This window comes from Nocardia sp. NBC_00416, from assembly GCF_036032445.1.
GTDB lineage: Bacteria > Actinomycetota > Actinomycetes > Mycobacteriales > Mycobacteriaceae > Nocardia.
Genome location: NZ_CP107932.1, coordinates 518,812 through 634,154, shown reverse-complemented (window position 1 = coordinate 634,154; position 115,343 = coordinate 518,812). Strand labels below are relative to the sequence as shown.

104 protein-coding genes and 8 pseudogenes (1 of these 112 running past the window's edge) are annotated in these 115,343 nt (G+C 64.7%); 52 read left to right on the top strand and 60 right to left on the bottom strand.

Going from position 1 to position 115,343, the window contains the following annotated elements:
• Positions 1–66 precede the first annotated feature (66 nt).
• Positions 67–1,080 (bottom strand): GlxA family transcriptional regulator, encoded by a 1,014-nt coding sequence (locus OG804_RS02945; protein WP_328393571.1) that lies wholly within the window; start codon positions 1,078–1,080, stop codon positions 67–69.
• 74 nt (positions 1,081–1,154) lie between these two features.
• Between OG804_RS02945 and OG804_RS02940 the strand changes: the two genes are divergently transcribed.
• Positions 1,155–1,988 (top strand): dienelactone hydrolase family protein, encoded by an 834-nt coding sequence (locus tag OG804_RS02940; protein WP_328393569.1) that lies wholly within the window; start codon positions 1,155–1,157, stop codon positions 1,986–1,988.
• Between the two features lie 51 nt (positions 1,989–2,039).
• A pseudogene (locus OG804_RS32275) lies at positions 2,040–2,339 on the top strand (alkyl/aryl-sulfatase); the annotation flags it as partial.
• 116 nt (positions 2,340–2,455) lie between these two features.
• Here OG804_RS32275 and OG804_RS02935 read toward each other — a convergent pair.
• The gene (locus OG804_RS02935; RefSeq protein ID WP_328393567.1) at positions 2,456–2,923 is read right to left on the bottom strand and encodes a hypothetical protein; all 468 of its coding nucleotides are present in this window, start codon (positions 2,921–2,923) and stop codon (positions 2,456–2,458) included.
• 327 nt (positions 2,924–3,250) lie between these two features.
• Here OG804_RS02935 and OG804_RS02930 point away from each other — a divergent pair, with 327 nt between their 5' ends.
• Positions 3,251–4,030, top strand: a complete 780-nt coding sequence (locus OG804_RS02930) for an enoyl-CoA hydratase-related protein (protein ID WP_328393565.1) — start codon at positions 3,251–3,253, stop codon at positions 4,028–4,030.
• Between the two features lie 110 nt (positions 4,031–4,140).
• On the opposite strand, the gene OG804_RS02925 is transcribed toward OG804_RS02930, so the two are convergent.
• A complete protein-coding gene (locus tag OG804_RS02925; RefSeq protein WP_328393563.1) occupies positions 4,141–5,004 on the bottom strand; it encodes a TIGR03620 family F420-dependent LLM class oxidoreductase in 864 nt (287 codons plus the stop codon).
• Between the two features lie 112 nt (positions 5,005–5,116).
• Between OG804_RS02925 and OG804_RS02920 the strand changes: the two genes are divergently transcribed.
• Complete coding sequence (locus OG804_RS02920) at positions 5,117–6,022, top strand: LysR family transcriptional regulator (protein WP_328393561.1); 906 nt, start codon at positions 5,117–5,119, stop codon at positions 6,020–6,022.
• 268 nt (positions 6,023–6,290) lie between these two features.
• Complete coding sequence (locus OG804_RS02915; RefSeq protein ID WP_328393559.1) at positions 6,291–7,784, top strand: alpha/beta hydrolase; 1,494 nt, start codon at positions 6,291–6,293, stop codon at positions 7,782–7,784.
• Between the two features lie 770 nt (positions 7,785–8,554).
• Here OG804_RS02915 and OG804_RS02905 read toward each other — a convergent pair.
• The 8 genes from OG804_RS02905 to OG804_RS02870 all read right to left on the bottom strand — a co-directional run bounded on the left by OG804_RS02905 (position 8,555) and on the right by OG804_RS02870 (position 17,452).
• Positions 8,555–9,331, bottom strand: coding sequence for an IclR family transcriptional regulator (locus OG804_RS02905; RefSeq protein ID WP_328393557.1), 777 nt, complete (start codon positions 9,329–9,331; stop codon positions 8,555–8,557).
• Positions 9,313–10,080: an enoyl-CoA hydratase-related protein gene (locus OG804_RS02900; RefSeq protein WP_328393555.1), complete on the bottom strand. Its 768-nt coding sequence runs from the start codon at positions 10,078–10,080 to the stop codon at positions 9,313–9,315. Before OG804_RS02900 ends, OG804_RS02905 begins: the two co-directional genes overlap by 19 nt.
• A 32-nt stretch (positions 10,081–10,112) precedes the next feature.
• The gene (locus OG804_RS02895) at positions 10,113–10,898 is read right to left on the bottom strand and encodes an enoyl-CoA hydratase/isomerase family protein (RefSeq protein ID WP_328393553.1); all 786 of its coding nucleotides are present in this window, start codon (positions 10,896–10,898) and stop codon (positions 10,113–10,115) included.
• On the bottom strand, positions 10,895–12,985 hold the full coding sequence (locus tag OG804_RS02890; protein ID WP_328393551.1) for an acetate--CoA ligase family protein: 2,091 nt from the start codon (positions 12,983–12,985) through the stop codon (positions 10,895–10,897). Before OG804_RS02890 ends, OG804_RS02895 begins: the two co-directional genes overlap by 4 nt.
• On the bottom strand, positions 12,982–13,782 hold the full coding sequence (locus OG804_RS02885; protein ID WP_328393549.1) for an ABC transporter permease: 801 nt from the start codon (positions 13,780–13,782) through the stop codon (positions 12,982–12,984). The genes OG804_RS02890 and OG804_RS02885 overlap by 4 nt, the downstream gene beginning before the upstream one ends.
• A gap of 86 nt (positions 13,783–13,868) precedes the next feature.
• Positions 13,869–14,651, bottom strand: a complete 783-nt coding sequence (locus OG804_RS02880; RefSeq protein ID WP_328393547.1) for an ABC transporter ATP-binding protein — start codon at positions 14,649–14,651, stop codon at positions 13,869–13,871.
• Entirely contained in the window at positions 14,651–15,694 is a 1,044-nt protein-coding gene (locus OG804_RS02875; protein ID WP_328393545.1) for an ABC transporter substrate-binding protein, read from the bottom strand. The genes OG804_RS02880 and OG804_RS02875 overlap by 1 nt, the downstream gene beginning before the upstream one ends.
• A 27-nt stretch (positions 15,695–15,721) precedes the next feature.
• Complete coding sequence (locus tag OG804_RS02870) at positions 15,722–17,452, bottom strand: acyclic terpene utilization AtuA family protein (RefSeq protein ID WP_328393543.1); 1,731 nt, start codon at positions 17,450–17,452, stop codon at positions 15,722–15,724.
• A gap of 111 nt (positions 17,453–17,563) precedes the next feature.
• Between OG804_RS02870 and OG804_RS02865 the strand changes: the two genes are divergently transcribed.
• Complete coding sequence (locus OG804_RS02865) at positions 17,564–17,974, top strand: hypothetical protein (protein ID WP_328393541.1); 411 nt, start codon at positions 17,564–17,566, stop codon at positions 17,972–17,974.
• A 349-nt stretch (positions 17,975–18,323) separates the two neighbouring features.
• Here the strand turns inward: OG804_RS02865 and OG804_RS02860 are convergent, their stop codons facing one another.
• On the bottom strand, positions 18,324–18,779 hold the full coding sequence (locus tag OG804_RS02860; protein WP_328393539.1) for a nuclear transport factor 2 family protein: 456 nt from the start codon (positions 18,777–18,779) through the stop codon (positions 18,324–18,326).
• An 85-nt stretch (positions 18,780–18,864) separates the two neighbouring features.
• Here OG804_RS02860 and OG804_RS02855 point away from each other — a divergent pair, with 85 nt between their 5' ends.
• From OG804_RS02855 to OG804_RS02840, 5 genes are all read left to right on the top strand, one after another.
• Positions 18,865–19,242, top strand: coding sequence for a winged helix-turn-helix transcriptional regulator (locus tag OG804_RS02855; protein WP_328393538.1), 378 nt, complete (start codon positions 18,865–18,867; stop codon positions 19,240–19,242).
• A gap of 127 nt (positions 19,243–19,369) precedes the next feature.
• Positions 19,370–20,278: an IS5 family transposase gene (locus OG804_RS02850; protein WP_328391131.1), complete on the top strand. Its 909-nt coding sequence runs from the start codon at positions 19,370–19,372 to the stop codon at positions 20,276–20,278.
• A 166-nt stretch (positions 20,279–20,444) separates the two neighbouring features.
• Entirely contained in the window at positions 20,445–21,347 is a 903-nt protein-coding gene (locus tag OG804_RS02845; protein ID WP_328393244.1) for an IS5 family transposase, read from the top strand.
• 166 nt (positions 21,348–21,513) lie between these two features.
• Entirely contained in the window at positions 21,514–21,843 is a 330-nt protein-coding gene (locus tag OG804_RS32270) for a helix-turn-helix domain-containing protein (protein WP_442941731.1), read from the top strand.
• The gene (locus tag OG804_RS02840) at positions 21,762–21,992 is read left to right on the top strand and encodes a hypothetical protein (protein ID WP_328393536.1); all 231 of its coding nucleotides are present in this window, start codon (positions 21,762–21,764) and stop codon (positions 21,990–21,992) included. The genes OG804_RS32270 and OG804_RS02840 overlap by 82 nt, the downstream gene beginning before the upstream one ends.
• Positions 21,993–22,195: 203 nt before the next feature.
• Here the strand turns inward: OG804_RS02840 and OG804_RS02835 are convergent, their stop codons facing one another.
• Entirely contained in the window at positions 22,196–22,771 is a 576-nt protein-coding gene (locus OG804_RS02835) for a TetR/AcrR family transcriptional regulator (RefSeq protein ID WP_328393534.1), read from the bottom strand.
• Positions 22,772–22,908: 137 nt separating this feature from the next.
• On the opposite strand from OG804_RS02835, the gene OG804_RS02830 reads away from it, so the two are divergent.
• On the top strand, positions 22,909–23,712 hold the full coding sequence (locus OG804_RS02830) for an SDR family NAD(P)-dependent oxidoreductase (protein WP_328393532.1): 804 nt from the start codon (positions 22,909–22,911) through the stop codon (positions 23,710–23,712).
• A 150-nt stretch (positions 23,713–23,862) separates the two neighbouring features.
• Here the strand turns inward: OG804_RS02830 and OG804_RS02825 are convergent, their stop codons facing one another.
• Positions 23,863–24,012: a hypothetical protein gene (locus OG804_RS02825; RefSeq protein ID WP_328393530.1), complete on the bottom strand. Its 150-nt coding sequence runs from the start codon at positions 24,010–24,012 to the stop codon at positions 23,863–23,865.
• The gene (locus OG804_RS02820) at positions 24,009–25,022 is read right to left on the bottom strand and encodes a helix-turn-helix transcriptional regulator (protein WP_328393528.1); all 1,014 of its coding nucleotides are present in this window, start codon (positions 25,020–25,022) and stop codon (positions 24,009–24,011) included. Before OG804_RS02820 ends, OG804_RS02825 begins: the two co-directional genes overlap by 4 nt.
• A 63-nt stretch (positions 25,023–25,085) precedes the next feature.
• On the opposite strand from OG804_RS02820, the gene OG804_RS02815 reads away from it, so the two are divergent.
• Entirely contained in the window at positions 25,086–27,332 is a 2,247-nt protein-coding gene (locus OG804_RS02815; RefSeq protein WP_328393526.1) for an excinuclease ABC subunit UvrA, read from the top strand.
• A gap of 50 nt (positions 27,333–27,382) precedes the next feature.
• On the opposite strand, the gene OG804_RS02810 is transcribed toward OG804_RS02815, so the two are convergent.
• A complete protein-coding gene (locus OG804_RS02810) occupies positions 27,383–27,598 on the bottom strand; it encodes a hypothetical protein (RefSeq protein ID WP_328393524.1) in 216 nt (71 codons plus the stop codon).
• A 686-nt stretch (positions 27,599–28,284) separates the two neighbouring features.
• On the opposite strand from OG804_RS02810, the gene OG804_RS02805 reads away from it, so the two are divergent.
• On the top strand, positions 28,285–28,890 hold the full coding sequence (locus OG804_RS02805; protein WP_328393522.1) for a TetR/AcrR family transcriptional regulator: 606 nt from the start codon (positions 28,285–28,287) through the stop codon (positions 28,888–28,890).
• Positions 28,891–28,967: 77 nt separating this feature from the next.
• Positions 28,968–29,861: an alpha/beta hydrolase gene (locus OG804_RS02800; protein WP_328393520.1), complete on the top strand. Its 894-nt coding sequence runs from the start codon at positions 28,968–28,970 to the stop codon at positions 29,859–29,861.
• 354 nt (positions 29,862–30,215) lie between these two features.
• Here OG804_RS02800 and OG804_RS02795 read toward each other — a convergent pair whose 3' ends face one another.
• Positions 30,216–30,725 carry a glucose-6-phosphate dehydrogenase gene (locus OG804_RS02795; RefSeq protein WP_328393518.1) on the bottom strand — a complete coding sequence of 170 codons (510 nt, stop codon included), beginning with the start codon at positions 30,723–30,725 and terminating at the stop codon, positions 30,216–30,218.
• Between the two features lie 478 nt (positions 30,726–31,203).
• On the opposite strand from OG804_RS02795, the gene OG804_RS02790 reads away from it, so the two are divergent.
• The 3 genes and pseudogenes from OG804_RS02790 (at position 31,204) to OG804_RS02785 (ending at position 33,816) form a co-directional block, all read left to right on the top strand.
• The gene (locus OG804_RS02790) at positions 31,204–32,418 is read left to right on the top strand and encodes a cytochrome P450 (protein ID WP_328393517.1); all 1,215 of its coding nucleotides are present in this window, start codon (positions 31,204–31,206) and stop codon (positions 32,416–32,418) included.
• Between the two features lie 329 nt (positions 32,419–32,747).
• Positions 32,748–33,000: pseudogene (locus OG804_RS32265) on the top strand (transposase); the annotation flags it as partial.
• Complete coding sequence (locus OG804_RS02785) at positions 32,974–33,816, top strand: IS3 family transposase (RefSeq protein ID WP_442941848.1); 843 nt, start codon at positions 32,974–32,976, stop codon at positions 33,814–33,816. The pseudogene OG804_RS32265 and the gene OG804_RS02785, both read left to right, overlap by 27 nt.
• Positions 33,817–34,031: 215 nt before the next feature.
• Here the strand turns inward: OG804_RS02785 and OG804_RS02780 are convergent, their stop codons facing one another.
• The 4 genes from OG804_RS02780 to OG804_RS02765 form a co-directional block, all read right to left on the bottom strand.
• The gene (locus OG804_RS02780) at positions 34,032–35,219 is read right to left on the bottom strand and encodes a cytochrome P450 (RefSeq protein ID WP_328398210.1); all 1,188 of its coding nucleotides are present in this window, start codon (positions 35,217–35,219) and stop codon (positions 34,032–34,034) included.
• 520 nt (positions 35,220–35,739) lie between these two features.
• A complete protein-coding gene (locus OG804_RS02775; protein WP_328393513.1) occupies positions 35,740–37,215 on the bottom strand; it encodes an aldehyde dehydrogenase in 1,476 nt (491 codons plus the stop codon).
• Entirely contained in the window at positions 37,215–38,231 is a 1,017-nt protein-coding gene (locus tag OG804_RS02770) for an NAD(P)-dependent oxidoreductase (protein ID WP_328393511.1), read from the bottom strand. Before OG804_RS02770 ends, OG804_RS02775 begins: the two co-directional genes overlap by 1 nt.
• 172 nt (positions 38,232–38,403) lie before the next feature.
• Positions 38,404–39,753: an SLC13 family permease gene (locus OG804_RS02765; protein ID WP_328393509.1), complete on the bottom strand. Its 1,350-nt coding sequence runs from the start codon at positions 39,751–39,753 to the stop codon at positions 38,404–38,406.
• Between the two features lie 322 nt (positions 39,754–40,075).
• On the opposite strand from OG804_RS02765, the gene OG804_RS02760 reads away from it, so the two are divergent.
• The 6 genes from OG804_RS02760 to OG804_RS02735 all read left to right on the top strand — a co-directional run bounded on the left by OG804_RS02760 (position 40,076) and on the right by OG804_RS02735 (position 45,128).
• Positions 40,076–41,296 (top strand): CaiB/BaiF CoA transferase family protein, encoded by a 1,221-nt coding sequence (locus OG804_RS02760; RefSeq protein WP_328393507.1) that lies wholly within the window; start codon positions 40,076–40,078, stop codon positions 41,294–41,296.
• The gene (locus tag OG804_RS02755) at positions 41,296–42,099 is read left to right on the top strand and encodes an enoyl-CoA hydratase/isomerase family protein (protein WP_328393504.1); all 804 of its coding nucleotides are present in this window, start codon (positions 41,296–41,298) and stop codon (positions 42,097–42,099) included. Before OG804_RS02760 ends, OG804_RS02755 begins: the two co-directional genes overlap by 1 nt.
• A gap of 63 nt (positions 42,100–42,162) precedes the next feature.
• Positions 42,163–42,594 carry a Zn-ribbon domain-containing OB-fold protein gene (locus tag OG804_RS02750; protein WP_328393502.1) on the top strand — a complete coding sequence of 144 codons (432 nt, stop codon included), beginning with the start codon at positions 42,163–42,165 and terminating at the stop codon, positions 42,592–42,594.
• On the top strand, positions 42,591–43,733 hold the full coding sequence (locus OG804_RS02745; protein ID WP_328393500.1) for a thiolase family protein: 1,143 nt from the start codon (positions 42,591–42,593) through the stop codon (positions 43,731–43,733). Before OG804_RS02750 ends, OG804_RS02745 begins: the two co-directional genes overlap by 4 nt.
• A 13-nt stretch (positions 43,734–43,746) precedes the next feature.
• Entirely contained in the window at positions 43,747–44,361 is a 615-nt protein-coding gene (locus OG804_RS02740) for an SDR family oxidoreductase (protein ID WP_328393498.1), read from the top strand.
• An 11-nt stretch (positions 44,362–44,372) separates the two neighbouring features.
• Complete coding sequence (locus OG804_RS02735; protein ID WP_328393496.1) at positions 44,373–45,128, top strand: SDR family NAD(P)-dependent oxidoreductase; 756 nt, start codon at positions 44,373–44,375, stop codon at positions 45,126–45,128.
• A gap of 358 nt (positions 45,129–45,486) precedes the next feature.
• Here OG804_RS02735 and OG804_RS02730 read toward each other — a convergent pair whose 3' ends face one another.
• Positions 45,487–46,272 (bottom strand): IclR family transcriptional regulator, encoded by a 786-nt coding sequence (locus OG804_RS02730; protein WP_328393494.1) that lies wholly within the window; start codon positions 46,270–46,272, stop codon positions 45,487–45,489.
• 93 nt (positions 46,273–46,365) lie between these two features.
• On the opposite strand from OG804_RS02730, the gene OG804_RS02725 reads away from it, so the two are divergent.
• Positions 46,366–47,565, top strand: a complete 1,200-nt coding sequence (locus OG804_RS02725; protein ID WP_328393492.1) for a CaiB/BaiF CoA transferase family protein — start codon at positions 46,366–46,368, stop codon at positions 47,563–47,565.
• Positions 47,566–47,883: 318 nt separating this feature from the next.
• Here the strand turns inward: OG804_RS02725 and OG804_RS02720 are convergent, their stop codons facing one another.
• Positions 47,884–48,312, bottom strand: a complete 429-nt coding sequence (locus OG804_RS02720; RefSeq protein ID WP_328393490.1) for an SRPBCC family protein — start codon at positions 48,310–48,312, stop codon at positions 47,884–47,886.
• Positions 48,313–48,420: 108 nt separating this feature from the next.
• Here OG804_RS02720 and OG804_RS02715 point away from each other — a divergent pair, with 108 nt between their 5' ends.
• The gene (locus tag OG804_RS02715; protein WP_328393488.1) at positions 48,421–49,182 is read left to right on the top strand and encodes an alpha/beta fold hydrolase; all 762 of its coding nucleotides are present in this window, start codon (positions 48,421–48,423) and stop codon (positions 49,180–49,182) included.
• Between the two features lie 1,210 nt (positions 49,183–50,392).
• Here OG804_RS02715 and OG804_RS02710 read toward each other — a convergent pair.
• Positions 50,393–51,627, bottom strand: a protein-coding gene (locus OG804_RS02710; protein WP_328393486.1) for an IS3 family transposase whose coding sequence is annotated in 2 segments (ribosomal slippage) — positions 50,393–51,348 and positions 51,348–51,627 — 1,236 coding nt in all. Because the reading frame shifts where the segments join, the coding sequence is not laid out codon by codon here.
• 147 nt (positions 51,628–51,774) lie between these two features.
• Between OG804_RS02710 and OG804_RS02705 the strand changes: the two genes are divergently transcribed.
• Complete coding sequence (locus OG804_RS02705; protein ID WP_328393484.1) at positions 51,775–51,942, top strand: hypothetical protein; 168 nt, start codon at positions 51,775–51,777, stop codon at positions 51,940–51,942.
• Positions 51,943–52,072: 130 nt separating this feature from the next.
• Here the strand turns inward: OG804_RS02705 and OG804_RS02700 are convergent, their stop codons facing one another.
• The 5 genes from OG804_RS02700 to OG804_RS02680 all read right to left on the bottom strand — a co-directional run bounded on the left by OG804_RS02700 (position 52,073) and on the right by OG804_RS02680 (position 58,076).
• A complete protein-coding gene (locus tag OG804_RS02700; RefSeq protein WP_328393482.1) occupies positions 52,073–54,865 on the bottom strand; it encodes a cation-translocating P-type ATPase in 2,793 nt (930 codons plus the stop codon).
• 26 nt (positions 54,866–54,891) lie between these two features.
• Positions 54,892–55,695 carry a polyphosphate kinase 2 gene (gene ppk2, locus OG804_RS02695; RefSeq protein WP_328398207.1) on the bottom strand — a complete coding sequence of 268 codons (804 nt, stop codon included), beginning with the start codon at positions 55,693–55,695 and terminating at the stop codon, positions 54,892–54,894.
• Positions 55,696–55,897: 202 nt separating this feature from the next.
• Positions 55,898–56,194, bottom strand: a complete 297-nt coding sequence (locus OG804_RS02690) for a three-helix bundle dimerization domain-containing protein (RefSeq protein WP_328393480.1) — start codon at positions 56,192–56,194, stop codon at positions 55,898–55,900.
• Positions 56,195–56,303: 109 nt separating this feature from the next.
• The gene (locus OG804_RS02685; protein WP_328393478.1) at positions 56,304–56,735 is read right to left on the bottom strand and encodes a DUF7144 family membrane protein; all 432 of its coding nucleotides are present in this window, start codon (positions 56,733–56,735) and stop codon (positions 56,304–56,306) included.
• A 276-nt stretch (positions 56,736–57,011) separates the two neighbouring features.
• The gene (locus OG804_RS02680; RefSeq protein ID WP_328393476.1) at positions 57,012–58,076 is read right to left on the bottom strand and encodes a YeiH family protein; all 1,065 of its coding nucleotides are present in this window, start codon (positions 58,074–58,076) and stop codon (positions 57,012–57,014) included.
• A 102-nt stretch (positions 58,077–58,178) separates the two neighbouring features.
• On the opposite strand from OG804_RS02680, the gene OG804_RS02675 reads away from it, so the two are divergent.
• Both OG804_RS02675 and OG804_RS02670 read left to right on the top strand, forming a co-directional pair.
• Positions 58,179–59,078, top strand: a complete 900-nt coding sequence (locus tag OG804_RS02675) for a LysR family transcriptional regulator (RefSeq protein ID WP_328393474.1) — start codon at positions 58,179–58,181, stop codon at positions 59,076–59,078.
• 168 nt (positions 59,079–59,246) lie between these two features.
• Entirely contained in the window at positions 59,247–59,456 is a 210-nt protein-coding gene (locus OG804_RS02670; protein ID WP_328393472.1) for a hypothetical protein, read from the top strand.
• A gap of 245 nt (positions 59,457–59,701) precedes the next feature.
• On the opposite strand, the pseudogene OG804_RS32260 reads toward OG804_RS02670, so the two are convergent.
• Positions 59,702–59,992 (bottom strand): annotated as a pseudogene (locus tag OG804_RS32260) (transposase); the annotation flags it as partial.
• A gap of 141 nt (positions 59,993–60,133) precedes the next feature.
• Positions 60,134–60,623, bottom strand: a pseudogene (locus OG804_RS02665) (transposase); the annotation flags it as partial.
• 67 nt (positions 60,624–60,690) lie between these two features.
• Between OG804_RS02665 and OG804_RS02660 the strand changes: the two are divergent.
• Positions 60,691–61,476: an MFS transporter gene (locus OG804_RS02660; RefSeq protein ID WP_328393470.1), complete on the top strand. Its 786-nt coding sequence runs from the start codon at positions 60,691–60,693 to the stop codon at positions 61,474–61,476.
• A gap of 135 nt (positions 61,477–61,611) precedes the next feature.
• Here the strand turns inward: OG804_RS02660 and OG804_RS02655 are convergent, their stop codons facing one another.
• Entirely contained in the window at positions 61,612–62,598 is a 987-nt protein-coding gene (locus tag OG804_RS02655) for a quinone oxidoreductase family protein (RefSeq protein ID WP_328393468.1), read from the bottom strand.
• 86 nt (positions 62,599–62,684) lie between these two features.
• On the opposite strand from OG804_RS02655, the gene OG804_RS02650 reads away from it, so the two are divergent.
• The gene (locus OG804_RS02650) at positions 62,685–63,014 is read left to right on the top strand and encodes an ArsR/SmtB family transcription factor (RefSeq protein ID WP_328393465.1); all 330 of its coding nucleotides are present in this window, start codon (positions 62,685–62,687) and stop codon (positions 63,012–63,014) included.
• 59 nt (positions 63,015–63,073) lie between these two features.
• Positions 63,074–63,154: pseudogene (locus tag OG804_RS02645) on the top strand (IS21-like element helper ATPase IstB); the annotation flags it as partial.
• Between the two features lie 288 nt (positions 63,155–63,442).
• On the opposite strand, the gene OG804_RS02640 reads toward OG804_RS02645, so the two are convergent.
• The gene (locus OG804_RS02640) at positions 63,443–63,766 is read right to left on the bottom strand and encodes a DUF4288 domain-containing protein (protein WP_328393463.1); all 324 of its coding nucleotides are present in this window, start codon (positions 63,764–63,766) and stop codon (positions 63,443–63,445) included.
• 612 nt (positions 63,767–64,378) lie between these two features.
• On the opposite strand from OG804_RS02640, the gene OG804_RS02635 reads away from it, so the two are divergent.
• Positions 64,379–64,798: a hypothetical protein gene (locus tag OG804_RS02635; RefSeq protein WP_328393462.1), complete on the top strand. Its 420-nt coding sequence runs from the start codon at positions 64,379–64,381 to the stop codon at positions 64,796–64,798.
• Positions 64,799–64,999: 201 nt separating this feature from the next.
• A complete protein-coding gene (locus OG804_RS32255; RefSeq protein ID WP_442941847.1) occupies positions 65,000–65,296 on the top strand; it encodes a helix-turn-helix domain-containing protein in 297 nt (98 codons plus the stop codon).
• 562 nt (positions 65,297–65,858) lie between these two features.
• Here OG804_RS32255 and OG804_RS02630 read toward each other — a convergent pair.
• A complete protein-coding gene (locus tag OG804_RS02630; protein ID WP_442941728.1) occupies positions 65,859–66,578 on the bottom strand; it encodes a TetR/AcrR family transcriptional regulator in 720 nt (239 codons plus the stop codon).
• A gap of 108 nt (positions 66,579–66,686) precedes the next feature.
• Between OG804_RS02630 and OG804_RS02625 the strand changes: the two genes are divergently transcribed.
• Both OG804_RS02625 and OG804_RS02620 read left to right on the top strand, forming a co-directional pair.
• Entirely contained in the window at positions 66,687–67,373 is a 687-nt protein-coding gene (locus OG804_RS02625) for a hypothetical protein (protein WP_442941727.1), read from the top strand.
• Entirely contained in the window at positions 67,370–68,179 is an 810-nt protein-coding gene (locus OG804_RS02620) for an SDR family oxidoreductase (protein ID WP_328393458.1), read from the top strand. Before OG804_RS02625 ends, OG804_RS02620 begins: the two co-directional genes overlap by 4 nt.
• Before the next feature lie 28 nt (positions 68,180–68,207).
• Here the strand turns inward: OG804_RS02620 and OG804_RS02615 are convergent, their stop codons facing one another.
• The gene (locus OG804_RS02615) at positions 68,208–68,432 is read right to left on the bottom strand and encodes a hypothetical protein (RefSeq protein WP_328393456.1); all 225 of its coding nucleotides are present in this window, start codon (positions 68,430–68,432) and stop codon (positions 68,208–68,210) included.
• A 357-nt stretch (positions 68,433–68,789) separates the two neighbouring features.
• On the opposite strand from OG804_RS02615, the gene OG804_RS02610 reads away from it, so the two are divergent.
• A complete protein-coding gene (locus tag OG804_RS02610; protein WP_328393454.1) occupies positions 68,790–69,014 on the top strand; it encodes a hypothetical protein in 225 nt (74 codons plus the stop codon).
• A gap of 331 nt (positions 69,015–69,345) precedes the next feature.
• Here the strand turns inward: OG804_RS02610 and OG804_RS02605 are convergent.
• The 5 genes and pseudogenes from OG804_RS02605 to OG804_RS02585 form a co-directional block, all read right to left on the bottom strand.
• A pseudogene (locus OG804_RS02605) lies at positions 69,346–70,222 on the bottom strand (IS5 family transposase); the annotation flags it as partial.
• 392 nt (positions 70,223–70,614) lie between these two features.
• Positions 70,615–72,189, bottom strand: coding sequence for a hypothetical protein (locus OG804_RS02600; protein ID WP_328393452.1), 1,575 nt, complete (start codon positions 72,187–72,189; stop codon positions 70,615–70,617).
• 669 nt (positions 72,190–72,858) lie between these two features.
• A complete protein-coding gene (locus tag OG804_RS02595; RefSeq protein ID WP_328393450.1) occupies positions 72,859–73,356 on the bottom strand; it encodes an HAD domain-containing protein in 498 nt (165 codons plus the stop codon).
• Positions 73,353–73,664, bottom strand: a pseudogene (locus tag OG804_RS02590) (transposase); the annotation flags it as partial. The gene OG804_RS02595 and the pseudogene OG804_RS02590, both read right to left, overlap by 4 nt.
• Positions 73,639–74,118: a MarR family winged helix-turn-helix transcriptional regulator gene (locus OG804_RS02585; protein ID WP_328393449.1), complete on the bottom strand. Its 480-nt coding sequence runs from the start codon at positions 74,116–74,118 to the stop codon at positions 73,639–73,641. The gene OG804_RS02585 and the pseudogene OG804_RS02590, both read right to left, overlap by 26 nt.
• A gap of 90 nt (positions 74,119–74,208) precedes the next feature.
• On the opposite strand from OG804_RS02585, the gene OG804_RS02580 reads away from it, so the two are divergent.
• Entirely contained in the window at positions 74,209–74,781 is a 573-nt protein-coding gene (locus tag OG804_RS02580) for a YceI family protein (protein WP_328393447.1), read from the top strand.
• A 198-nt stretch (positions 74,782–74,979) separates the two neighbouring features.
• On the opposite strand, the gene OG804_RS02575 is transcribed toward OG804_RS02580, so the two are convergent.
• Positions 74,980–75,774 (bottom strand): 2-keto-4-pentenoate hydratase, encoded by a 795-nt coding sequence (locus OG804_RS02575; protein WP_328393445.1) that lies wholly within the window; start codon positions 75,772–75,774, stop codon positions 74,980–74,982.
• Between the two features lie 51 nt (positions 75,775–75,825).
• Complete coding sequence (locus OG804_RS02570) at positions 75,826–77,100, bottom strand: MFS transporter (protein ID WP_328393443.1); 1,275 nt, start codon at positions 77,098–77,100, stop codon at positions 75,826–75,828.
• Between the two features lie 177 nt (positions 77,101–77,277).
• On the opposite strand from OG804_RS02570, the gene OG804_RS02565 reads away from it, so the two are divergent.
• The 5 genes from OG804_RS02565 to OG804_RS02545 all read left to right on the top strand — a co-directional run bounded on the left by OG804_RS02565 (position 77,278) and on the right by OG804_RS02545 (position 80,377).
• A complete protein-coding gene (locus OG804_RS02565; protein ID WP_328393441.1) occupies positions 77,278–77,934 on the top strand; it encodes a hypothetical protein in 657 nt (218 codons plus the stop codon).
• A gap of 112 nt (positions 77,935–78,046) precedes the next feature.
• On the top strand, positions 78,047–78,772 hold the full coding sequence (locus OG804_RS02560; RefSeq protein WP_328393439.1) for an IclR family transcriptional regulator: 726 nt from the start codon (positions 78,047–78,049) through the stop codon (positions 78,770–78,772).
• A 35-nt stretch (positions 78,773–78,807) separates the two neighbouring features.
• Positions 78,808–78,993, top strand: coding sequence for a tautomerase family protein (locus OG804_RS02555; protein WP_328393437.1), 186 nt, complete (start codon positions 78,808–78,810; stop codon positions 78,991–78,993).
• Positions 78,983–79,213: a hypothetical protein gene (locus OG804_RS02550; protein ID WP_328393435.1), complete on the top strand. Its 231-nt coding sequence runs from the start codon at positions 78,983–78,985 to the stop codon at positions 79,211–79,213. The genes OG804_RS02555 and OG804_RS02550 overlap by 11 nt, the downstream gene beginning before the upstream one ends.
• Positions 79,214–79,402: 189 nt before the next feature.
• Positions 79,403–80,377, top strand: coding sequence for an NADPH:quinone reductase (locus OG804_RS02545; protein WP_328393433.1), 975 nt, complete (start codon positions 79,403–79,405; stop codon positions 80,375–80,377).
• Between the two features lie 193 nt (positions 80,378–80,570).
• Here the strand turns inward: OG804_RS02545 and OG804_RS02540 are convergent, their stop codons facing one another.
• Positions 80,571–81,125, bottom strand: coding sequence for a PadR family transcriptional regulator (locus tag OG804_RS02540; RefSeq protein ID WP_328393432.1), 555 nt, complete (start codon positions 81,123–81,125; stop codon positions 80,571–80,573).
• Positions 81,126–81,200: 75 nt separating this feature from the next.
• Here OG804_RS02540 and OG804_RS02535 point away from each other — a divergent pair, with 75 nt between their 5' ends.
• On the top strand, positions 81,201–82,133 hold the full coding sequence (locus tag OG804_RS02535; RefSeq protein WP_328393430.1) for a hypothetical protein: 933 nt from the start codon (positions 81,201–81,203) through the stop codon (positions 82,131–82,133).
• 578 nt (positions 82,134–82,711) lie between these two features.
• Here OG804_RS02535 and OG804_RS02530 read toward each other — a convergent pair.
• From OG804_RS02530 to OG804_RS02495, 8 genes are all read right to left on the bottom strand, one after another.
• On the bottom strand, positions 82,712–83,950 hold the full coding sequence (locus OG804_RS02530) for an MFS transporter (protein WP_328393428.1): 1,239 nt from the start codon (positions 83,948–83,950) through the stop codon (positions 82,712–82,714).
• Between the two features lie 789 nt (positions 83,951–84,739).
• Positions 84,740–85,051, bottom strand: a complete 312-nt coding sequence (locus OG804_RS02525; protein WP_328393426.1) for a hypothetical protein — start codon at positions 85,049–85,051, stop codon at positions 84,740–84,742.
• 205 nt (positions 85,052–85,256) lie between these two features.
• Positions 85,257–85,592: a hypothetical protein gene (locus tag OG804_RS02520; RefSeq protein WP_328393424.1), complete on the bottom strand. Its 336-nt coding sequence runs from the start codon at positions 85,590–85,592 to the stop codon at positions 85,257–85,259.
• A 1,455-nt stretch (positions 85,593–87,047) separates the two neighbouring features.
• Positions 87,048–87,488 carry a hypothetical protein gene (locus OG804_RS02515; RefSeq protein WP_328393422.1) on the bottom strand — a complete coding sequence of 147 codons (441 nt, stop codon included), beginning with the start codon at positions 87,486–87,488 and terminating at the stop codon, positions 87,048–87,050.
• A gap of 42 nt (positions 87,489–87,530) precedes the next feature.
• On the bottom strand, positions 87,531–87,920 hold the full coding sequence (locus tag OG804_RS02510) for a hypothetical protein (RefSeq protein ID WP_328393420.1): 390 nt from the start codon (positions 87,918–87,920) through the stop codon (positions 87,531–87,533).
• Positions 87,921–88,199: 279 nt separating this feature from the next.
• Positions 88,200–89,045, bottom strand: coding sequence for a hypothetical protein (locus tag OG804_RS02505; protein ID WP_328393418.1), 846 nt, complete (start codon positions 89,043–89,045; stop codon positions 88,200–88,202).
• On the bottom strand, positions 89,017–89,658 hold the full coding sequence (locus OG804_RS02500; RefSeq protein ID WP_328393416.1) for a hypothetical protein: 642 nt from the start codon (positions 89,656–89,658) through the stop codon (positions 89,017–89,019). Before OG804_RS02500 ends, OG804_RS02505 begins: the two co-directional genes overlap by 29 nt.
• Positions 89,651–90,643, bottom strand: a complete 993-nt coding sequence (locus OG804_RS02495) for a hypothetical protein (protein ID WP_328393414.1) — start codon at positions 90,641–90,643, stop codon at positions 89,651–89,653. Before OG804_RS02495 ends, OG804_RS02500 begins: the two co-directional genes overlap by 8 nt.
• Positions 90,644–90,696: 53 nt before the next feature.
• Between OG804_RS02495 and OG804_RS32250 the strand changes: the two are divergent.
• Positions 90,697–90,806 (top strand): annotated as a pseudogene (locus OG804_RS32250) (transposase); the annotation flags it as partial.
• A 32-nt stretch (positions 90,807–90,838) separates the two neighbouring features.
• Here OG804_RS32250 and OG804_RS02490 read toward each other — a convergent pair.
• Positions 90,839–92,629 carry a TerD family protein gene (locus OG804_RS02490; RefSeq protein ID WP_328393412.1) on the bottom strand — a complete coding sequence of 597 codons (1,791 nt, stop codon included), beginning with the start codon at positions 92,627–92,629 and terminating at the stop codon, positions 90,839–90,841.
• A gap of 762 nt (positions 92,630–93,391) precedes the next feature.
• Positions 93,392–94,891, bottom strand: a complete 1,500-nt coding sequence (locus OG804_RS02485) for a hypothetical protein (RefSeq protein ID WP_328393410.1) — start codon at positions 94,889–94,891, stop codon at positions 93,392–93,394.
• Between the two features lie 548 nt (positions 94,892–95,439).
• Here OG804_RS02485 and OG804_RS02480 point away from each other — a divergent pair.
• Both OG804_RS02480 and OG804_RS32245 read left to right on the top strand, forming a co-directional pair.
• Positions 95,440–97,332, top strand: a complete 1,893-nt coding sequence (locus tag OG804_RS02480) for an ESX-1 secretion-associated protein (RefSeq protein ID WP_328393408.1) — start codon at positions 95,440–95,442, stop codon at positions 97,330–97,332.
• Between the two features lie 1,334 nt (positions 97,333–98,666).
• The gene (locus tag OG804_RS32245) at positions 98,667–98,873 is read left to right on the top strand and encodes a transposase (RefSeq protein WP_442941726.1); all 207 of its coding nucleotides are present in this window, start codon (positions 98,667–98,669) and stop codon (positions 98,871–98,873) included.
• Positions 98,874–99,219: 346 nt separating this feature from the next.
• Here the strand turns inward: OG804_RS32245 and OG804_RS02475 are convergent, their stop codons facing one another.
• The 3 genes from OG804_RS02475 to OG804_RS02465 form a co-directional block, all read right to left on the bottom strand.
• Positions 99,220–100,128: an IS5 family transposase gene (locus OG804_RS02475; RefSeq protein WP_328391131.1), complete on the bottom strand. Its 909-nt coding sequence runs from the start codon at positions 100,126–100,128 to the stop codon at positions 99,220–99,222.
• An 851-nt stretch (positions 100,129–100,979) separates the two neighbouring features.
• On the bottom strand, positions 100,980–101,132 hold the full coding sequence (locus tag OG804_RS02470) for a hypothetical protein (protein WP_328393406.1): 153 nt from the start codon (positions 101,130–101,132) through the stop codon (positions 100,980–100,982).
• Positions 101,133–101,140: 8 nt separating this feature from the next.
• Complete coding sequence (locus OG804_RS02465) at positions 101,141–101,770, bottom strand: TetR/AcrR family transcriptional regulator (RefSeq protein ID WP_328393404.1); 630 nt, start codon at positions 101,768–101,770, stop codon at positions 101,141–101,143.
• Positions 101,771–102,294: 524 nt separating this feature from the next.
• Between OG804_RS02465 and OG804_RS02460 the strand changes: the two genes are divergently transcribed.
• Both OG804_RS02460 and OG804_RS02455 read left to right on the top strand, forming a co-directional pair.
• Positions 102,295–103,404, top strand: coding sequence for a GlxA family transcriptional regulator (locus tag OG804_RS02460; RefSeq protein WP_328393402.1), 1,110 nt, complete (start codon positions 102,295–102,297; stop codon positions 103,402–103,404).
• A gap of 394 nt (positions 103,405–103,798) precedes the next feature.
• Positions 103,799–104,512 carry a response regulator transcription factor gene (locus tag OG804_RS02455; RefSeq protein WP_328393400.1) on the top strand — a complete coding sequence of 238 codons (714 nt, stop codon included), beginning with the start codon at positions 103,799–103,801 and terminating at the stop codon, positions 104,510–104,512.
• Positions 104,513–105,243: 731 nt separating this feature from the next.
• On the opposite strand, the gene OG804_RS02450 is transcribed toward OG804_RS02455, so the two are convergent.
• The 4 genes from OG804_RS02450 to OG804_RS02435 all read right to left on the bottom strand — a co-directional run bounded on the left by OG804_RS02450 (position 105,244) and on the right by OG804_RS02435 (position 111,653).
• Entirely contained in the window at positions 105,244–106,764 is a 1,521-nt protein-coding gene (locus tag OG804_RS02450; RefSeq protein WP_328393398.1) for an FAD-dependent monooxygenase, read from the bottom strand.
• A gap of 620 nt (positions 106,765–107,384) precedes the next feature.
• Entirely contained in the window at positions 107,385–107,735 is a 351-nt protein-coding gene (locus OG804_RS02445; protein ID WP_328393396.1) for a hypothetical protein, read from the bottom strand.
• A gap of 181 nt (positions 107,736–107,916) precedes the next feature.
• Positions 107,917–110,364, bottom strand: a complete 2,448-nt coding sequence (locus tag OG804_RS02440) for a hypothetical protein (protein ID WP_328393394.1) — start codon at positions 110,362–110,364, stop codon at positions 107,917–107,919.
• Positions 110,365–110,987: 623 nt separating this feature from the next.
• On the bottom strand, positions 110,988–111,653 hold the full coding sequence (locus OG804_RS02435) for a TetR/AcrR family transcriptional regulator (protein WP_328393392.1): 666 nt from the start codon (positions 111,651–111,653) through the stop codon (positions 110,988–110,990).
• A gap of 87 nt (positions 111,654–111,740) precedes the next feature.
• Here OG804_RS02435 and OG804_RS02430 point away from each other — a divergent pair, with 87 nt between their 5' ends.
• The 3 genes from OG804_RS02430 to OG804_RS02425 form a co-directional block, all read left to right on the top strand.
• Positions 111,741–112,736: an NADP-dependent oxidoreductase gene (locus OG804_RS02430; RefSeq protein WP_328393390.1), complete on the top strand. Its 996-nt coding sequence runs from the start codon at positions 111,741–111,743 to the stop codon at positions 112,734–112,736.
• Between the two features lie 354 nt (positions 112,737–113,090).
• A complete protein-coding gene (locus OG804_RS32240; RefSeq protein WP_442941725.1) occupies positions 113,091–113,993 on the top strand; it encodes a sensor histidine kinase in 903 nt (300 codons plus the stop codon).
• Between the two features lie 182 nt (positions 113,994–114,175).
• On the top strand, positions 114,176–115,343 hold the 5' portion of the coding sequence (locus OG804_RS02425; RefSeq protein ID WP_328393388.1) for a hypothetical protein. The gene runs 662 nt beyond the window's last position; 1,168 of the gene's 1,830 nt are visible here — the first part of the coding sequence; its start codon is at positions 114,176–114,178; the stop codon falls past the right edge of the window.

Sequence of the window (115,343 nt, the reverse complement as noted above, 5' to 3'; positions counted from 1 at the left end):
CCCCCGCGCCGACTGAGCCAGCCGGGTGCCGCCGGGCCGGGGGCGTCCGCGCGATCACCCTCCCGATCAGGCCGGCCTGCGCGTCTCACCGGAGGTCGTCGATTCGGCCGCACGGGTGCGGGTGGCGGTCGGCGTCTCGCCGGTGTGCCTGCGGTAGATGCGCCGGAAGGCCGCCGGATCGGCGTAACCCACCGCGCCTGCGATCACGTCGACGGGCTCGCGCGTGGTCGTGAGCAGGGTGGCCGCCTGCCCGACCCGGAGGCGATGAACGTACTGGATGGGTGAGACGCCGACGCGGTCGCGGATGCGCCGGGTCAGAGTGCGCGGAGAAACCGCTGCGACACCGGCCAATTCGTCCAGCGATAGTTGCCGGTGCAGATTGGCGTGCACGTGCTGTTGCACGGCGCGCAGCACCGGGTCGGTGGCCCGTAGATGCTCGAGCACCATGTAGCGCGACTGCGACATGCGGGCATCGAGCACCAGGTAGTGAGCCACCTGCTCGGCCAGCGCGCCGCCGCCGAGGCGGGCGACCAGCGCCAGCAGCAGATCTGTGTGGGCGAAAGCCGCACCGGCGGTGAGTATTGCACCGCTGTCGACCACCATGCGATCGGAGTGCACGGCGATATCGGGGAAGCGACGGGCCAACAGCGGCGCCAGCCACCAAGTAGTGGTGGCCGGCCGGCCCGTCAGCAGCCCCGAGGCCGCGAGCACGAAGACAGCCGAGCAGGAGGCAGCTACCGTGGCGCCGGAATCAGCGGCACGCCGAATGATTTCGATGGCCTGCACAGTCCGGGGCCGGGTCAGCAGTTCCTCGACCCGCGCTTCGCTGGATGCGGACGGTCCCGGCAGCACCAGAATATCGCCGGGTCCGAACTCCGCGGCACCGAGCGGGGTTTCGGTATCGACGCTGATCAGCCGCCCGCCGCTGGATCGGACCGGCAGCCCATCGAGTGATGCGACGCGCTGCCGCAGCCGCCCGCCCGCCGTGTCACCGGCGATCCCGGCGGCCGTGTTGACGATGTCGAGACCGAGGCCGAGCGCACCCTCGAGCACACCGTCCAGCGCGAGGTGGGTAATCATGTGGCGAGATTAGACCGAAGATTGTCGATCTCGCCAGTGGCAGTGTGCTGACCTGTTGCGGCAGGGTTTCAGGTGTGCAGCCCCCGCAAAATTCTCTCGACGACGACCTCGCCGATTTCGCGCCCCGGTCGATCACGCTCGACGGAGTAGCCCGCACGGTGTACGTCGGCGGCATCGGACCGGCGGTCATCATCATGGCCGAAATGCCCGGCATCAGCCCCGACGTGGCCCGCTTCGCCCGCTGGGTGCGCGACGCCGGACTCACCGTCTACCTGCCGTCACTGTTCGGCCGCGACGGTGCCCATCCGGAGGCAGAGGCCGGTGCGGAAGTCTTCAAACGAGCCTGCGTCAGCGCGGAGTTCCGGGCCTTCGGCGCAGGCAGGTCCAGCCCCGTCGCGGTGTGGCTGCGTGCGCTGGCGGCCCTGGCCCATCGCGAATGCGGCGGTCTCGGCGTCGGCGCGCTGGGTATGTGCTTCACCGGGAATTTCGCGCTCACCATGATGCTCGAGCCCGCGATGCTGGCGCCGGTGCTGTGCCAGCCGTCGCTGCCACTGGACGAGCCCGGCGGACTGGAGATATCGCCCGGTGAGCTCGCGGCCGTGCGGGAGCGGCTCGATCGCGATGATCTCGTGGTGCGCGCCTATCGCTTCGAGGGCGACCGCTTCTGCACCGCGCAGCGTTTCGCCGCCTACGCCACGGCACTGGGCCCGCGTTTCGAGCCGCGGGTGCTACCCGCCGAGGCCGCGAATCCCGATCCACCACCGTTTTTCTCGCAGATCGTCGGCTGCCCGCACAGTGTGGTCACCGCGCATCTGGTCGATGCGGCGGGGGAACCGACCACCGCGGCCCGCGACGAGATCATCGCCTTTCTAGTCGACCGGCTGACTGCGGACGTCCCGTTGCAGTGACACAGCGTCCACTGCTGGTCCAGCTTCGCGGCCACTTCCGACGCACACCGCCCGCCCAAGACGATCGCGGCGATCATCCACACCCACACCCACGACGACCCCTTCGGCGGCGCCCTGGCCTTCGCGTCGCGCGAGGACGTCGCCGCGGGAAAGGTCGCGGCCATCGCCCCCGGCCCAGACTTCGACCGCCTCGCGCTCGGGGAGAACATCATCGTGGGCAACGTCATGACCGGCCGTGCGCAATACTTCTTCGGCGAACTCCTGCCGACCGGCGACCGCGGCTTCGTGTCCTGCGGTATCGGCACCGCGATGACCCCGCCACCGTCGGCTACATACCCCCGACCGACCTGATCACCGAAACCGTCACCCGGCGCACCTTCGGCGGAGTCACCTTCGAATTCCGATACACCCCCGACCCTTGCGACACACACGGCTTGCCCGGCGCCGGCGGCCGCGCTGTGTGTCGGTCAGTCCCGCTCGAACAAGTGGTCGTAGCCGATTGCGAAGGTGCAGTCGGAGGGATCGACTACCACTTGGAGCCGGTCACCGATCCGCGGACGCGGGATACCGGCCGGTACTTCGCAGTCCGCCTTGAACATATCGAAACCCGGCCCACTGATATGGACCCGAAGTTCGGCGACATCCGGATCCTCGCCCCCTTTACGTATCCGGACCGCGACGATCTCCGCCGTCGAAATAACCCCGACGGCCCGGAACCGCTTCGCGTCCCGTCTCTGCCCGTAGGTGGTCACCGCAATGGCGACGCCGATCGGGAAAGTGATGATCGCCGGGCACAACCCACTCCACAACGAATCACCCGTCCACGCGAGAACGGGCCCCAACAACATCAGACCGGCCGCGATCGAATACGTGAACACCTGGGCAACAGGGCCGATGAGTTCGACTTGCCTCGGTTCTCTGTCGCTACCCGACACTTCGACATCATAGTGGCGAAACCACGCCCGCACGTGGGACTTCTACCCCGCACCGTCATGCCACCGGACACATACGCCCTCACCCCGTGGTGGTCTACGCCCATGGGGGCGGTTTCTTTCACCGGCACCAAGTCCATGGGACCCTGGGCTCCGCGGATGATCCACACCCACAGGCTCGGCGACGTACCGATCCGGTGGAAACTGCCACATCGACTCACCCCCGTGGGGCGGGACAACCTCCCTGGGCATCACAGCTGGTCCACCGGTGTGGGCCTGGATCACCCCATAGGGGTCGTATCGTTACCCGAAGAGATCTACGGTGGAGATATGACCGCCTCGGGGCATCGGCATTTGCTGGTCGCGCGGGACGTCGACACGGTGCGCATCACCATGAACCGGCCGGAGCGCCGCAATGCTCTGTCGGGCGAGTATCTGGCCGAACTGCTTGCCGCATTCCGGGCCGCCGGCGAGACCGACGCCACCGGGATAGTTCTCGGGGCGCACGGTCCAGTGTTCTCCGCCGGACATGATTTCGCCGACGTCGCCGCGCGCGACCTGCTCGGCGTGCGGCAACTGCTCACCCTGTGCACCGAGCTCATGTCGACCATCGAGTCGGTGCCGCAGGTGGTGATCGCCCGGGTGCACGGTCTGGCCACGGCCGCCGGCTGCCAGTTGGTGGCCTCATGCGATCTGGCCGTCGCTGCCGAATCGGCCGGTTTCGCGCTTCCCGGCGGCAAGGGTGGCTGGTTCTGTCACACCCCCGCGGTTCCGGTGGCCCGCGCCGTCGGCCGTAAACGCCTGATGGAACTGGCCCTCACCGGCGACCCGATCGATGCCCGCACCGCCGAACAGTGGGGCCTGATCAACCGAGCGGTGCCGGACGCTGAGCTGGACACAGCCGTGGGCGAGTTACTCGCCCGCGCTACCCGGGGCAGCCGGGCCAGCAAGGCGCTCGGCAAACGCACTCTCTACGGCCAACTCGACCGCCCTGAGGCAGATGCCTATGCTCTCGCCCTGGAAGTCATGGCCGCCGCCGCTCAACTTCCCGGCGCCCGCGAAGGGATGGCGGCCTTCCTGGCGAAGCGTCCACCCGTCTGGCGCGATTAGCGCCGCTCTCGACCACGCGGATCACCGCGGCCGTCGACCATTCTCTCGGCCGGCACGTCCAGTTCGAAGGTGTGGCGACGACCACTCGAATCCATCCGCTCGGAAGGGCGTCATTCATCGAGGCGAGCGGCGCTGTGCGGCGCATGCACGCCGAGGAACGCGTCGGCGACGCCCAGCAGGGTGGCGATCGGGTCGGCGCCGAGTGGGTACACGCCGATGTGATCGGCTCCGGCGTCCAGGTGCGCGGCGAGACCCGCGGCCACGGTGGGGCCGTCTCCGTGCGCGACCAGCGCGTCGATCAGTTGGTCGCTGCCGGAACCGGCCAGGTCTCGGTCTGTGAAACCGAGTCGGCGCAGGTTGTTCCCGTAGTTGGTGACCTGGAGGGCCGTTCCAGGGGGGCCGGACCTGGCTGTTGCCCGCGCGCGGTCGGTATCGGCGTCCAGCACTGCGAAATGTCCCGGCAGCAGCAGCCGGTCCGCGCCGAGGATCGCCCTGGCGCGGCGGGTGTGTACGGGCGGGACCAGGCAGGGCACGGTTCCCGCGGTGCGGTCACGGGCCAGTCGCAGCATTCTCGGGCCCAGTGCGGCCAGCACGACCCGGTCGGCGGGCACCCCGGCGTCGCTCAGCGTGTCCAGGTAGGAGACGAGAGTGTCGTACGGGGAGGTGTATCCGGTATCCGACTCGCGGTGGCCGATGCCCACGCCGAGCAGGAACCGGCCGGGGTGTGCCTCCTCGATCCGGTGGTAGGAGGCCGCGACCGTGCCCGGGTCCGCAGTCCACACATTCACCACGCTCGTCGCGACGGTGAGCCGGGTCGTGGCGTCCAGCAGCCGCTGCGCCAGGGACAGGTCGGCGGGCGGCGACGCGTCCAGCCAGAGGGTGCCGTAACCGGATTCTTCTAGTTGCCGGGCGCTGTGCGGGGTCACCTCGTGCTCGCGCAGATGTGCGCCGAGCAGACCCAATTCGGTACTCATATATCGACTTCAGCAGGTCGCCGGGGCAGTCGGCCAGACCGGGAGCGCATGCGCAACGATAAGCTGAGCTTATCGTCCACGGTGGTCGGCTCGATCCTGGCGAGGAGGCGCGATGGAACTGCGGGCATTGCGGTATTTCGTGACGGTGGCCGAGGAGTTGCACTTCGGGCGCGCGGCCGAACGACTGCATATCGCCCAGCCTGCTGTCAGTCAGCAGGTTGCGAGGCTGGAGCGCGAGTTGGGGATCCGGCTGCTCGATCGCTCACCGCGCCGGGTCCGGCTCACCCCCGCGGGCCTGCGGGTGCTCGACGCCGCCCGTCGAGCGCTCGCGGCCGCCGAGCACGTCCGGCTTGCCGCAGCGCCGCCCGCGAGCACCCTGCGCATCAGTGCCGCCGCAGGGCTCACAGCTCGGCTGGAGCGTGGGATCGACGCGCTGCGGGGCAGCGGTTCACCGTTCGATGTCGTCCTGATCGACCTGCCGTTCCCTGCCCGCCTGAACGCATTGCGCCGTGGCGAACTCGATCTCGTGCTGGCCAGGGGCGAACTCGCCGAACACGGAATCGTGGCACTCCCGATGTGGATCGAGCCCCTGCTGGTGGTCATGTCCGCGCGGCACGCCCTCGCCGACCGTACCGCCCTAGGGCTGGACGATCTGGCCGACAGCGTGCTGCGGATGCCCTCCCGGCGGCACGACCGGCACCTGCACGATGCGGTGGCGGGCGCCGCCCGTGCGGCCGGGGCCCGGCTCGCGCTGGGGCGTCCAGCGGGCGCCGCGCAGGACACCGTCGTCGAGGTGGGTTCCGATCCGCGCAGCTGGACGGTGCTACCCGCCGACCAGGTCGCGGAGATCGGTTCGACCCGGGTGGTCGCGATACCGCTCGAGCCGCCGATGACGATCACCGGCAGCGTCCTGGTCCCCGAAGACGGCCCCGGTCACGCGGCCCGGTGCGCCGCGCCGGCCTTCGCGGGCGCCTTGGCCGAACCCGCGCAGACCCTGGTTGCGGACAGCAGCGGATAGCGAACGTCGGGCACCCGACCCTCGACTCTCAGCCGCCATCCAGCAGGCCACGCCTCGATGCCTGCCGCAGATCAGACGCTGCGCATCCGTTCACTTCGATGAACGGCCGAGGATGCCCAGCCGGCACGACGTGCTCGACTCACCCTGACTGGGTGTGGGTTACCACAACCGAACCCCGGTATCGGCTACGGTTCACGTCGCACCAACCTGCGTGATCCCTCATATCGAGAGGCGACGTCTGTTGTCGGTGAACCTGTTCTGGCGTTCGATGTCTGTAGTGGCGGTGTCCCTGCTGATGGCGGTGCCGGCGTACAGCCAGGCGGACCCGGTAGACGACGCGCACCCGATCGGGTTGGACCGGTTCTATCACCAGCGGCTCGAGTGGAAGCCTTGCGGCGTCGAGAATGTCGACAAGGCCGGTGGCGAATGCGCGGATGTACTGGTGCCGCTCGACTACGGGATTCCCGACGATCGCACGATGACCGTGGCGATTTCGCGGGTGCAGGCCGGCGATCCGGCGCGGCGGCGAGGAATTCTGTTGTCCAATCCAGGCGGTCCCGGTTCGGAGGGGCTGGACAGTCTGGATCTGCTCGGTGATGTGCTGTCGCCGGAGGTCTCGGCGAGTTACGACCTGATCGGCATGGATCCGCGCGGTGTCGGTGAGTCCGGTCGGAGTCCGCGGTGCGGGTGGCCGGTAGGCGAGATGATTCGGTCGGCGGGCCTGGATCCGCTGGGATTCGTGCACGACACCGTTCAGTCCGCGGGGATGGCCGCGAGCTGCCTGATTCGTGATCCGAACAAGCTGCGGCAGCTCACCACGCGCAACACCGCGCGTGACATGGACATTGTGCGAGGCGCCCTGGGCGAGGAGAAGGTCAATTTCTACGGCGTGTCCTACGGCACCTACCTCGGAGCCGTGTTCACGCAGATGTTCCCCGAGAGGAGTGACCGCGTCGTGCTCGATAGCGCGATCGACCCGGACCGGTACTGGGAAGGATTGGTTCAGGATTGGGGTCCGCCGGACGAGATCGCGCTGGACGACTGGGCCGGCTGGGTATCCGGTCGGGATGACGAGTTCCGGCTCGGTACGACTCCGCAGCAGGTGCGAACGAAGATCGAGGAGCTCGTTCGTATCGTCGCACGCCAACCGATTGTCATCGATGGGTTTGCCATCGACGATCACTGGCTTCCGTTCATCCTGCACTCATTGCTGATGAACTTCCGGCTGAACGAAGAGTTGGCCGTCACTGTGCGGGAGATCGCCGATGCCGCGGGTGGTCCGCCCACTACATCGCGCACACCCCGGCTTCGTGCCATCGTGGCGGGCCTGCGCGACAATGAGAATTCGGTGCTTGCGCAGATCGCCTGCGGCGATGTCGGGGCGCCGATTGATCCGACCTGGTATTGGCGCAACATCGAAGAGACCCGGGCCACGCAGCCGGTCTTCGGCGCACTGGCGAACAACATCCAGCCGTGCGCCTTCTGGCCTCGACCGGTCGAGCCACCGACTGTCGTCCGGAATTCTGTGCCCGCGCTCATCCTGCAAGCGACGGGAGATCCCCGAACTCCTTATGTCGAGGGCGTCCGATTGCACCAGGACATGTCCGAGTCGCGGATGGTGACGCTGCAGGATGTCCGTATCCACATGACATTCCGGCCCGAACTCAGCAGCTGCGTAAACAATGCGATCAACACATACTTCAGCGTAGGTACCATGCCGGATACCGACATCACGTGCTACGCGGATCAATCCACGCCGTAGGGCCTGTCCTGTCATTCATCGCAACCAGAGGACGATCGCGGCGATGGCGAGTTCGGCTTGGTAGTAAGCGGGGCGCGTTTGGCGTAGCGGGTAGCCAGACTACGGAACTGTTCGAGCCGATTGAAGCACCTCTCGACCACGTTGCGTCGCTTGTAGACCTCGGAGTCGAACTCCGGAGGCCGACCGCCGTGCGAACCCTTCGCAGTACGGCGGGCGATCTGGTCATCACGTTCAGGTCCCATGCCGTTCGGGCAGGTCACGCCACGGAAAGTGCATAACGTAGCCAGGTGCGTGATCGGAGTCCACGGTGGTCGAATCGGTGCATGGGGAGTCGATGTTTCACCGAGCAGGGCCGCCAGGAGATCATGGCCGAACTGGCTACGCCCAACCGAGGTGTGGCGCTCATGCCGCATACCAGTCGTTCGCTAACGCGGCGCCGGGCGATCGTTCGGTTGCGAAAACCTGTTCCACTACTGTGCTGCCGCCGGTGGTCCCATAACTGGCAACGCGGCGGTCCCTCGGCTTACTGTTGAGCCTCGGTGGATGCCGGTTGCTGCGGCGTCGGCACCTCCGCAGTGGTGCCGGCGGCGCTGTTGAGGTGAGCGTGAGCGCGGCCGGCCGGCCTGCCTGCGCACCGGCAATGCTCGGGTCCGACGCCGTGCCCTGAACCACCCGAATCACGAATCCGAACAGCCTCCGGATCGGCAGGTTCGCCGGTGCAGGCCGGGTTCAGTAGTCGGCGAGCCACAGCACGATCCGACGCGGCACAGTCATGGGCAGAGCCCGAAGGATCCGCCGCCGCCACCATGTTCACGAATGCGCTCGAGAAGAGCCGCTCCCACGTCTTCGATCCGGCCGGCCATGTCCGCCGGCGATCCGACCGCAATCAGCGCCGCGGCCAACTTGCCGCGCCGACCCGGCACCCCGGCGGCGACAGCCAGGATATCCTCGAGCGCGCGCCCGTAGGCCAACCCGGTTTTCCGAATCCCGGGGAGCTCCGCCAAGAACTGATCGACCTCACTGGCAGGGTGCCGCTCGCTCAAGCCGCGCAGCCGATGCTGCAGTTCGAAGTCCGGCAGACCCGCCAGCAGTCTTTTACCACCGGCACTGACCAGGATCGGACGGCGCCTGCGGGTCGTGGCGTAATACTCGATCGCCGGATCGGAGCCCGCCTCATCGAAATACATGAGGTTGTCGCCGACGAGCAGACCCAACACGATCGTGCACCCGAGGTCGGCGGAAAGGTCCTCCACCAGTTCATGCGAGATCGGTGCGATCGATCGCCAATCCGTTCGCATGGTCAACGCGAATGCGCCGGGGCCGAGGGTGAACCGCCGGTCGTCCTCGTCGAGGAAGCCCACCGCGACAAGACCGTAGACGAGCTGCTGTACCGAACTGACCGGAGCATCGAGTCCTCGCGCCAGCTCCGTGAGCGTGAGTCCGGTGGGGGCGCGGGCGACGGACTCCAGGATCGCGACGGTCCGGTCGACGCCCCGATGATGCTTTCCCTTCACGATCTCATCCTTTGTCAGTCGAACTGGGCCCATTCGGGTTTCCGCTTCGCAACGAAGGCGGCCATGCCTTCCTGCCCCTCGCTGCTCGCGAACAGTCTCGCCGATTCCTTTTCCATTGTCGCGAGGGCATCGCCGAGTTCCAGATTCCGCGCGACCGGGATCAACTCCTTGGCAGCCCGGAGCGCGTTCGGACCGGCGCCGCGCAGCGCAGCGACGATCCCGGCACATGCCGAATCCACGTCATCGGTGACGATACTGACGAGACCCACCTGTTCGGCTGTGGCGGCATCGAAGGTCTCCCCGGTGAGGAAATATCGAGAGATGCTACGTGGGGTCATTCGCCGAGTGCACGGTACGGCGATCATCGCCGGCGCCACCCCGATTTTCACCTCACTGAACGCGAATGTCGCCGTGGCCGGGGTTATCGCGATATCGCCGGCGGCGACGATCCCGAGCCCGCCCGCCCGCGCCGGCCCATTCATCTTGACCACCACCGGGATCGGGCATTCCATGATCAGGCCGAGTACGTCCGCGAACGACGGCAGCCCCGGCTGGTCGGGGGTGACGGTCCGGCTCATCTCTTTCAGGTCCCCGCCCGCGCAGAAGACCGGTCCGGTCCCGGTGATGACCACCGCACGCACCTGCGCCGCATTCACCGCGGTACTCAGATGGGCGTGCAGTTCCGCCACCAGCCGGCGTGAGAGAGCATTGCGATTGGACGGCGAGTCGAGGGTGACGGTGGCGATCGAAGCATCGATGTCCAGGTGCACTAACTCGGTCACATTTGTTCCTTTGTCTATGGGATGCCGGACGGTCAACGAGCCGCCCACTCCGGGGCGCGCTTCTCCAGGAAGGCGGCGATACCTTCTCTTCGGTCTTCACTCAGATAGGGGTTCGGGGGTGCGTCCAGGCGCAGCGCCGCCGCCAGCGGTAACCCCTGGGCCCTGGTCCCCATGGCCTTGTATCGGCGAATCGTCAACGGCGCGTTCGAGCGCAAGGTCTCGGCGTAGTCACGTGCCGCGCGGTCCAGCGCGGCCGGCGGGACGACCCGGTTCACGAGGTGGACAGCCGCTGCCTCCGACGCTCCGATCCTGCGGCCGGTGAACAGCAGATCGTTGGCTACACCCAGCGGCACGATTCGTGGCAGCACGACCGACGCGAAGTTGGCACCGAATCCCCTTGTCACCTCGGGGAACCCGATCGACAGGTTATCGGCGGCGATCCGGATATCGGCCGCCAGCGCCAGCTCCGCGCCGCCGCCCAGCGTATGCCCGAAGATCGCCGCGATCACCGGTTTGGCGCATTCGACGATCACCTCGAACAGGTTGCGTTCCAGCCCGTGCATCGGCAGCGAATCCGCTGTCCCCGGATGCGACAGATCGTTCGCCCGCACCTCGCGCAGGTCACGTCCGACGCAGAATCCCCGGTCACCCTCGGCGCGCAAAACCACGACCCAGATATCGTTATCGTGGTGTGCGGCTTCGAAAGCCGAGATGAGCGCACTGATGGTCGCCGAACTCAGTGCGTTCATCCGGTCCACGTCGGTGAGGGAGATGGTCGCGATCTTGTCCTCGACTGTCACGGTGACGTTGGGACTCATGATTGTTGCCCCGAATTCTCGATGCGGGCGTCGAGTGCGACGATTCCCGCCGGGGTGACAACCACAGGATTGAGGTCCACGGAGATCATCTGCCCGTCGACTGCCCGGCCGAGAGCGATGAGAAGCTCGGCTACCTGGGTGAATCGCTCCGGTTCACGATGTTCGAGGAATCTTCCCATCGCGCACCTGCGCAGCGCGTCCCGCGCGGCCGATACGGTCAGCAACCGGGTGGGACATACCGCCGTATCCTGCAGTTGTTCCGCGGCGCCGCCGCCACTGCCCACCATCACCACCGACCCCACGTGCGGATCGAACACCGTGCCCACAATGAGCGAGGAGGTCGAGAGCACCGCTTTCTCCACCACGACCCCGTTCCCGGCGTCACACAGCTCGGTGAAATGCCGCGCCACGGAATCCTCATCGGTGACCCCGAGACGGATCAGCCCCGCCGCTGCCTTGTGCACGGTGCTCTCGACGTTCGCCTTCAGCACCACCGGATACCCGATCGTCCGGGCCGCCCTCATCGCGGCCTGTCCGTCGTGTACCAGCGCCGCGTCGGCGAACGGCACTCCTACCTCGCTCAGCGCCGATCTCGCGGTCCAGTAATCCACCGCGTGATCGGCCGCCAGCGCCGCGGCCGGCCGCTCGGGCTCCCGGCCCGGTACGACGGCTCGGCCTCTCGACCAGGCGCCGATCGCGTCGATCATCCGCGCCGAGCTGGGTAGAACCGGTCCGGCGAATGTCGTCAACCGATCGGCCAGGCCATCGGAGTATCCGGGAATATCCCAGTACGAGATGCCGATCCGGCTCCCGGTCGTGGACAGTCCGTCCAACAGTTGGTCGAGCAGCCCCCCTTCAGCGGGGACCGCCTGCGCGTTCAACGCCAGCAGGTGCACGTCGTAGTCGTTGAGGGTGATGAAGCCCGTCATGGCGTCCAGGGCATTCTGTTGCCGGCCGATCGCCTCCCCGGTCGGATCGAACGGGTTGCCCGCGCCCGCCAGCGTCAGTTTCTCGCCGACCAGTTCGGTGAAGGCCACGGATACCTCGGGCATCGCGATCCCGGCTTCGTCGGCGTGGTCGGCGATCACGGCGCCTTCCCCTCCCGACATACCGATCACGCCGAGACCGACCCGACTGCGGGGAGCGGCCCCCCAGTGCGTCGCGATCGCGGCGATCTCCCACAGCTGGTCGAGGTCGGCGGCCAGGATAACGCCCAACGCCTCCATCATCTCCCGCTCGACGGCCCAATTGCCCGCCAGCGACCCGGTGTGGGTGGCGATCGCCGACCTTCCCACCTCGCTGCGGCCGGTACGCAGCAGCACCACCGGCTTGCCCGCCCGCGCCGCGGACCGCAGCACGCTCTCGTAATCCGCGGGCGCACCCAAATCCTCGACCAGCATGGCCAGTACGGTGATGCGCGGATCGTCGACCGCCACCCGTGCGATGTCCCAGACCCCGATATCGGCCTGAACTCCGGTGGCGACAGCGAGCCCGATACCGACACCGTGCGATTGCGCCCGGTTGAACACCGCATTGTTCGCGGCGCCCGACTGCGAGATCAGCGCCACCGGTCCGGTACGGAGCCGGGCCGGTTCGAGATGGTTGGTGACCGCGCGCGGAACAAAGCTGTCATTGAGGTTCACCAGCCCGGTCGTGGACGGACCCAGGAGCGGAATCGGATGCCGCGAAAGGAAGTCCCGCAACTGCGCGGCCCGTCGCCGGCCCTCCGCGCCGGCCGCGCCCTCGCCGAAGCCCGAGGAGATGACGATCGCCGCGCGGGCTCCCGCGGCCACCGCCTCATCCAGCATCGGCACCACCGAATCGGCCTTCACGACGATCACCGCCTGGTCGATCGGTCCCGGCAGCGAACCGAGGTCCGGGTAGGCCCGGTAGCCGCCGACGACATCCCGCCGCGGGTTGATCGGATACACCTCGCCGGTGTATCCGTGCCGGCGGAGGTTGACGACGGTGCCACCGGTGAAGGCCTCACTGCGATCGTTGGCGCCCACTACCGCGATGCGTCGCGGATTCAGCAACGCACCCATGTCGTACTGCGTAGGCGCGGAATCGGTCTCGACAACGGTCATCGTCCTGCTGGTCCTTCCTGCTTCCAGATCAGCGCTCGCCGGGTGGCGACGGCCAGCAGCCGGTCGATGACGATGCCGACGAGCAATAGCGTGGCGACGGCCGCGAACGTGCCGGCGGAGTTGAATTGGCCGGAGTTGAGCGCGACCAGATGACCCAGGCCCCGGTTCGAGGCCAGGATCTCGGCGACCACCACAGCCACGAGCGCTTGCGGAACAGACAGTTTCAGCCCCGCGGTCACCCACACCAGGGCCGAGGGCAGCCGGACGCGGGTCGCGATGTCCCACTTGCTGCCACCCATCACCCGCATCGCGTCGATCAGGCCGCGATCGACATCCCGGATCCCGTAGTAGGTGTTGTAGAACATGAGGAAGAAGACAACCAATCCGCAGATCGCGAGCTGAAGTGGTCTCCCGATCCCGAACCACATCACGAACAACGGCACCAACGCGAGTTTGGGCAGGCTGTAGATCGAGGTGATGAACGGCTCGAAGATCTCGGCCAGTCGCGGTGAACCGCCGAGGACGTAGCCGACGACAATGGCCGCCGTCCCGCCGAGGGCGAAGCCGATAGCTGCCGACAGGAACGTACTGGACGCGTTGTACCACAGGGTTCCATCGCCCACCCAGCGCACCCAGACCTGCGCGATCTCGCTGGGCCGGCTGATGAAGAACTCGTCGATGACGCGTCCCGAGGCGAGCTCCCACAGCGCCAGCACTCCGATAACGATGGCGAGCCGGATCATCGGCACAGTCCATCGTGATCGTTTCTTCGGCACGGCGTCGGATTCGACCGGCACTCGGGCACCTCCCTCTCCGGCCGGGGCAGCGCCCCGGCGATCGGCGCCCGCCACCCCGCTTCCTCGTGTCCTTTTCTCCAGCAGGCTCATGACGCTTCCCTCGACATCGTTCGAGCCGCTCCCAGCGCGTCGTGCACCACTTTCTCCAGACGTACGAACTCGGGGTCGAATCGCAGTACTTCCATATCCCGGTCGGGGCCGAACGGCACGAGGTGCTCGGAAATCGGCGCCGCGGGCCTTCCACCCAATACGACGACGCGATCGGACAGCAATACGGCCTCGTAGATGTCATGGGTGATGAACAGCACGGCCTGCCCGGTGTCCGCCACCGTCCGCCGCAGTTCCCGATGCATCTGTGTCCGTAGCTGCGCGTCGAGTGCGGCGAACGGCTCGTCCATCAGCAGTAGCGCGGGTTCGTAGATCATGCTGCGCGCCAACAGCGCCCGCCTCTTCATTCCGCCCGAGAGCTGAGCCGGGAACTTGTCGGCGGCGTCCACCAGGTCCAGCAACTTCACCAGCGCGCCGACCTTCTCGCGAATCGAGGCCTTGGCGACTCCGCGTAGCCGGAGCGGCATCGCGATGTTGTCCTGCACAGTCCGCCACGGCAACAGCGTGTCGCCCTGCGTCATATAGCCGACATCGGTGTTCACTGTGCGAATCGCTCTGCCCCGGTAGACAACTCGCCCGCCGCGCACCGGCATGAGACCGGCGACCGCGTTCAGGATCGTGGACTTACCGCATCCGGACGGGCCGATCACGCTGACGAACTCGTTCGCGGCCATGTCCATACTGGTGTCGGCGATCACGTCGGGACCGTCGCCGAAACCCATCCGGATGCCGGACAGTTCCAGCAGAGTTTCGCTGCCCACTACCGCGCTCCCTGGTAGACCGAGTCGGCATAGTCCAGCGTGTATTTCTTGTCGCCGGTCGTCATGAAGTCCAGAATGGCGCCGAACTGCGCTTCGGTGACCAGCCCGTCGACGGGGTAGGCGTGCTGAGCCTGTTCCCACGCCAGGTCGAAAACCTTGCCGTCGAGGTCGGGGAACCAGTTCTGCCGCAGCAGCGCTCCCGCCGCCCCGGGGTCGTTCGCAATGGACTTCTCGACGTCGACAACGGTGTCGAACATGGCGCGGACCAGGTCCGGCTTGTTCGCGAGGGTCTTCTTGGAGGTGACCATCACCATGCCGATCTGGTGCCCGAGTAGCTCGTCCACGTCGCCCCGAGCCGTCGACAGCCACATCTGGGCCTCACCGGAGGCGATATTGGCCTCGATGACTCCGGCGCCGTAGAAGCCGCCGTCGAAGCGACCCTGCTTCACCCCGCCGACGATCGCGGACGGGTCCTGGACGCCGATGATCTCCACGTCTCTGTCCGGATCCAGACCACCATCGGCGACGATCTTCCGGAGCATCGTATTGTTGCCCGACCCCTCCGGCGAGGTCGCGATCTTCAAACCCTTCAGTGCCTTGATGCGCTCGAGCACCGGGGACTCCGCGGAGACGCCCGTACGTTCCGACACATCGTTTCGCAGGCCCAGGATCGACGCGTACCGGAGCGCACTCGCGACGATGACCAGGTCGCCGCCCTCCTGGATCGAGTCGATCGCGGTGGTCGCCGCGGGGAACGCGAAATCAGCATCGCCCGAGAGCACCGCGGCCACCATATTGCTGCTGGAGGTGCCCGTACCCTGATAGGTCACGTCGAGGCCGTGCGCCTTGCCGGCGTCCATCGAGTCGATGAGCTGGGGGACGGTGTAGCTCATCGATGCGCCGCCGCCGACGGCCGTCGCCGAGAGGAGCCCGCCCGCCGCGCCATCACCCGAAGATTTTTCGGGGGATACGCATCCCGCGACAACAGTGGTCGTCAGCACGGCCGCACAGAGCATCGTGAGGAGTTTGCTGGATCTGTTCATGAGTTGGACCTTCTCGAGAAGTGCTGTCTAGCGGTGGAGCTCGGAGACGAGGGTTTTCGGTGCCTCGACGCGGCAGGCTCGGAGGTATTCGCCGAGGCCTTTGGCCTGGCTGTCCAGCCGCAGTGAGGAGATCGCACCGCCGCCGAGAAGGCCGCGGATGACGAAGTTGACCGCCATCAGGTTCGGCAACTCGACGCGGTCGATGGACAGGTCGCCGGCCTCGGGCAGGAGCCGGCGCAGTTGCGGGACGGTCAGCCGGTCCCGTAACCACGGCCATACCTGACTGTCGTGCGCCCACACCCCGATATTCGCGTCACCGCCCTTGTCCCCGGACCGGGCGTGGGCGAGCGCGCCCAGACGAACCTCCACGAGGTTGTCATGATCATCGGCGGCGGGCTCGGCCGGCGCGTCGAACTCTTCCGCGTAAGCGCGCGTCACCGCCGGTGGCTCGATCGCCACGACGCTGCCGTCCTCGGCGATGACCTGATGGTCCGGGATCCCCTGGTCGATAGAGATGGCTCGGTAGGCGCCGCGCCGGATCGCCTTACCGGGCGGCGCGGTGAGGTAGATCCCGGGAAAGCTCGCCAGGGCCATTTCGACGATCGCGCTGGAGAACGACCGGCCGACAGCGGTCTCGTCGGTCCCCTGCACCACCACGCGGAGGAATCCGGTGGCCTCGTTCTGGCTCGTGGGCGCTTGCGCCTCACAGCCGATCAGCTCGACACATACCGCCGAGATCCCGGCGACGCCGGCGAGAGCGGCACGCACACCCTGTTCCAGAACCTGACGTTTGGCCGCGAAGTCCATGCCGGTGACACCGATGAGCATGGAGTTCTCCCAGTCCCCCTCGCCGGTCATCGCGACCTTGGTGGTCGGCGGCGGCGGGGCTCCCACCGTGCCGGATACCGTCACGGCATCGATTCCGGTCTGCTCCAGCGAGATCGTGCTCAGATCCGCCACGACATCGGGATTGGCATACCACCGCCCCTGCACCTCGTAGACCAGCTGCGCTGTCACAGTGTCGACCGAGACACGGCCGCCGGATGGTTCCGGTTTCGAGACGACCACCGTGCCGTCCCCGGCGATGTCGGCGACGGGAAAGGCGAGGTCCGACAGTGCCGTGGCGTCGAATCCGGAGAAGTTACCGCCGGTGACCTGCGTCCCGCATTCGATGAGGTGGCCCGCGATCAGCGCACCGGCCAGTGGGTCCCACGCGTCCCGGTCCCACCCGTGCCACCAGGCGGCGGCGCCGACCACCAGCGACGCATCCGCCACGCGGCCGCAGACGACTATTCGCGCGCCGTCCGCCAACGCTCGGGCGATACCCCAGCCGCCGAGGTAGGCGTTGGCGGTCACCGGGCAGAAGTCGTCGAAGCGCGTCACCGCGTCCGACCCGGCAACCTGATCCAGCACATCGTCGCCGACGACCGTGGCGACCGGAATGGGATGTCCCCCGGCCTGCGCCAGCTCACGCACCGCCGCGGCCAGACCGCGGGGGTGTAAGCCCCCGGCATTGACCACGATCCGCGCATCGCCACCGGCGAACTCGGCGAGTACCGGCCGCAGCTGGGCCAGGAAACCGGCGGCGTATCCGGCACCGGGATTCCGGTCGCGCTGCTTCGCCAGAACACTCATGGTGACCTCCGCGAGGTAGTCACCAGTGAGGACGTCTGCCTCCGCGGTCCGGATCATCTGAGCCAACGCGCTGGCACGGTCCCCGAAGAAGCCGGAGAAGTTGGCGATTCGAATAGGTCTCATCGACGATTCCTTACGTATATACGTATTGGAACTTGTATATATCGAACCGTAAGTGACGTAGACCACGCCGTCAATACCGCGCCGCGAACACGGACCGAACCACCACGGGTAATGAACCGGCCGCCGACGACGACGCAAGAGGTAGACAGAGGCGAGATCGCGCACGAACAGAAACTGGTCGGCGGCCGCGGTGACGGACTGGCCGAGACGCGTCGGGACCGGCCTCGCAGGGCGGACCTGCCGTACACCGGACAGCCACCCGCCCCGGTCGCCGCCAATCCCATCGTCCAGCCGGATAATTCACGGTTGCAGGCCGACCTCGAGGTTCCCCTCACCTATCCGGCCGAAATCGTGATCACCTCGGTCGATTCCCCCGCCGAAGTGATCGGCCCGCTACACGACCCGGCATCCTCAGATCGCGCTGAATTACGTGGCTTACGTTTTCTACCGCTCTGGCGACCCTCGGAAGCAGTTCCGGAATCGCCCTATCCAGCATCGCGATCCGCACACCAGATGTACTGACCTGAGAGGTTGGGAACGCGGGCCGCTGCGGGTGCGCGACACCCGGTTCTGATCCCCGCCCATCGTGGGGACGACCCGATCCCCGAGCAGCCCGACAGCGAGACCGGTGACGCATTCGAGCGCCCCGATCCGACGACGAGTACTAGGAAAGGGCCGGGAACCTGCGCGCGGTGGAAGCGTTCGAGGCGTTCCTCGCATCGGTAGTCGTCACACCGATCCGCGCACGGCCGGACTCGCTGCACTCCCGAACAAGCATGGGATATGCATCGCACGACTCGGAGCGCTGCTGGACGCCAGAGCGCAGAAGACACGAGGGCGGTGAGCCAGAAAAGAGGCGTGGCCTTCGCGCTCATCTTCGGCCGATGACGGCGGGGTTGCCCTCGCTCCAACTACTGCTCAGGCTGCGCGAGACGAATCGCCAGCCGTTCGTAGTGCGCCGCAACCGGTCGTGGTAGCTTCCGCCTGCGAGGAAATTCTCACCACCGGACAGGCCCCGACATATGTGTTGGGCATGGTAATAGCAGGTGTGCTCCGCCTCGCCTGCATGCAGAGTGATGACATGGTTTCCGTTCAAGTGCTGGGTGACGTCGAGCCGTTCGAGACCGGCGCTGATCCGGGCGACGATCGCGGCGGGGCCGTCGTGCTGTTCGCCTGTTGCGCTGTACTCCCAGCGTGCGTCATCGGTGAACAACACGGCCAGCATCTCCCAGTCCTTGGTGTCTACCGCCGTCGCGTATGCCACCACCGTATCCAGGATCGCGGCACGGTCTGTGAGCTCCCGGAACTGCGGGGAAATAGGGGACATATGGCTCCGCCTCGTCTGTTGGTGCATGATTTGTTACTGGGTACATGATCAGCCACCATGGACAGGCGCGGAAGAAGGCACTTTTATGTCCCACAGTCACATCGATGTGCCGGCCCTGGCCAGCGAAGCTTGCCCGGTCTCGGAGGTCCTCGACCACGTCTCCGGAAAGTGGAGTATCGGCATCTTGGTCGCGGCCGCGCAAGGACCGGTCCGTTTCACAGAACTCGAGCGATCGATACGGGGAATCAGCCGACGCATGCTCACGCTGAAGCTGCGGAGGTTGGAGCGCGACGGACTGCTTACCCGCACCGTGTACCCCACAGTTCCACCGAAGGTCGAGTACACCCTCACCGAGATGGCCAGAGAGCTGCACGAATCCCTGTTGACCCTGACCGGGTGGGCGACCCGGCACCGGAGCGCCATCGCCGCCGCACAAGCCGAGTACGACAGTCGACCGGACTAGGCCGCGTTTCATAAGCCCGATGGTGTGGGATGGAACCCGTTGTCCGGGTTGAGAAGTTGGTGATGTGGCGAGGTCTCCGGTAGTTGGTTGAACGACCAAGCACAACCGGAAACCAACCGGAGACCTCGTGAACAGCGTAACGGCAACGTGCCGTGCGGATCTGACTGATGCTCAGTGGGCGAAACTGAAACCGCTACTACCTGCTGGTATGAAGCCGGGTCGGCCACCGCGGTGGTCGAAACGCCGGTTGATCGACGGGATCCGGTGGCGGATCCGGACCGGCAGCCCGTGGCGTGATATTCCGACAACGTATGGGCCGTGGCAGACGGTGTACGGGTTGTTCCGCCGCTGGCAGCGTGACGGCACGTGGGAATCGATACTGACCGCGCTGCAAGCCCACGCCGACGCGGGCGGCGAGATCGAGTGGACGGTGAGCGTGGACTCCACGATCGCCCGTGCGCACCAGCATGCGGCGGGTGCCCGCCGCGACTTCGACGGTCAGGTCGAACCGGCGGGTGGTTTCGACGACGAACCCGCTGACCACGGTCTGGGACGGTCGCGGGGTGGGTTCACCACGAAGCTGCATCTGGCCGCCGACCAGGGCCAGCGGCCGTTGGCTCTGGTGATCACACCTGGTCAGTGGGCCGATTGCCCGCAGTTCACGACGGTGCTCGGCGAAATACGGGTGCCGCGACTCGGGGTCGGTGGCACCCGGTCGCGACCGGATCGGGTCCTGGCCGACAAAGCCTATTCCTCGGCGGCCAACCGTGCTTACCTGCGGCAACGCGGGATCAAGGCAACCATCCCGATCAAGGCGGACCAGGCAGCGCATCGCGTGGCCAAAGGAAACGCTGGCGGCCGGCCGCCAGCGTTCGACCCGAACCTCTACAAACTGCGCCACGCCGTGGAATGCACGATCAGCCGCCTCAAACAGCACCGCGCAGTCGCCACCCGCTATGACAAACTCGCTGTCCGCTACCTGGCCACGGTCCGCGTCGCCGCAATCAACCTGTGGTTATCCGGCCACGACTTATGAAACGCGGCCTAGGGCCTGTGTCGAAGTAACAGGTGGGGTGGCACCGCTATGCGGTGCCACCCCACCTGCTGATTTCTGAAACATCTTGGCCGCGTTGGCAAATAGGCGAGGTCTCCGGTAAGTCGGTTGAACGACCAAGTAAAACCGAAGACCGACCGGAGACCTCATGGCCAGCGTAGCGGTGACGGGGCGCGCGGATCTGACCGATGCGCAATGGGCGCGGTTGCAGCCGCTGCTGCCCCGTAACCAGAAGACGGGCCGTCCGCCCGTGTGGACGAAACGACAACTCATCAACGGAATCAGATGGCGCACCCGCGTCGGTTGCCCGTGGCGCGATATCCCAGCCCACTACGGATCCTGGTCGGCGATCTATGGGCTTTTCCGGCGATGGCAGCGAACCGGAGCTTGGGCAGTGATCCTGAAAACGCTGCAAGCCTGCGCCGAGGCCGCCGGTGCGATCAGATGGCAGATCAGCGTCGACTCCACGATCATGCGAGCCCATCAGCACGCGGCCGGGGCCCGCCGCGACCCCGACAATCAAGCTGAACCACCGAGCGGCCCCGGTGAGCGCGAACCCGGTGACCATGCCCTGGGCCGGTCACGAGGCGGATGGACAACAAAACTACATTTGACCTGCGAGGACCGTTGCCGGGTGATGAGCATGCTGCTCACCGGCGGCCAGGCCGGCGACAGTCCGCACTTCGCGGCGGTCCTCGACCGGATCCAGATCCCCGCATCCGGGAGCCGGGCCCGCCGACGACCGGATCGCGTACTGGCCGACAAGGCGTACTCCAGTCGCGGCAACCGCAACTGGCTGCGTCGGCGCGGGATCAAAGCCACGATCCCGGTGCCCGACGGTCAAGCCGGCCACCGCCGGGCCCGCGGTTCGGCCGGTGGACGACCACCGGCGTTCGATCCGGTGATCTACCGTGACCGCAACACCATCGAACGCGGCATCAACCAGCTCAAACAACACCGTGCAGTCGCCACCCGATTCGACAAACTCGCCGTCCGCTACCTCGCAACCATCCACATCGCCGCGATCAACCAATGGCTCCGCCACCCATGAGCAGTGGGCGGGCCGTCGGCCCGCCCACTGCTCACCACTTCGACACACGCCCTAGTGTTCCGCGCCTGAAATACGTTGGCTAATTGCAGGATTCGGCGGTGACGAAAACGGAGCGGCCGGAGTTGGTGCGGGGTGCGCGGCGGCGACTTCGACGCAGGCGTACGCCTTGCGGTGCCGGATCGTGTTGGCGTGCGCGGAGCCGGGTGCGGCGAACGCGCATGTGGCGGCAGCAGTGGGTGTTACGCCGATTACCGTGGCGAAGTGGCGGAAGCGCTTCACCGTGCGCTCGGCAACCCCCAAGGTCTCTGCCGTCAACCGCATATGGTCACTGGTACCCGCTGACATTCTCGTGTCGCCTCACAGTGCCGGTACCTGGATGGTTATCGGTGTCCGACAATCGGCTCGGATCTCGGTGTGGAGGACCTGCTCACCGCGCTCCTGGAGAGCGCACCGCCCATGGAGGTGCACTGGAAGCAGCGGGAGCTGGGAGCTTTGACCTTCGATGAAGTGCGGCATCTGGCACGGTCGGTCGTTCCCGGCCCGGTCGCCGGTGAGCACGGTCCAGCTAAGCCGGCAACCGTGACCTTCGAGGTATCCGGTCGGCATGCCGAGGAATTCATCGCGATGATCGAGCAGAACTCCTGACCACTGTTCGTCCTTCGAGGCATGTCTATATGGGGCACAACCCAGTTGGACGGTGCTCCCGGGCGCTTCTCGACCGACCGTCCGGCCGAACGGTCGGGTATCTCGTCTCTACCTGCGCAACGAGCCGGATACAGGTCCGGCCTATCGCTGAAGACGAGCGGATACCGATCGGCGGTGCGCGAGCGAATGCATGCCGCCGCCTGTCAGCCGCGCGGGGCCGCGCCGTGCAGGAGCGTATCGACGATACGAGCGGCCAGGGTGTCGGAGTCGCTGCCTTCGGCGTTGCCGTGCAGCGACTCTCCGATCAGCGCGTAGTAGACCCGGCGCACCCAGTCGAGGTCTGCGGCCGCGTCGATGAGTTCGTCCGCCTTGGCCCGTTCCAGCACCGCGATGCAGTGCTGGGCCATGGCCGCGTGCAGGGTTGCCGCGTCACTATCGGGGTCGGGCCGCACGCCGAGGGCAAAGGTCCAAGCGCCCTTCACCTCCAGGACATTGGCGGTGATCTGGTGCAGCGCGACCAGCGGCGGCGCGGTGTCGGGACGGCCGGATTCGACCGCGGCCGTGAGTTGGCGAGCGGCTGAATCGACCAAGGCGTCGACGAGGGCCTGCCGGTGAGCGAATCGTCGATGGATCGTCGCCCGGGACACGCCCGCGGCCGCCGCGATCTGCTCCATGGACGCTCCGGGGTCCGCGGACAACAGGCGTTCGGCCGCCTCCAGGATCGCCCGCACGCTGCGCTCCGCGTCGGCGCGCAGCGGCCGCGCCGTGGTCTCGCTCATGAAGCCTCCTCTCGACCGCCGACCCGGAAAACGCTACACGAACCCGCAACTACAAAGATAACTGAGTCATACGAGTTGCAGTTATAGATTAAATGAGTACAGTTTGTCTCACTTACCGGCTCAACGAAGGAACGATCATGCGTAGTACGGCTCTTGTCACCGGCGCCTCGTCCGGTCTCGGCGCGGAGTTCGCCGCCCAGCTCGCCGCCCGGGGGCACGACCTGATCCTGGTCGCGCGCTCCGAGGAACGGCTCACCGCGGTGGCCCAACGCCTGGCCGCCGAGCACGGCATCGGCGCCCACGTGCTCGTGCAGGACCTCGCCGAGCCCGACGCGGCCCGGCGCATCACCGAACGGCTAACCCATGACGGACTGCAGGTCGACCTGCTGGTGAACAACGCGGGATTCGGCACCTGCGGCCGATTCGAGGACATCGCCTCCGACCGCGATCACGACCAGCTCATGGTGAACGTCGTCGCCTTGGTCGACCTCACCCACGCGCTGATCCCGGGCATGCTGGCCCGCGGCACGGGCGCGGTCGTCAACGTCGCCTCCACCGCGGGTTTCCAGCCCGCACCGTACTTCGCGGTCTACAGCGCCGCCAAAGGATTCGTCCTCAACTTCGGCCTCGCTCTGCGCGAGGAATACCGGCGCCGGGGCATCCGGGTGCTCACCGTGTGCCCCGGCCCCGTCGACACTCCGTTCTTCGACACTATCGGCACGCGCGAAGCGGCGGTGAACGGTTCGATGTCTACACCGGAACCGGTGGTGCGCACCGCCTTGCGCGCCCTGGACCGCGACCGCGGTTACGTCACTCCTGGACTCGGCAACGCAGTGGCGGCACACCTGACACCGCGCCGCCCACGTACCGTGGTCGCCACCATCGCCGAACGCGTCACCCGGAAGGTCCTCACCTCCCCGGTGCCGGTACACATGGCGTGAACAATCTCGTCGCATCGGCGCGGCGCTGTCGGTGACCGGCTCCCCCTTCACAGTTCGCGGCGCCGGGCCACCAACACCGTTCGTATGTCGTGCACCGGTGGGCCCGGACGGCCGGGGCCGTGTGGGGCCGCGTCGGTCGGCAGGGGAATGTCAGGGGCAGACCGCGATCTCGGCGATGCCGTTGCTGAGCACCACACCGGTGCCACGCACGATCTCGAATGCGTAAGTGGTGACACCGTTCTCGATGCCGGCCCTCCGGATGCGGGTCGCGAGGTCGTCGTCTGGGAACTTGGTGATCACCGGCTCAGCGGGGGTCGGCGCGACCGGTTGTCGTCGAGTTGGGTGCCCGGTGGGTCGGTGACCGCCGCGAGCAGACGCCGGGCGAAGGTCTCCAACCCGCTCAGGAAGCCGGCGGGCGCCGCCACGGTGAAATCGGTGTCCAGGAAAGCGAGTACGCCGACCAGCCACTGCCAGGTGTCCAACCGGACTGTGACAGAGGTGTGCCGGTCGTCGTGGGCGGCGATCTCGGCATGCTGGTAGGCCAGCGCGTCCGCGACCCGCTCCGGCGGCGCCGCCACCAGCAGATCGACGCGCCGCTTACCGGTATCGAGGCCGCGCTGCAGGTAGTCGACAGCGGTATCGGCCGGTAGCGGGCGCAGCTCGTACCGGGCGCCGGTATTCAGCAACTCGCTGAGACGATCCACCCGGAACACACGCCAGTCCGTGCGACCGGTATCCCAGGCGAGCAGATACCAGCGCAGGTGCTGATGGATCTGGCGGTAGGGGTGGACCCTTCGGAGGCTCGTCGCACCGCGGACATCGGTGTAACCGAAGGTCACGATCTCGCGGTCGGCGATAGCGGCAGCCAAGGTGGCGAGGTGTTCCGGCGACACCCCGGGCGCGGAATGCCGACCCGTGTCCAGACCGGCACGCATCGCCGCCACCCGGGGCTGGAGCCGGGCGGGCAGGAATTGGTCGATCTTGCCGTAGGCGCGGGTCGCGGCATCGTCGAGCCCGCCCGCGGTCGCGGGGCCGGTGGCGCCGAGTGCGGCCAAGCCGAGCAGGGTGGCGATCGCCTCGTCGTCGTCGAGGACCAGGGGCGGCATCGTGCGCCCGGCCCGGAGCCGGTAATAGCCGCCGGGACCTGGGCGAGTCTCCACCGGATAGCCGTAACGGCGGAGCCGCTCGATATCCCGGCGCAGCGTCCGGGGGCTGCTGTCGAGCCGACGGGCCAGCTCCGCACCCGAGTAGACGCCGCCGGTCTGCAGTGTCGACAACAGCGCCAGCATTCGTTCGGTCACATCCGCCACCGGTCCGATTCTTCCGTGAATCGCGGCCGGAAACCGGCCACATCTGTCCCTAGCGTCTGATCCATGGATACGAGCAACATCACCATTCGCGGCGCACGCACCCACAACCTGACCGGTCTCGACCTCGATATCCCCCGCCACCGGCTTGTCGTATTCGTCGGCCGATCCGGTTCCGGGAAATCGTCACTGGTGTTCGACACCGTCGCGGCGGAAGCCGGCTACCAGCTCAACGAGACCTATCCCCCGTTCGTGCGCAACCGGTTGCCGAAATGGGCGCGGCCCCCGGTCGACCGCATAGACGGAGTGTCGCCGGTTGTGGTGATCGATCAGCGGCGCATCGGCGGCAATGCCCGTTCGACGGTCGGCACGATCACCGACACCTGGACCTACCTGCGCCTGCTGTACTCCCGGATCGGGGAGCCGTGGGCCGGGGAATCCGATCACTTCTCCTTCAACGAGCCGGCGGGCATGTGCCGGGCCTGCGCCGGGTTGGGCGAAGTGGTGGTGAGCGCGACCGAACGGTTCCTCGACCTGAACAGAAGCCTCGCCGACGGCGCGATTCTGCTGCCCGGATTCGGCCACGGCGGCTACTGGTACGAGCAGTACGCGGGTATCGGCGTCTTCGACCCCGATACCCCGCTGCGGGTGTGGTCAGAGACCGAACGCGACGCGCTGCTGTACGGCGGCTCTGCCGCGGACCGACTCGGCCGCCGCCCGCCCAAGGACTACGAGGGCATCGTCGAGCGGTTCGAACGAATTCATCTGCACACCTCCGACAACCTGTCCGAGCGCAAACAGGAGACGATCCGCCGGTTCACCCGCTCCGAATGCTGCGCCGCATGCGGCGGTGACCGGCTGAACGAAGAGTCGCGCGCCGTGACCGTCCTCGGCCACACGATCGGAGAGATGGCCAGGTGGGAGGTCGGCGAGCTCGCCGACCTCGTCGCGACCATCCGAGTGCCGCAGGTCGCACCTGTGGTCGAGGCGTTGCGTGCCCGGTTGGACGCGATGACCACCATCGGTCTCGGTTACCTCACCCTCGGCCGCGCCACCACGACACTGTCCGGCGGCGAATCACAACGGATCAAGACGGTGAAACACCTCGGTTCCAGCCTCATCGAAATGACCTACGTGGTGGACGAACCGACCGTCGGCCTGCATCCCACCGATGTGGCATCGATGACGCGGCTGCTCGCCCGGTTACGCGACAGCGGAAACAGTGTGCTTGTCGTGGAACACGATCCGGCCGTGATGGCGTGCGCCGATCAGATCGTGGAACTCGGTCCCGGCGCCGGCGCCGAGGGGGGCAGGCTGGTGTTCCAGGGTACGTTCGCCGACCTGCGCGCCGCCGATACGCCGACGGCGCGCGCACTGGCGCGACAGCGGACCGCACGCCGAGAGCCACGGCAGGCGACCGGCAAACTCACCGTGGCCGAGGCGTACCGCAACAACCTGTGTGGCGTCACCGTCGACATCCCGACCGGCGTACTGACCGTGCTCACCGGGGTCGCAGGTTCCGGGAAATCCAGTCTGGCCGCCGAATTCGCCTCCCGGCACGAGGCGATAGCCCTCGACCAGAAACCGGTGAGCGCCAACCGGCGATCCACTCCGCTCACCTATACCGGTATCGCCCCCGCTGTCCGCAAACTCTTCGCCCGCCACAACCGAGCGCCCGCCGCATTGTTCAGCGCCAACTCTGCGGGTGGCTGTCCGAACTGTGGCGGACTCGGTGTCATCTATACCGATCTTGCGTTCCTCGACGGTCAGCAGACCGTTTGCGACAGCTGCCACGGGCGACGCTTCACCCCGGAGGCGCTCTCCCACACGGTGGACGGCCTGTCCATCGCCGATGTCGACGACCTCACCGTCGCCGAGGCCATCGAGCGACTGCCCGAGCCGGCCATCACCCGAGCCCTGGAACGGCTCGCCGAAGTCGGCCTCGGATACCTGCGGCTGGGCGAACCGCTGAGCGGACTGTCCGGCGGCGAATGCCAGCGGCTCAAGATCGCCAGAGAACTCCGCGAAGCTGCGGAACCGGCGGTGTATCTGCTGGACGAGCCGACCACCGGTCTGCATCCGGCCGATATCGAGACGCTGTTGCGAGTGGTCGACGCCCTCGTGGACTCCGGCCACACCGTAGTCGTCATCGAGCACGACCTCGAGGTGATCCGGCACGCCGACTGGTTGATCGACCTCGGTCCGAGACCGGGCAGGCATGGCGGGACGGTGCTCTTCGAAGGTCCCGTAGCCCACTACACGGGTCACGCGACGCCCACCTCGCGGGCACTCGACGCCTCGCGCAGTGAGTAGCCGGTCAGGTGCGACACGAGCCCGGGAGCAGCAGATCGGATACTCGCTCGCTACGGCATCGGCGTGATCGGCAGGCGTCGCGCCCGGCGCGCCACCGCGTTGGCCAGGTCGGTGTAGTCGTCGATCAGCTGAGCGGGCCGATACCACTCTGCGTGCACGATGGGGTCGGACGGTTCCGCCGACAGCAGTGCCTCGCCGGTCGGTAACACGCAGTGCGCAAGCCCCGCCGAACAGGTGGGCAACGTAGAACAGATGATCGCCCGCATCGGAATCACCGCAGTGGTGTCATAGGGTGCCGGCAGGTGTTGTGATCATGATGTGGACCCTCGCCTCCGCCTGTACAGCCCTCGATCGCCGATGGCAACGGCTCAGGTCGAGTCGGCGGAATGGATGCGCCTGCCTTCGACGGCCGATTGCCGGATGTGCCGAGCCACAGCTCGCTGCCGATCAGATCCTCGGCATTTCGGAACCCGAGCACGCTACTGACAATCTGCAGGTCGTGCAGTGTCAGCCCGGTCGCCGTGCCGTCGGGACGTGTGCGTCCGCCACTTCGCCGTCCCGAGTTGGGTGGTCTGCTCATTGCGCACTCGCCCCTACCTGCAGCGCAACTCTGCCGCTGAAGGATTCCACATCGTCACACATGAACCCCCGCCTTAAATTACATTTCGCCTTGTAATGGAAGGTAACCCATCGGCGATGTGACGTCAACCACAGCAGAATCGCTGGTACGCCCGGCCCATCACATCGGTCAAGGTCGATCCCGACGGGACCCACCTCCTGCGCGGAAACCGCAATATCCCGCCGACGACCGAGTGAGCGCGCATCGCCGGGCCACCACCGTGTCGTCTTCGTTCGGAGCAGGTCCGGTGCCCGGCCGGCGAAGCATCCGACGACTCGCATCGAGGTGCCGAGGAAGAGGTGTCCGATGACGCACTCTCGGTACGGTGAACACATGCCGGATATCTCCGCCGTGTCTCGCACCGGCCGTCCCCGCGACAGTCGAGTGGACAGTGCGCTACTCGAAGCCGCGGCGCACCTGATCGCCGAACGCGGCTACGGCGCGCTCACCTTCCAAGCTGTCGCCGATGCGGCGGGAACCAGCAGACCCGCACTGTATCGCCGGTACAGCTGCCGCGCCGATCTCGTCGTCTCGATGCTGATCGACCGCTACGGATTGCAACCCGGCGCCGAGGATCTGGGCGACATCGAAGCCGAACTCCTCGCAATCCAACAGCACCAACGCGAGCTGTTCAACGACCCGGTACTGCGCCGGGCCGTGCCCGGACTACTGGAGGAACTCGGTCGCACACCGGAGGTCGCACACCGGTTCCAAGAACAGTTTCTCCGGCCACGCAGACGCTCCACGGCAACAATCCTCGAACGCGCTGTCGCCCGAGGCGAGATCACTGTCGAAGTCGACCCCGAATGGCTGTGCGACCTCATCACCGGGCCGATGCTCATGCGCGCACTGATACCCGAACTCGGGCCCATCGACGAGACGTTCGTGCAGTACACAGTGCGATCCGCACTCGACGCGGTGGGCCTGACCGAGCACTGACAACTCTATGGTTGACGTCACAATACTCCCGGCGGTATGTTCCATTACGGCTCGTTACGTAATGAAAGGCGTGGTCGATGCGTGAAGACGTGGAATTCCTCAGCGGCGGACTCACCCTGCGCGGATGGCTGTACCGGCCCGAAGAGCGCACCGATCCCGCGCCGCTGGTGGTGATGACCCACGGATTCGCCGGCGTCAAGGAATGGGTCGCCCCGTTCGCCGAAGTATTCAGCGCCGCCGGGCTCGCCTGCCTGGTCTACGACCATCCCGGATTCGGCACCTCCGACGGCGAACCGCGCTTCGAGGTGGACCCGGCCGCGCAGATCGAGGGCTATCGCGACGCGGTGACCTACGCGCAAACACTCGACGGTGTCGACAGCGATCGGATCGGCGTCTGGGGAACCAGTTACGCCGGCGCCCATGTCCTGGTCGTCGCCGCCACCGACCGCCGCGTCCGGGCCGCCGTCTCCCAGGTCCCGCTGACCAACGGCTGGGCGACCTTCGGCCGCCTCGTACCCTCGATCATGCTGCCGACCGTGCATCAGGCGATCGCCGCGGACCGGCTCGCCCGCGCCGCGGGCGAACCACACCAGACGATCAAGGCCGCCTCCGACGACCCCACCGAACTGGTCGCGATGCCGGGCGCCGAAGTCTACGAATGGCTGATGGCCAACGGCCCGCAGATACCCACCTGGCGCAACGAGGTCACGCTCTCCAGCGTGGACAAATTCCAGGGCTACGCACCGGAAGCATTCCTGCGCCGCGTTTCCCCCACTCCCTTGCTGATGGTGATCGCCGAGGGCGACACACTCACCCCCAGCGATATCGCACTACAGAGCTACGCCGACGCCTTGGAGCCCAAACAGCTCGAGCTCGTCCCTGGTGGCCACTTCGCGGTGTACGGCGAGCGATTCGATCAGGCATCGTCGGCCGCTCGCGACTTCTTGCTGACGAAACTCGCCGATCGGTGACGAACCGGATTGTCCGACAATCGGCCACGATCACTCCACGACCCCCATACGCCACCGTGAGCCGCCGACTGTAGCGGAAGCCCCGATCGTCGCAATCCGCAGCGGAAGCAATCTCCGAATACAGTCACGAATCGCTCAGGATTCTGTGCCGCTGCGACGTCGCACGACCGAGCACATCGGCACCCCGCGGCGAAGACTCCTCGCAGCCCCTTCGATGCCCGGTCCTGCACCGATCGGACGCACGCTATCGGAGACGGCGTCGTTCCTCTTCTTCGAGTCGCCGCCGCTCCTCTTCGCGACGTTCCTCCTCCTTCTCGATCTCTTCCTCACGGGCTGTCTTGTCACTCATGGTTGTCACCTCCTCCCGGTGGGATCCAGACGCATCACCGGGTCCGTATCGAGCATCCGGCGCAGTGCAGTATCGAGCGGCGGCGGAAATACGAGATCGTGGCCGAGTCGGCTGTCCACCGCCGCGATCGCCGCGGTCAGCGGTGAAGTGGCGACGCGGCCGACGATCGTGTCGAACAACCGGGGCGGCGTCGCCAGGTAGTACAGAGCCCGCCGCCGGATGCCCGGCGGTACCCGGCGGGTGGATCGTTTCCGGACCGGCTCGCCCAGTTCGGCGGCGTAGAGCAGTCCCTCGGGTGTGACCAGTACATGTTCGGCGATGACCGCGACGTGGTCCGGGGATTCGGCGCTGCCCCACTCAGTTGCGGCGAGCCGGATGTGTCGCAGGCGCCAACCGCCGTCATCGGCGAGCAACTCCTCGACAGCGTCCCGGTGCATCCACGACAAGGGTCCGGCGCCGGACCCGAAGCATTGCCACAGCGCTTCGTCGACGACCGGGAACATTCGCTGATTCATCGTGTGCTCCTCGACTGCGCCCTGTTCTCGGACGAGCTGTCCGTCGTCGGGCTCGACTTCGCATCGGGACATCGCCTCGACGGAGCGGCCGGGTCCATCATCGCGTCCTCGACATCGAGAACGGCCGGTGCCCGGACGTCATGCCTGCAAGTTCTACCCTCTCCGTCCCGGCGCCACATCCGCCAGCGAGGAAACTTGTCCGTTTCGACGCCCACCTTGTAACAGCGCACGATGTCGTTGTCCCCCGGTGACCCGATCGGCGACCGTTCACCCCCACGATCGATATCAGCGCTCGGGTTCCGGCACGAACTCGCGGGCTCCTCCGCCGCCCTTCGGCGACAACAGCAAGGCTCCGCCATGCGCGACCCGCCGCATTCCCGATAGTGTGACTCCTCACTCCGAGGTGGCGGACGATCTGTGTACAGCAACACGAGATTGGTGAGCATTGAGTATCGAAAGCACTTCACAATCAGCTGGTATGCCGCTGGACTTCGCCGGACCGCGGCTCCCCCTCTACACCGCCGAGTACGCGACGGACCCGCATCGGACGCATCGCGAGATGCTCAACCGGTTCGGTTCCCTGGCCCCCGTGGAGCTGGCTCCCGGTATTCCCGCGACACTGGTCATCGGCTACCACACTGCATTACGGATCCTCAACGACCCGGATCGCTTCACCTCCGACCCGCGGACCTGGGAGCGGAACATTCCCGCCGAATGCCCGATCCGCCCGATGATGGAGTGGTATCCCAATCCACTACACAGCGGAGGTAGCGATCACGCCCGCTTCCGGGCCGCCACCACGGCGGCCCTCGGCAAGGTCGACCTGCACCGGTTGCACACCACCGTCGAGCAGCTCGCGGCGCCGCTGATCAACACCTTCTGCGAAGACGGTCGATGCGACATAGTCAGCCAATACGCGCTGCCCGTCGTTTTCGCCACGCTGAATGCTGTCCTGGGCTGCCCTGCCGATATCGGCCGCCGCGCCGCGACCGGGATGGCGGCAGTCTTCGATACCGTCGACGCCGCCGACGGTAACGCCATGATTCTCAGCGCCCTGGAAGAACTCACCCGGATCAAGCGCAGCGAACCGGGAGACGACGTCACCAGCCGACTGGTGACGCATCCGGCACGCCTGACCGACGAAGAGATGGTGTGCCATCTGGCACTGCTGTACGCGGCCGGTATCGAGCCTCCGCAGAACCTGATCGTCAACACCTTGTTGCTCATGCTGACCGATGAACGGTTTGCGGGCAATGTGCTCGACGGCAGTCTGTCGACCCGCGATGCTCTCGACGAAGTCCTGTTCGAAAACCCGCCGATGGCGAACTACTGCATCCGATATCCGCGTCAGCCGATTCTGGTCGACGAGGTCTGGTTGCCCGCGCACCAGCCGGTGCTGATCAGCATGGCCGCCTGCAACAACGACCCGGCCGTCCGCTCCGGAAACGTCACCGACAATCGGTCGCATCTGGCCTTCGGCGCCGGGCCGCACGCCTGCCCCGCGCAACCGATGGCGATGCTGATCGTCCAGGACGCCATCGATCAGCTGCTCGATGCCCTTCCGGAGATGGAATTGGCGGTACCCGAAGAGGACCTGAGGTGGCGTCCGGGCCCGTTCCACCGGTCGCTGGTCTCACTCCCGGTCACCTTCCCCGCAAGTCCGCCGATCCAAACCCTCGGGCTGCCTCGATAGTCCGGCGCCGCCGTAATTCGTGCGTGCCGTGCAAAAATGGCCCCGGGCAGAACCGCCACCAACCCAGCAGGGAGTCGACAGAGCCGCAGCTCAGAGGTCGTAATTCGAGCTAGGCTTGCTGCATGCGATGTCTCGATCGGGTTTCTGGGGTCGAGGTCCCGAGACCGTCGATTCGGTGGCCGGCCGATGGCCGTCGCACGTTGGAGGCGTTCGAAAATCTTGTCCCGGAGGCGATCTCGGACCGCGGATCGTCCCCCGTGGCTCCGGATCAACGCCTCCGGTCCGCCTACAGCTGACAGTTGCGAAGTTGGCCCCCGCCCTACGAGCTGGTACCGGCGGACCGTCTGATCGGCCGCACCGGCCCGGCGACCCGTTTCGCGACCGCAGCCGCGTATGCCACACTACAACGGCGCCGCACCCGTTGAGATCGCCAGCGCCGATCGACGGGTGCACGAGTTCAGCCGCTATGGCGACCGGCAGCTCAACACTGCCCTCCACACCGTCGCGATACGCTGCCTGAAACGACACCTGTCCAACACCATCCGGCGGATCATGATCGCCGACGACACCCGCAGACATCGAGATACCGCCGAGCGTCCCTCTGCAGCTGGACAAATAGAGATCTCAATTCACTTCCTGGGCTTTCACCGATCGGTCCCGCAAGTCCGGGCTGGTGCCGTCGATGGGGTCGATCGGTGCCTGCTACGACAACGCCCTGGTCGAATCATTCTGGGGCAGAACGCAGACCGAGCTACCAACCGGCAGCGCTGGAGAACTCGGATGGAACTGGCGAACGCGATCGTCGAGTACCTCGAGCTCTTCCGCAACCGACGCCGCCGCCACTCAGCGCTCGGTATGCGCACCCCGATCGAGTACGAGATGATGCAACCGTCCATCCAACGCCTGGCATGGAGTCCAGTACCTCGACTCCATGCCACCGGGGGAACATCAATCCGTGCACGAAGGCACCCAAAGGGAAACTCACACTTGTTCAAGCACCTTCTCACAATCGCCGGCCTGACCGGCACCGTTTGCGCGCTCGCCCTCCCGACCGGGACCGCAGCCGCCGAGCCCTTTCCACCGGGAGTCACATGTTCCGGTACGACCTGCCGCAACGACACCGACGAGCACTACCTCGTCGAGTCGTGGCAGAAATGCCGGGTCGTGGGCGGGACCAGCACGACGCGGATCCCGTTCAACGTGATGATGAAACCCCACGAGACCGTGCAGGTCACGGGGGTTCAATGCCGACCCCTGATCCATGAGGGATACGACGACCCCGACGACACCTTCCCGTCGTATCGCACCCAGATCCCGCAGGAGCCGGTCGGCATCGTCTACACCAGGGCAGTGACCTATGACCCGAACGCCAAGCCACCCACCGGCTCGGCCTTCTGACCCGAACCGCCCGTTCGGTACTTCACCCTGTCCGGCGCCCACGGCGAAGCTGCACCACATCTCGATCAGCTGTGCGGAAGAGGGATGCTCGACAGCCAAGGGTGGTCGAGATCAGCTAAGGGTCACCCGATGCCGGGCGGCGCCGCACCTGTATTACGCGGGTGTGGCCCGCGCCCGCTGCGTCATACCCCGGCCGGTGAGGATCGATCCGGCCGCTACTCGGTTCCGGGCTCGGTAGGCACAGACTCCGGATCGGCCGGTGGGAACGTAACCGGGAGAGACGCCAGCGCCCGATGGAAGGGACCCGGGCGCCAACTCGGTTCACCGCCGGGCAGGGCCGGACTCAGATCGGGAAGCACGTCCAGAAGTTGATCGATGGTCTCCTGGGCTATCAGATAGGCCACCGATTGCGCGGGGCAGGCGTGCGGACCGGCTCCCCACGCAAGATGAGAGCGATTGCCGGTCCGGTGCTCGGATCGGATAGCGGGATCATTATTACACGCAGTCATGCTGATCAGGACCGGTTGATGGGCCGGCAGCCAGACATCGTCGATCAGGATCGGCTGACGAGGAAAGGTGATCATATAGTTCGCCAAGGGCGGATCGTTGAACAGAACCTCGTCGAGAGCGTCGCGCGTCGACAGGCTGCCGGCCACCACCGTGTCACCGAACCGATCGTCGGTGAGGATCAGCAGCAGAGTATTGGCGACCAAGTTCAGCTGCAGCTCGATTCCCGCACCGTAGAAGGCCACCAGCTGGTGGATCAGCTCCTCTTCGTCGAGCTGGACCGGATGCCGCAACAGCAGCGTCGCGATATCGTTGCCGGGTTCGGCCCGTTTGAGCGCTACCAAATCCTGCAACGCCGAACTGACCATCAGATTGCCCTGTTCGGCCTCGATGCCCTCGAATATCGCGGCCATGCCGGCGGCGACCCGGCGCCCGATATCGGGAGTACAGCCGACCATGGCGCCGACGACCTCGAATGTCAGTGGGAAGATGTACTGGCTCATCAGATCGGCCGTACCGTCGGCACAGAAACTCTTGATCAACGGAAGGGCGAACTTCTCGACGATGCCGTGCAGTCCGTACAGGTCGACATTGCCGATACTGGCCGAGGTCGCCTCGCGATAGCGTAGGAAGGCCGAACCGGCGCTCTTACTCCCCGACGGCCGCCACTCCATGATCGGAAGCACCGGGCAGTCCGCGGGAATATCCTTCTGCCAGACTCGGGGGTCGGCGGGAAAATGCTCCGGGTCGTTGAGGACCCGGAGCGCCGTGTGGTAGCCGATCACCAGCGTGGCCGGTACGCCCGGCGCCAGTTCCACCGGCGCCAGAGACCCGTATTTCTGCCGCATGTCGAAATATGCGCGATGCGGGTCGATCGCGAATTCCGGCGAGTGCATCGACACCCGCTGCTCGTCGGTGTCGACCGGTGAACCGTGGACGACCGGGCACGATGTCGTGGACGCGGGTGAATGTGGCGAACTCAAAACGGTTGAACTCCAACGTAATCGGGTGCTTCGACCGGTCCATGCCGGTCGGATGCGGGTTTCGACTCTCGAGCATAGCCACCGTCCGCCGGACACGGCGCGTTCAGTTCGGGACAAGCCTAGTGCTCCAGCATCACTTCGTGATGTTGTTGGGTAGCCTGTGTTTTCGTGTGGGGGGCTGCTGCACGGATAGGTGACATCGATCTGGCTTGCCTATAGGCAAGCCAGGAAGGATGTCATCGTAGACGCCGGATACGCACGCGACCCCGGACCGGGACTCGCATCCTCCCGTCTACCTTTCCCGCGGCCCCGCCGACCTGGCCGACTATGGCCACGCAGAGCTCCGCCGCCAGCTCGACCGATCCGACGAGCGCGACCTGCACGTCAGCCGAGAAGGCTTACCGGGCCCACGGAAAGGTAAAGGGGACTTGGATCAGCGCAGGGAGAAGGGATCGCCGATAGAGTCGGGGTTCGATTCGAACCAGATCGACTTCGGCTGAGTGAACTCGGCGAAACCGTCGAGCCCGTTCTCGCGCCCGTGCCCGCTGTCCTTGATTCCGCCGAAGGGGGTCGCAAATTGTAGGGCACGGTAGGTGTTCACCCACACCGTGCCCGCTTCCAATTCACGCGAGACACGGTGCGCGGTGTGGTAACTGCTTGTCCAGACCCCGGCAGCGAGCCCGAACTCGGTGTCGTTCGCGATCGCAATCGCCTCGTCTTCGTCGCGGAAGCGGATCACCGACAAGACCGGGCCGAACAATTCGTTCTGCGCCACCGGCATATCGTTGGTGACACCGTCGAGGACCGTCGGTGGATAAAACCAGCCCCGCGAAGGCCGTTCACCACCGGGGCCGCCGGCGACGACGCGGGCACCCTTCTCGATTGCCTCCTCGACCCGGTATCCCACGCCGTTGAGGATCTTGGGCTGCGACATCGGCCCCATTTCGGTAGTGGGCGCGGTGGGATTGCCGAGGACGACACTGCGGGCACGGTCTGCGATGACTTCGACCATGCGATCGGCGATCGCCTCGTGCACCAGCAATCGGGACCCGGCAATGCAGGTCTGCCCTGCGGCGGCGAAGATACCACCGACTACACCGTTGGCTGCGGATTCGATGTCGACATCGTCGAAGAAGATGTTCGCCGATTTCCCGCCGAGTTCGAGCACTGTCTGCTTCAAGCCCTCGGCGGCTCGGGCGGTCACCGACCGCGCCGAATCGACACCACCGGTGAAGAACACTTTCTTGACATCGCGGTGCCCGACCAGGGCGTCCCCGGCCTCGTGGCCGAGTCCGGTGACCACGTTGAAACACCCGTCGGGCAGCCCGGCCGCCTTGGTCAGCTTCCCGAGTAGCAACAACGAGAGCGAGTTGACCTCGGGCGGCTTGGCGACCACCGTGTTCCCTGCTGCCAATGCCGGCGCGATACTCATTGCGCCGAGCAGCATCGGAGAGTTGAACGCCGGAATGACACCGATGACCCCGTATGGTTCGCGGACTGTCATCACGGTCAGTGTTCGGCTGTCGTGCGGGATCTGCCGCCCCTCCATGTGCAGGGCGAGCGATGCGTAGTAGTGGTACCAGTTACGCAGCATCGCCTGCTGGGTGCGCACCTCCCGGATGACCTTACCGGCATCACGGGATTCGAGGCCCGCGAGCTCGTCGGCGTGCTCTCCGATGAGATCGCCGAGCCTCCAGAGGATCTCCGCCCGGGTACTGGGTCCGGTGCGCCGCCAGCTCCGGAAGGCGGTCTGCGCGGCACTGACCGCGTCATCGACATCCTGCTTCGACCCGCGAGCGATCTCGGCCCACGGTTCGGTGGTCATGGGGTCGTCGGTGGGGAAATATTCACCCTCGGCCGGGTTGACGGTCGCACCGTTGATCCAGTGTTCGTGGCGAGGTAGCGACATCAGATACGCACCGATCCCACTGTTTCGCGGCGCTCGCGCGGTAATGGCAAAAAGGCAAGCTCCTTCGGATCCAGGTCGTTGGCAAGGTAGTCCTGCAGCTGATCGGCTGCGCCGGTGGCGAATTCTTCGAACGCCTCCTGCACGGTCCAGCCGATGTGCGGGGTCACGACCACATTCGGCAGTGCGCGCAGCGGCGAATTCGCTGGGAGCGGTTCTTCGACGAAGACGTCGAGTCCGGCAGCGCTCAACGGACCGTCGCGCAACACCTCTGCCAATGCCGCCTCGTCGATGATGGCACCGCGGGCGGTGTTGACCAGCACAGAACCGGGCTTCATCGAGCGCAGTCGGTCAGCGGTGAGCAGTCCGCGCGATTCCTCGGACAAGCGCAGGTGAACGCTGACCACATCCGAGGTCGAGAGCAGCTCCTCCAGCGACAGCCGGGGGATACCGTCGACTGCGACAGCGGAGCTGCCGGGACGCGCCCACGTCACGACTTCCATATCGAAGGCCTGGGCCAGGCGGGCGACTGCCCGGCCCTGCAGACCCATGCCGAGAATGCCGATGCGACGGCCTCGGAGTGTGCCGCCGAGCAGACCCTTCCACTCGCCGGCGTCGGTGTCCCGGGTAGCCGCGGGGAACTTGCGTAGTGCGGCGATCATGAGACCGAAGGTCAGCTCACGCACGGCCGCTTCGCAAGCATCATGCCGGCGCCACAGCGGAACACTGATGCCGCGCTCGGCGGCGATCTCCTGGTCGATGTGGTAAGCGTGCCCCCCGGTCTGCAGGATCAGCTCCAATTTGGGCAACCGGTCGAACAGCTCTCGGTCGAAGCGGGTGCGCTCACGCACCGCCATGACCGCTTGGACCTCGGCGAGCACCTCGTCGGGCAACGCGGCGATGGGTTCGTCGAGCACCCGGGCGTCCGAGAGTTCACTCAGTCGCGCGTAGCCCTCGGAGGCGCGGATCTTGCCCTCCCAATCATCGAGGACGAGCAGCTTGGGCTTGGTGTTGCTCACCGTGAGCACTCCTTCTTGTTGTGTCAACGAAGCAAGAATCCGAATCCTACTTCGCAAATACGAACTATCTGTAATCATCGACACGCTGACGTCCCATGTCAAGAACGGGCGACCTGGACGGGGCGGCTGGTTGCGCTGGGCCCGGGGGATGGACGCTCGGCAATGAGGGGCGTCAGAACCAGCCGGTCGCCACCAGGAGCAACCAGACGAATACTGGCGCTGCGATCACGATGACAGCGCTGTACACCAGCATTTGGCGATACAGTCGTGGCCGGTCCCGCTCGGCACAATTGGCCAGTACCAGCGCGCCATTCGTGGAGAAGGGGCTGACGTCGACCACCGTCGATGCCACCGCAAGTGCCGTAACCATGCCGACCGCACTGACACTCCCCTGCTGAAGGAACGGAACGGCGAGCGGGATCGCGACCCCGAGGATGGCGATCGAGGAGGCGAACGCCGAGGTGATTCCACCGAGGTAGCACAGCAGCAACGCCGCAACGAGGGGCAGTCCGATGCCCGCGATGAGGCCGGCGGTGTAGTCGATAGTGCCCGCGCGTTCGAGGACCTCGACATAGGTCAGGACGCCGCAGATGAGAAAGACCGTCGACCAGCTCACCTTCCCCAGCGCCCGACTGGTCGACTCCGGGTAGAACAGCGAAAGCACGGCGGTAATGGTCAGCGCGAGGAATCCGACGTCGAGACCGAAAGCCACTGTGCCCACCGCAAGGACTGCCAGCCCGGCCAGGGTGAGGATTTGCTCGCGCCTCAACTGCGGGACCGAGGATTCGATCACGACCTCGCCAGCCTCCATCACCGCCGTCGTGCCGGACCCGGATGTCGGGCGAAGGCCGGTGCCGGTGCCGCCGATTCCCTCGATGGAGCCAGACGCGGCGCCGGTCGCGGTCTCGGACATCGCTCGCCCGCCGATAAGAGCGCGGCCGCCCATGGTCAGGTAGACCATGAGTGCGATCGCGGCGTTGATCACCAGAGGCATCAGGAACAGGATGGTGGGGCTACTGGGCAAGCCCGTGTCACTGACCACTCCATTGACGAAACTGCCATAGACACTGATCGGCGAGAAGGCCCCACCCAAGGCGCCGTGCACCACCATCATTCCCATCAGCAGGGGATTGATCTTGTGACGGAATGCGTACGCCATTGCCAACGGCGCGACGATGGCGACAGCGAACACTGCTCCGATCGACATCAGGGCCGCAGCCATGAGGAAGAAGATCCACGGCACCGCGGCGATGCGGCCGTGGACCAGTTCCGTGCACCAGTGCACGAGCAGTTCGAGAGTTCCGTTGACCTGAGCAATTCCGAACAGGTAGGTCAGCCCCACCAAAATGACGAAAATTCCACCAGGGAATCCACCGACGATGTCGGCAGTCGTCAGATCCAGGACCAGTGTGCCGACCAGGAAGGCGGTCACGAATCCCAGGGCGCCCAAGTTCACGGAGCGGGCCGCGGCGACGACGAACGTCAGCCCCAGGGCAATGATCGAGATCAATTCCGGACGCATCCGGATCCTCCTTCGGGTGTAAGAGGTTCCACCGCGCGGAGCCACGCACGGCTGGAGGAAGACGCCGGGCCGGCCAGTGTGACCGCCCGCGAGTCGAGTACAGAAACGGCGCCGCCGCGAACCCGTTCCATTCGAAAGTAAGGATTCGATTACGCAGATGCGAACTTCTGCTGTAATGATCATCACATCGAGGTGAGCTGTCAAGACTCAGTTCATGGGGAACCTGCTGGGAGTGTCCGCCGAAGGGCGGCCTGTTGACTTCGGCCGCCCTGAGTCGCACACTCGAATCTGACTTCGCAACTTCGAATACGAAATGAGTCGCATGACCACAACGTCGCCGCTCGTCGGCATCCGCATCGCCGACTTCTCCTGGGTCGGCGCCGGGCCTTTCATGACCAAACCTTTGGCCGACCACGGCGCCGAAGTGATCAAAGTCGAATCGAGAACCCGCACGGACGTGATCCGGAGCATGCCGCCGTTTCGTGATGGCGAGGCCGGAGTGAACCGCAGCGGCTATTTCGCCAATCGCAATTCGAGCAAGAAGTCGATCTGCCTGGACCTGCATACCGACGTCGGTCGCGATCTGGCACTGCGGTTGATTGCCCGGAGCGACATAGTGGTCAACAACTTCACGCCCGGAACGATGGACCGATTGGGTTTGGGTTACAACGCGGCACGAGCCGTTCGGCCGGAGATCATCTATCTCGAGATGCCGATGCAGGGAAACAGTGGACCCCACAGCGGCTTTCGCGGATTCGGTTTGTCGATCGGCGCGGTAGGAGGCATCTTCGGGCTCAGTGGAGATCCCGACCGGCCCCCAGTCGGAACAGGCACCAACTATCCCGACCACGTACCCAACCCTCTCCACGGTGCCATCGCGCTGTTGGCAGCTCTGCATCGCCGCCGCCGCACCGGGGAGGGCGCCTATATCGAGCTGGCGCAACTGGAATCGACGGTCAACGCCATCGGTCCGTCTATGGTGGCCGCTGCACTGGGCCGTGAGGTGGACCGCCGCGGCAATACCGAAGATTCCGCCGCTCCGTACGGGCCGTATCGGTGCCGGGGAGTGGACGCCTGGTGCACCCTTGCCGCCTATACCGACGAGCAGTGGACCGCGTTGGCGCAGGTGCTGGGAAGGCCCGACTGGCTCGCCGACCCCGATTTCAGCTCCCTCGATGCGCGCAAGAACAGCGCAGAACGACTGAACAAGGAGGTCGGTGCCGCCACCTCACTCCGTGACGCCTGGGATCTCGCCGACGAACTGTGTGCCGCCGGCGTACCGGCTGCCGCAGTAAGTACCAGTGACGAACTCGTCGAACGCGATCCGCAGTTGCGCGCTCGCCAGCACTGGGTCACTCTCGACCATCCCGAGATGGGCCCCTCGATATATAACAACATCCCCTATCGCCTGACCCGCACACCCGGTCGGCTTCGTTCCTCGGCGCCCTTGCTCGGTGCGGACACCGAGGCGGTGTGCACGGGTCTGCTCGAGATGTCGGCCGCCGAATATGGCGACGCCCTGAGCGCAGGAGCAATTGGATAGTGCCCATCGATATCGAAGACAATGGCCCCGTACGGCGGATTACACTGAATCGCCCAGAGGCACTGAATGCCCTCGATCCGCAGTCGATGATCGATCTTCGTCGCGCCTTGATCGCATTCAACGATGACGACACCGCGCTGGTCGCGATTCTCACCGGAGCTGGAACTCGCGCGTTCTGCGCCGGTGCGGACCTGAAGAACACCGCAGTTCCTGACACTCCCTTCGCCTCGAGTTACTACGCCTCCTTCGACGCCGGCATGACCCAGGGCGCTTACGTACGTGCCCTGGTGTGGACCGATCTGTCGATCACCAAGCCGATCGTCGCCGCAATAAACGGGCACGCGCTCGGCGGAGGCCTGGAGATCGCACTGCAGTGCGACGTGCGCATCGCCTCGACCAACGCCACCTTCGGGCTTCCCGAAAGCAGGTGGGCGAGTGTCCCCGGCGCCGGCGGCGTCTCGAACCTGCTGCACGCGATCCCCAGCGCCGTTGCGATGAAAATGGCCCTCACCGGCGAACGCATCGATGCGGCGCGAGCTGAACAGCTCGGCCTGATCAGTGACGTCGTCGAACCGGACCAGTTGACCGAACGTGCTGAGCAGATCGCCGAGCAGATCGCCGCGAACGGTCCCATTGCCGTGCGTGCGATCACCACGATGGCCCGTCGAGCGGCGAACATCCCACTCAACCAGTCGATCGAGCTCGAGCAGATGCTGTGGGGACTGCTGCGCGACACCGAAGACCGCATCGAAGGTAGGGCCGCCTTCGCTGACAAGCGCCCCCCCGCCTACCGGGGCCGATGACACCACCCGGCCCGTTCCTCGGGCAGAGAACGGGCATCCGCCCGGACAGATGAAAGGATACCGATGACTACGGTCCAACAGACCAAACGCAAACTGCTCAGCGAAGACTGGTATCGCCACACCGCTTCAGGAGTAGAACTGCTGGTCAGCGACTGCAATACGTGCGGTCACCGCTGGTTCCCGCCGCGCAGCGCGTGCTCGTCTTGTGCGTCGGAAGACCTCACCCGCACCCACACCGGCGCACGCGGAATCGCCTATGCGTCGAGCAAGGTCCACGTCGGAGGCGCGCCGTGGCCGAAGGAGTACGTGCTCTCCTACATCGACATCGACGGGGTCCGTGTGCTGATGCACACAAACTCCGATCAGGCACTGACACCGGATACCCCGGTCACCATCGCGCTCGGACACATCGGTACCGACAACGCCACCGAGCTGTGGTCCTATATCGCCCACCCAGTCGGCAAGGACATCGAATCCCCGGAGGCGACCTCATGAGAAACGTGTTCGTTGCCGGAGCCGCCGTCGCACCGTTCGGCAAATACAAGGACAGCACACCCGCCGAGCTCGGGGGTACCAGTGCACTCGAGCTGATGCAGTCGGTCGGGGTGTCACCGGACCGAGTGGATACCGGATTCGTCGGGTCCGTCTACGGCGGATCGCTGATAGCGCAGCGCGTTCTGCAACGTGTGGGCATTTCGGGCCAGCCGATCTTCTCTGTCGAGAATGCCTGCGCCAGTGGCGGTTCAGCAGTCAACTTGGCGTTCCAGGCGATCGCCTCCGGTATCGCCGACAGCGCCATTGTCGTAGGCGTGGACCAACTGTCGACATTCGGCGGCGGCGCTTTGCCGTTGACCACCGCTGATGTCGAGACCGCACAGGGTGTGATCATGCCGGCCACGTACGCGATGCGTGCTCAGCGGTACTTGCACCAGGCCGGTGCCGAACCGATGGTGCTCGACCGGATCTCGGTGAAGAACCGAGGCAACGGTGCACACAATCCGCGTGCTCACTTCCAGAAGTCGATCACTCTCGACGACGTCGCACAGTCCCGCAGGGTGGCCGACCCGCTCAAGCTGCTGCACTGCTGCCCCAACAGCGACGGCGCCGCAGCGCTTTTCCTCTGTAGCGAGGACTTCGGCCGTGACCTCGCCGTCGACCTCGTCCGAGTGCGCGCCAGCGTCGTGCGCTCGGGACAATTCCACACCTCCTATCGCGATATGACCTGGCCGGACATCACCGAGCGCACCGCCCGGGCTGCCTACGAGATGGCCGGAATCACCGCGGCAGATCTGGACGTCGTCGAGTTGCACGATGCCTTTGCCATCGCCGAACTCCTGCACGCCGAGGCACTCGGACTCACCGAACGGTGGAAGGCGCATGTTGCAGTCACTGCGGGCGAATTCGACCGTGACGGCCGGGTCGCGGTCAGCCCCAGTGGAGGACTGCTCAGCCGGGGACATCCGGTTGGCGCCTCCGGTGTGAGTCAGCTCTGTGAAATGTACTGGCAGATCACCGGTACGGCGGGTGATCTGCAGGTGCCAGGAGCCTCGGTAGCGCTCACCCATACCACCGGCGGCGGAATCTTCGGCGTCGACAACGGTGCCTGCTCGGTGCACGTGCTGGCCGCGGACTGAACGAAAGAAGACCATGGACACAGATCAACTGGTGGCCGCTGTGATCGACACCCACAGCCCCGTCGCCGCCGCGGTATCCCGCCGCCTACGCATTGCGCGCTGGCGAACCGAAAGTGGCGACAAGGTTCACGAGGTACTCGACACACTCGCTCTCACGTCCTCGCGGCTCGACGCGCTGGTCTTCGCGCCGACGCTGAACCACGACACCGATGTTCCCATAACCGAGCTGGTGACCGCGCTCGTCGACGGCTGCGAGGCAGCGCTACCGAAACTGCGGTCGAACAGCGGTTCCGTCGTAGTCGTCGTCAGTGCCGAGATGCTCGGCGCCGCCACTCGCCCACAGCTCGCGGCAGGATACGGAGCACTCACCTCGGCGGCACGCAGCCTGGCCCTTCGCCTGGCCGCCGATACGGTCACCGTCAACATCATCGCCACCACCGCCGCCGCCCTCGGTGCGGTCGCACCGCCCGATGAGGATCGACGGCCGGCCCTGCTGCCCCGGGAGGTCGATCCAGATGACGTGGCCGCGGCAGTGCAGTTCTTCGCTGATCCCCGCAGCCGCTACATCACCGGCCAAGTCCTGTATTGCTGCGGCGGTTCCACACTGCTGTCGAGTCTGTCGGTCTAGGAGTGAATAAAATGGAGCTAGCCGAAAAGGCCTGCGTGGTAACGGGCGCTGCCCAGGGAATGGGACTCGCCATCGCCACTGACCTCGCCGAGCAGGGCGCACGCGTCATCCTGGCGGATCTGAACGCCGACGGCGCGCAAGCTGCCGCCGCACAGCTACGCCGCGACGGCCACAATGCACACGGATTGGCTGTCGACGTCATGGCGGCCGATTCGGTGACCGATCTGTTCGCAGCCGCCGAGGACGCCATCGGTCCCATCGACATACTGGTGAACAATGCAGGGTTGAGCATGGACACCAGCGTCCGGAAGATGACGCAGGCGGTGTGGGATCGCACGATCGGAGTCAACTTGACGGGTGTGGCACTCTGCTCGCAAGCCGCCGCACAGTCGATGATCCCGCGCCGAAGTGGCCGTATCGTCAATATCGCCTCCCGGGCATGGCTGGGCTGGTGGGGACAGCTGCCATACGCAGCCTCGAAGGGTGGCGTAGTATCCGCAACTCGCTCGCTGGCTATCGAGCTCGCCCGCTACGAAATCACGGTCAACTGCATCGCGCCGGGCCTGATCGACACCCCTCTACTGCGTGCCGAGCCACCGGAGGTAATGGAGCGGCTGATGCAGGCCCAGCCCACCGGCACAATCGGCACGGCGCAAGACGTCGCCTGGGCGACCCGCTACTTCGTGGCCCCGGCAACCCGCTCCGTGACCGGCCAGGTGCTGTATGTCTGTGGCGGGAAGAGCTTGTACGCGCGTCCCGCGGTATGAATCCACACGGCCCTGTGGGGCCTGGGAGCGATAATTCGCCCCAGGCTCCACAGGTCTGCATGCGCGATCCTGTGGTCCCGAGACCGCTGGCCGGTCGCACGACGGCTGGTTCGACCTCCACCAAAGCGGTCCGGCCAAAGTTGCGAACCGGAATACTCGGCGCTCGAGCTCTCGAATCATAAGGGGGCCAAGTTAGCGACCGCGGCGCGAGCAGCTGAACCTGGTGCACTTCTTCGATCCGATCGGGACGTGCCGAGGCGACGGGTGACCACTCGGGCGACGGCTGAACGCGCCGACGTTGTGCTCGATGGACACGATCGACGCACCTGGAAGCGGAAGATGCGGAGTCACAATCGAATCAGTCCTCCATGGGTAGATGGTGCGTGCGCATCGCATCGTCGTCGGCACCGAGCAGCAGTGAGATTTTTGCGGCGGCCCGCTGCATCTGCTTGAGGACGATCGGAAGCCTGTCGCTGGCCAGCCGCCCACGAGGCGCGGAGACATGCACCGCCGCGATGGTCTCCCCGGCGACGCCGACGATGGGGGTGGAGATTCCCGTGATGCCCTCGACGCTCTCACCGTCGGTGACGCTGAAGCCCCGCTCCCGGATCTTGGCGTATTCGATCTGAAGCTGATCGCGGTCAACGATGGTGAATGCCGTGAGCGGTTCCAGTCGCGGAGCGGCGAGAACTTTTGCCTCCAGTTCCGGGTTGTACGCTGCGAGAAGTTTACCGACCGCAGATCCATGCAGCGGGCGCTCGCCACCGAGTTGCATGACTACCGCCAGTGGTTGGGAGGCCTCGTAACGGTCGGCGTAGGTGACGCCGGCCCCGACACGGATTCCGAGGTAGACGTGCTCGTTGATCTCCTCGCACAACTCCGTCAAATGAGGCCGCGCAACGTCTCGGAGACTGAGTGAGTCGACGACCGTCAATGCGATAGTCACCGCGCGGGGGCCCAGTGCATAGGTGCGAGGTCCGGCGACGCGGACCGCCCCTATCTCGACGAGGGCCTGCATCAGATCGTGGGTACTGCTCATGGGCAGTTTCAGGTCGTCGCTGAGATGTTTGAGGCTGCGACCTTCATGGTGGTGCGCGAGATATCCGAGCACGGCCAACGCCCGGTCGATACGCGATGCATTCATCCTTGCTCCTCTGCCCGTGTCATTCCCGATGCTAGTCAACCCAATTGCGAAAGTATCTACCGCTTCCGCCCCTCCACCCGTACTATACTCCGCATGTACGAATCGCATTTCGGGAAGTCGAAATCAGAGCTACCGCTCGCCGGTGTCCGCGTCATCGATCTGAGCACGCCCCTCGGTAGCTACGTCGGCCGCCTCTACAGCGACCTCGGGGCCGAGGTTGTGCGCGTCGAACCCGCAGGGGGTATGGCCGATCGGCGGCGCGGGGCACCCACCGTCGGCGACGTCGGCGCTGAATGGGTCTTTCACAACGTCGGGAAGAAGAGTGTTGTGCTCGACGATGTTGATGCCGGCCTCGACTCGCCAGCGATGGTCGATTTATTGCGATCAGCTCAGATCCTCCTCACTTCCGAGGGTCCTGGAAGCTTGCGCGATCGCGGGCTCGGGCCCGACATGGTCGAGGAAGCGCTCCCCCACCTGGTCCATATCAACATCAGCCCGTACGGCCTCGACGGGCCGTGGATGGATCGCCCGGCCGACGACCTGACGATTCTGGCCGCTGGCGGACTACTCAGCTTGGCGGGCTACCCCGACCGAGCGCCGGTGCGTCCCGCGGAGTGTCAAAGCGCTGTCGCCGCGAGCTTGCACGGGGCCATCGGCGGCCTGATCGCACTGCTCGCTCGAGACGACGACCACGTCGGCCAGACGGTGGACGTGTCCGCCCAGGAAGCAGTTGCCCACTCACTCGAAAACGCCATCCAATACTACGACCTGGAAGGAAGCGTGCGTACCCGCGTCGGCAGCGCACCGAAAGAAGCTGGCACCGGCCTTTTCGCCTGCGCAGATGGGTGGCTCTACGTCGTCGGCGGGTTGGGTGGCTACCCACTCGGATGGGCCGGAATCATTGATTGGTTGGACGAGTGCGGGGTCGAGGGCGCCGCCGCCCTGCGCGCCGATCGATGGCAGGACCGGCTATGGCGCCGGACACCGGAAGCGATCACAGAGTTCCGCACCTACTTCGAACAGCTCACTGTCTCACGAACCAAGGAAGAACTCTACGAGGCCGGTCAACGTCATGGCGTCAGCGTGGCGCCGGTGTCGATGCCGCAAGACCTTCTCGACAACCCACAACTGTTGGCACGCAACTTCTTCCGATCAGCCACGATCGACGGTGTCGATGTCACCATCCCGGGTCCGCCATATCGCTTCACCGGTGCCGACATCGGTCCAGGGCCGACTGTCGCTGGAATCGCGGAGCACACCGAGGCAGTGTTCGCAGCACTCACTACCGATTGACAGAATTCTCCGTCTCTTCGGCTGCCGGAGTTCGGGGAGACGCAGCTTCCGCGACCGTGCTGCGGCAGAGGCACTCGTCCTCGATCAACGAGAAGCCGAGTTCGTGCGCCGATGCGATCGCCTCGGCCGCATGGATCGCAAAAGCTCAGTTCGGTTCGCGCTACCGCCGAATTCCGCGTCACTGCTCCTCGACCTCCTGCTCGATCAGGGCTACCGCTTGCACGGCTCGCCCGCCGTCACCTTCAACGGAACTGATGTGCGCCGCGCAGGCACTGGTTGTGGAATCGAATCGGGGTAGGACCGGGGCATCAGAAGGTGCTATGTCTCGAGCAGTTGCCGGAGGACATCGAGATTGGCCGCTACCGCTGACTTGACCTGCGCGGTGACGATGGGGCCCGCAAGTCGCAAGGGGCCATGGAGTTCGAGGTCGATGGCGTTTCGCAGCGAGGTGCCGCCGGTGACGGGCTCCATATGGTAGGACACCGTGGCGGGGAATGGGCCCAACTGGCCACGGATCTGCAACTGTTGTGTGGGTTCGAATTTGGTGACCTCGAATGTTTCCACGGCAGGTTGGGGAATCGATCGGGTCTGTCGATAGGTCGACCCCACCTCGACCGGGCCCGGGGAGGTTTTGCGGGTCTCGGTGATGGCGTAGTTCCAGCGGGGAATGTTCTCGAACCGGGCAAGGTATGCGAAGACTTCGCCGATGGGGTGGTTGATGGTCACTGCGTTCTCGAAGGTGGTCATGCCCTTCTGAAGCGTGGAGGAAGTGCGCGTATTCCGGTGACAGCCCTACTCGACAGTGTGACGTAAGCAACATGTTACACGACATATATGTCGTGTAATCTAACTCGTATGACGAACACAACGAAGAACCCGACCCTGGTATTCATCCCCTGCATGTCCGGCGCGCCGTGGGACATCAGCAAGTTCGACTCGCTCAGCGGACGACCCACACGCCTACTGAAGCTGCCCGAGGCCGTCGACAACATCGAGGGTTATGCAGACTTCGTCGCCGACGCCGTCGCAGACCTCGATGACTACGTACTGATCGGAGACTCCTTCGGCGCCCAGATCGGGCTCGCATTGGCGGTTCGCCGACCCCAAGGCCTTCGCGGACTGGTGATGTCGGGTGGATTCGCCGCCAACCCCATCACCTCCCCGTTCTGGAACACCGCGATGCGCACCATGGGCAAGATGCGCGGTGGCGCCTACCAGCACATCGTCCTGCGCGCCCACGCCCAGCGCCTCGCCTCACCGTTCGACGGCGAAGGACAGGTCCCCTGGAGCAAGGCCGAAAGCCGCCGCGTGTTCCGCGAGAGCACCCCCGCACAGTCCTACGGCGCCCGCATCACCGCCACCCTGGCCGCCTACTACGTCGACAAACTCGACCGCATCACTGTCCCGACCCTGATCCTGACCCCCGAACACGACGTCATCGTCGGTACCGCCCCCGCCGAAGTCATGCTCGACGGCATCCCCGATGCCACCGAGGTCGTGCTGGAACGCACCGGCCACATGTTCCGTTTCTCCCACCCGGGCACCTACTCCACCGCAATAGCGACGTTCCTGACCGACCGAGTCGACCACCGAGAGCTCGTCGGTGCAGCCCACTGAAGAATTCCGATACCTCGCCCTGGCAGTGCAACGCGAAGGAGCCCGACTCATCGGCCGGGCACTCGAACCCCTCGGCATCACCACTGCCCAAGGCGAGGTAATTCGAGTCCTGCAAAACCACCGACCCCACATCGAACTGACCTCACCCCCCCAGGCCTGCAAACCGCCGCACACATCACCGATATCGAACAACGCTCCTACCAACACATCCAAGAACACGACCTCCACCAAATCAACAACCGCGATCACCCACCTGCGCATCAAGAACGACCGCCTGGCGGCGGCTGGATGGATCCGGGCCTTCACCGCCATGGCGAACGAGGGCCCCGCGCGCAACCACTGCCGGAATCGGCGCGCACACGGCGACCGTCACGCGCCGGCGCTGCGATCATGGGCGGCATCACCAGCCCGTCGGTTTCCCGGGTGGTGCGGGTCGGCATCGGCGCGGCCAGCGAGGACGGGTCGCGCCGGCAGCTCCCGCCGGCGGGAGCCAGGAAATGCCTCGTTCGCGAACTTCTCCAGCCCGACCCGGATTCGCGCGAAAGTGTTGTCGGCCAACGGTTCGGCGCGGGTGCCGATCTTCTCGCCCGGGTCCAGGCTCCAGTCGATCGCGGCGAAGGCGGGGGGTGGTGAACGGTTCGACCTCGGAGGACCGGCACGCTTGGAGGGGCGCCGGTAGGCGTACTGGTCGGAGCGGCCCATCTCGGTACCGGGCTGTTTCCAGGACCGGGGGTCCCGGTAGTAGCCGCCGAAAATCGGGCGGATATGGATACCGGCCCTGGTCAGGAGCTGCGGTTCATCGCCGAGGCTGGAGCTGTTGGGGCTGCAGATTCCGCTGATACCGTGTACTTTTCACAGCCTTCTCACTGTGGCTAAGTACTGATTTCGGATTCTCTGCGACAGCGCAGTTGATCCAATCAAGGCCGTCACCCGGGCCGATATGTTTTGCGGGCCCGGTCGGCGGGACCGGTCACTGGCGGGTTTCACAACAGTGATCGGTTCGACTGTGAACGTACGGCACGGGTGTCGGGATGACCGGCCACCAGTTCAGAAGAGGGTGTCGCGGACTCGAATGGCCGGTACCCGGTCGGTCCGAGCTGCGCCGGCTCGGCGTCGATGTAACTGCTCATCAGGCGGCTGATCCACGCAGGCCATCGCGGAGTAGAGCCAACTGACACTTTGTCAAGCCCCGGGTTTGATGGAGAGCGGGTTAATTGGTTTCCAGGCTTGCCGTGACCGGGTCGGCCACGGCGTGTAGTTGCTCGTATTCGGCTGGTGGAACGTGTCCGAGCTCGCCGTGCAACCGCCGATTGTTGTACCAGTCGATGTACTCGACGGTCGCGAACTCGAGGTCATCGAGCCCGCGCCACGGGCCCTTGTTGCGGACGAGTTCGGCCTTGAACAGCGAGTTGAACGCCTCGGCCATCGCGTTGTCGTAGGAATCGCCTACCGAGCCAACCGAAGCGACCGCGCCGGCCTCGGCGAGGCGCTGCGTGTAGCGAATCGCACGATATTGGACTCCTCTGTCGGAGTGGTGGGTCAGTCCGGCCAGGTCAGCGCCATCGGCTCGCCGCCGCCAGATCGCCATCTGCAGCGCGTCGAGCGCGAGGTCGGTGTAGAGACTGGTGCTGACCTGCCAGCCCACGATCATCCGCGAGTACACGTCCAGCACGAACGCCGCGTAAACCCATCCTGCGCTGGTGCGGACATAGGTCAGGTCCGCGACCCACAGCTGGTTGGGCCGCGACGCGGTGAAGTCGCGTTCGACCAGATCGGCAGGCCGGGCGGTTTCCGCGGCGGGTCTGGTGGTGCGCGGGGACTTATCGCGCAGCAACCCGCGTAGCCCGGCGCACCGCATGAGCCGCTCGACCGTGCATCGTGCGATGTCATGACCTTGCCGGTTCATTTCGGCCCAGACCTTTCGGGCGCCGTAGACGCCGTAGTTCTGCTCGTGGACCCGCTCGATCACTTCGAGGAGTTCGGCGTCACGCAGCGTCCGCGTGCTGGCCGGGCGGGTCTTGTGGGCGTAGTAGGTCGACGATGCGATCGCAGCGGGCGTCTGTTCGAGCGCCGCAAGGACCGGCTGGACACCGTGTTCGACCCTGCGGGAGTCGACGAACTCGACCTTCATCGCGACGGACGGTCCAACTCCGCCGCGAAGAAAGACGCCGCGGACTTGAGGATCTGGTTCGCCCGCCGCAACTCCCGGTTCTCCCGCTCGAGCTCGGCGATGCGGGCCTGCTCGCCCGTGGTCGGGCCCGGGCGCAATCCCTCGTCACGTTCAGCACGACTGACCCAGGTCCGCAACGCTTCAGGGTGGATACCGAGCTGATCGGCGATCCGCTTCACCGCACCGGCACGCGCGGCCGGATCCTTCCTCGCCTCGACCGCCAACCGCGTCGCGCGCTCACGCAGCTCGTCGGGGTACTTCTTCGGTGCAGCCATGACTTCGAATCCTCCGGGTCTTCGATGTCTCCATCAAACCCGGGGCGCAACACTTTCCTGTCGCGCCCGACTGACATTCTGCTGTCGTCTCTCGAGATCCTTCAGGGACGTGAGCGCACCGGAGTCGTCCGTATCCACGGACAGCGCGTGGAACTGGAAGTCAGCCCCGAGATAACACCGTCGATCGACTGGGTCGAACAGGAGGACGGATCCTGGGCCGGCACGTCCCTCGCGACCAGGTTCGACAAACTCACTGTCCGGTACCTCGCCACACCGGACATCGCCGCCATCCATCTATGGCTCAGTAATGGTTGAGGGCGGCCGGAATCAGCAGCGCGGTCAGGACGAGGCTCGCCGTCACATCGGCACGCAACCACGTGCGGTGATACCCCCGAGCGATCCCGGGCAATCGGTCCACGCGCACCCACCGCGGCACGGCTGGGCCTCAGTGCGTTCGTGCGCGTTGTGGGGCGACCGCAACCGGGGCGGCCAGCGGTGCGGGTGGTGTGCCGCGCCGACGTCGGCGCAGTGCTTTCTCGGCCTCGACGACCGCCGGGACGGTCAGGGACCAACCGAGGCAGGCGAGCCACTGGCCGCCGGTCAGCGACGTGGTCATGAGGAGGTCCTGGAGGAACCCGAGTTCGACGGCGAAGACTGTCACCACGACCGGGACCGACAGGATTTTCAAAGCGCCCAGCAGTGGTGGGGCGAAACCGGATTCGGGATCGCGGCGCATGGCCAGCCCGCTGAGGATCGAACCGAGGGACAGCACCACGAATGCCGTGGTCATCGGCACATTGGCCGCGGTGGGGCTCAGGTTGCCGGGGGCCAGCAGCATGGCGGCCAAGGTGACGACGAACTGTAGGAATCCGTAGCCCAGCCACTGGCCGAACGCCGTCCGGTTGGCGATCGGTACGGACGGGTCCCGGGGCGGTTTGCCCATGAGATTCGGTGCCGGCGGATCCGCCATGATGACCGCCACCGGGAACAGCGTGATGAAGAAGTGCTGGAAAAGCACCATCAGCGGAGTGAGCGCCACTCCGTCGTTGATATCGAAGATGCTCGCCACCAGGAACAGCAGAACCAGGGAGAAGAGTTTCGACATCTGGTACCGGATATAGGACACGATCTTGTCGTAGATATCGCGGCCCAGCCGGATCGCGGTGATCAAGGTCGCGAAGTTGTCGTCGGTGAGCACCATTTTGCCCGCCTGCTTGGTGACCTCACTACCGGAGCCCATGGCAACTCCGATATCGGCCTTCTTCAACGCGGCGGCATCGTTGACGGCGTCACCGGTCATCGCCACCACCATGCCGCTGTCCTGCATCACACTGGCCAGACGGAGTTTGTCCTGAGGCGTGACCCGGCCGAACACGTGCAGATCCGGGAGTGCCGCGGCCAGCTCCGGATCGGTCATCGCCTGGAGTTCGGCACCACTGATCGCGCCGGGACCCAATCCGAGTTCCGCCCCGATCGCCGAGGCGGTGATCGCGTGGTCGCCGGTGATCATGCGCACGGCGATACCCGCTTCGTGAGCGGTGCGCACCGACTCGATCGCCGCGGGGCGGAGCGGATCGATGATGCCGGCCATACCGACGAAGGTGAGGTCTTCGACCAAGGACATGGGGTCGGCTACCGCGGCCTGCTCGTGACCGTCGAGGCGGCGCGCCGCGAAGGCGAGCACCCGCAAGCCCTTCTCCGACATGGTCCGCATGGCCGCCGTCAGTTCCGCCCGCACCTCGTCGATGGGCACGGCGCGGCGCCCCGGTGCGAAGGCGGACGCGCAGCGCGCCAGGACCATATCGGGCGCGCCTTTCACCAATTCCACGAATTGGTTACCGCCGTCGACGCGCAGGTGGTGGAAGGTCGCCATGAACTTGTAGGCGGAGTCGAACGGCACCGCGGCGACGCGAGGATACTGCTGCCGGGTGAGCGGGGCGTCGACACCGAGTTTCGCGGCGAGCACCACCAGTGCGGCTTCGGTCGGGTCGCCGACGATATCGCCGGTGTCGGAGACGGTGGCATCGCTGTCGAGGCACAACCCGTAGGCGAGCAAGGTGAAATCCGGGGTGTCCTCGCCCGCGACGCCGGTGACCTTCCCGGTCTTGCGGTAGCCCTCGCCGTCCACGGCATACCACCGGCAGTGGAAGAACAGAGACCGTACCGTCATCTGGTTCATGGTCAGGGTGCCGGTCTTGTCCGAGTTGATCGCACTGGTCGCACCGAGTGTCTCGACATCGGTGAGGTTCTTCACCACCGCTTTCTCGTCGGCGAGCCGGCGAGCACCATAGGCGAGCATGGCCTGGACGAAGGTCGGCAGCCCTGTCGGAATCGCCGACACCCCCATCGAGATGCCCAGCAGCAGTACCGTGGTCATCGCCTGTCCGCGCAGCACCCCGATCACCACGATGATCGCCACCGCCGTCCAGGCGATGACACCGAGCACCTTGGTCAGGGAATCCAGTTCACGCTGGAGCGGCGATCTGGACGGGGCGACGGCCGAGAGCATCGAGGCGATCCGACCCATCTGGGTGGACATACCCGTCTCGGTGACCACCACGGTGGCGGTTCCCCGGGTGACCGAGGTGTTCTGGTAGACCATATCGCCGCGATCGCCGAGCGAGATATCGGCAGCGTCCAGTGTGCGCGGATCCTTGCTGACGGGAGCACTCTCACCCGTCAGGGCCGCCTCCTGTGTCTCCAGGGTGGCGGAGGTGATCAACCGGCCGTCCGCGGGGACGATATCGCCCGCTTCGAGCCGGACGATATCGCCGGGCACGAGTTCGGTGGCGTCGATTTCGGTCAGTGCCCCGGCACGGATCACCCGGGCCTGCGGTGACTGCATTCTGGCGAGCGCGTCCACGCTCGCGCGGGCCTTGGTTTCCTGGCGGGTGCCCAGGACGACATTGAGTACCACGAGGACCGCAACCACGATCGCCGTCGGTATCTCACCGATGACGATGCTGACCACGGCCACCGCGATCAACATCAGGTTCATCAGATCTTTCGATTGCCGCAGGGCGATCGTCCACAGCGACGGCGCGGGTTCGGCGGCTATCTGGTTGGCGCCGTAGTGCGCGCGACGATCGGACACCTCTCCGGCGGTGAGCCCCGATTCCTGGTCCGAGCCGAGAGCGGATACCACGGATTCGACGTCCTGCGCATGCCAGCTCGTGGTTTCCCGGCCGGAATCGATCGGTGGCTCGCGGTGCTGGGGCGCGGTGTGTGCGGAGGCCATGGCGCTCGTCCTTTCCGGCCCGGATCTCAGTAGGGCGTCGGAATCCAGTGCAGTGGTTGCCTCGGCGCCGTGTAGCCGTGTGCGTGCTGCCGCTTCGGCAGTACGACCGCACGGTGGTCCAGCGGTTCATAGGGGATCTGGCCCAGCAGGTGATCGATGATATTGAGCCGCCCGCGCTTCTTGTCGTCGGTGATCGCGACGTACCAGGGCGCCCAACCGGTATCGGTGAGATGGAACATCTCGTCTCGGGCCCGGGAGTAGTCGTACCAGCGGCTGTAGGATTTCAGGTCCAGATCCGACAGCTTCCAGATTTTACGAGGGTCGTCGATACGGCTCTGGAGTCGTCGGGTCTGTTGTTCTTCGCTGATCTCGAGCCAGTACTTCAGCAGCACGACTCCGGAGTCGACGATCGCGCGCTCCACCGCCGGAATCAGCTGGAGGAAGTGCTGCGCCTCTTCGTCGGTGCAGAAGCCCATGACCCGTTCGACCCCGGCCCGGTTGTACCAGCTGCGGTCGAAGATCACGACCTCGCCGGCGGCGGGGAGATGGGACAGATAGCGCTGCACATACATCTGGGACTTCTCCCGCTCCGTGGGAGCGGGCAGCGCCACCACCCGAAAGACACGGGGACTCACGCGCGCGGTGATCGCTTTGATGACACCACCCTTACCGGCGGTATCGCGGCCCTCGAATACGACGCAGATCCGTGCGCCGGAAACCTTCACCCACTCCTGCAGTGCGACGAGCTCGGCCTCCAGCGGCCGGAGCAGGCGGCGATACTGCCCGCCCTTCATCGGGGTCTCGGACTTCGCGCCGCCCGGTTCCGGCAGCTCTCTGGAACGGGGTGGCGGGCGGCCGGTCCCGGCCGCCACCGTGTCATCGGATTTCTTGTGCTTCTTGTGACCGCTACCCTTTCCCACGTCCAACCTCTCTCGGGTCCTCGGAACAGCCGACCCGGCGGGCGGGATCAGCGCGTGGCTCACTCACCCGGTGGGCAGCTGCGCCGGCAGTGCATCGAGCGGATCCGCCGGATCAGCGCCGGACGCTCCACCGCCGCACCCGGCGTCGTCCCGTGCCCGCTCGGCGTCTCACCGGCCCGGTGGGGGCAGCCGTGCTGACAATGGCCGAATCCGCGATATCGGCGCCGATCTCCTGCCGAGCCGCCTTCTCGACGAGTAGCGGGAGGAATGCCCGTATCCGGCTGTCCGCGAAACGCTTGTGAATTGTGCGCACCCTGACTTCCACCTCGGACGGCGGAATCGACGGGTACCGACTGATCAGTCGTTCGATCACCTGTTCGACCTGGAGCAATTCATCATCGCCGGTCATCCGATAATCCTCGGCGCCGCCGTGAACTGCGGTCAAGGCACGAGTTGGGCCCAACCCGGCAACGCTATCGGCACACGGACCGCCCGGCCGTTCGGCGTCACATCGCGGTTCAGGTTTCCGGTTCCCAGGTCGTGACGGCCCAGATGACCACCACACTCAGTGCGATGATCACGACGGACCAGGTGGGGTAATAGGGCAGGGACAGAAAATTCGCGAGGGTCACCAGCGCGGCGATGGCCAGCGCCGAGTACCGCCCCCACACGGTGCCGAACATCAACCCGCTCGCACAGATCAACGCGACGATGCCCAGCACGAGATGGACCCAGCCCCATGTGGTCGTGTCGAACGCGAACACGTAGTCGGTGTCGGTGACGTAGAAATCATCACTCACCAGGGCGGCGACCCCCTGCAGTACCGAGACCACTCCCACGATGAGGAGCATGATCGCGGCGGTGATCGAGATCCCCGCCGCGATGCTCTGCTCCTGGAACGGCTCGGGCTCCGGTATCGGCCTGTTGGCAGGCGACGTGCGATAGGTCATGTCAACCCCTTACCGATTCGGATAATCGGATCCCGGTAGTTCGATGCGGCTGCGGCTTCGGTGCGTACCCGATCTCGAGGTGCGTCGATCACGACCGGTCCGTCGCGGCGCCCGAGGTGGACCAGATGATTCGCGGCCGCATATCCGGTGAACCGCGAGTTTACCCAGTTCGCCGCAGCTGAGGGGGAAGCCCGGTGACACGGGGTCGGCACGGTAGCCCAGGTTTCCGGTATCGCCCGGGGGTGGTGCCGGTCCGGGCCCGTCGGTCCGGCGCGATCAGGCCACCAGAAGGGAACCGGCCAGCGCGATGGTCGCTACCCACACGGTGGACAGGGTCGCCAGCACGAACGGACGCGATCCCACCGAGCGCAGTAGCGATACGCGGACGCCGATCCCCAGCGCGAACATCGCCGCGGTGAGCAGTGCGGTCTGCGCCTCCTCGGCCAGGTCGACCACGCTCTGTGACAGCAGCCCGGACGAGCGCAGCGCGACACAGCCCAGGAAGCCGAGCACGAACACCGGAACCAGCGGTGGCTGCGCGCTATCGGTCCGGCTGCCCGCGGCCATGCGACGCTGCCGGGCGACGAGGTAGGCCATCACCGGAGCCAGCATCAGGACGCGGGCCAGTTTGACCACCGTGGCCACCGCGAGAGCACCGCCGCCGATGATGCCACCGGCCGCCACCGCCTGCGCCACCTCATGGATCGAGCCGCCCGCCCATATCCCCGCCTGTTGCTCGGACAGCCCCATCGTGTTCGCCAGGAGTGGGACGGCCGGGATCATCAATGTCCCGAAGACGACCACGAGCGCGACCGCGGTGAGCAGTTCCTCCTCCTCGGCGTCGACCACTCCGCCGGTGGCCGCGACCGCCGCGGCCCCGCAAATCGAGAATCCGCAGGCGATGAGCACGCGCTGCGTCCACGACAGTCCCAGCAGCTTGCCCGCGTACATCGTGCCCACGATGCCGAGCACGACGATCGCCACGACGACGGCGATCACCCCCCACCCCAGGCCGATGACGTCACTGAACATCAGTCGCAGTCCGAGTAGTGCGACTCCGACGCGCAGCAGCCGCTTGGACGAGAAGTCCAGACCGGGCCGGATCCATCCGGGCACGGTGACCAGATTGGCCAGCAGGGCGCCGAGCACGATGGCGATCAGGAGCGGGCTCATCGCCGGTACGAGGTGCCCGATTCCCAACGCGGCCGCGGCGCCGATCCCGCACAAGGCGATCCCGGCCGCCGTGCCCGCGCCCCGGGTGGGGGCCGGTCGGCCGCGGTTGCCGGTCTCCGGCCGCGCCGACTGTGGTGCGTCGGGTACTGCGCGAACATCACTGGACATACCGAGAACTCTGCTGCGCCCGCCGCGCCCGCGGTAGCCGGCAATCCGCCATGGCTACATATCAATCTGATATGCCTGAGTGATAGGACATATGATCTGAGCATGTTCAGTCGATGGCCGGAACTCGGTGTTCTGGAACTGCTCGTCGGGGTCGACGATCACGGAAGCCTGGGTGCCGCGAGCAGAATCGCGGGCATCGCCCAGCCGAACGCGAGTCGTGCGATCAAGCGGCTCGAAGCGCAGGTCGGTACATCGCTGCTGCAGAGAAAGCCCACCGGCTCGACACTGACACCGGAGGGCACGGTCATCGCGCACTGGTCCAGGCGGGTTCTCGACGACGCCCGGCAGCTGCTCGACGTCGCGGCGGGTATGCGGGAGAAGCGCGCCGCAGAGCTCACCGTGAGCGCGAGCATGACCGTCGCCGAACATCTGATGCCCGCCTGGCTGGGCCGGTTCCGGCGCATCGACCCGGACGTGACGATCCACCTTCAGGTCCGCAATTCGATGCAGGTGTGCGACGACGTCACCGCCGGCAGTTGCGATGTCGGGTTCGTCGAGTCGCCGACCGTGCCCCGGGCGCTGCACAGTGTCGCGGTCGCCCGTGACCGGCTGGTGGTCGTGGTCGACCCGCACCATCGGTGGACGCGCCGCCGGCGCCCGTTGTCGATCGCCGAGCTCGCGCAGACGCCGCTGGTGGTCCGTGAGCCCGGATCCGGTACCCGGACCACGCTCGACTTGGCTCTGCAGGAATACGAGCGGGCAGCACCGCTTCTCGAGCTCGGAAGCGGTGCCGCCATCAGAACCAGTGTGCTGGGCCGGGTCGGGCCCGCGGTGCTGAGCACCCTCGCAGTCTCGGCCCAGGTGGAGTCCGGGGATCTGAAGGTCGTCGAGGTGGAGGGCCTCCACCTCGACCGCGCCCTCCGCGCCGTGTGGCGCCCGCCCCGGCAACTGGAGGGCCCCGCCGGCGATCTCGTCAGACTTGTACGGCGAGTGCGTGTGTGAGGATCTTGCGGGTCGCGGTCATCGGCAGAGCCGTGCGGCCTCGTAGCGGCCACCCACAAGCGAGAACGCAGGCGACAGCGAATTTTCGGAATCGACATGGAACCTTCAGGCGGGCGGCGACGTCGAAGTCAGTGTCATTACCGGAACATCGAGAACATAAGGACTCCCGTGATACGCATCCTCCTCGAGACCGCTTTCGCCTCAGCCGTCGTGGCGGCCGGTGTGTTCGCTTCGGACGCGCCTGCCAGTGCTCAGACACACTGCGGTGACGTCTACACGTACACCGCTCCCAACGGGGCGACGATGACCGGCCGGGACTGCAAGGTCTACGACATGAATGGGAATCTGCTGGAAAGCTATTTTCAGAGCATGAACTGACAGACCGGTTCGGCCGCGATGACGTCGAGGGGCCCGCTCCACGGTCGGCCCCTCGGATGTCTCCCCGGTAGCGCGTCGACCAGCGGTTCGAGGGGTGTTCGGCGGTGGGCTACCGCGGGCGTTCCCACAGATTGTGATCGAGGCGCGGGCCCGGCCCCGGTTTGGTCGAATCGACGCAGGTCAGCGCTCTTGGGTAGATATTGGCGCAGCAGCCGATCGGTGTTCTCATTGGTGTCGCGTTGCCAAGGACTGCGGGGGCGGAGCCATCCGGCGATCTGCTCGGGCGACCACAGAGATTTGAGCTTGTCCTCCACCAGCGCCCGCAACTGCGGGCGGGCCCGCGAGTTTGGCTGGTTTCGGTCGCCTCGCTCGCTGATAGGCCGGCCGGTCAGCAGCCGCGGCCCGGTAAGCGATCCGGCCGCCGTTGCGGGCGATCTCACGTTGAGATCGTCGACGGCCAGCGACACCGCGATCATTCGCGCTGAGCAGCCCATAGCCGGGCCCCGCGAGATCTCCCCACGCTCAGCGATCGTCAACGAGTTCGACCTGTTCACCCTCCCCTTGGCCGACAACGCCTGCGGCGGCTGCAAGTCCTCGGCCTGCTTCGGCGGCTGCCCCGCCGAGGAGATCGTGATGGGCGCCAGCTCCTGCGCCGAGTACCCCGACATCGTTCCTGTGACCAACTCTTTGCGGCCGTCGGCGCGGACCCCGATCATCACGAGTAGGCACAGTTTCTCCTGCTCCAGGCGGACTTTGACGTGGATGCCATCGACCCACAAATACACGTAATCGGTGCCCGAGAGGTCCCGGGCGGCGAACGCCTTGGCTTCGTCTTGCCACTGGCCGGTCAACCGGGTGATCGAGGCCGCCGACAATCCGGCGCCGGAGCCGAGGAACTGTTCCACCGCCGGACCGAAGTCCCCCGTGGACAGCCCGTGCAGATACAGCAGCGGCAACACCTCGCTGACCTGCGGGGACTTACGCGCCCAGGCGGGCAGGATCGCCGAGGAAAACCGTCGCCGCTCACCGGATTCCGGATCGACACGACGGTCATTGACCCGGGGCGCGGTCACCGCCACCGCGCCAGCGGCGGTCAAAAACTGGCGTTCGTTGTGGTAGCCATTGCGCCAACAGCTTTCGCCCGTTCTCGTCGAGCTCGTCGGCGAAGCCGATCCCCACGCTCAGCGCCGGACTGATCATGGCCGGTACAGCGCTGTTGATCTACCCACTCGCAGTGAGACGCGACCTCGGCTGGCCGGTGTGGACCGCGGGCTGCATGGCTGCCGCAGGCGTGCTGCTGGCCGGGTTCGTCGCCGCGCAGGCCCGGGGACACCGACCGCTGCTGGACCCGCGGGTTCTGCGGACGCCAGTGATTCGCGGCGGTTTGACGATGGTCTTCGTCTTCAATGCCGCGGTGCCGTCGTTCACCTTGCTCGTCATGCACTACCTGCAGACCGGTGGGGGTCTGCGTCCGATCGCGGCAGCGGTGGTATCGGCGCCGTTCGCCGCGACAGCGATTCTCGGCGCCCGCGTGGCACCCTGGTTCGCGGGCCGCTACCGCGCGGGTGCATTGGCCGGGGCGGCGTTGTCGCTCGCAGTGGTGATGGGAACGCTCGCACTTCTCGTCACCACCGCGGCGCCCCTGTGGACGTGGCTGCCGATTTTGGCGGTCGGCGGTGGCATGTTCGGGATCTTCACCGCGTCGGTGTTCGGGATAATCCTTGCGACAGTGCCCGAATCCGCCGCCGGTTCGGTGTCCGGCCTCCTATCCACAGCCCAGCAACTCGGCGGCACCGTCGGCATCACGCTCGCCGGATTGTGCTACTTCGCGGTCCCAGCATTACCCGCGACTGCATTCGGGCACACACTCATCTACGAAACAGCGACATTCTTCGCCGCCGCGATCCTTGCGCTGACCATACGAACTTCGCCCGGATCGACGCCTGCCCCACCGTGCCCGGCCGAAGCCGTGTCGCGTAGTCCCGCTATCCAGCCGAGATCGGCCGCGAGATCGAGTTGACCGACGAGGAACACAGGCACGCATCCATGCGAACGCAGGCACCGGATGACGATCCGCTACGCCTCCGGTCGGGTTCTGGAGATCGCCATATACATCCTCCCCGGATGGGTCTCCGGATCAGCGATAGTGTCCAAATCAGGCGCCTACCGCGACGACGTACTTGCCGGAACCTCGCCCGGTCGCCAGCAGATCGTGTACACGGCCAACCTGGTCCAGCGAGTCGACCACCGTTACCGGAAGCTCGAGCCCGCCGTTGCCGACGGTCGCCAGTCCGTCGGCGAGGGCTGCGGCGAGCTTGTGCGGCGTCGACTCTTGCAGTCGGCTGATGCTGAATCCGATCAGGGCGACGTTACCGCCGATCAGGCGGGCCAATGGTGGCAATGGGGCGGGCGTGCCTCCGGCCGCGTTGCCGAACAATACGATTCGCGCACCGGGTGCGGCCAGCTCCAGGTCGAGCTCGAGGTTGGCAGTTCCGGTCGGGTCGAGAATGACATCCACCCCCCCGGGGGCTGCGGCCCGCGCCGCGGCCACCACATCGTCCCCGCGCGCGGTGACGACATCCCAGCCCGCGTCCAGTCCGTCCGCGACCTTCTCCGGCCTACCCACAGTGCCCAACAGCGGGCCGGCGCCCTCGGCGGCCGCAAGTCGCGCAACAGCATGGCCGACTCCTCCGCTGGCCGAGTGCATGAGAACCGACTCGCCCGGCCGTATCCGTGCGGCGTCGCGCAGCAGCAGTAATGCGGTCGAAAGCGCCAGCGGTGCCGCGGCCGCGACCTGTAAGGAAACGGCGCCCGGCACCGGGGTGACCACCTCGGCGGAAGCCAAGGCAATCTCGGCCATTCCTCCCGAGCGAGTGAACGCGGCGACGCGATCTCCGACGGAGAAGGTGTCGACCCCCGCGCCGAGCGCGCGCACTCGGCCTGCTACTTCCAGTCCGGGCGTGTACGGCCACCTGGACGCGTATCCCGCGTCGCCCCGGCGCGCCATGACATCCATGAAGTTGATGCCGGCATACGCGACCTCGATCGACACCTCGCCCGGGCCCGGACGAGGTTCCTCGACCGGGCCCACCCGTGTAGTAGATGCATCGTGTGACGGGCCGGTCAGTTGTACTGCGCGCATCAGTTCTCCTGGCTCATTATTCTATGTTCTACGAACATAGAATAATGCTGCTAGTCTGGTTGTAGCAAGTGGGAAGGAGCACATGAATGGCCCGATCGCAGCGCAACACAGCTCCGCTGCGGCACCCGGATGTCGCGGAATTGGACCTCTTGGATATTTTGCACGCGTTGTCCGACCGCACCCGGATGGCAATCGTGCAGAGGCTGTGGGAAGAACCGGAGCGGGTGTGTGGGACCTTTCCTGTGGATGTCGCACCCTCGACGCTCAGTCATCATTTCCGCGTACTGCGCGAAGCCGGTCTGATCCTCCAGCGGGACGAAGGCATCAGAAGGTGGAGCTCACTGCGCCACCACGATCTCGAGGCTAGATTCCCCGGCCTCGTCGGCCATATCGTGGACACCTTCAAACATCAATGAGCCGACTACGGCAGGGCTGACTCAGTCGGCTCGGTGGCGGGAAGCGAGTACGGGTTTGCCTCGCCGAATGCTACGACCGCGACCGTCGCCGCTCCGAACGGCGCATCCGCGCCGCCGGCTTCCCTCGCGACAAGTCGTTGCGCGCAATCGAAACAGGCACCGACTCCTACCGCCTCGCCCGCACCGCCCAAGCAGCCGCCGGCGCGCGGTGACGTCGGAATTCACCGATCGATCGCTGGTCAACACGCCGAAACCGCTGCCAAGGGCAGACACCATCAACGCCTACGCAGTCTGAACAACCTGATCCGCCCGTGCGCCAAATACCCTGCCCGTTGGTTTCCGCCATTACTACGGGGACGACGCCGAGCGGCCAGCCCAAAAAATCACCTTCGACCGGACCCGACTCCATGAGCAGGCCGTGCACGAGGTTAGTTGTCGAGCATTGTCTCCCACTTCGAGTAGGCCTCGAAGTCACGGAAGTGGCGCGAATACAGATCACCGCCCTCGGACAGGTCGTCGATCAACGCCGCCACGACGTCAACAACCGCGGTAGGAGTGACGGTTACGTTGTAGCCGGCTTCGTTCTTGTAGGTCCCCTCGTCGCTCCGGAAGTTCTCCTCCGCGAGTTCACGCGCTTCTGCTTCGGATTCCGCGTACAGGAGGGTCGTGTCCTCACGGTACAGGGGTACATAGTCCGGAGCATCGGAGGTGAACTTGAACAGTGTGATCGCGATGTACGGGCTCTTGGCCACTAACTAACTCCTTAACTTTTACTTCTTGAAACGACTGTCGTTCAGCAACTTCCATGCCTTCTTGTGCTCCGCGCTAGTCCCGCTCCTGATAGCACCCCGGGTCGTCTGGAGAAACTGGGAGGGGAACTCAGAGCGGATCGAACCCCGACGGCACCGCGAGATGTACTACTCGGCGGTTTCGCCCAGGTTCTCGTTCGCTTCGCAGCTCGAGTCGCTCTTCGGCGGATTCTCGGGCTTCGAGCTCAGAGAGTAGTCTGTCAACGCCGTTTCGAGCGTTGGAGCCACAGCGTGCGCAGTGGATGCACCGGCTGCCAGTATGAACAGCATCAGCGAAGCTGCGGTGATAACCCTGCGAGCGTGATGCATTGAATCATCTCCCCTTCTGATAGCAGTCGGGGCGACACTCGCCTCGACCTTCGCGAGAGACGAGAGTCCAGCCCTGCGGCCGACTGCGAAGCCTTCACAACCCCCACCCTCTTTCTCTCGGACCTGTCCCGGTCACAGAGTTAGACAGCGCAATCTCGGAGACGGTTCCACTGTTTCGGAATTGGCTCGAGAAAAAGTGGATGGCCCGCTCGGGGATTACACGAGCAGGGCGAGGCGGGAATCGAGGTGCTCGGACAGGAGTTGGCCGGCTGGCAGGTTGCGCAGCTACGAGCAGCACTCACTGCCCTGTGGATGCCAGAGCGCGATCCGGAGTTCGTCGACAAGGTCAAGTCGCTGATCGGTGATTCCGAACCGGTGACTGCCGGAGACGCGATCAAGGTTCTCGGCCCACCTCGCCCGCTCCCTTCTCGGTGCGATATCGACTTGATGATCGAAGGCCATCGTTCGGCGTGGGTGGCGGAGCGAGCCGCCGACTTCGGCCGCATCGCGTTGCCGCTGTTGCGCGCGCTGCTGACCGGACAGACCGACACCGTCGGCCTCACGGGCACCGCAGTCGCTCTGACTCTGCCGATCGCCGGATCGGTACGCCGTAATCCGCAGCGCCACAACCGCTGTAGCCACTGCCTCCGGCCTTGCCGACTATGAGATCGACGGGATACGGCTGCTGCGGTGCCCGCTCGAAACCGGCACGAGCACGATCGCCCTGCCGGGGGACAACACCATCGAGAACCTGGCTGCGGCGCTGATAGCCCGACATGCCGACGACCGCGTCGGGATCAGTCCCGCCGTCCACGGGCTCGACGCCCTTCCCCGCGCTGATGAACTGGCCGAACTGGCGCTGCGAACCTGCCGCCCGGCGGCCCCACACTGCTCGAAGGGCATCTGCCGCAAGCACTCCTGCTGGCCCGCCCCGACCTCACCGCCCTGAACACCGCCCGGGCGCTCGGTCCCGTCCTCGCCCTGGATCCGGTCGACCGCACCCTTCTGCTGAACACGCTCGGGATCTGGCTCGATTGCCACGGTTCAGCCACCCGCGCCAGCAAACAGCTCTACTGCCACCCCAACACCGTCCTCAATCGCCTGCACCGCCTGGAACGACTGACGGGACTGACCTGGAACGCCCCCGCGACCTGGTGGCCGTGACTCTCGCGATGGAGCAATACAGCTCCACCCGCGATTCCGGCCGACAATGAACTACCGAGCAGCCTCCCGAGCCCCACCAAGGCGCCGCTCTCGATGACCGCCTCACCCGACGGCCCTCTGCCGCTCCCAGATGCTCGACGGCGGCGGACCGGTCCTCAACCTCGGGGGGTCGTTCGCTGATCGAGACTGCGCCGGCACTTTCTCGGTTGGGTCGGACGAGGGCCCAGCTCGATGCTGCAGCCTCCGACGTGAGACGACTCCGTTCAGTTTCCCAGTGACGGTCGTGTCCTGCTCAGAACAAGCTCGGAGAGGACAGCTGGGTTGGCCTCGAAATACTCCCCGCACGGAGATGACGACGATCAGGGTTACGACCCGTGGGCAGCCCGGAACGAATCTCCGTGGGCGGAAGCGAAGGTGCCCGCCGATCCCGAACCGGCTGCCCGGCAGCCGACACACATCGACTTCGAATTCGGGCTGGACCGTCTGCCGGTGGCAGGCGGGGCCGAACACTTGCGCACTGGGCTGACCTGCGAAAATATCACCCCGAGCCGCAGAAACCGGATCACCGGGTGCTCAGCCCTGGAGCGATAGGCCCCGCCATGGTCGTCGGCCGCTCTGCGGCCTCCAGCCTCGATCGCGCGATGCCCGCCGCGCTCTCTCCCAAGGCGAGCCACAATGATGCGATGTCGTCGACGAGCTGGCCCCGACTGATGGTGGCAGTGCCGTCCGCCCAGGACAGGATGGCCTGGGCAGTACCGCCGATGACGAAGGCCGGGGCGGTCGACGCGAGCGAATCACTGTCCAGTTCGACGCCGTGAACGCTGCGCGCGTGCCCTACGAGAATCGCGGTGAGCCCCTTCATCGCATCGGCACGCCGAGCATGCGCGGTGGGACTGTCGGCTACACCGCCGAGTAGTACCAGTGCCTTACGGTGGTCGGCACCCAAGGCGCCGACCACTGCATCGACCGCGGCGCGAGCCTGATCTGCCATGGGAAGCTCGATCGACTGCATATAGGCGGTCACCGCAGCGTGGCCGGCCGACGCCGCGACTTCGTCTATCACCGTGCTGGCGAGAGTGTCGAGATCGGTGAAGCTCTCGTAGAAATATCGTTTGTTGAGTTGCGCGTCGGCGCAGAGCCCGGCGACGGTCGCCGACCGCCACCGATTTTCGGCCATCGCCGTCAGAGCGGCGTCGATCAGCCGGGCGCGCCGGCGGCGGACTCGCTCCGGTGCGGACTCTCCCCCGTAACTGCGTTCAGCGGCCGATGACACGCACACCATTCTCACACCTCTCGGCATATCGATTCACCGTTGACAGGCGACGCCGATTCTGGCACGGTTCTGTACCAGTTGATATAGGTACCAACTTGTACCAGATTAGGAGGCGAGATGACCGCCGAACTGAGTGGCGTCGCCGAGCCCGGCACCGACGACGGACATCCACCGAACGCGAGTGCCATGCTGGGCGAGCTGCGTGCGCTCGCCCAGCACAGCCCGGCGCGGGCCTGTGAAGAAACGTGGTCCTATCTGCGAGCATTGGGTAGCCATGATGACCACAACGCGCTGTCGCGGCTCTTCGGTGCGGGCGTCGAACCACGCAACCTGGACGGCAAGCTCGAGGGCCAGATCGTCGGGAAGCTTTTCGGCATCCCCGAGGTAAAGCTCGCCAATCCGCTCATGAAGATCGATCCGACATGGCGAGGAAAATCGTTCGACCTGGCGGCAGGCACGGGCCTGAACCGGCTCTCCCCTATCGCTCTGATTGCGATGCCCGTCGTCACGTTCGGCTACCTCGGACTTCGGATGGTCGACGGAGAGGCGGAAGGTTTCCATTTCAACCATTCGGTCGATCGCGGTCTCATCGAACCACGGGTGACAGTTCGCGCCTTGGATTACGGCGTGCCGCAATACAAGAACCCGGGCGTGCGTACCTTCCCGATCCGGAAGACCCGTGACGAGATCGTCGAACTGACACCCGGCGTGTATCTCGGCCGCGCACTCCTGTTCAAGGGGGCCGATGAGATCCGTCTGATCGCCTACTTCGCCCTGCGGCATCCGGTGGGCAGCCCGCTGTGATCGAACTCAACGGGGCACGAGTATGTGTGACCGGCGGAGCCCGCGGCATCGGACGGGCCACGGTCGCGGCATTGATCGGTCGCGGCGCCACGGTCTGGATCGGTGATCGCGACCTCGCCGCCGCGCAGGAGACCGCCGATACGCTCGGCGCCCACGCTCACCACCTCGACGTCACCGACGAAGACAGCTTCCAGGACTACCTTCGAGTGGCGTCCGAGCAGGGACCGATCGATATGTTGGTCAACAACGCGGGAATCCAGCTCATGGGACGCTTCGTCGACCAGGATCTCGCCGCTCTGCAACGCGAGCTGGCGATCAACCTGGGCGCAGTCCTCACCGGAACACACCTGGTCCTGCCCGGGATGATTCAACGGGGACGAGGACACATCGTGAACGTGTCGTCGATGGCGGGCAAGATCACCACCCCGGGGATCGCAACCTACTGCGCCTCGAAATACGGAGTCGTGGCCCTCTCGCGGGCACTCCGCGCCGAACTCGCCGGAACCGGCGTCACCATGACCACGATCATGCCGGCCGCGACTCGGACCGATCTGACAGCCGGCGTCCGGTTACGCCTGCAACCCACCCTCGAGCCCGAAACCGTCGCCGCGGCGATCGTCGACAGTGCCGGACACGGGCGCGGCGAGGTGGCGGTGCCGCGATATCTGGCCCCGATGGGATTGCTCGAGGAACTGATCCCCGCGCCGATCATGTGGCAACTCAAACGATTCGTCGGCGGTGCCGACTACGGCGCCTACGATCCGGGCGCGCGGCAGGCCTACCTCGACAGGACTCGATCGCCATGAACGGTGTGCCGCCGGCCGGCCAACTGACCTACCCACGCGAACAGTATCCGCGGATGTCGCCGGTGTGGGCGAAGATCTTGGCCGCCACGATCCCGACACCGCGGATAGTGGCGAGTTGGGTGCGCGACGCGGTCACGGCGGCGGCCAGCGAGTCGGTCGCGTTGTCGATGCGGCGATCGAGTCGGCGAAGCTCACCGACCAGATCGACGGCGACCTGCCGGAGAGTGCGGCCGTAACGTTCCCGGGGGCGCACCGACCGACCGCAGCAGGTTGGCCGCAGCTTCCGATGCCGCGGCGGCGGCGGTCGACGACGATCGAGAGCAGGTCCTGCAGCGCGGCACTGCAGACTGAACCCACGTCGGGTACGCAGACCACCTCACGGGCCCCGCGGCGTCCGAGCGGCATTTCTTCGTGCTGCGCCCGGATCGCAATGTTGACGGTGTCCGCGAGCGGGCGTCGTTCTAAGGGTTCGATCTGTGGAAACCTTTTTTGGGCGCCTGGTTTGCCGATTTCGATTCCGGTAGTCTCCGAGTTGGCGAGTGGGAGTTCTCGCCGACACGAGGAGGGGGCACGTGTGATGCCTTCCGCAACCGAGAAGAGGATTCACGTGATGAAGCGCACCGCTTATGGTTTCGCGATCAGCGTCCTGGTCACCGGCGCAATGGCCGGTGCTGTCTGGTCCGCCGGTGCCGCTGCCGCCCAGGGCGGCGGTATGTCGTACCAGGAGTGCATGACCACGGGCAAGGACAGCTTCCGGCAGCTGTACGGCAAGGAAGCTGTCTGCGTCGAAGACGGTTATGGCACCTATAAATTGGAGCCCGACGTAGGGCAGTAGCAATCGAGGCGCCGATCGCTCGGTGTCCGCAGCCGGCGCCGTCTGTCCACCTGGGCAGGCGACGTCGGCTGGACCGTGGCCGCGGCGCTACGAGAACGAGAGCCACAACGACCGTGGATCCCGAGCTGCGGACGATTTCCACCGCCGAAACCGACAATGCGACGCAGGCGAGCACGCCGAACCAGAAGGACCGTCGTTCAGCCATAACACTCCTGCGCCGTAGTCGACTCCTGCTTCACCATCGTGCCCGACCCGACAGCGTTGTGTCGGGCGGCGTGCGGGGCCGATGAGATCGCAGGCCCATGGTCGTCTGTGCTAGAGAGTGTCCTCGAAGCCACATGAGCAGGGTGGCCAGGTCGAGCATCCCGCGATAAGAAGTGGCGGTCTTGTCGTAACGGGTGGCGATCGCTCGATACTGTTCGAGCCGGTTGAAGCAGCGTTCGACCACGTTACACCGCCGGTAGGCCACGGGATCGAACACCGGTGGACGGCCACCGGCACTGCCCCGGCGACGCCGGTTGGCCTGCTGATCGACGCGTTCGGGGATCGTCGCGGCGATACCGCGACTACGCAGATGAGCACGGATCGCGCGGGTGGAATATCCCTTGTTCGCCAGGACCCGCCGCGGCCGCTTCCACGATCGGCCCCGGCCGGGTTTCGGCATCCAGATCCCGGCCGAGACCTGGGTGAACATGGTGCAGTCGTTGATGTTGCCCGCGGTCAGCAGCAGCGTCAGCGGCCGGCCGTGGCCGTCACAAGCGAGATGGATTTTCGTAGTCGGACCACCACGCGAACGCCCGATAGCATGATCAACTGGTTCGCTGTGCCCTGGCCCGGATCCGTTGTCCCCCTGTGTGAACCACACGCGTTCGAGCACCGGCGGCGTGCTGGTGAACGCGCACGAGCGAGGAATCCACCGACACCTCACGATCGAGTTCGTCGATCGCTTCGGCGATCACCCGCACGCGCTGCACGAGCATCGCGAGGGTGCCGTTGCGCGACCACCGCCAGAACCGGTTGTAGACCGTTTTCCAGGGCCCGTATCGTTCGGGCAGATCCCGCCATGCCACTCCGGGTTCGGCTTTGTAGAGCATCGCGTTCAGGATCCGACGGTCGTCCACCCGTGGGCGGCCCTTTGCCCCCGAGACCGGCAACAACGGCTCGATCGTGCGCCACTGTTCCTCGGTCAACTCATGCCTACGCGCCACACATCAAATCAAACCGGCACCTCGACCGCACAGGCTTTGAGGACACTCTCCAGCAGGTGGGCGCTGGCGCATCCAGCTGAACAGCGACCCGCTGTTGTCTCAACCTGTTTTGCCCGACTCCACCCTGCTCGAGGGAAGGATCATGGCATCACGCCGTCGAACCTGAAGGACCGGTCCCCGATCCTCCGCTGGCGATTCCGGCCACACAGTGCCGATCTCGTTGAGGTGAACCTACCCGCTGGGCATCCCTGGTTGAACCTGTCGGCTGCTGGACGCTGACCTGTACGACCCCCGATGACTGCAGCTCGTGGGCGGACATCGCACGAACGGCCGAGGCCGGCGCCCATGGGCTCGGTACGACACCGTCTATGGCGACGCCGGCTACGGACCGCTCAGTGCCCCGTAGCGAAATCTGCGAGTCTGGTGGACACTACCTCGGGTCGCCCGTCGTTCTGTCGTGCAGCGGCGGTGAGTACATCGAGGTGGTTGTAGCCGGGCAGTTGGACTACCTCGTCCTGCGGACTACCAGAGTCGGCAACAGGAATGCCGCCGCTGGTGCGGAAGGTCAGGATCGGGTTGCGGTCAACGCCATCGGAGTGGATGTGATGGTGCGCGAACGACGGTGCCGAGGTCTGTTGCACGTCGAGAGCCAGTCGTGTCGGGAAATACCACTCGGTGAAATCGAGGGGCGGTTCGCTGAGACTACGGGCGAGCTCGGCGATCGCGGTGACTTCGCTACCAGGGCCGGTGTACGGGCGGGTATCAGGTGCTGTCAGCCCCGCGGTGTCGTCGTAGTCCACCCACCGGTACACCGTGCTCGGATCGTAGATCGTCGGAGAGGCTTTCGAGGCGTCGCCGAACATACCCATCGCAAGCGGGCTGCGCGCAAGCTCATCCGGCACCGGAAAGGACTTGGGGCCCACCGGTCCACCGCCGGGGAAACCCAGGCTGGCCTGCAAGAATCCGAGCGGCTGAGAATTGTCGTCGAGTATCGCCCCGAGCACCGCTTCATTGGTCGCGTTCAACTGCCGCACGTCCGGGCGCCCGGTGGCGAACATGGCGGCGTCCTGCGAGAGCAGGGTCCGCAGCGTCGCTCTGATATTCGGATTATCCGGCAGCCGTCGGACGAGGTCGTTGACACCGTCCGGACTGAGCCGAGCCGCCAGACCGGCCAGCGCAAGGAGATTGGTGGTTTCGGGGTTGATCACTGCCGGCAATCGAAGAACCGGAAGGGCAGTCTCCAATTGCAGGGAAACCCCCTCCACCAGCCCGCCGACCGGGGCTGGTAACTCCGGTACCTGCAAACCACGGAGGCTGAGCCCCGCCTGGATGGTGGTGTCGAGCGCGAAATAGCCTGAGCACTGGTTGTATCCGGCGTCGTCGGTGGTTTCCGGATCGCCGTCGAAGTCCCATCCTGCGAAGTAGCCGGTGATGAATCCGCCCAGTGAATGCCCGCCGCACATCACCTTCTGCTTGCGCACCACCTGATCCGGAAACTCGATCCGTAGCACGTCGTATTCATCCCGCAGTGTTTGCGCGAGTCCCTGGTCGCGCAACCACGCGGTCGCATCGCCCTCGGCGAAACCCGCGAACCGGTGCCCGGCTACCTCGGCGCCCCGGAAGTAGTAGTCGGTTGCGGCGTCGAATGAACCGGTCCGGAGCGCCGTGTGGATTCCGGTGTGGTCCTCGAGGCAGTTCGACCGCCGATCGAGCGCCCAGAACTCGATGTGCTTCCCCAGTTCCGCCGCCCGTGACACCGTATTGCGCGCGATACTGTCGAAGGCCCCGGCCCCTTCGAAGACGCCGGGTTGAGCGACCAGGACGCGGTCGGCATCAGCCGAGGACGGCGGTCCGTCCGCGGATCGCCAGCGTAGATAGGACAATGTGTCGCACGCTGGAGGATGCGGCGGGCTGTTCGGCGGCAAGGGCACCGCGAGGGTGACCTTCGACGAGACGACAGAAGCCACGGGAGACGAGGACAAATAGACCGACTCCGTCCGGCCCGGCACATCGCCGGTCGCCACCGGAGTCGCCACACACCAACCCACAACAGCCGCCGTCAGCGATACCGACAAAACAGAGAACCTGTTTCGCCGAAATGTCATCGACCGTCCTTTCCACAACGACTATCGCGACGATCAAAACTGAGCACGGCGCAGTGGATAGGGGATCGGGCCCGCATCTGAGGAACTTCACAACAGCAGCGGAGCAGAACTGGGAGCACCCATCAGGCCCGCTTTCGTGCAATGGCCGGCAATGCCGATCGGCGGCCTTCGATGCGATCGAAGGCGATGCGATCGAAGGCGATGCGATCGAACGCACGAAACCAGAAAAATTGCTGGTTAGAGGGGTTAAAGTCGGCGGTAAGACACAGTTGCCGACGCAGAAATGCTACGAAAAGGTGTTCGGGGAGGATACGAACCCCTGCACACTATCTCGATCTGCAGAAATACCAATCAAGAATTATCGATTCAGCACATAACAGCAGGTCAATACGCTGAAAAAGTGTCCGGAGGGGAATACAGCGCCTATCCACAGAGATCGACCTGCGGAAACGCTGACATATCTGGGTAATCCTCTGCGCTGGATCGAACCGACCACTGAGTTATTGTCAATTCCTGCGGATCTCCGTGTTCTCAGGTTGCTCGCAGCCAGTGATCGAGGGCTGCGAAGTCCTCGCCGCTGAGTCCCCGGAATGGCTCGACGTGCCGCAGGAGTGCGGGGCCGCGATGTTGGGTGGCGACCCAGGTACGGTCGGCGTCGGTGATCTCGTCGTCGACCCAGGCGAACGGGCGTCCTGCCGCCCAGTCCACCAGGGTCCGGGTCTTCCAGCACAGTCCGAACCATCGGTCCTCGCGTTCGTGCTCAGCGGAAGATTCCGGCCAGCGCACGACCGGCAGTCGTGACAGCCCGAGCCGGGGCGCGAGTTCGTCATTGGCCTCGTCTTCCCAGGTCGTGGCCCAGACCAACTGGCACGGCAACCCTGCCAGCTGGCGGCCGATCTCGGGGCGCAGCCGCGAAAAGTGCGAGTCCGACACGACAGTGCGCGGCTCGCGCCCGGGGGCTTCACCGAACGGGAGAAGCGGCCCGTCGACATCGAGGAACAGCAGTGGGTGTTGTGCGTGATCGGTCATGTTGCGGTGGCCTGTTCGCGCTCGACGAGGGCGCCGCGTTCGAAACGTACTCCGGCGCGCACCAGGGTGACCAGGTGTGGTGGGTTGACCGCTCGCCAGCGGGTTTGAGCGGTCTCGATCAGCTGGTAGGCCATCGCCGGTCCAGCCGCCCGAGAACCCGGACCCTTGGTGACTTTCGTGCGCAAACGCACGGTGGCGAAGGTGGATTCGATCGGGTTGGTGGTGCGCAGATGGATCCAATGCTCTGCCGGATACTTGTAGAATTCGAGCAGCACATCGGCGTCATCGACGATCTTCGTGACAGCTTTGATCGTCCAGTTGCTCGAGGACACGGCCGGTGATGGCCGTCAATGCATCCACCTGAGCATCCGTGAGCGCATCGAAGACCAGCGCGCGCACCGTCTCCACATGTCTCGGCGCCGCCTGCTCGATCGCAGCGCGCCCCTGCTCGGTCAGGGCGATGAAGGCGCCGCGCGCGTCATCCGGGCAATCGTCACGCCGCACCAGCCCCCGCCTCTGCATCCGGCCGAGGTGATGCGACAGCCGACTCTTCTCCCATTGCATCACCTGCCCCAGCTCGCCTACGCGCATCCGCGGCTCCGGCAGGTCGGTGAGATGAACCAGCACCTCGAAATCGGACAGGGACAGACCCGAGTCGTTCTGCAGTTGCCGATTGAGCCGCGCCAGCAACCGGGCATGCATCATCAGGTACCCGCGCCAGGCACGACCCTCGCGTTCGTCCAGCCATCGAGTCTCGGTCATACGCCCAGCTTAACCAATTAGTTGACATATCACCAATCAGGGCGCAGCATTTATATGACACATCAACAAATGCCGACCAGGAGGCACTCGATGACAACTGCGACAAAGGTGAACGAACTGAGCGGGACCTACACCCTCGACCCGACCCATACCCGGATCGGTTTCGTGACCAGGCACGCGATGGTCACGAAGGTGCGCGGCTCGTTCAACGAGTTCAGCGGCAGCGCGTACTTCGACGGCGACAACCCGGCCAACTCCTCGGGTGAGGTCACGATCCAGGTCGCCAGCATCGACACCCGCAACGAGGACCGCGACAAGCATCTGCGCAGCCTCGACTTCCTCGGCTTGGACGAATACCCCGCGATCACCTTCCGCACGACCGCGATCACCCCGACCGGCCCCGAGGCGTTCGATGTCACCGGCGACCTCACCATAAAAGGCGTCACCCGCTCCGTGACGGTCCCATTCACCTTCGAAGGCCAGGCCAACGACCCGTTCGGCAATATCCGGGTCGGATTCGAAGGCTCGACCACGGTCAACCGCAAGGACTTCGGCATCACCTGGAACGCGGCCCTGGAGACCGGTGGCGTACTCGTCGGGGAGAAGGTCGTCCTGGAATTCGAGGTTTCGGCGATCAAACAGGACGCCGAGCCACAGAGCTGACGCTCTCACACGCGCCATACCCCCTGGGGGGTTGCCACGACGAACCCGGACTATCCAGGCAACCCGGACGGCACCACAATCGAGGTCTGATTGTGGTGCCGGCGTGGTCCGGCCGAACAGTCCCCACGTAGTGGCCAGCTCATGGCCACGAGTACGGTGGTTCCACCGCCGGTCCCCTGGCGGTTGATCACTGGGATCTCAGGCGCCGGCCACGGTAACGCTGCCGAGATGGGTGAATTCGGCGACGATCGGCTTGCCGGGCTGGACGAAGACCGCATCGGTCATTCCGCCGGTCAACACGATCCATCCGGCTTCCAGTGTGAGCCCGCGTTCAGCCAGTGCGTTTGCGGCCAGTGCGAGCGCTTGCGCCGGATGCCCCTGGACGGCCGCGCCCGTCGCCGAATCCACCACAGCGCCGTCCATGTGCAGGACACACTCTTCGAGCGCGAGGTCGAGGTCTTCCGGCTTCCGCTCGATATCACCGATGACGAATCGCGCCGACGAGGCGTTGTCGGCTACCACATCGGGCAGCGCGAATCGGAAATCGGTGAACCGGCTGTCGATGACCTCGATGCCCGCGTAGACGGATTCGACGGCGGCCAGCGCGGTAGCGGCGGTGACGCCGGGGCCCGCGAGTCGTTCGCCCAGTACGAAGACGATCTCGGGCTCAACTCGGGGATGTATCAGCTGGTCGGTGGGAATCGGGGTACCGGGCTCGAGCACCATCGCATCGGTCAACCAGGCGGTCAGCGGTGAGTTGATACCCATGCGCTGTTGTTTGGCTTCCGAGGTGAGACCGAGTTTCACCCCGACGATCTTCTCTCCCGCTGCCACTTTTCGTGCGATCAGCGCGTCTTGGACCCGGTACGCGGTCTCCACATCGAGTCCGGGCCAGTCCTCGGTGACAGGATGGCGGTCGGTCCTGGTCTGCTCGGCACGAAGCAGGACCTCGGCGGCAGTCTCGACATTCCACTCGGTGCCGTGTGCGCTCATGGAAATTGTTCTCCTTCGGTTGTTGCTCTGCATTGCAGGCGCATTGTCGGGTCAGTGTGCGAGGTCGCCGGATCGCGCCGGGTTTCCGGTCTCCAGCTCGCGTCCGTTGGTCTCGGGCAGGAAGAAGAAGACGATCGCGGCGGCCAGGAGGTAGAACAGCGCGGTGCCCATCATGGCGGCGCCGACGCCGGCCGAATGCGCCATGAATCCGACCATCGCGGGAGCCAGCGCGCTGGCTGCGCGGCCCGCGTTGTAGATGAATCCCTGAGCGAAAGCTCTGATCTCGGTGGGGAACAGTTCCGCGAAGGTGGGGCCGAATCCGGAGTAGAAGCCGGTGCCGAACAACGCCATGACCGGACCGAAGGCGAAAACGACGATGGGAGCGGTCAGGGTGAGGAAGATCGGTATGCAGATCACGGCTGCGCCGAAGTAGACCAGGAAAGCATTGCGCCGGCCGATCCGGTCGGCAACGTAGCCGAACGAGATGAATCCGGCCGCGGCCCCGATCTGCATGACGATGATCCAGGTGGTCGAGGACAGCATGTCCATCCCACGCCCGCCTTCGGTGACCGGCGAGGCCAGGTAGTTAGGAATCCAGGTGAACAGGCCCCAATACCCGCACATGGCCGCGGCGGTGAACGCCAGGCAGACGGCGACGGCCTTCGGCTGCTGGGTGAACAACTGCCGCAAGGAGGCGAACGCGCCGAGCCGCGTGCCCGCCTCCAGCCAGACCTTCGACTCCTTGGTCTCACGCCGCACCCAGATGGCGAGCACCGCCGGGAAGATACCGATGAAGAACGCCCACCGCCAGCCGAGTGCGGGGACGACGAGGAACGCGATCAATGCGGCGAGCCCGTAACCGGTGGCGAAGGCGCTCTGCACCCAGGCCAGGACCTTGCCCCGATGACGGGCGGGCCAGGTTTCGGATACGAGGGCGGTACCCGCACCCCATTCCCCGCCGACGCCGAGTCCGACGATGACACGTGCGGCCATGAGCGTTCCCATGCCGGTCGAGAAGCCGCAGAGCATCGTCCCGATCGAATAACACAGGATGCTCGCGACCATCGCCTTCGTCCGGCCGAACCGGTCGGCGATATAGCCGAAGATCATGCCACCGAACGCGGAAGCCAGCAGCGTGAAGGAAGCGATCATTCCCGCCGTGTCCCGGTCGCTGCCGAAGTCGTCGATCACGTACGTCAGGACCATCGAGAAGATGACGAGGTCCATGATGTCGAGCACCCATCCGAGGTAGGCACTCCAGAAAGCCCGCCACTGGTCTTTGGTGGCCCCGCGGTACCACCGCGTTTCCGAAACCGGTCCTGTCATGGGTGATCTCCTTCTGAGAACGCAACCGCGTCACCTGTATCGCTCACCGATACACATGTTCACACTGCCGTGACGTCGATGTGGCGACGGTAACACGGCCTGCGGTACGGTTGCGATGATCAGTACAGATGTATTGATGAGCGATACAGAGTGAAAGGTTCCGCGATGCTACGGACGATGTTTCTTTTCGAGGACCGCCTCCCCGCCGGAACCAAGCCGGTCTACCTCCCCCGCGAGAACCGCGCGATCTACGTCGCCTCCGGCGGCGTGGATATCCACTCCGACAACACCATCCGATACGTGAGCGAGGGTTCCGCGCTCGTCGCCGAGGAGGAACTGACCTTGTCGGCCACAGAAGTCGACTCCACCGTCTGGCGATGGGAACTGGCCCGCGACGCATCCGACGAAACCGCGCACACCCTGCGTTCCGCCCCACAGACCTCCAGCGAACTGAAGTTGACAGCAACCTTCGAACTCGACGATCGCTACACCTGGCTCATGCGGTGCGACACCGTGACCTTCCCGCCGGGCGGTATCGCCTGGACCCACCTGCATCAGGGCCCCGGTATTCGCATCACCAGGTCGGGTGAGATCACCATCGAGACCGAGGGCGCCACGCAGGTGCACGGCCCCGGCGCGGCCTGGGCGGAAAAGGGGGTTCTGCCGGTATACGCACCGACCACCGTCAAGAGCGGGACGACCTTCGTCCGATGCTTCCTACTGCCGAAACAGAATATGGGCTCGAGCTCGATCCGTTTTGTCCATCCCGAAGACAACGAGAAGATCAATACCCAGAAGTACCGAGTCCTCATGGAAAGAGTGATCGTTGCCTGACGACGAACCCGAAGACCCACGCCCCGAGCCGACGGCGAACCCGCCTGGCGCGTCGATACCTGCGCAAGCCGATTCCGCGCCGGGCGGCCGGCCGACACCGACCCTTCTTCCATTGCTGATTCTGGAAAAGGTGCTCGAACGCGGCGAGCCGTGGGGGGTCACAGCACTCGCCGCAGCCTTGGACCTGCCGAAGGCTCGGATTCACCGGCACCTCACCAGCCTCAGGGAGTCGGGCTTCCTCTCACAGGATTCGGCGACACGCGCCTACGAACCGGGCTGGCGTCTAGTGCTGCTCGGGCAACGGATCAGTAGACGAGCCGAACTACTCACACTCGCGCGCCCCGTCATGACCCGGTTGCGCGACGAGATCGGTCAGACGATCGTGCTCTCCCAACTCACCGAGCACGGTGTCACGGTCACCGAAGTCATACCCGGCGGCTCCCCGATCGACGTGATCCTCAGCCCCGGAACTCAATTCGGATACAACAGCGTTGCCCAGGGCAAAGTGGCCCTGGCGTTCGGCTCCCCGGACCAGGTCCGCACCTGGTCACGGCTTGCACCGGAACAACGCACCCCGGGCACGATCATGGATCCGGAACGCCTCCGTGCGCACGTCGCGTCCACTCGCAGACAAGGGTGGGCAACGGCGCCGGAAGAGACGTTCCGCGGAGTCAACGCCATCGCGGCCCCGGTTTTCACCCACGGTGGAGACCTGATCTGCACCTTGGCCGTGATCGCTTCCATCCACTACCTACCGGACCCGCCCTCCCCCGACGTCGTCGACGCACTCACCAACGCCGCGAGCGCACTATCCGAGGAACTCGGCTACCGGCGCTGAGACAACCGAACCACCCTGCCACGAAGGAGTACCCAGTGCCGATAGTTCAGATCACCCTCGTCAAGGGACGCCCATCCGACACAGTGGAAAACTGCATCCGGCAGGTGGCCAGAACGGTCGCCGATGCGCTCGAGGCGCCCCTGGAAACCGTCCGGGTCGTCGTCAACGAAGTCGAGCCCAGCCGCTTCGCAGTCGGCGACACACTGAAAAGTGATCGCTGAAACGATCGAATGCCACTGGCATCCAGTAACCGAGCAACCAGGTATCGCGTTGCGGCACAACACCATCGATACTCTCACCGCGGAGCAGATCGATCAGCTCGCCGCGATCGGGGCCGCTGTCCTCACCCGCCTCGACCCGTCCGGAACCATGGCGGATGTCTACACCCGGTACGACGACATCCCCGGCTCCCCCGCACCGAAACGGGCCACCGGCGAATGACCCGGACCCGGCGTGACCGGCCACCACGCCGCGTTCCACTTGCGGGCGACGCCGGCGGACCGACGCGCAATGCCATCGGCACGGTGACCTTCGACGCCCGGTGCGCGATCACATCGATGAAGGCCCACGCCGACTGGGCATATAGTCGGTCTGCAACCCAGCCACCCACCGCGATCGGAGGTTCGGCCGATGTTGGCAGCCTGGTACGACCGCAACGGATCTGCCCGCGAAGTACTGCAAGTGGGTGAGTTGCCCGATCCGGAGCCGAGGGCCGGAGAGGTCCGCGTCCGGGTGCACGTTTCCGGGGTCAACCCTGGCGACATCAAGAAACGCGAGGGCTGGCTCGGCTCGACCATGCCCTATTCGCGCGTCGTACCCCACAGTGACGCCGCCGGGGTGATCGACAGCGTCGGTGCGGGCGTCGATACCGCCCGGGCCGGGCAACGCATATGGGTCCACGGGGCCCAGTCCTATCGTGCTTTCGGCACCGCAGCCGAATACTGCACGGTACCGGCGGACCTGGCGGTGCCGCTGCCCCCCGAGGTGAGCGACGAGATCGGGGCCTGCCTGGGTATCCCCGGTACCACCGCGCACCGCGCCGTATTCGGCGACGGCCCCGTCCAGGCCACCATCGTGCTGGTACACGGAGTACTCGGAGCAGTGGGGTCGCTGGCAGCCCAACTCGCCGTCCGTGGCGGCGCCACTGTGATCGGCACCGTGCGACGCAGCAGCGACCTGGACGATCCGGCCGCCGCCGCCACACACCTGGTAGCCCTCGACCGACCCGATCCTGCCGAGGCCATCCGCGCCCATGCCCCCGAGGGTGTGGATCGCATCGTCGAGGTCTCGTTATCGGGCAACGCCGACCTCGACACTGCGGTGGCCCGGCCAGGCGCAACGATCGCCGCCTATGCGACCGGCGCCGCGGACACCACCATCCCGTTCTGGCCCATGCTCTTCGCCAACCTCACTGTGCGCCTTCTGGGCAGTGACGACTTCCCGGCGGAGGTGAAACACCGAGCCGCTCGAGACCTCACCGAGCTGGCCCGTACCGATCCGGTCATCCCGATCGCCGCGCGCTATCCCTTGCGGGATATCGCAGCCGCACATGAACGCATCGACGGTCCCGGACACGGCCGGGTCCTTGTCGACATTCCCGGCTGACAGGGCAGACGTAGACACTTCGGCCACCGCCCGCACGGGTCGGTGGCCGAGGTGCCGCAGGGTTACTTCAGCAGGCGGATCGCGTGCTCCTCGACGTATTCGCGCAGTCCGGCCTCACCGAACTCGCGACCGATCCCCAGACCGTGGCCGACCGCGTCCAGGGTCCGTCATGGCGTGAGCCTGGACGGTTTGCTCAGTTCTTCTGACTCGGCCAGGCGAGGGCGCCGGAGCGGATGCGGCGGATGGTCGCATCCAGCCAGGCGCGTTCGTGATCGAGTTGGTCACGGTAGTAGTGGGTCTCGATCATGTGCAGTTCAGGGACGCTTGCAGCCTCGTCGAGTGCGCGTGCAAGGCGTTCTTCCTCATGGTGGATGCGGTCGGCTCTGCTTTGCAGAGCGGCTACCGCTGAGGTCGGGGCGAGGATTCCGAGGTAGGCGAGCGCGGTCATGAATGGGGTGCGGTCGCCGACGGCGCCCTCCTGGAGTTCGTGCTCGACTCGCTCTGCCAGGGCTTGTCGCCCTGCTGGGGTCAGCTGGAAGGTCTGTCGATCTGCGCCCGTCGGCTCCGCACGCAGCCATCCGGTCTCCACGAGGGTGTTGAGCAGCGTGTAGACGGTCGCGTTCCGCACGCTGATGTAGGTGTAGCGCGAGCGCAGCTCGCTGAACAGGGCGTAGGCGTGCCGAGGCTGTTCGGCCAGCAGCCCCAGGATCGGCAGCACCAGCGGGTTGGTGAGCGCATTGGTCGGCATCAGTCCACGGTAGCGGAGATAGCCGTATACGACTATCGTATCAATTATCCGTATACGGCTAGTGAGGAGTCTGTCGTGCTGTTCGGAATCTGGCCCGGTGTGGTCGCCGCTGATCTCGTGGAGTTGACCCCGCTGGCAACACCGCCGGAAGATGTGGAGCGCACGCGCGTGGCCCTTGACCGGCTGCAAGGCGATGCAGCGCAGTTCTACATCCGCTGCTATCGGCACTACCGCGGAGATGGAGCGCCGGAGCCCGGTGTGGTCGCGGCTCCAGCCGATCCGGGGGACTACGCCGGGCCGGGCCGGCTGATCGACCTGGTGGCCTGCTATCAGGCCACTGAGCCCGACCCAGCCGGCTACGCGAAATTCGTGCGCCGGGCAGTTCGTGATGTTGCCGCATGGGGCGGCGGCAAGGTGCAGGTCGGCGAAGAACTCAACGTGCCCGCTCCGCAGGACGGCGGTTTCCCTGGCTGTTTCGACGCGGTCGCCGCGGGCGTGGCGGCCGGGATCGAGGAACGTGACCGGCTCGGCGTGAGTGTCGGAATCGGCGTGAACGGGGCCGGAGTCGCGGACCCGGCGTTCTGGGCCCGGATGACCGACAGCCTGGGCCCGGATTCGACCGCGCGGCTCGACTTCATCGGACTGGACATGTTTCCCGACGTCTTCCGCCCGATCCCCGAGGACAAAGTGGGCGTCGGAGCCCAGTTCCTCGTCCGTACCCTGCGATCTGTCACCCGTGACGCCGGGATCTCCGAGGAGACGCCGATCCACGTGACCGAAACCGGCTGGCCCACCGGTCGCACCCGCGATGAGGCGAAGCAGGCGCGGATCCTGCAGGCCGTCGCAGCGGCGGTAGCTGCGACCGGCGAGGTCAGCGTGCACGAGCTCTTCTCGCTCCGCGACGGGATCAGTGACGGCAACTGGCAGAACGGATTCGGGCTCCTCCACGACGACTACACGCCCAAACCGGCCTATGACGCCCTCCGGCGGCTCATCGGCGCCTCATGACGGGCGGCGATGCGTCCCCACGGCCGAGGAGGGAAGATCGCATCTCGACTGCGACAACCCACTGCAACGCCCCTCTCACCCCCCCGAAGACCGCTAGCGACTCATCGAACGCTGCAGCACCCGCCCAATCGCACACGTGGCCGCCGAGATGGGCATATCTCGGGCGACCGCATCGAGGTAGATCAGGGTCCCATGCTTGCGGCACGCAAGACTCCGGTCAACGTCAGGCGCTGTCACGAAAAGCGCTGAGGTGTAAACCGTGTCTTCGCTACGGAACGTCGCAGCGGCTGATGTCGTCGGATCCGAACTGATGATCCGAACGCAGTCGTTGAGACGACCGGCGGGGGCCTATTCGCCCTCGTCGCAGCGTTCCTGGCCAGCGGGCAAGATTCCGAGAACCCGGGGTATAGACCAACATCGTCCGCCGTGGTGGCCCCAGCCGCCGACCGGGCCGGCCAGCTCGGGGTCACACCTCCAACGGCCGACGAGTCCCACCCGTGCTACCCCTTCGCCGCGGCGTGCTGAGGTAGGGGCCGGAATGCAGGGGAAACCCTGGGGTCTGGAGCCCACCGGTTCGATCAGTTGGGCACTTCCTGCTCCGGGTGGTCGGCCTGGTATCGAGTGACCGGTGTCGGGTGCAAGCCCACAAACCACGGCCGGCACACCACAAGCGCCGCGATCGCGAGGCTCGCACTCACCGCGAATACCGCCCTATCCGTCACGACAGCAGACGCGGCGCCGGCAATCAATGCACCCAGCGGAGCGGTGCCGATTCCGAGAAGCTGGAAGGATGCATTAACGCGGCCGGCCAGATCCGGGGTGATGATTCGCTGGCGCATCGAGATCACGTTCACGCCGAACAGCGGCGAGAGCAGGCTGCCGAGCACGGACACAATTCCCAGCTGAATCATGCTCGTCCCGATAATAGGCGAGACCAGACCCAAGGCAATCCCCAGTGCACCGATCATGACCGCCGCCCGGAATCCGAGATACGCGGACAGACGTGCGGCGCCCAGGCTGCCGACACTGGAACCGATACCGATCGCGGACAACAGGATTCCGGTCCCGGCTACCGATGCGCCCAATGACCGGCTCGTGTAAACGACCAGGACCGCCATCGACGCGGACGACGCCAGGTTCATCACACCAACCGCCGCGGCGGTGCGTCCCAGCCACGAACTGTGCAGGATGGTCTTCAACCCGACTTTGGAGTCGGTCAGGACCGAACTCGACGGATGCTCGCGCGCCGGCCCGGCACCCGGCGCGGCGCGACCCTGCACGAGAAACACCGCAACAGAGCTCGCGATACCCAATGCCGATAGTGCCAGCCAGGCCGGAACCGCGACGAGCAGACCGCCGATCGCCGGGGCTGCCAACACACCGAGGACGGTCTGCACCGACGCCATCTTCCCGTAGGCAGCCGTACGTGCGGGTTCCTCGACAAGATCGGCCACCATACTCTGTCCACAGATGTCGCCGACCATGTCGACAGTGCCGATCACGACCGCCAGTCCCAGCAACACCGCAATGTGACCGGGGAACAGGAAGGCGGCCGTCGCGGCGACGCCCAGACCGGCGGCTCGCGCCAGATTCACCGCGCGCAGAAACGCGAAACGGTCCCTGCGGTCGATCATCGCCCCGGCAAACAGGCTGCCGACCGCCCATGGGAGCAGTGCTGCGAAGAAGATCCAAGCGACCGCGGCCTGACTGGCCTCCCATGCGATGGCCAGCAGCGGAAGATAGATCCGAGTGCTCCCGTCCACCAGATTAGTGATACCCGCCATCGCCAACAGCCGGCCGAAACTCCCGTGCAGCACGCCCACTCCTCAGATCAGTTCTACGTCGAGAACTCTGGACACTCGCTCGACCTCAGCGGTGTGAGCCTTCGAGAGCCAGTCAGGGCCTTTCGCGTCGCCGTTCGAGCGTCGGCCCCCTCGAAGTGATCCTCGACCTGAATCATCAACTCGCCGAATGCATCTGCGTTCGGTCCGGCTGCCGGCACCGTCAGAGCGATCACTTCCCGGGTACCGACCGTAGGCGACTTGCGGAGGGTTTCCGAGATGTAGTTGCTCGCGTGATAGCGGCGGGCCGCATCCGAAACTTTCTTCGGCCGGTCCGGCCTTGGGCCGGCGGTCTCGCAACGCCTACGCGCAGATCCGATCACCTCATCGCGCGGTGAGGTTGAGCAATGGAGCTCGTGAGGATTGCGACTCCGCGGGATGCGAACGGTCCGAGCGGGCAAACCCGAGCTACCGCTCGTCCCGGGCGGCTGACAGGCTCGGTGCGGATCGATGTGCGCGCGAGCCGGTAGCTGGGTCAGGCGCTCCCTGATAATCTCGCAGCCATGGTCGATCCAGGGGGGGAATCCGAACCCTACCGGTGATGTCACTGTTGCACCGGAAGAGGTTCGGACGGTGGGACAGTTCGTTGCCGTGGCGGTGCCAGACAAGGGACCACCGACTGCGGCAGTTCGTAGAGTGAACACGTTCCAGATCCGTGATGTGAGAACGGCCCAGGGGCGTCCCGCCGAACTCTCGCTCATGCCGATATCAGTGCAGACTGCGGCACGCGTGCCAGACGATCGCGCCGCTTCAAACAATGATCTTTCATGGAAGTGATTCACCAGACTGCCAAGTGATCGGAGAGGGCACCCTCGATGCTGCCGTGATCCGCGCCTCATCAACCGAACGGTGCGGCCCGGAATCAGGCCAGAATGACGCATCGTTGCGGAGGACTTTGAACGACACGTAGTAAGCATGCCCGGCCGAATCAAGGAACGGCTCCTCGCCCGCCGCGAGTGTGCCCTCCTCTCGGGCTACCTCGTACCAGAAGTCGTAGTCGAGACGGACGACGAACACCGGCATGACGACGTCGGCATACAGCCACGAACCCGTCGCTACGATCTCCTGGCCGCTCATAATGACCAGATGCTATGCGGGGGTTGAGGGACACTCGCTTCGGCGCCTGGCCAAGCCCTATATTGCCGCATACCGGTCACACAGGGAACGTGGTGGTTCTATCGGCCAACTGTGACGTCACTCATCGGTGGATGTTGACGTCGCCCGGGATCGAGAGATTCTTGTATCGGCGAATTCCGACGCCGTGGTCCCGGGTCTCCGCGAGTCAGTGGCCGCTGAAGCCCCATGCGTCGAGTCCGTCGTAGATATGGGCCTCCCGGCAGTGAGGCGCGGCCAGGCCGATAGCTTCACCGCGGTAGATGGCGATCAGTGAGTCCTTGCTCCGCCACCAGGTGTCGGTGAGTCCCTGAACCTCGGGTACGAGCTCGAATCCGTCGAGATCCACCTCTTCGACGGCGTTGCCCTTGATTCTCGTGACGGTCCGGGCCCAGTGGCGGGCGTGGTGGGCCAGTGCCAGGGCTTCCACCCATCCCTGCGTGCTGGCGTGCAGAGGTGTCCAATGGTCGGCGTCGATTCCGAATTCGCCTCCCGGCCCGATCATGAATCCGTAGGCCATGGATACGCGGCAGTCGCCGGCCGGAAAGTGCCACCCGTCCGTGGACAGGACCTCGGGTACGTCGGCTTCGAGAACACGCGGGCCGCCCTCGTACGCGGGGGCAGGGGGCAGGGGGCAGGGGGCAGGGCGAGGCCGCCCCAGACTTCTTGGAAGGCCACGGCCCGGTCGATCTCCGCAGCGGGTATCCCGTGGTCGAGCCATACGTTGCGATAGGGGCGGATATCCCGGCAGGGAAGACGCATCCCGTGCGTTTCGACGAAGTACCGGGCCCGGCGGCTCAGGCTTTCCGGCGTTCGAGGGGGCAGTGGCACTCGCGCGGCACTCATGAGCAGATAGCGAAGGTCGAACAGCGCGAACAGCGGAATCCGAGATCACCGATCATGATGCGGAGCCTAGATCGTGGCTCTCGGCGATCTGCGGCAGTCCGTAACCAGGTGCTGGTGACGTCAAATTTCACCGTCACGACTCACCTCGTATGGACCCGACGCGGTATCGGAATTCGCCGACGAACGACGCAGGAATTCGCTGGCACATACAAACGTGGACTCCGCCACTCAGCAAAGCGATAACCCATTCTAGTATTGCTATCGGTGAGCCCACAAGTGGCGACGTGATGATCCGTCGTGATGGCAAGCGACAACCCCGCTGCGGAGTCAGTCGGGTACTGCTGTGCCGCAACCAGGATGGCGCGATGGTGTCGAGATTCGCGACCGACCGCGAACAAGACGCTGTCGAAATTCGCGACCGGGCGGTGCCCGAATTCGCGATCAAAGCCAACCCCGTACGGGATCCCACGGATCAACCACAGGCACCGAGCCGGAGAACTCATCGCCGATACGCTCACTCGAATCCATCTCCGCGAAGAGGACACCCCGCAGAAATACCGGCGATGGCTCCGATCGCACGCGCCACCCGAACCTACCGCAGCATGATGCCAGCGGCGGTTACCACGCACCTCCGGTGAACAGCGCGCTCCCGCAGCTGCTGGGAAACCCCATGCCGCCCCTGACTTACTGATCGTTTCAGAATCAAGTTCGGGTGACTGCCGGAAACTGTCAGCTGCAGAGCCGCTGAAAGACCTGCGTGAACTCATCGTTTTCGACCAGCCCGATGAGCACTCGAGTCATGCTGCTGATGCCGGCATCGCGGATGATGAGTCCGTCCGCGACCCAGAAATAGCGGCCCCCAAAGCTTCCCCGGTTGTTCTCCGGGAAGACACCCTCTACCGCTGCCAGTCGATGGCCGGTGACCCAACGAGTGCGACGACAAGGTGAGTCGCGCACATAGCACCCGACTCACCCGGAAACCGCCGGGATGCCGTCACGATGCGGACCATGGCCGCCGGCTCGGACACCACCGCCACGGTTCCCGGACTCTTCCACGCCTGGGCGCGGGCCGTCACCGGCGGCTGGGCGACTTGGTAGAGCTCTGGCCGCACGGTCACGCCGACCGCCACGGCAAGAGCCGACGAACCGCCTTTCGCCCCGAGGTGATGTGCGGAGGTTGCGACATCAGAGAGTCCTTGCCCCGAATACACCACCCGAACGCCACCCACCGGTCGTCGTCATCGGTGATCACATACTCTTCAGCGCCCCCGAGAACGATCGCCTCGACCGCCGCGGCCGCCTGGGACGGCTTGTCCTCGAATTGGATTTCGTAGTCGGCGATGGCGTGGACGCACCAGCCCGTTTCGATGCGCACCGAGGCGTCGCCCATATCCACCAGCATGATATGTGGATTGGCCCCGCGCGCTTGGTCTTCCATGGACGAGGATCCGCCGGAGAGCAGCAGGGTGCCGGGATTCGAATACGTATTGATGGCGTAACGCTCGGCGATGGAAAACACCTCCGAGCAGAACATCTCCCATTCCGTCCCACTCACCCCGGCCTCCCAGCCCACTCGCAATCTTGCCCCGCCTCGACACTACTTACCGCACGGATCAACCACCGTGTCCGAGTACTTCCATGCCGAGGATTGCGAGGGTACTCCCCCGTACACGCCCCCACGAGCAGCCGTCCGGTACTCCCCGGGCTCGCAGCGGGCGGTGCCTTGGGCAACGATTTTGGTGTTCGCGGCGGGTTTGGTGGCCTCGTTGTGGCCGCCGCCGACCCGCTGCCAGCTCCCACCCACCTTGCGCTGGAGTTCGACATCGATGTACAGCGAGTCGATGGCCGCCGTGCACTTGATACTGCCCTTTCCGACGATGTCGGTGGGTGTGCCCTTGGAATTGTGCGGATTCATGGCCTTCACGGCTTCCATTTGGCAGGCCGCGTTGCCCGGCCCGGGCGCCGCGTCGGCTGCGGGCAGTGCCACACACTCATCCACCCCTGCCATCGCCCGAACTCACTCCAGTACACCACGGCCTTTGAGATCGACCCGCACGGCCCGCGGCGCCGACAGCACGGCGCCGTCGACCTGGCCGCCTATTACTCCGCCAGCGGCGACTCCTTGGGATCTTGGCACGCCTACGACCAATAAGCTCGGTGAGTGTTTTACGGGGATGACCCAGAACGGTGGCGGGTTGGTCGTCACTGGTTGATCGACCAAGATCCAACTGAATAGATTGCCGCGTCGACTGTGACCTCCTTTTCGCTAATCGAGGAAGTAGGCGTCGACTTTCTCATCGGAATCCAGGATTTCGTCCGAAGCGACGCCGAGTTCTGCCGCTAGCTGGACCGATCCGGCGAGCGCGACCTGCACGTCGGGCGAGAAGGCTCGTTCGAGCAGCCTGAGATAGTCCGACATGCTCTGGTCCAGCTTTTCCAGTGTGGCCTGGTACTCCGCGGCGAGTTGCTCGTCGAGCGTGCGCTGCTCGTCGAGGTAACGCTCGATCAGCGCCGCTTCTCGCTTCGTCAACGACGAGGCGACGGCCTTGTACATCACAGTGCCGACCGTGGTGCCGATGACGGCGCCGAGGACCGGGATGGGGATGGTCGCCTGGCCGACGAACGAGGACAGTGCGCGTACTGCGGCTTCCAAGGCGATGAGCTCGGAGTTCTCGATGAGCTCGAGTTCGTCGATCTGGTCCCGGCGCAGCTTGTTCGCTTGTTCTGCGATGCTGAAGGATGTGGTGACGATCGAGCCGGCAACGGCCGCGGAGGTCGCGGTGAAATTCGTGAGCGCGTAGATGCTCAGTCCTCGGACGCCGCCCTTGCCGAAACCTGAGCCGGTCTCGCCTGCGAGGTCGATCCAGTCCCGCCCGCTGAACTCATTGAGCCGCTTTCCTTCCCGACGCTTGGCGACCACAGCCAGTACGAACGCCGTCCCGCCCGCGGTCGCGGCGGCGGTGAGTGCGGCCGTGCCTCCTTCTCGCAGCGTCGGCCGGCTGCGCTGGTAGGCATCAGCGCGCAGGGACCGGTCAGTGGCGCGAAGCAGGTCCTTTTCGGCCGCCATGGTCGAGGTGTAGACCTCACGTTGCACTTCGTTGTATTCGAGCATCGAGGGTTCGAGCGATTCGAAGCCGACCGGTGTCCTGGAAGAACGCCTGGACCCGCTGCCAGTCTCTGAGGGAAGGTCCGTCACCGCTGCGTGACAGCAGCTTGCTCGCTTCCTCAGGCGACAGGGCATGCAGCCGCTGGATCACCTCGAAATGGTCACGGGGAATCTGGTATTTCCCACCGTTGCGAACGTATTCGGGATACTTCTGGAGGTGCTCGGCGATCGCGCCCAGTGAGAAGCGGCCACCCGCTGCAACGAACTTCTGCTGGATCTCGACACTTCCGCGCATCAGGTCGACGGGTCCGTTGTCGTTGACCCACTGGTAGACGGCCTCGTGGCCGAGGATCTGCTTTCGGGCGTTGCCGATGCCGACCTCGGCGACCTCGGCGATGAAGCCGTGCATGCCATGCTGTCCGCCGCGGTTGGCGGCGACCACTTCGAGGTCGATTTTCCTGACGGCTTCGTCGACGCTGGTGAGCGCGTCCCGAAGGTGCTCGTCCTGCTGGCTGAGCGCGCTCAGAAGGTTGTCGATGCGGAGCTGGTTGAGATAGCTCACCCAGGAAGCAACTGCCTGTTCCTGGGTGCTCGTGACGAGCTCGGCAGCGTCACTCACTATCGGCATCCTGTTCGATGCGCATGCTCAGCATGGTCGCGCACGACTTCGCGTTGTTCACCAACGTAGCGAGTGCCGACCGCTCGGCAGGGGCGAGCGCGTGGAAATCGGCTCGGAAGTACACCAAGGCTTCCCCGTAACTCTTCACCAGCCCTTCGCGGAGCAAGGTCGTCCGCTGGAGAAGGTCGTCGATCTGAGCATCCATGCCTTCGACGAGGGCGGTGTTGTGCTTTATCGCAGTCAGCGCTTCGTGCTTCGCCTCTCGATTCTCGAACTTCTTCTTCGCGAACAGGGCGATCGACGCGAGTAGGGTTGCGCCCGCGATTGTCCAGCCGATCGGGCCGGCAAGCGCGAGCAGTGTGGTGCCTGCCGCAGTGCCGCCGCCACCGGCAGCCAGCGCGCCGCCACCGAGCCACGCCAGTGCTGCCTGGCTGGCTGCCGCCCCGGAAAGGGTCGAGATCGCGGCGCCGGTCGACGCTGTCCCGAAGGTGGTGGCGACCCACATCGCCGCCGACGGCGCCAGGCCCGCTACCGCGGTGCCCGCCGCGAACCCGGCGCCGGCGCCGGCAGCCGACAACCGTGCTGCTTCCAGCTCTTGCTGAGCGAAGTCCTCCGCGTTCAGGAACCGTTTCCGATGTATCTCGATCTCGTCGAAGTCGGTATCGAATGATTTCGGGGTGTTGGCGATGCTGTTCACCAACTGCTCGACCAGCTCGATCAGGTCCGTCGAACGTTCGCGCTGACGCAACAGAGATAGGCCCCTGTCGGCCATCGCGGTGAAGACGCCGTTGTATTCCGCTACGGCCACTTCGTAGGGGTCCGGCCCTTTCGCGGTCAGCTTCTCGACCCTGCCTCTGGCAGCGTCCTTAACATTGCCGACCTGCCCGGCGAACTGCGATGAAGCGGTTCGCGCAGCCTTGCCGATACCGTCGACGGCCCTGCCGATGCCCTCTTTGGCATCGCCTACGTCGAGCTGTTCTACCATCGCATCCTCCAATACCATTGCGGCTCAATTACATAACGGAGAACCTCGATGACATACATGGCGCCGAAGTGTCCGAACAGACGATTTCCACCATCACCAACAAGATGATCGACGGGATGGCCGAGTGGCAGAACGGCCGCTGGACTCGGTGTATCCGGTGATCTCCTGGATGCCATCCACGCGGGCCGTCGACGACTACTCCCCACTCACATCGACTCCATACGACCGCGCGAGTTCGGCGAGTCCGGACGGGTAGCCCTGGCCGACCACCCGCAGTCGCCATGCTCCGCCGCGCCGATACACCTCCACGAGTATCAAGGCGCGTTCCTCAGTCGCGGCGTCCAGCGTGGCACGTGCGAAAACGCCCGATTCGCTGCCCGCGGTGACCTCGATCTCGATCGCACCCACCGTCCCGAAAGTGACACTGTCGCCGTCGATCGCTGCCGCGACTACGACCCGTGCGCACTGTTGCGGAAGCTGCTCGACGGAGAGTTCGACAGTTTGTTCGCTGGGCCCATCGGCGGTCAGCCAGGCGCCGTCACCCGTCGGCTGGTTGTAGAAGACAAAATCGGAGTCGTGGCGAACTTTTTCGCCGCTGTCGAGAAGAAACCCCACAACGTCGACTTCATACGACTCATCCTGCGTCCACGACACACGCACCGACCACTCCGTGCCTATTTCATCGATGGGCAGATCCATCACCTGACCACGACACATGACGTGTGGTTCCACGATCTCCCGGGCATCCGCACCACGCGGGGACGCTGGGCCCGCACTGTCCAACAGTTCAGTTCCGTGGACCGGAAGGCCCCGGGCCTCCGCTCGGCCCAGCCGCGGGTCGTTCTGCGCACCCTCCAGCGCGAGAACGTCGGACACACTCGCCGACATATTGACCGCCACAGAGCCACTGAGATCGGCGACCCTGTTCCGTGCGCCGACAGCCGCAGCGTGCGGACCGCCGAGTACCAGAACCCGTCGCCCGGCCAACGGCCCGGCAGCCTCCGTGCGCGCATGTGGATCGCTTCCCATCTCTCCGGGCTGGGCGGACATATTCTTGGGAGTCCCCGGCTGGATTCGTTCGAGAAGCATCAGAAATGTTTGTTCGGTCATGATCGGTGTCTCATGACCACGCGCGGCGCGAGCTTTACCGGTGAGCGATTCCTGCGAGTTGGTCACCGGGGCGCTCGTGCGCCCGCTGACGGCCCGGGTCACATCCAACCCCGCCGCTACGGCTCGGGATATCAGCTGCACACGATCGACGCGAGTGTCGCCGGTGAAGGCGACCTTCATACCCTGAACCAGCACACCACCGTCGGTGAAGCGACCGGGATACTCGAACTCGCACATGGTCTTCGGCGGGGTGCTCGGCCACGCCGAACGCCTCCTTGCACCAGGACGGTCAGGCGGGCAGGCCAGCATCGGTAGCGCGATACCGAGATGAGCCGCATCCGTGACCAAGGACCGTAGTACCGCCGCGAGAACCCGCGCGTCGTCGAGTGCGTTATGCGCGCGCTGCTGCCGGATGCCGTAGTAGGTCGCGAGCGTGGCCAATCGACAATCCGGCACCGGAGGCGCAACGCGACGAGCGAGCGCCAAGGTACACAACCGATTACCGACAGGCAGGCTCGCCCCAATCCTGCCGAACTCGCCCGCGAGGAAGCCATAGTCGAAACCCGCATTGTGCGCGACCATGACCCGGCCAGCCAACAACTGAGTCAGCTCGGCCTCGATGTTCTCGAACCGTGGGGCCCCACTCAAGAGTTCACGCGTCAGACCGTGGATGTGGACCGGACCGGGATCACACCCCGGATCGACAAGCGTATGAAACTCCCTGACAACGACGCCGTCGCTGTCCAAGGCAAGCGCAGCGACCGACAACACCCGGTGATCGGCGGCGCTCAGCCCCGAAGTCTCGACATCGACAACAGTGAACGAGCCGAGGCCGGCACCCGAACACGCTGCCGACACTACCGAATCTGGTTGCATGCCAATCCAATCGTCAGTGAGTCACCGAACGTTGCGGATCAATGTGACTGATTTCGGGCACCGATTCGGGTCCACAGGCTCTGCGCTGGGACTCGAATGATTGGGCAGTCCTCCACCGAAGACAACCAGGACCCCGAAACCTCCTACGGCTGGCAGTTCGGCAACGCCCAGAAATTCGCCGCAACATCATCAAGGCACGGATCGCGGATGCGAACCAGAAGCTGGAGCGCTACACCCGGGCGATCGAGGCCGGCATCGATCCCAGCAGCCTGGTCGGCGAGATAAACGCGGCACCGGCGGAGAGAGCCGCCGCTCAGGTCGAGCTGGACACCATACCGAGACCAGTACAGGTCACCCCGCGCGAACTCACCGGGATCATCGATTCACACGGCGATATCCGTGCCCGACTCGATGCGGGCGACCCCATGGACAAGATGGAACTGTACAAAGCCCTGGAAGTACAGATTCGATACCAACCGATACAGCGCCGCGCTCAGGTGAGCGCTGGGCTTGCTGTGGTTAGCACTGGTGTCCGGAGGGGGCATCGACCACTACACCCACGTGCTCCATCAGCGGCGGACACTCCGGGTCGAATGACTGCCGAGCGGCGCACGCTGGTGCCCCAACGCTACCGGCACTCCAAGACTGCGCCGGAAACGAGCCACGATGAAGTGCGTCAGCGAGGACCATCTGCCCATGTCGAATGCAGAGGATCCGCGTGACAACTCGTCCGGACTCAGCCTCGCATAGTCCCTTTCCGCCTCAGACCGCAGGAGCTCCGGGCACCACCGGTACAGCCATCTGATCTATGGCCTGAGTGGCTGCCGGGGTCCCACTCTCGGGTGCCGTGACGCCCTTCGGATGCATAAAACCCCTCCACGGACCGAAATCGCCGGCTTTGTCACGCATTTCACTCGCGAACGGTTGCACGGCACCGTCCACTATCAATTCCAGCGGTGTTGCGGCGTCCGGTCCCCAGACGATGACCACGGCGGTCCGATCTTCCCAGAGGGATACATCTCCGGTGATCAGCTGATCCGGACCGATCCGATCGCTGGGGTCCCCGTCGACCCGAGTGCCGTCCTCCCGCCTGATCACCGACCACTGGGCAGGAGATTTTTCGTAGGCAGATTGGGCGTCTGTGACGTCCTTGCCGGCGAAAGCCCTGTCCAGCGCTCGAGCGACCAGCGCCGACACTCGTTGGGTTTGCCCATCAGGGAATATGTACTCGACAACCTCGTCGACGGTCGGGGGACGGCGGCCAGGACCGCTCCTGGTATCGGTAGGAGCGGTGGCACCTGTCGGCGGACCGGCAGACTGCGGTGAATCAGCACGGGCTCGGGTCGCGGGTTGGTCTGCAGATGGTGTGGAAGGACCAGTCGGCATCTTCGAGGGAGGGTAGACTCCCGGGCCCGGAATACCGCCGGGTCGACTGTTGTACTGGTCCACGTCTCGCACCCGCTGCGCCTCGTCCATACTGCGCGACGGGTTGGCCATATTAGATAGGAACAGCGGCAACATGCTGGTAGCCAGGTCCGAAGCCGGCGCCGCGCCGTTCGCCGCCGAGGACATACCGGGAGCAGCAGCGTTCGGTTGCTCGTACCAGGGTGTAGACGAACCACCCGGTGAAGTGCCCGACCCGTCGACCGCCGTCCTCGCCGCATCCCCCTCCATCGGATTGGAGTCGACCCCGTCGAGCAGCCCTTGCCACTCATCGTCAGTGGGGGCGTCACCGGGGTCCTGCCAAGCTTGCGGGTCGAATTCCGTCTGGACCGCTGATGCGGCCCCTTCCAACTCTCCGATCCTGGCCTCCAGCTCCTCGGCCCAGCTGTTCTGCTGCTCGGTCAGACTGCGCATAGCCTCCGCAAGCTCGTTCCCACCATCGACGGCCTCCTGCGCCAACTCCTCTGCTTCGATGAATGCTGCGGCAAGCAGGTCCATGAACTCCACATCGCCGCCTATGAAACTGCACGCGTACGCATTTATGCCGTTGATCAGATTCTCGATACTCTGCCGAAACGCTTCTGTATTTTCCGCTGCTTGGTCTGCGACTTCTGCAGCGCTGAAAAGATAATCAGTAAAGGAGCCTGCCGCGTCATTCAGTCCGGCGACTAGTTCTGAATAGCCGTCGATACCGCTGTCTTCGGAAGGAACGAACTCCGGTATCGACTCGACCTCAATGGGTTCTCGATGCCCTACACCACTGTTCTGCCAGTTCATGCTGAGCGCCGCCGCCAGCGTCTCGTCGTTCGAAGCTGTCATTACGCGCACCGCCCCTCGAGTCGCCGCGGGGACTTCCCTGCGCGCCTTCTCAGCCGTCTCGTCGCAACCGACATGACCGCCGGGGCCGGCTCGGTGCCCAGGTGCCTCGATGACAATGGATTTCGCGGGCCGAGCCGAAGTGCCACTTCAGCACTTCCAACGGCTACCGGCCCGGCCATGTCGGTGTTCTCACCAGCTACTGCGCTGATGTAACCGTCCAAACCCGTGATCACCTCGATCCCAATTCTCGAAGAAGTCCCTCCGAGCTATCACCTTGCGCGGGCGGATTCGAGTGCACTCTTCAAAGCACCGATGAGGCAAGCTCTCTCGCCAAATATTCAGAGCTTCTTCAGATCAACGGGCACATGACGCTCAGTACCCGAACCGAGAAAGTTGGACCGGCGTTGCTCACAAATCTCTCAGTGTCCGTCCTGGGAATTTCTCTCGATAAGCGCGATATCGTCGGGTGATCACAACGCCGACGGCGACCGGGCCACACTATCCACCTGCGCGAACGACAGCTTCTCGGGCGGAAGGGAATCCCACGAATGACCTCGGAAAACATTCTGGCAATCGATCCGAACGCCCTCCGCCGTCTTGCCTCACAGCACGACGAAGCAGCCCAGACCATCAGGCGATGGGCGAGGATGCCCACCGAGTGGCTGGGTAGCTTCCAGAATGGCTACGGCAAGATCGCCGAGCCTGTACGCCTGGCCATGCAGAGCTACTTCGAGGCGCGGGTGGCGGCCGGCAATATTCTGGCCGACAAGCACCTTCGAGTGTCCGCCTCGCTCCGCACCGCCGCGGACATCTACGAACACACAGATGCCGCCGGCGCATCGGCGATCAACTCGTTGCAATTCGCGCAGCCGACTGTCCCGTCAGCGAGAATTCCGTCCTCATCAACACACGGGAGCGGGCCAGAAAATCCAGTACGGCGACACAGTCCGTTGAGCGGAACTGTTCGTGCAAATGGCACCTCCCGGTGGGGCCCAGCAGCAACGCCATGGACTCGCTCGGCCGAAGATCCCTACAACTATCCGGTAGGTACGGGCAAGGCGGCCCACGACGTATCGGAACCAGTGCGCGCCCATGAGCTGCTGGGTTCCGGACCGGCGGTCGGAGACCCGGTCGTGCAGCAATCCAAGGCCGAGTCGACGTCGACACCCCCGATCACCGGGACGGCAGCTGACATGGATCGGGCCACCAGTCGACCTGGATCCACCGAGCAGGCGCAAGTCCCGTCTCCCGTGCCACCGATAGTTTCCGCACCGCTCACGGCGGCACACGGTTTCCCACCGAGTCCCTTGGGCGCGGCGGCGGCCGCCCGCACACCTATCGGACCGGCTCAGCCGACCGAGGAAATCACAGACCTGATCGTCGCCAGGACCTTGTTGAGCGCCGTATTGTCGGCAGTTGACCGCTCCTCCGCACCGTCGGCGTGGGCCGTATCGGTCATGAGAGGGCCGCAGGGGGCGCGGATCTTCATCACGTCGAACGAAGGTCGAGGCTGGCTGCCCGCCGGTCTATACCTGCCGCCGGAAGTCTCGACACCGTGGATGTTCAACCGGCTGGTCGAATCCGGCGGCACGGCATCACAAGCATCGTGGGAACGACTTGGCGATCCAGCTCGCATCCTCGCCGAGTTCGCTACCGAGTGGGGATCGCGGACAGATACCACTTTGACCGCCCTCGCATCCTCCGAGCCGATACCTGCGAGTGTTGTGTCGAGTATCGCGGGCGCCGAATCAGAACAGCTTGTGCGACCCTCGGGCGATCCCCTCCTCCGAACTCCTGGCGCGAACAGGGTAGACCGGTTGGCACTCACCAGCTCCGCACAGGTCCTACACAATGTGATGCGCACACCCGCACCGCATCTCCGCAAACGGCAGATCGACCTGGCAGTCCACGCTCATCAGCAGCTCGTCAATGTGGCGGTACGCCCGCCACATGCGGCGCACGTGCCCGGTTTGCGGGATCGAATCCTCGCCGCCGTTCAATCCGATTTCGTCGTGCCACCGCCGTGGTGGGAGGAACTACGTACCGCCCACCAGCAGCTGGCACTCTCGCTCGAAGAGGGCCCGAATGGAGTCGCCGCTCTAATGGATTCCGACCGGCAGCAGACACATTCCCTCGGAGTGTATTTCGATCGCAGGAGCAACGAGATCGTGTTGCTCCTAGCCGGCAACCCAACGCACCAGACACTTCGAGACTCGGTGTACGCCCACAGAGAAATTGTGAACCATCCCGCGTACGCCGGTTCGAGGGCGGTGCCATCGACTTCGGGATACACCAATCCCCCACAGCGCGCCGTCGCGGCCGATATCGATGCACGGACCGCACCGGGCACGCGATCCGGCCCCGGACTGAACCGTTTGTCCACAGCGAATGAACGCCCGGCGTTGGATGTGATCGGTTCACAGGTGGACTCGATCCAATAGGGCGTTGAACAAATGAATGTTTGTTCATAATGTAGCCCGGTTGACCATTGCCGCTGGGAAATCTGCGCATGATCGGGGGACAGAGTGTCGCGGAGCATCAGGACTCGACGCAGGGCATGGGGTGAGATGAGTAGACGGGCCTGACGGCGGCAGGCGGGGAGACGCCGACCGCCCCGTCCGCTCGACCGCAGGACCCATCCGTGACCCGGGCAATGCGCACTGCCCATCGAGGGCCGACACCGACTCACCCAGCGTTGCCGGTCCGGCCGATCGCCCATGTCGCCGCCGAGATTGGCATCTCCCGTCAGTGCACCACCACCAGATCGATCCTGAAGAAGGCCTGAAGGTTCCGGGTCCTGCGTGAAAATCTCCACGTCTTGAGTGTTGAATATCCTCAAGAAGTTGGGAACATCCGATTCTCCGCTGTTAAGGGAACAGGAGGGTTCGATGTGAGAGCCGAGCCGAACATTGCCGACGACTCTGAGCTCATACCTGATCAAACTTTGTCGGCGAGGAAGGTCGAGACCACTGATGGATCTGGGAGGCCTCGTGGGAGGCGCCGTCGGAGGCGTTGTCGATATACTACCTGCCGCTCTACCCGTCGTGGCACGGGTGGCCGGAGTCGCGCTCGCTGGTACGCCGATGGGCTGGGCCGTTGGTGCAGCTGCATTTTCGAATGTAGTGAACGACTGGGCCTCCGGAGACATTAAAGATTGGGGCGACGCCGCCAAAGCTGCGGGAACGGGTGCGGGGTCGGCTTTGGGGTTTGGCCTTCTCGGCGGGCCCGTCGGAAAGGCTGCCGGTAAAGCTATAGGCACACGGGTCGCTGAAAACCTTGGTCCGGGTACCGAAAAAGCAGTCAGTAAGTTCGTCGGTGGGGGTTTAGTCGGTCAAGCTCTTGGCGCGCTAGCCCGCGTGCCGGCCGAAATGCTCGGCCGAAGCGCGATAGGCAAAAGTGTGGCCGCAAAGGGTGGCGCAAAAGTGGGCGCAGCAACGGGCCAGGCGCTGGGAAGCGGAGCTGGAAGTGGTCTCGCAAACCTATTCAGGGGCCGTGGGACCGAGCCGAACTCAGGGTCCAATCCACCGGGCGATTCGAACCCGAATCCTAATCCAGCGGGTGGACAGCAGCCGGGTAGGTATGTAGGGGGCTATGTCGAGTCCAATGACGGCCCCTTTACCGACAAGGGACCCCCGGGCAACGGATTCTTGTTTCAGCCGAACGGCCTGTCTCCGCAACTGACTAGTTGGTATGCATAGCGAACGAGACACGGCGAACTGAAACATCCGAGTTGGGAGATCGGTGGCCCAGATCGCTGGATATACAGTGAATATCAGTGGCGGTGGTCGGCCAAGGTGAACCGGCGGACCGGGCAGGTCAGAAGTCGAGCCTATGCCGCTTTCCGGGCGCGACAGGCGGTGGCGTTGATCATCGGCAGGTGATCAACGCGATCCTGTGGAAACTGCGAGCAGGCGCACCGTGGCGTAATCTACTCGAGAGATTTTGGCCGTGGAAGACCGCCCACGAACGGTTGCGGTCGTGACAGCGGACGACACCTGGCAGAATACCCTCGACGAGATCATCGTCAAAGACGACTCTGTCGGCGCGGTCGAGTGAATCGTCAGTGTCGATTCAAGTATGGTCCGCGCTCACCAGCATGCGGCGGGAGCGGAAATAAGGGGCCCCAGCAGCGGGTCGCACGTCGCCGAAGCACTCGGCCGGTCCTGCAGTGAATTGAGTACCAAGATCCACCTCACTGTCGACGGACGCGGCCTGCCGATCCGGATCGTGCTCACGCCTGACCGAGCGGTGACAATCCGCAGGTGTTGCTGCTGCTCACCGGCATCAGTGTCGCCCGGTTCGGGCTGGGCAGTCCACTAGGCCGCGTTTCATAAGTCGTGGCCGGATAACCACAGGTTGATTGCGGCGACGCGGACCGTGGCCAGGTAGCGGACAGCGAGTTTGTCATAGCGGGTGGCGACTGCGCGGTGCTGTTTGAGGCGGCTGATCGTGCATTCCACGGCGTGGCGCAGTTTGTAGAGGTTCGGGTCGAACGCTGGCGGCCGGCCGCCAGCGTTTCCTTTGGCCACGCGATGCGCTGCCTGGTCCGCCTTGATCGGGATGGTTGCCTTGATCCCGCGTTGCCGCAGGTAAGCACGGTTGGCCGCCGAGGAATAGGCTTTGTCGGCCAGGACCCGATCCGGTCGCGACCGGGTGCCACCGACCCCGAGTCGCGGCACCCGTATTTCGCCGAGCACCGTCGTGAACTGCGGGCAATCGGCCCACTGACCAGGTGTGATCACCAGAGCCAACGGCCGCTGGCCCTGGTCGGCGGCCAGATGCAGCTTCGTGGTGAACCCACCCCGCGACCGTCCCAGACCGTGGTCAGCGGGTTCGTCGTCGAAACCACCCGCCGGTTCGACCTGACCGTCGAAGTCGCGGCGGGCACCCGCCGCATGCTGGTGCGCACGGGCGATCGTGGAGTCCACGCTCACCGTCCACTCGATCTCGCCGCCCGCGTCGGCGTGGGCTTGCAGCGCGGTCAGTATCGATTCCCACGTGCCGTCACGCTGCCAGCGGCGGAACAACCCGTACACCGTCTGCCACGGCCCATACGTTGTCGGAATATCACGCCACGGGCTGCCGGTCCGGATCCGCCACCGGATCCCGTCGATCAACCGGCGTTTCGACCACCGCGGTGGCCGACCCGGCTTCATACCAGCAGGTAGTAGCGGTTTCAGTTTCGCCCACTGAGCATCAGTCAGATCCGCACGGCACGTTGCCGTTACGCTGTTCACGAGGTCTCCGGTTGGTTTCCGGTTGTGCTTGGTCGTTCAACCAACTACCGGAGACCTCGCCACATCACCAACTTCTCAACCCGGACAACGGGTTCCATCCCACACCATCGGGCTTATGAAACGCGGCCTAATAGGGCTGGACATGGTGATCGCGAACAAGGCGTATTCAGTCACACGACCCGCCGAGCGCTGAGGCGGCGGCGCATACCGTTCATAGTCCCGAACGCAGCGATCAGGTCGCCGGGCGGAAAGGGCGGCGTTCCGACGGAAACCGACCGCCTGTTCGATCTCAAGCTCTACAAACAGCACAGCGTCGTCGAACGGTGTTTCAACCGACTCAAACAGGTCGGGATACGAACGACGCCGCAACACCACTGCCGGGGGGCCGGCCGTCGTCGGTTCGGCCCCACGTGGTGAGAACCGCCAGTTTCGTGGTCTGGCGACTCGCTACACCAAGCGTGCTGCCTCCTTCCAGGCTGAACTCACCATCGCAGCGATCGTGTTATGGCTGCGATGACCTACAGGAAAGGATCCAGTGACCCGGCGATGCCACACCGCTGATACCGATGCGCCAGCGCTACCTATCGGTTGACGATCATGTCAGCTGTATCAGGCTGGTTCAGTTGGTGAAAGGAGCGTGATGGAACGCACTCGGACTCTGGAAGGTTGTTCCGACCGGCAGCTGCGACTTGAACGATGCACCACCAGGCTGCCCATCGAAATCGATAGGACCGGCTCCAATTCGAGTCTCCGCAGGCCACTGCTGACGGCCAGATGGAGGCAAGCATCGACAGCAGTGGCAGAACCATGCAGTTCGTTCTTCGTATCGAGCTCCAGACGCGACCACCGCCTCAGATGTCCGACAACCAGCGCAGACAGCGACACGAAATCTGCTCATCCAGGTCGCAAAAAGGCAGGGGTGAAGGCGAATAGGAGCCGACCCGGGTCAACGTGCGCGTCACCACGATCACACCATAAATATCCAGCGACAGTTGCGGAAACATGTCCGAGATCATCTCAATGCGGCAGTCAGATAGGCCTTCAGCGCGCGCTTGAGTTCTGGTACGAGAGGGGACCTTCGTGGGTCATCAGCCGCCGCGATCACGGGCATCACGCCGCGAGAGATCTGCATAGCCATCACCGTCGCAACAGCGACGTCAGCATCCGGGTTGCGGTCGGCGAAGGAGGCCAAGAGGCCGTGCACTCGTCGAAACAGCTCCTCCTGCAGTGGCGCAACGGCTTCGCGGAGGCCCTTCGGTTCGTCCGCTCGCATGAGCAGCGCCAGGAACCCCGGGTTGTCGACGTTGAAACCGACTATTCGATCGATCGAGTGATCGACGACCGCGTCGAAGTCCTGCTCGGCGTCGCCAGTGAGTTCGAAAGCCTCCGACTGCATCACAGCGAGCCGCTCGACATAACGCTCGGCGAGTCCCCGAGCGATTGCCTCTTTGTCGCGAAAGTACTGGTAGAGCGATCCAGGCGAGATCCCAGCCCGCTTGGCGATGAGATTCGTGGTCGCCCGTTCGAAGCCAGTCTCCGCGAACACGACCGCAGCGGTTGCGAGGACCTCATCCGCACGGCGCAGACCTCGCGCCTGCCTCCGAACCGACCCGGAACCTCCATCGGTGGGCGTCGTGCTCATCTAAAGTCCTCCAGGTTGCATATGCGAGCAGGTATTCGTATCATCCTATTTGCGAGCATGTGCTCGCAAATAGCTTTGGGAGTTTCTCATGCTTCGGTCACTGTGCCATCAATCGCCCACGTCATCACTCGAAGTAATCCAGGGTCCAGTCGACGCAGCCGAGGAGCGGGTGCATGCCCGGCCGCAACGAGAGAAATCCCGGGCCGCGAGCAGGACTCGCCTACGGCGCATGAGGATCACGCTTCACCACTCCCGAGCACACGAACCGGCCAGTTCCAGCAGTCGGACCGACCACTTCTCGCCGCCGAACCAACGAAACTCCGAGAAGTGGGAACCGATGAGGCCAAAGGAGACGGCGACATACTCTTGATATTTCAGTCGCAGCCGCAGGCGCCGGACTGCACATAGCGCATTCGAGCAGCCCGGTTCGGTATCGAGACACTTATTCACGGGCGGTTCATCGCCAGCGGACTACGTCCCGGACTCACATCGGTTCAGAGATACCCAGAAAAGGCGATCGTACAGTGACATCGCATCGCATTGTCATAATGATATTCGAAGGCGTCGAATTGCTCGACATCGCGGGGCCCACCCAAGCCTTCGTTACAGCAAATCGACTCCTCGAGCGCGAAGCGCAGGGGTACGAAGTGCTGCTGGCTGGAGCTCAACAGGGCACCGTCCGGTGCGCCGGGGGCGTGCCGCTGGTCGCTGAGACATCCTGGGACCAGGTAGGGCGGACTGCCGACACCATCATTGTGCCTGGCGGAGTTTCATTGAACAGCCATGGGGCCGCGGCGCTTACCTGCCCAGCCCTTATCGACTGGTTGTCGACCGCGGCGCCAACGTTGCCCCGAACTGCCGCGGTCTGCACGGGTGCCCATATCTTGGCTGCCGCCGGCCTTCTCGATGGACGCCGAGCCGTAACCCACTGGGCCACGGCCTCACAGCTGGCAACCGAGTACCCCGATGTTTCAGTCGATTCAGACCATATTTTCATACAGGACGGTCATATCTGGACCTCAGCAGGGGGAGCAACGGGGATTGACCTCGCCCTCGCCCTGATTACGGCTGACAAATCTCCAGAATTCTCTCGTCTCGTTGCACGCTCACTCGTAATGTACCTACAAAGGCCAGGTGAGCATGCGCAGCAAAGTGACTTCTTGACTCGATCGACTGCCATCGACACCCGAATAAGGCGCCTGCTGAACTGGATTGATGCCAACCTCACGCGAGAGCTCAGCATTTCGACTCTGGCAGACGAGATCGATCTCAGTCCTCGCCATTTCGCACGAGTATTCCGAAAACAGGTCGGTGTGACGCCCGGGCAGTATGTGGAAGTGGCCCGTGTACGCGAAGCCGCACGCAGACTCCAGCACACGAACTCTGATGTACGCGCTATCGCTCGTGCAGCCGGCTTCGGCTCTGTCGAGACTCTGCATCGCATATTCAGGCAACACTATGGCCTCACCCCAGCGAACTTCAGAAGGCGATCTTCCGAACCCGAGATTACAAGGACCGCGGCAAACTTCGGCTACCCGAATCACCAGGGCGAGGCAGCGATGTCCCCTTCACCACCCCACCCAACCGCTGGGTATCATCTTGACACAGCATTTGAAACGGCCTGGGCACAGTGAAGGCGAGAGTTCAGTTCATCCTCTACCGATTGCAGCACCTCACAGTCCGTGATCCGCCGCGAAAACACGTCGGCACAGAACGCGACGTGGCCGCGGAGCCGGGCTCGGTGGTTCTGGCGGCGTGCCGGCCATCGAGTCGCATGCTTGCAGAGTTGATTCCCTTCTGGTGGCGAGATGCAATCGTCCACCCAAATGTGGGAAGTGCACACGCGTTAGCTGCACCCGCTTTGCGTACAATCTTTTAGTGTCTGTTCGATTCTGCGACTCGACAATCATGCACAGAGCCAGCATCGCTGTTCCGGTCTTCGACGAGGTCGTGAATTCCCCGGCATCCAGCCCTTTGGTGGCTCCGCAAAGCTTCTGGCGAGTGGCAAGGCGATAGTGGAGGTTCGGTGTGAGCGGCGCACGTGTGTTGGTGATAGAGGATACAGAGACCATCAGAGTCGCTCTGAGCACTGCATTGACCGGCCTCGGGTTCGAGGTGCACGTCCAGGAGAATGGCTACGAGCTGGAGTATGAGCTGGATACTTTTCGGCCGGACGTCGTCATCCTGGACGTAATGCTCCCTGGTCGTGATGGATTCGCACTGCTGCAAGTGGTTCGGGAGATGTGCACCGCCGGCGTCTTGTTGCTGACGGCCCGCGAGAGCGTTGGCGATCGTCTACGCGGTCTTGACACGGGCGCGGATGACTATGTTACCAAACCGTTTGTGCTCGCTGAAGTTATCGCTCGGGTGAACGCCATACTGCGGAGGATCGGTCGCACAGACGATCTTGTCCACGTCGGTGATCTCGTCGTGAACTCGATGGCAGGTACTGCGACGAGGAACGGATGCCTTATCAGCCTGACGGCGACCGAGTTCAAGTTGCTGACGTACTTGACCGAGAATCATGACCGGGTAGTTCACAAGAAACAAATTCTTGCAGCCGTTTGGGGTTACGAGGATTACAACACGAATTTGGTGGATGTCTTCATAAGTATGCTTCGGCGAAAGTTGGAATCCCAGGGCCCGAGGCTCATCCACACTGTTCACGGACGAGGCTTCATCCTGCAGGACCGAGCCGATTTCACGCAAAATACCGATGTCGACACGGTGGCGAATTGCTGAGATCGATCCATCGTTCGGAAGTCGTGGCGGTGTAGTGTGTCCCTGCGGAGTGTTGGGCTGATCCGCCTCCCCGTCGATGCGGTCCTATGGGATGTAGCCCGCGCGCCCAGGGTCTGCTTCGATGCCGGTGATGACGTCGTCCTGTACTGCGATCGTAGCCCAGTAGTCTTTGTGGCAGCTCGGGCACTCAACATAGGCTTCGCCTCGATAGGTCCCATCGACCGGTCGAGACGTCGGAAAGCGCAAGCCTTTCTCGCCCCATTCCAGGCGTTCTCCCAGGGTTTACCTGCGAAGGTCGAGCAATCCGAATCTGAACTCGGCCTCCGACTCGACCGTGCGTGAGCAGCGGGGGCACGTGAGTTCTGCCCAGAGCAGGTTGAAGCTGGCCATCAGGCGACTCTGCGGTTTCCGTTGCGGTGGCGCGAGTTCAGTCGGTGTGAACTCGGCGGTAGGTCCGAGGCACGCGCCCCTGTGAAACGGAGGCGCCGACACGGTCCAGTGATCCCGCTCAACATCGCTGCGGATACCTCTTCCACCTGCCGACCAGATTTCGTAGGCGTCATCGAGTCACCGCGACCTCTGCTCTGCGGTTCTGGCCACGGACCGCAGTCAGTCTTGTCGGGGCACGACTGCCGAATCCCGCCTTCTGATCCGAACGACCCATAGCTTGTGCGTCTCCTCGACCTGAGAATGGAGAGGTTGTCGACAGCCGATTTGACGCTTGTGCCAACTCAAGGGCTCTTCCGGCCGGGGTCGACTCTTCGGGGTTGCGATGCCCCGAACCAGTCGGCAAGCGCCTCGGTCAGCTCTTGAGTGCTGGAATCTTCGGTTGCCCAGGCGACATAGCCGTCAGGGCGGATCAGTGTGGCGGCGGGAGCAGTGATCTCGCCGAGGCCGGGCACGGTCCAGCGGACGCAATCGCTTTGGGCGGCAACAATATCGACCTGCTGATGCCAGGGTTGTGAAGTGGTAGCGGCCGGATGGTCCGCGCCGAGGCTCAGCAAAACGGCGCGACCGGTGCGTAGTAGTGAGTGAACGCTGGTGCTGTGGTCGTTGATGGTGAGATCGATGTCGGGGATGCGACGCCCCGCCAAAGGGTGAGTGCATGTCATGTCGTATCGGATGTCGAGCCCGGTGACCATCAGCGCCAGACGTTGCCGCACGGCATCTATGCCGATCAGGTCGAGCATTACGTCACGCAGGGCATCGGTGTGCGGTCCTGATCGTGCGAGGGCGGTCTGGGCGCGTGTGTTGTGCAGAACGCGAGCGGCGATCGGGTGCCGTTCGGTGGTGTAGGTGTCGAGAAGATCTTCAGACGCCTGGCCATGAAGAGCCGCGGCGAGTTTCCAGCCGAGATTGAACGCGTCTTGAACACCCAGGTTCAGTCCTTGACCACCGGCGGGGTAGTGGATGTGCGCGGCATCGCCGGCCAAGAATACGCGGCCCTGCCTATAGGTGTCGGCGTGACGGGCAGTGTCGCCGAAGTGAGACACCCATGCAGGGCTGTGCATTCCGTAGTCAGTGCCGGCTACCTCTGTGAAATGGGCTCGAAATTCATCGAACATCAGATCGGAGCTGCGGTCCAGGACGCGGTCATAGCGTTGCACGATCAGCCGGTACCAGCCGGGCTGATACTGCATGACCGAGAAGTTCCCTGGTCCCCGGCGACAGCTGAACACTACGTCGGCGGGTGGATCGCGAAGCTCTACGTCGGCCAGCATGCCGCTCATGGTGGCGCCGGTGCCCGGGAAACCGATTGCGGCCTGCTTACGAACCGTACTGCGCCCGCCGTCACAGCCGACGAGATATTCGGCGCGGACGACGCGGCGACCGCTCGGTCCGGTGACCTCTACGTGGACGCCGGTGTCGTCTTGATGTAAGCCGTCGATTCGCGACGCCCACTGTACGTGTGTTCCCAGTTCGGCGGCGTGTAGTTCAAATGCCTTCTCGATCTCGGTTTGTACAACTGCGAGCGTGTAGGGGTAGCGGGTGTCGAGATCACTGAAATCCATGCGTAGGCCACTGAAGTGGCCGGCCTGCATCGGTCGGCCGCGTGCCATCAGACGGTCGAGCATGCCGCGCTGATCCAGGATTTCCATGGTTCGGGCGTGAATGCCACCTGCTCGTGACTCACCGGTACGGGCGGGGAGCCCATCGAAGAGGGCGACGTCGACGCCGGCCAGCCGCAGTTCACAGGCCAGCATCAATCCGGTCGGTCCGGCGCCGGCAATGACCACATCAGTGCTCTCCACTATCATCTCCTTTGAGTCGTGTGGTCGACCTCGTATCGCGTCGAGAAATCCGCGCATGTCCGGTACAGAATCTATTGCGTCGACCGACCCAGAACCGAAGCCCGAGCTGAATCTCCCGGAGCGCACGCAACCAATGCGGCTCACTGTGTATTTTGGCACCGATGTCCGGCAACACGAAAAATGGCCGCCGAGCCCCGTGCTTTTCAGTGAGCGCTGCGGAGAGCATTTATGGGTCGCGGGGTGTTGCCCGCCTAACCCCTACTGCACCTTCGTCATCAGCGATTTCGAATTCTGTAGCCCCCGTGTAGCAGGCATCACCAACCCCACGCCGGCCATCGGCAGCCGACGTGATGCCCGTTTTTCGCTGGCGCCTGTACAGAATGATGTTGCCTATTGCCGCCTCGGCTGCGTTGCCGAATTTTCTACGTAGGTATTCTCGGTCCTCCCAGGCAAGGCCGGTATCAGCCCAGCCGTACAGCTCGCTGGCGCGAGCATGGCTCGATCGCCCTTCTCGCCGAAGGCCTTCCGGATCCTGATTCAGATCGGGACACATGGCAATCAACTCTCTTCCTGCCTGGTCTGTGGACATACGGGACGGGTGTACGAGCGGACCATGATCCTCACACGCCTGGATGATCAGCGGGTTCGGGACCAGTGTCCGATTGAAGTATTGCCGCGGTCTGGGTAATCGTCTTGTGCTGGTATGCGGCGTCATAGGTGCTCTCTCGTATCGCCGCCATTACATCGGCAACCAACTCTTGGCTATTCGTTGTGTTCGCTATGGTCCCGGGGGCGATAAACAGGTCGACGAGTCGGCCCAGGCCATCCGCTTCGGCGATCACTCGGCCACTGGGCGAAGGCCGCCTGGAACGGATTCCGTCGATCCGCTCGATCATGTCATCAAGGGCATAGGCCAGATTTCTTGCTTCTTCAAGGGCAGCAGCGGTGTCAGGATGCAATTCGGGCGCCATCAGACCAGCCGTTCAATCGCATTGCCCACTGCACAGATAGGACATGCACCAGCGTCACTGGACGTGACAATCTCTCGGGATGGCATGGCATAAACTTTTTGTTGGTAGGTGTTTTGGTTCATCGGCAACTCCTTGACTTACTGAAGTGATCTCAATTCGATTCGAGGCGCCGGCCATGGAATCACTCGGAAGATCCGTGGCTCGGCTCCGCGAGCTCGGCACCATCGATCGGATGCACCACGGCGGACGTGTGCGACGAGATCTGCGACGCCCCGGCATCGGCAGGACCGGCTCCCGTCGGATGGTAGAAGGCGGTGAAATCACCGTATTTCGTACTGTCCGGATTCGCGGGATCTAAAGGAACCATTTGGCCGTCGTCGAGAAAATGCACCAGGTTGCCGTTGTTGATCAGCAGGGCACTGTGGTTCTCCCACTGGATGACGTCACCTGTTCTCAATTCGGCGAAGTCATCACGCGACACCGGCGTCCAGGGGTGTTCAGGGGTCGACTCACCGATTGTGCCGCCATAGGCATCGGAGGCGCTCAGTGCGGGGTTGGACTGCTGAAGCATCAACGCGTCGGCGATCGTCCGGGATACATGGACTGTCGAGTTGTCCGGTAGGCGGTGTTCGACCATTTCCGGCCCGGCCGGGCTCGGTGGTGGCGGACTAGTCGCGGCCGCGCTGACACCGGGAGGTGTTGTCTCCGCGTTAGGTTCGGGTCGCGGATTCGGCGGCGGGTCCTGCGGCGCGGGATGGTCGACGGGACGATCCCGAGAGGAATCCTCATCACTGCCGCTTCGGCCGGAATCCCCTGCTTGCACCATCTGCCCCATGACGGCCATCGCCATCATGGGCATCATCAGCGCTGACAAACCTCCATCGCCGCCCGAAGCGCCGACTGATGGAATTGCGGCGGGGATGGCGGGGGCGGCGGCTACAGGCGTTGCGCCTGTAGTGTTTGCTCCGTCCAGCCCCACAAGACCCTCGATCGTCGGCACCTCGAGTTCGGAGGCGAGATCCGTTTCCTCGAACAGGCCGCTTTGGAGCGCTGACGCCTCCAGCTCTCCATCGCCATTTTGTCCACCACCCTGCGCGGTGCCACTCCCCTCCTCAACAGACTCTTCGTCGCCGGCCCCCTCTTCGTCGCCGGCCCCCTCTTCGTCGCCGGCCCCCTCTTCATCGCCGGCCCCCTCTTCATCGCCGGCCCCCTCTTCATCGCCGGCCCCCTCTTCATCGCCGGCCCCCTCTTCATCGCCGGCCCCCTCTTCATCGCCGACTTCCTCCTCCGGAGGGTCGACTTCCTCTTCCGGAGTGCCGGGACCCTCCGGAGTGCCGGGCTTCGCCTCGTTAGGTTCCGGATCCGCGGGCGGATCCAGCCAGACCTCGGGATGGGCCCCGTCGTACTCCGCTTGCAAGTCCTCGTACATACCCAGATGTTCGGTGGATTCACCCGACCTGCCAACGTAATCGGAAACCGCCTGCACGCAGTCCCAGACGATGTCTCTGATTATTCGATACAGAGGAGCTTCCTCGAGAACATTCTGGATTCCAAGCGCCTCATAGGCGCTCGCCCATTCCCGGGAGGCCCATGCCCCGTCGGATTGTTTCAGCCCGAGGGTCGTGGCCTCGATCACTTCGTTCCCGAGTTGCACACGGTGGTACATGCTTCGATATGTATCTGCGCGATCGGCCGTGAGCGCTTCCATAGTTCGTTCGAACTCGGCGTCTCTGTAACCCCACTCGTCGGCAAGCCATGACACTCGGTCACCTGCCTCGGTAAAGGCCTCCGCAGTGGCGCCTTCGGCCGGGCGGTCGCCGAGTATCTCGTACATCAGATCGCCGTTTTCATTCTCGTTCAGATTATCGTCGAAAGGGTTGTGGTCTTGGGAAAGTAGCGGGTCGAGACTTTCGGGATTCGACGTTCCCATCTGCTTGCTCAGCCAGCTCAATTGGTGGTTCGCGAGGTTTAAATACTTGAGGAGCTCCTTCGAAAGATCACCATCAGGAATTTCCAGAGACAGCAGATCTTCGTCTTTCCCGAGGATATCACCGACCTCGATAGAATCACTTCGATCTTCCGCCGATGGAATCGCATCCCCGGCCCTGGGTCCGATATCTTCGTTATACCAAATAACGTGCTCAGACGTTGAATTTAGAGCAGCCCCTTCATCGGAACTCAATTCATCGTTTACCGCGACTATCTGGCCATCGTCGGTCAGATAGAAGCGCTCAGGAGAAAGGTCGTTATGGTCGACCCACTGCCCCTCCAGGTTCTCAGCAGCCCCTCCTTCTTCGCCGGTATCCGGCGACGCCTGCCACAGTTCCCCCGCCGCAGGCTCGGGGACGCCGTTGACACTATCTCCGCTGGACACGCGGTGCAGTTCGAGCGTATTCTGGCCGCGCCCACCGCCGCCGTCATCTTCGAACCTGATCTCGTCCGCTTCGACCTCGTCGTCCCCGACCTCGAAAACGGATTCTTCGGTGTTGGTGTCCTCAACGACCATTTGGCCGTCTCGAAGCCCGAGACGGAAATTACCATTGCTCGAATAAAGCCAATCACCTTCATGAAGTTTGTCGCCGGGCTCGAGGTAATTGGGTCCGTCCGGCGTCTCATCGTCAGCGGCCACAGTGAAACTCCCTTGAAATTACGCCAGGCAACGAAAGTCCGCCCATGAGGAGGACCAGCCCGATCGGCTCACCTAGATATCGAATCGATCATCGTGGTGCGATGCTCACACCAGCCATCAAAGATGATCGTACGATCGGCCTGAACGGCCGTGCAATCACTTTGTTCTGAAGAAACCCTGAAACATTCGGAGCCGTCGCTACGCGGGACACCTACTCAATCATGAGGAAATTCTGAAAGAGGCGTGATAATTCCGCTCCCCAAACATGAACGCGCGTGCAAACGATTACTCTTCACCTTGACAGGAATTGAGTTCGACAGCGCTATCGGGGGTAGCAGTGACACGCAGCAGGCCCCGGCCGGCCGGGTCAACGTTGTTATCGGGGAACAGGAAGGAGCACCGCCCTGCGCAGTTGAACCACGGCCCTCGAACACATCTCGTACTCGGCCGCCTACCGAGTGCGTCACGGGTTGCTCCGGAGCCGGCGAGCGCGGGCCACCGAGCGACCGGATATCCCGCAGGCTCTAACGCCCATTCGAGCTTTGCCCCCAACGATTCGCCGCCGCCGTTCCCGAAGCTACTGGATCCGGAGAGAGATACAGTTGCTAGCTGCGTGCTGTCGACTATCCCTCTGCGGCGGAAGTGGTTTCGGTTCGACAGGACGCCGGCCAAGTTGCCGTGTGCGGTGCGGGTCGAGGCAGAGGGTGCGCTCCCATCGGGCGCAGCCCGTCGAAGATCGTCGCGAGGTAGCGCCGCCACAGTTCCGAGTCCATCGCACGCAGGGGCTCGGCCGCATGGCTTGCACCAGCACTCAGGAGCAAGACGTCAATTCCCGCGATGTCCTCGCGTATGCCGCCCACGCGACGAGCTCGCGCGACGAGCTCGTCGGCTACGTGCGCCAATGCGGCCTGGGCAGCGGCGGCGTCGGGATCGGGATGGTGCAGGAATGCGCATCCCGAGATCTGCGCAAACGCCCGGTTGGTCACATGCATCTCTGCGATAGAAGTCATGAACTCCAACAGTGCCGCTGTCGGATCCTCGGCCGCGAGGAGGGTTTCGCCGACGCCACTGAGCGCCTGGTACAGGTGCGCAGCGATCGCGCCGAGCAATTGCTCCTTGGTGGCGAAGTGACGAAACACCGTGCCCTTGCCGATCCCGGCACGCCGGGCGATCTCCGCGACAGTCACCTCTGGACCGAGCTCCGCGAACGCCTGCGCGGCCGCTCCGAGGAGAAGTTGTCGATTGCGTGCGGCATCGGCTCGCAGCTGGCGGGGCACAGGGAAGGACACGTGACCAGCATAGAGCAAACATGACCATACAGTCCGTTTAAGTGATAACCTCAAGATGACCATTTGGTCCGGTTAGGAGGTTCTTTGATGCTGATGACTACGGTGCTCGCCGAGGACTACGGCCCACCCCATACCTTGCAGGTGATAGAGGCACCCGTTCCGCAACCCGGGCCGGGCCAGATCCAGGTGCGGATCGCGGCCGCGTCGGTCAACCCTGGGGAGCTACGCCTGCTCGCCGGAGAAGTGCGTGACCTCGTACCGATGACGTTCCCGTTCATTCCCGGACTCGACTTCGCGGGAACGGTGACCGAAACCGGGGCGGGCGTGGAACGGTTCGCCATCGGCGAGGAGGTGTTCGGGTGGGCGGCGCCGCGCGGGTTCCCGTGGGCAGCCGACTTGGCCGTGCCACCGTCGTTCTCAACAGGAACGATGGCCGAGTACGCGGTTTTCGAGGCCGATTCTCCCGCGTTGGCGCATCGACCAGACGGTCTATCGGTCGAGGAAGCTGCTGCCATGCCGACAACAGGACTGACCGCGTGGGAGATCGCCCGCCAGGCCCGTCTACGCACGGGGCAGACCGCCCTGGTCATCGGCGCGACGGGCGGCGTCGGAACGATTCTCGTGCCACTACTGGCGAGCACCGGCGCCCGTGTTCTTGCCACCGCGAGCGCCGCCGACCGCGAACATATGCTTCGGCTGGGCGCCGATGAGACCATCGACCACACCCGCGTGAACACGATCACCCAGGCGCTGCGCCTCGCCCCGCACGGTGTCGATGTGCTCATAGATCTGATACTGCCGTCGGCCTACCTCCCGGACACGGCCGGCGCAGCAGCCCCGGGCGGACGGATCGTCACAGTCAGCGGACGCTACGCCGAGGCCGTGCCAGGCCGGGAAGACCTTGCCGTAACGGCCGCAACGACCCGCACCGAGCCCGGTGATCTCGAAGAACTGGCCCGTCGAGTGCTGTCTGCCCAGGTACCGATCACGATCTGCCGTCAGTACACCCTTGACAATGCCCCACAGGCATACAGCGACCTGAGCGGCAAACACACGCTCGGCAAGCTGGTGATCACAGTCTGAGCCGCCCGCATCTTCGTGGCGAACGGGACAGACGTCGTGGTGCTCATCGTGGTCGCGGTCTGTCCGGCCCCTTCCGGCCCTCGCCACGTCCTATCGACCTCTGCTTCCAGCGGGCCGCATTCACGCGGAGCGAGTCACCTGGCTTGCTCTGCGGACTCGGCGTTGCCCGCTGCCGTTGGGGCCAGGACTTCCGAATGTCCGGTTACGACACAGATTCGTCGTTGCGCAGACCGCTCTCATTGGCAGACCATTTCAGTAAGGAGGCACGCTGAATCTTGGCCATACGAATCAATTCGCGAAAGCGTGGCCGGCACCGGATGGTCCGCGCCATCGCTATCGCGCCTATAGAAGTGTGTGGGAGTTGTGAATACCCTTATATCTCATGTCGGGTCGCCTGGTTGTGGCGGCCTTGATTCACCTGAGTCATGCGTATCGAGGATTCACTCCGCATGCCGACCATCGCACGGGGCGACTGCGTCACCGCCGGGCGAGGTATACGAAAGGAAGTCCCCGGGCTCCGACACAGCGCACAGGACGACAGGGAGCGAGCCCAGATATTCCGATGATTCAGGGCGGCGAATCGCAGAACTTGTCGCGGATGCCGCGCATGAGCTGCGCACTCCGATCGCCGGAATCCGGGCAATAGTGGAAGCGATCCTTGTCTCACCATCGAGCCCCGGCGGTGCGCAACTCAACCATCTCCACCAGCTGGTGCTGAAGGACACTCGCCGCGCGGCGCAGTTGATAGAGGACCTCCTCGACATGGCCCGGCTGGATTCCGGCCAATTCGAACTGCGCTGGACCGGGTTCGAATTGCTACCTCTGGTTGAGGAACTGGTAGATCGATCTCGACTACTCAATCCCAACATAGAGTTCCGGATAGTTTCTGACACTCCGTGCACAGTCGTGGGAGATCCAACCCGAATCGCACAAATCCTGACGAACCTGATAGATAACGCCAGTCGCGTCTCACCGACAGATGACAACATCATCCTGGATATCAGACGAGAGTCCGACAGGCTCTCAATTGCAGTCACAGACAAAGGCCCGGGGGTTCCGGTCGAGGATCGCGATCGAATATTCGATCGAGGAGTGCAGTTGACAGGCGAGGCATCGCGCTCACCAGGAACGTCAGGATTGGGCTTGACGATAGCGCGCAGAATCGCACGGGCGCACGGTGGCGACCTGATATGCACGGTACCTGCTTCTGGTGTCGGAGCTGAATTCCTACTTTCATTGCCACTCGGACGAACATGAATGACGTGTCTCGCATACCGGACCTAGATCGTTCCCGTACATCGAGGGGCAACACGACGGTTCCGAAGCTGGTGGCCAGTTCGGTCCGCGCGCCTCCGGCCTCGGTCCAGAATCTGCAGACAAGGCCGGGAATGAGGAACAATGGAATTCGTTTTTCGCCATGGTAGTCAGGAGTACAAGCTATGAGCGGCGACAACAACACAACCAATCCGTGGCCCGCAATCGCAGAAAGTGCCCGCGAAGGCGTGCTCAAGTTCGAGGATGGCGTAGCCTTGCGCGCCGCCAATCGAGCCGCCGACGCGATCGGCGGAGTGCGGGCGATTCGTGCAGTCGCAGAGACCATGGACAACATGTCTCGCCTGAGTGATCAGGACTCGGGAGAGGCTTTGGCGCTGCAGTTCAGCGGTAGAGCGGTTGAGTTGGCCAGGATCCTGGACAAGCATATCGATATCTTGGAGGATTTGGTTGAAACATTCGTTGCCGCGGGAAAGATGTATGCCGCCGCTGAAGCCGAAAACGAAGCGGCATTCGATGATATAGCTGTGCCCAGCGACCCAACGGAAATTTCCGGCCCTCCTCCGGTTTATACACATATCCCCGGGTGGGTTCTGTTCCCCGGGGATGCTGTTCCGGCCGGTGTATTATATTCGTGGGAATCGTTCGGGTTTGAGCCGAATCCGCACGGCGTAGAGGAAATGACAGAACGACTGCAGGAATTCGAAGAATTTGTTCCTTCGACCATCATGGTAGAACATCACGCCGACGCCATGACCTACGAAGATCTATACCGCTTCGGCCGAAGCATCCTATCGCAAACGGCCGCAAACTGGTCCGGACAATGGTGGTGGTTGGCCGACCAAATCGAAGACGTATTCTCTTCTTTGCTGAACCAGATCAATTCGATCACCGAGGATAAATGGGAAGGAACCGGTAAGGAGAGGGCGGTGACCGCGGTACGAGAGTATGCGACCAGCGTTCCAATGTTGGCAAGAAATGTTCGACTCGTTGGCGACAACCTCTCGTACACGTCGAGTTGGCTGTACGCTACGCAGGCCAGCATGCCGAAGGAATACAATAATCCAGCCGGAGCAGACCTAGACCCGGATGGTATTTATGGTTCAGGCCGCATCATCCCAGGCGAGATGGTGAATGACCCTACTCCGGCATACCGCCAGAATATGAAGGATACATATCTCAGGCATCTCCCGGTGTCCGCTGAATCAATACCGACATTGCCATATCCCGAGGCTTCGTTCAGTGGTGACAACAACGGCTCGGTTGCAGAAGAGGACCGCCACGGTGCTGCCGATGGTGGCAGCACCGGAGCCGTCGGCATGCCCGGAGCGGGCC

Bases quoted from the DNA above. Each gene is read 5' to 3' on its own strand.
- OG804_RS02945 (WP_328393571.1), bottom strand. From the start codon at position 1,080: ATGATTACCCACCTCGCGCTGGACGGTGTGCTCGAGGGTGCGCTCGGC.
- OG804_RS02930 (WP_328393565.1), top strand. From the start codon at position 3,251: ATGACCGCCTCGGGGCATCGGCATTTGCTGGTCGCGCGGGACGTCGAC.
- OG804_RS02925 (WP_328393563.1), bottom strand. From the start codon at position 5,004: ATGAGTACCGAATTGGGTCTGCTCGGCGCACATCTGCGCGAGCACGAG.
- OG804_RS02920 (WP_328393561.1), top strand. From the start codon at position 5,117: ATGGAACTGCGGGCATTGCGGTATTTCGTGACGGTGGCCGAGGAGTTG.
- OG804_RS02915 (WP_328393559.1), top strand. From the start codon at position 6,291: ATGTCTGTAGTGGCGGTGTCCCTGCTGATGGCGGTGCCGGCGTACAGC.
- OG804_RS02905 (WP_328393557.1), bottom strand. From the start codon at position 9,331: ATGGGCCCAGTTCGACTGACAAAGGATGAGATCGTGAAGGGAAAGCAT.
- OG804_RS02895 (WP_328393553.1), bottom strand. From the start codon at position 10,898: ATGAGTCCCAACGTCACCGTGACAGTCGAGGACAAGATCGCGACCATC.
- OG804_RS02890 (WP_328393551.1), bottom strand. From the start codon at position 12,985: ATGACCGTTGTCGAGACCGATTCCGCGCCTACGCAGTACGACATGGGT.
- OG804_RS02875 (WP_328393545.1), bottom strand. From the start codon at position 15,694: ATGAACAGATCCAGCAAACTCCTCACGATGCTCTGTGCGGCCGTGCTG.
- OG804_RS02870 (WP_328393543.1), bottom strand. From the start codon at position 17,452: ATGAGACCTATTCGAATCGCCAACTTCTCCGGCTTCTTCGGGGACCGT.
- OG804_RS02865 (WP_328393541.1), top strand. From the start codon at position 17,564: ATGAACCGGCCGCCGACGACGACGCAAGAGGTAGACAGAGGCGAGATC.
- OG804_RS02860 (WP_328393539.1), bottom strand. From the start codon at position 18,779: ATGTCCCCTATTTCCCCGCAGTTCCGGGAGCTCACAGACCGTGCCGCG.
- OG804_RS02855 (WP_328393538.1), top strand. From the start codon at position 18,865: ATGTCCCACAGTCACATCGATGTGCCGGCCCTGGCCAGCGAAGCTTGC.
- OG804_RS02845 (WP_328393244.1), top strand. From the start codon at position 20,445: ATGGCCAGCGTAGCGGTGACGGGGCGCGCGGATCTGACCGATGCGCAA.
- OG804_RS02835 (WP_328393534.1), bottom strand. From the start codon at position 22,771: ATGAGCGAGACCACGGCGCGGCCGCTGCGCGCCGACGCGGAGCGCAGC.
- OG804_RS02830 (WP_328393532.1), top strand. From the start codon at position 22,909: ATGCGTAGTACGGCTCTTGTCACCGGCGCCTCGTCCGGTCTCGGCGCG.
- OG804_RS02815 (WP_328393526.1), top strand. From the start codon at position 25,086: ATGGATACGAGCAACATCACCATTCGCGGCGCACGCACCCACAACCTG.
- OG804_RS02810 (WP_328393524.1), bottom strand. From the start codon at position 27,598: ATGCGGGCGATCATCTGTTCTACGTTGCCCACCTGTTCGGCGGGGCTT.
- OG804_RS02805 (WP_328393522.1), top strand. From the start codon at position 28,285: ATGCCGGATATCTCCGCCGTGTCTCGCACCGGCCGTCCCCGCGACAGT.
- OG804_RS02800 (WP_328393520.1), top strand. From the start codon at position 28,968: ATGCGTGAAGACGTGGAATTCCTCAGCGGCGGACTCACCCTGCGCGGA.
- OG804_RS02795 (WP_328393518.1), bottom strand. From the start codon at position 30,725: ATGAATCAGCGAATGTTCCCGGTCGTCGACGAAGCGCTGTGGCAATGC.
- OG804_RS02790 (WP_328393517.1), top strand. From the start codon at position 31,204: ATGCCGCTGGACTTCGCCGGACCGCGGCTCCCCCTCTACACCGCCGAG.
- OG804_RS02780 (WP_328398210.1), bottom strand. From the start codon at position 35,219: ATGCACTCGCCGGAATTCGCGATCGACCCGCATCGCGCATATTTCGAC.
- OG804_RS02775 (WP_328393513.1), bottom strand. From the start codon at position 37,215: ATGTCGCTACCTCGCCACGAACACTGGATCAACGGTGCGACCGTCAAC.
- OG804_RS02765 (WP_328393509.1), bottom strand. From the start codon at position 39,753: ATGCGTCCGGAATTGATCTCGATCATTGCCCTGGGGCTGACGTTCGTC.
- OG804_RS02760 (WP_328393507.1), top strand. From the start codon at position 40,076: ATGACCACAACGTCGCCGCTCGTCGGCATCCGCATCGCCGACTTCTCC.
- OG804_RS02750 (WP_328393502.1), top strand. From the start codon at position 42,163: ATGACTACGGTCCAACAGACCAAACGCAAACTGCTCAGCGAAGACTGG.
- OG804_RS02745 (WP_328393500.1), top strand. From the start codon at position 42,591: ATGAGAAACGTGTTCGTTGCCGGAGCCGCCGTCGCACCGTTCGGCAAA.
- OG804_RS02740 (WP_328393498.1), top strand. From the start codon at position 43,747: ATGGACACAGATCAACTGGTGGCCGCTGTGATCGACACCCACAGCCCC.
- OG804_RS02735 (WP_328393496.1), top strand. From the start codon at position 44,373: ATGGAGCTAGCCGAAAAGGCCTGCGTGGTAACGGGCGCTGCCCAGGGA.
- OG804_RS02730 (WP_328393494.1), bottom strand. From the start codon at position 46,272: ATGAATGCATCGCGTATCGACCGGGCGTTGGCCGTGCTCGGATATCTC.
- OG804_RS02725 (WP_328393492.1), top strand. From the start codon at position 46,366: ATGTACGAATCGCATTTCGGGAAGTCGAAATCAGAGCTACCGCTCGCC.
- OG804_RS02720 (WP_328393490.1), bottom strand. From the start codon at position 48,312: ATGACCACCTTCGAGAACGCAGTGACCATCAACCACCCCATCGGCGAA.
- OG804_RS02715 (WP_328393488.1), top strand. From the start codon at position 48,421: ATGACGAACACAACGAAGAACCCGACCCTGGTATTCATCCCCTGCATG.
- OG804_RS02700 (WP_328393482.1), bottom strand. From the start codon at position 54,865: ATGGCCTCCGCACACACCGCGCCCCAGCACCGCGAGCCACCGATCGAT.
- OG804_RS02690 (WP_328393480.1), bottom strand. From the start codon at position 56,194: ATGACCGGCGATGATGAATTGCTCCAGGTCGAACAGGTGATCGAACGA.
- OG804_RS02685 (WP_328393478.1), bottom strand. From the start codon at position 56,735: ATGACCTATCGCACGTCGCCTGCCAACAGGCCGATACCGGAGCCCGAG.
- OG804_RS02680 (WP_328393476.1), bottom strand. From the start codon at position 58,076: ATGTCCAGTGATGTTCGCGCAGTACCCGACGCACCACAGTCGGCGCGG.
- OG804_RS02675 (WP_328393474.1), top strand. From the start codon at position 58,179: ATGTTCAGTCGATGGCCGGAACTCGGTGTTCTGGAACTGCTCGTCGGG.
- OG804_RS02655 (WP_328393468.1), bottom strand. From the start codon at position 62,598: ATGCGCGCAGTACAACTGACCGGCCCGTCACACGATGCATCTACTACA.
- OG804_RS02650 (WP_328393465.1), top strand. From the start codon at position 62,685: ATGGCCCGATCGCAGCGCAACACAGCTCCGCTGCGGCACCCGGATGTC.
- OG804_RS02630 (WP_442941728.1), bottom strand. From the start codon at position 66,578: ATGGTGTGCGTGTCATCGGCCGCTGAACGCAGTTACGGGGGAGAGTCC.
- OG804_RS02625 (WP_442941727.1), top strand. From the start codon at position 66,687: ATGACCGCCGAACTGAGTGGCGTCGCCGAGCCCGGCACCGACGACGGA.
- OG804_RS02610 (WP_328393454.1), top strand. From the start codon at position 68,790: ATGAAGCGCACCGCTTATGGTTTCGCGATCAGCGTCCTGGTCACCGGC.
- OG804_RS02595 (WP_328393450.1), bottom strand. From the start codon at position 73,356: ATGACCGATCACGCACAACACCCACTGCTGTTCCTCGATGTCGACGGG.
- OG804_RS02585 (WP_328393449.1), bottom strand. From the start codon at position 74,118: ATGACCGAGACTCGATGGCTGGACGAACGCGAGGGTCGTGCCTGGCGC.
- OG804_RS02580 (WP_328393447.1), top strand. From the start codon at position 74,209: ATGACAACTGCGACAAAGGTGAACGAACTGAGCGGGACCTACACCCTC.
- OG804_RS02575 (WP_328393445.1), bottom strand. From the start codon at position 75,774: ATGAGCGCACACGGCACCGAGTGGAATGTCGAGACTGCCGCCGAGGTC.
- OG804_RS02570 (WP_328393443.1), bottom strand. From the start codon at position 77,100: ATGACAGGACCGGTTTCGGAAACGCGGTGGTACCGCGGGGCCACCAAA.
- OG804_RS02565 (WP_328393441.1), top strand. From the start codon at position 77,278: ATGTTTCTTTTCGAGGACCGCCTCCCCGCCGGAACCAAGCCGGTCTAC.
- OG804_RS02545 (WP_328393433.1), top strand. From the start codon at position 79,403: ATGTTGGCAGCCTGGTACGACCGCAACGGATCTGCCCGCGAAGTACTG.
- OG804_RS02540 (WP_328393432.1), bottom strand. From the start codon at position 81,125: ATGCCGACCAATGCGCTCACCAACCCGCTGGTGCTGCCGATCCTGGGG.
- OG804_RS02525 (WP_328393426.1), bottom strand. From the start codon at position 85,051: ATGAGCGGCCAGGAGATCGTAGCGACGGGTTCGTGGCTGTATGCCGAC.
- OG804_RS02520 (WP_328393424.1), bottom strand. From the start codon at position 85,592: ATGATCGGGCCGGGAGGCGAATTCGGAATCGACGCCGACCATTGGACA.
- OG804_RS02505 (WP_328393418.1), bottom strand. From the start codon at position 89,045: ATGCTCGAATACAACGAAGTGCAACGTGAGGTCTACACCTCGACCATG.
- OG804_RS02495 (WP_328393414.1), bottom strand. From the start codon at position 90,643: ATGGTAGAACAGCTCGACGTAGGCGATGCCAAAGAGGGCATCGGCAGG.
- OG804_RS02490 (WP_328393412.1), bottom strand. From the start codon at position 92,629: ATGCAACCAGATTCGGTAGTGTCGGCAGCGTGTTCGGGTGCCGGCCTC.
- OG804_RS02485 (WP_328393410.1), bottom strand. From the start codon at position 94,891: ATGACAGCTTCGAACGACGAGACGCTGGCGGCGGCGCTCAGCATGAAC.
- OG804_RS02480 (WP_328393408.1), top strand. From the start codon at position 95,440: ATGACCTCGGAAAACATTCTGGCAATCGATCCGAACGCCCTCCGCCGT.
- OG804_RS02470 (WP_328393406.1), bottom strand. From the start codon at position 101,132: ATGTTTCCGCAACTGTCGCTGGATATTTATGGTGTGATCGTGGTGACG.
- OG804_RS02465 (WP_328393404.1), bottom strand. From the start codon at position 101,770: ATGAGCACGACGCCCACCGATGGAGGTTCCGGGTCGGTTCGGAGGCAG.
- OG804_RS02445 (WP_328393396.1), bottom strand. From the start codon at position 107,735: ATGGCGCCCGAATTGCATCCTGACACCGCTGCTGCCCTTGAAGAAGCA.
- OG804_RS02430 (WP_328393390.1), top strand. From the start codon at position 111,741: ATGCTGATGACTACGGTGCTCGCCGAGGACTACGGCCCACCCCATACC.